This window comes from Rathayibacter sp. SW19 (assembly GCF_030866825.1).
GTDB lineage: Bacteria > Actinomycetota > Actinomycetes > Actinomycetales > Microbacteriaceae > Rathayibacter_A > Rathayibacter_A soli.
This window is the reverse complement of the sequence record NZ_CP133020.1, coordinates 801,553-916,895: the sequence shown is the minus strand read 5'-3', so window position 1 is coordinate 916,895 and position 115,343 is coordinate 801,553. Positions and strand designations below refer to the sequence as shown.

The window sequence follows — 115,343 nt, the reverse complement described above, 5'->3', positions numbered from 1 at the left end:
GCCGGGCCGATCTCGATGCCCTCAGCCTGGTTGTTCAACTCGCGCGCCAGACCGAACAGCTCGGTCAGCGTACGACCGGCGGATGCGATCGCGTCGCGCGGGCTGATCGCCGGCTTCGTCTCGACATCCACGACCAGGCGGTCGAAGTCGGTGCGCTCACCGGCACGCGTCGCCTCGACGCGGTACGTGACCTTCAGCACGGGCGAGTAGATCGAGTCGATCGGAATCTGACCGGCCTCGCTGTACTCGTTGCGGTTCTGTGTCGCCGAGACGTAACCGCGGCCACGCTCGATCGTGAGCTCGACCTCGAACTTCGCCTTGTCGTTCAGCGTCGCGATGACGAGCTCGGGGTTGTGGATCTCCACACCGGCCGGAGCCGAGATGTCGGCAGCTGTGACCTCGCCTGCACCCTGCTTGCGCAGGTAGGCGGTGATCGGCTCGTCGTGTTCGCTGGAGACGACGAGACCCTTGATGTTCAGGATGATTTCGGTGACATCTTCCTTGACACCGGGAACGGTGCTGAACTCGTGGAGCACACCATCGATGCGGATGCTCGTGACCGCAGCCCCCGGAATCGAGGAGAGCAGGGTTCGGCGCAGGGAGTTGCCGAGGGTGTAGCCGAAGCCGGGCTCAAGCGGTTCGATGACGAACCGTGATCGGAACTCCGAAATGTTCTCTTCGGCGAGCGTGGGGCGCTGTGCAATAAGCACTGTTGTTTCCTTTCGGCCAAGTGTCCGCTATATGACACTTGCGTGAGTGAGGTTATTAAGTTGTGAAGGTACTGAACCGCTGATCGAGTAGCTGCTCTGAACCGCTGATCGAGTAGCTGCTCGCGAAGCGAGCCGAGTATCGAGATCCCCGTATCGAGACGACCACACGGGGTCTCGGTACGCGAGGTCTCAATACGCGTCCTCGCTGCACTCGGGCGCTACTCGACCAGCGGGAAAACTAGACGCGGCGGCGCTTCGGGGGGCGGCATCCGTTGTGCGCCTGCGGCGTCACATCGTTGATCGAGCCGACCTCGAGCCCTGCAGCCTGAAGTGAACGGATCGCCGTCTCACGACCGGAACCCGGACCCTTGACGAACACGTCGACCTTCTTCATGCCGTGCTCCTGCGCCTGGCGCGCCGCAGACTCTGCGGCCAGTTGCGCGGCGAACGGGGTCGACTTGCGCGAACCCTTGAAGCCGACGCCGCCAGAGGATGCCCAGCTGATGACGGCGCCTTGGGTGTCGGTGATCGAAACGATGGTGTTGTTGAACGTCGACTTGATGTGGGCCTGGCCCACGGCGATGTTCTTCTTTTCTTTCTTGCGCGGCTTGCGAACAGCCGACTTGGGTGTTGCCATGTAGAGCTTCTCCTGTCAAATTCCGGTGATCGAGTAGGCCGAGGAACGAGGCCGTATCGAGATCAGCGGGCCTTCTTCTTGCCGGCGACGGTGCGCTTCGGGCCCTTGCGGGTACGAGCGTTGGTCTTGGTGCGCTGCCCGCGCACCGGCAGGCCCTTGCGGTGGCGGATGCCTTCGTAGCTGCCGATCTCCACCTTGCGACGGATGTCCGCGGCGACCTCGCGACGAAGGTCACCTTCTACCTTGTAGTTGCCTTCGATGTAATCGCGAAGGGCAACGAGCTGATCGTCGGTGAGATCCTTGACGCGGATGTCTCCCGAGATTTCGGTTTCGGCGAGGGTCTTGAGGGCCCTCGTGCGGCCGACACCGTAGATGTACGTCAGTGCGACCTCCACGCGCTTCTCGCGCGGGATGTCAACGCCTGCTAGACGTGCCATTGTGGCTTCTCCTGTGAGTGAGTGGAGGTCTGTAACAGCTCCGGTGCCCCGGCCTCCAACCGAGGGTGTCCGCTCCGGCGGTCGGGGAGGTCGCTTTGCGACCGTCTCGAGACCAGAACTTCTGGTGCTGCTATTTGCTTGTCAATGTTCAGTTGTGGTTCTCGTGCTAGGTCTCGATACGCGAGCTCGTTCCTCGCGCGCTACTCGACCTTGAACCTTCGGTTGATGCCGCTTCGCGACGTCAACCTTCGGTTCAACCCTGACGCTGCTTGTGGCGCGGGTTCTCACAAATGACCATGACCCGGCCGTTACGGCGGATCACTTTGCACTTGTCGCAAATCTTCTTGACTGAGGGCTTTACCTTCATTTTTCTTACCTTTTCGCTGTCCTCGTACCTGTCCTTACCCGGTGGTCGAGTAGCAGTTCGCGAAGCGAACCGCGTATCGAGACCAGGGGAACCGGCCGTTACTTATCCAGCACGCGTTACTTGTAGCGGTAGACGATCCGGCCACGGGTCAGGTCGTAAGGGCTCAGTTCCACAATCACCCGGTCCTCGGGGAGGATGCGGATGTAGTGCTGACGCATCTTGCCCGAAATGTGGGCAAGAACCTTGTGTCCGTTGGTCAGCTCGACGCGAAACATCGCGTTGGGCAAGGCCTCGACCACAGAGCCTTCGATCTCTATGACGCCGTCTTTTTTGGCCATATCCTCACTATTCGTTAATGAATACTGTCGCTAAACGTATTGTGTGATGGTCGTGCGTTGGATTGTGGTGCCGTATCGCCGCACGGCGGGCACACCCCTACAGGCAGTGCAAGACACCAAGGATCAAGCTTATGGTATTGAGGGCGTTTGCGCCACTTGAGACTCAGCGGCCCACAGCGAACACGCGGCCGCGAGCCGCTCAGGCATCGCGCGCAAGCAAGGCTGCGTTCATCCGCTCGGTCATCGCGTGATCCACCGCGAGCGGCGCGCCGTCGATGTGCGTGACCGGTGTCGCCAGTCGCACGCTCGAAACCAGCCAGATGCCGTCAGAATCCGTCAACTCACTCACGGGAATCAGTACTTTCTTCGTGTCGAACCCTGCGTTGCGATAGAAGTCGAACAGCGCGAGCTGCGCCGTGCCCGGCAGGATTCCGATGTCCGCGCGCGGCGTCACGAAGGTGTCGCCCCGCCGCACGATGACGGTCGAGGTGGGTGCCTCCATGACGAACCCGTCTGAGCTGACGAAGATCGCGTCATCCGCACCGCGTCGGCGTGCCTCCCGCTGGGCCGCCATGTTGACTGCATACGACAGCGTCTTCGCGCCTGCGAGCAGCCACGGGGCACGTTGCGCGATGTCACTCGGGTAGCCGCGGTCCAATGTGACCACCCGGATGCCTGCGATCCGCTCCGCGAACACGCTTCCGGCCTCGCTCGCCACGATCCACCCCGTCGGAGAGCCCGTTCCCTCGATTCCGCGGGTCAGAACAAGCTTCAGACCGCATTGCACCTCGGTGGGAACGGCGGCAGCCGCAATGCGGATCGCCTCTCGCCACTGTTCTTCGTTCGGTGCCGGCAGCTCGAGAAGGCTCGCGGAGTTCGCCAGTCTGGCGAGGTGCGCCGCGACCGACTGCGGGTGGCCATCGATCACACCGAACGTCTCGAAGATGCCATCCCCGCGCGAGGCGCCGAGGTCGGTCACGTACAGGGTCGGCGCATCCGTTTCGACGCGATGCACAGTCGAAGCCCACCCTCCGTCGGGCGCAGTGCCACCGTCGGGGTGGATATCGATTGTGAAGATCACCGGGTCGCTCATGTAACGACTCTAAACCGCATGACGGACTGTTCCCGTTGCGCCCCCGCTGGTCGAGTAGCGCGGTGGAGCTCAGGCAATCGCGTCAGCGATTGCGCGACCCCAGCGCCGAGCGAGCCTGCGAGCGAGGGTTGGAGCGTAGCGAGCAGGCGTATCGAGACCGAGGGCCTCGCACTACAGAGTCCGGTCTCGATACACGGCGCTCGTTCCTCGCGTCGCTACTCGACCACCGGTACCGAGTGGCGGTAGCCGGGCGAGTCAGGCGGGTGGCGTTGGGGTGAGCCCGAACGGAGCGAGTCCGGCCGCGCCGCCGTCGTGCGCGGTCAGCACCCAGATGCCGTCTTTGTGCACGGCAACGCTGTGTTCCCAGTGCGCGGCGGCCTGCCCGTCTTCTGTTGCGACGGTCCAGCCGTCGTCGCGTACGAACGTCTCAGGGCTGCCGAGCACCACCATCGGTTCGATTGCGACGACGAGGCCAGGTCGCACCTCGGGGCCTTTCTGTCGCACGCTGTAGTTGAACACCGGCGGCGCCTCATGCATGCTCCGCCCGATGCCATGTCCGACGTAGTCGGTGAGGATGCCGTAATCGCCCCGCGAGCGAATGTATTCCTCGATCGCATCCCCTACTTCGTTCAGATATCGGGCGCTCGCGAGCCGGGCGATACCGTTCCACAGCGACTGCTCCGTGACGTCGCTGAGTGCCTGGCGTTGTGCGACGACGGTCGGATGCGCCGGGTCGTCCAGAACGACGGAGATCGCGGCATCCCCGTTCCAGCCGCCGAGAATCGCGCCACTGTCGACGGAGAGGATGTCGCCGGGCCGCAGAACCCGGGAACCGGGGATGCCGTGCACGACGTCCTCGTTGACGGAAGCGCAAATCGTGTGGTGATAGCCGGGCTCAAGCATGAAGTTGGGTCTGCCGCCGCGAGCCAGAATGGCGGCCTCGGCCAAGGCATCCAATTCAGCGGTTGTCACGCCGGGCCGCACGGCGGCGCGAACGGCCGCCAGACTGTCAGCGGTGGCGAGCCCCGGCTCGATCATCAGTCGCAGTTGCGCTGAGGACTTGTAGATCGATCGCCGCAGATTCACACCCATGCAACTCCTCCGGCCTCACACACCCGCGGCGGGAAGCGATCAGGCGCGAAGCGATCAGGGCGCTGCAAGTTCGTCGACCTCACCGATGCCTCGCGCGGCTAACGCCCCGCGGATGCGATCCGCGATTTCATCGACATCGCCGAGCCCGTCGACCTCGATTAGCAGGCCGCGTTCGCGATAGACCTCGATCAGTGGCGCCGTCTCGCGCAGGTACACCTGCTGTCGATGACGGATGGCGCCTTCCGTGTCGTCTGCGCGCCCCTGTTCGTGAGCGCGCTTGGTCAGGCGTGAGACGATCTCGTCTTGATCGGCGACGAGGCGCACGACCGCTTCGAGGGGCTGTCCACGCTCGGCGAGCAATTCGTCGAGATAGCTGACCTGCTCGAGCGTGCGTGGGTAGCCGTCGAGCAGGAACCCGTTCCGGCAGTCGTCCTCGCTCAATCGCTCTGTCACAATGGCGTTGGTGAGCGAATCCGGCACGTAATCTCCGGCGGAGACGATCGCCTTCACCTGAACGCCGAGCGCCGTCTCGTTGGTGATGTGGTAGCGGAAGATGTCACCCGTCGAGATTTCCGCGATGCCGAAGTGCGTGCCGATGAAGCGCGCCTGGGTGCCTTTTCCTGCACCGGGCGGGCCGACGATGAGCAGTCGTGCCCCACGAGCAACGTTGACGTCTTCGACGGCCTCGCTCATCGCAGGAGGCCCTCGTAGTGGCGTTGCTGTAGCTGCGAGTCGATCTGCTTGACCGTCTCAAGCCCGACACCCACGATGATCAGCACGGATGCGCCGCCGAACGGGAAGTTCTGCGCCGTGCCCAGCAGAGCGAAGGCGATCAGTGGGATCAACGACACGATGGCCAGGTAGATCGATCCGGGCAGCGTCACACGGGTGAGCACGAAGTCAAGGTATTCGGCGGTCGGCCGGCCGGCACGGATGCCGGGAATGAAGCCGCCGTACTTCTTCATGTTGTCTGCGACTTCTTCCGGGTTGAACGTGATCGCAACGTAGAAGTAGGTGAAGCCGATGATCAGCAGCGCATACAGCAGCATGTACAGCGGGTGGTCGCCGTTGGTCAGGTTGTTGGTGACCCAGGTGACCCACGCGGCCGGCTGTTTGCCTGCCGCAGGCTGGTTGAACTGGGCGATCAGGGCAGGCAGGTAGAGCAGTGACGACGCGAAGATGATCGGGATGACCCCGGCCATGTTCACCTTGATCGGAATGTAGGTGTTGTTGCCGCCGTACGTTCTTCGGCCGACCATGCGTTTGGCATATTGCACGGGGATGCGCCGCTGCGATTGTTCGACGAACACGATCGCGAACACGATTGCGATGCCGACCAGGAGCACGAGGAGGAAGGTCTCGAAGTTCTTCGACTGTGCAACCGACCACAGTGAGGTCGGGAACTGCGCGGCGATCGAGATGAAGATCAGCAGCGACATTCCGTTGCCGACGCCGCGCTCAGTGACGAGCTCACCCATCCACATGATGAGGCCGGTACCGGCGGTCATCGTGATGACCATGAGCAGGACCGCGTACCAGGAGTCATCAGTGATCAACTGGGTGCACGCGGTGTTGCTGTTGCTGCCGAACAGTGCGCCGCTGCGTGCCACCGTGATCAGCGTCGTGGACTGCAGAACGCCGAGCGCGATCGTCAAGTAACGGGTGTACTGGGTCAGCTGCGACTGGCCGGCCTGACCCTCTTTGTGGAGAGTCTCGAAGTGTGGGATCACCACGCGCAACAACTGCACGATGATCGATGCGGTGATGTAGGGCATGATGCCGAGCGCGAACACCGACAGTTTCAACAGCGCGCCACCGCTGAACAGGTTGACCAACTCGTAGAGGCCGGTCGAGCCTTGGTTGGACGCCAGACACGTCTGAACGTTCGCAAAGTCCACGAACGGCGTCGGGATGAACGAGCCGAGCCGGAAAATGGCGAGGATCGCCAGCGTGAAGCCGATCTTCTTGCGGAGATCCGGCGTGCGGAAGATCCGCACTATGGCGCTAATCAAGGGGCGTCCTGCTTTCCTGTAACGAGGCAGTCGGATGGCTGGGTATGCCAACCACCCGACTGCACTACTTTACGGGTTCGATCGGATTGCAACGTCCAATCCAACCGTTCGGGTCTAGTTGACGGAACCGCCAGCGGCAACGATCTTCTGCTCAGCAGAGCCGGAGACCTTGTCGACTGCAACATTCAGCTTAACCGCAATGTCGCCGGTACCGAGAACCTTGACCTTCTCGTTCTTGCGAACGGCGCCCTTTGACACCAGGTCGGTGATGGTGACATCCCCGCCGGCCGGGTACAGCTCGGCCAGCTTCTGGAGGTTGACGACCTGGTACTCGACGCGGAACGGGTTCTTGAACCCGCGCAGCTTCGGCGCACGCATGTGGAAGGGCAGCTGCCCGCCCTGGAAGCCGGGGCGCACCTGGTAGCGCGCCTTGGTTCCCTTGGTTCCACGACCGGCCGTCTTACCCTTCGAGCCCTCACCGCGTCCGACGCGAGTGCGGTCCTTCTTGGCACCAGGAGCCGGGCGCAGGTGATGAACCTTGAGCACGTGCTCGCGGGTCTCAGCGGGCTCGGCCTTCTTCTTCTTCGCGGTCCCTGAGCTTGCCGAAGGGCCGGTCCCTGAGCTTGCCGAAGCGGCGGTCCCTGAGCTTGTCGAAGGGGCCTTCGCCTCGGATGCAACGCTCGCCGCGCTTGCCGATGCGGCCGCGGCATCCTTCGCTGCGGCCTTCTTCTCGGCAGGAGCCTTCTCCGCTGACTTCTTGTCAGCAGAAGCCTTCTTCTCAGCAGAAGCCTTCTTCTCGGCAGGAGTCTTCTTGTCGGCAGAAGCCTTCTTCTCGGCGGTGGGCTTGTCCGAAGCAGCCTTGGGGGCAGTCTTCTTCTTGTCGGCTGGGGCCTTGGCCGCAGTCTCTTTATCTTCGGGCATTAGTCAATCTCCTCGACCTTCACCAGGTGAGCTACAGTACGCACGTATCCGCGGTTCTGCGAGTTGTCCTCGCGCACGACCACGTCGCCGATGCGGTGCAGGCCCAGACTACGAAGGGTGTCGCGCTGGTTCTGCTTCTCACTAATTTTGGACTTGATCTGTGTCACTTTCAGGCGAGCCATCAGACACCTTCCTTCACTGCGCCCTGGCGAGCCGCAGCTGCAGCCTCTGCGGCTTGAGCTTCGATCCGCAGCAAACGTGCCGGGGCAACCTGGTCGTAGTCGAGACCACGACGGGCGGCAACTGCACGAGGTTCTTCGAGCTGCTTGAGTGCCGTGACGGTCGCGTGCACGATGTTGATCGTGTTGGAGGACCCCAGCGACTTGCTCAGCACGTCGTGGATGCCTGCACACTCGAGCACGGCGCGCACGGGGCCGCCGGCGATGACACCGGTACCCGCTGCGGCGGGGCGCAGAAGCACGACGCCTGCAGCAGCCTCGCCCTGCACGGGGTGCGGGATCGTCTTGTCGACGCGGGGCACGCGGAAGAAGTTCTTCTTCGCCTCTTCGACGCCCTTCGAGATGGCGAGCGGAACCTCGCGGGCCTTGCCGTAGCCGACCCCGACCATTCCGTTGCCGTCTCCCACGACGACCAGCGCGGTGAAACTGAAGCGACGACCGCCCTTGACCACCTTGGAGACACGGTTGATAGTGACGACGCGCTCAAGAAACTGGCTCTTGTCCGAGTCGCGACCGCCGCGGTCACGACCGCCCTGGTTGCGGTCACGGCCACCGCCGCCACCGCCGCGACGGTTGTCGCGCGCGTTGTCACGGCTTGTCGTGTCGCTCCCGGCAGCAGTCTCAACCGGCTTCTCCACGACCGGCTCAGCGCTGGCCTGAGCGGCACTGGCCTGAGCGGCGCCGGTTCGGGCGGCGCTGGTCGGCGCATCCGTCGTCTGGGCAGCGGCCACGTCCTGCTCCTTCGTTTCGTCCTTTGTGGGCACGCCGTTAGTCGGCGCAGTGTTATCTGACACAGTGCTCACAGGTCCAATCCACCCTCTCGAGCTCCGTCAGCGAGGGCAGCAACGCGTCCCGCGTATTTGTTTCCGCCGCGGTCGAACACGACAGCGTCGATACCGGCCTGCTTCGCACGCTCGGCGACGAGCTCACCGACCTTGTGGGCCTTGGCGGTCTTGTCACCGTCGAAGGTGCGCAGGTCCGCTTCGAGCGTCGATGCCGACACGAGGGTGAAACCCTTGCTGTCGTCGACGACCTGCACGAACATGTGCCGTGCCGAACGGGTGACCACCAGGCGAGGGCGAACCTCCGTGCCGACGATCTTCTTGCGGAGACGGGCGTGCCTGCGGCTACGCGCGGCTGATTTGGTCTTGATAGCCATGCTTACTTACCACTCTTTCCGGCCTTGCGGCGAACAACTTCGCCGGCATAGCGGATGCCCTTGCCCTTGTACGGCTCCGGCTTGCGAATCTTGCGGATGTTCGCGGCGACCTCACCGACGGCCTGCTTGTCGATGCCGGTCACAGTGAGCTTGTTGTTGCCCTCAACCGTGAAGCTGATGCCTGCCGGCGGCTCGACGTTGACCGGGTGCGAAAAGCCGAGCGCGAACTCGACGCCGCTGCCCTTCTGCGCGACACGGTAACCGGTGCCGACGATCTCCAGACCCTTGGAGTACCCCTGGGTGACCCCGATGATCTGGTTGTTGATGAGGGTGCGAGTGAGGCCGTGGAGCGAACGCGATTCGCGCTCGTCATCCGGGCGGGTCACGAGAACCTGGTTCTCTTGCAACCGGGCCTCGATGGGGCTGGCGACGACGAGCGACAGCTCGCCCTTCGGGCCCTTGACGGTGACGGCTTGGCCGTCGATCTTCACATCGACCCCGGCTGGGATGTCGATGGGCAGTCTTCCAATACGCGACATGACGTGGTTACCACACGTAGGCGAGGACTTCCCCACCCACGCCCTTCTTATCGGCCTGGCGGTCTGTGAGCAGACCGGAGGAGGTGGACAGGATTGCGACGCCAAGGCCGCCCATCACCGTGGGGATCTCCGTCGACTTCGCGTATACGCGCAGGCCCGGCTTGGACACGCGCTTGATGCCCGAGATCGAGCGTTCGCGGTTCGGTCCGAACTTGAGGTCCAGTGTGAGCGTCTTTCCGACGCGCGCATCTGCAACAGACCAGTCAGCGATGTAGCCCTCGCGCTTGAGGATCTCAGCGATGTGAGACTTCAACTTCGAGTGCGGCATCGAAACGGTGTCGTGGTGCGCCGAGTTGGCGTTCCGCAGTCTGGTCAGCATGTCTGCGACCGGATCTGTCATTGTCATGAAAGTGTCTTTCCTTTGTTCATCAGGTTTCGAGCGCCGTTACACGACGACCGACCTTCGATGGTGTCGGAGTGAGCATGTGCTCACCCCGGTGATCGAAACGCGCTCCCGGTGGTCGAGTAGGTCTGGTGATCGAGTAGGTCGCCCTGCGACCGTATCGAGATCTGACCGTATCGAGACCCGAGACTGCGCTCTCGAGATCTGTTTAGTTGTTATCAGCCTGCTTGAACGGGAAGCCGAGCGCCTTCAGCAGCGCGCGACCCTCGTCGTCGTTCTTCGCCGTGGTGACGACGGTGATGTCGAAGCCACGGACGCGGTCGATCTTGTCCTGGTCGATCTCGTGGAACACAGCCTGCTCCTGAAGACCGAACGTGTAGTTGCCGTTACCGTCGAACTGCTTGTCGCTCAGCCCACGGAAGTCGCGAATGCGCGGAAGCGCCAGCGACAGCAGGCGGTCGAGGAACTCCCAGGCCCGGTCGCCGCGCATCGTCACGTGGGCGCCGATCGGCTGACCCTCACGCAGCTTGAACTGCGCGATCGACTGACGTGCCTTGGTGACCTGCGGCTTCTGACCGGTGATCTTGGTGAGGTCCGCGATGGCACCGTCCATGACCTTGCCGTCGCGCGCGGCGTCACCGACACCGGTGTTCACCACGACCTTGACGAGGCCGGGGACCTGGTGCACGTTGGTGAACCCGAAGTCCTTCTGCAATTGCGGAAGGATTTCGCTCTTGTACTTCTGCTTCAGGCGCGGCTGGGCTGTCTTGGCAGACACCGAACCAGTCGTCGCAGCAGTTGCAGTCTCGCTCATTACAGGTCCTTACCTGACTTCTTCGCGTAACGAACGCGGACCGTCTTTGTGACGCCGTCCTTCGTTACCGTCTCGTTGCGGTGGCCGACGCGGGTCGGCTTCTTGGTCTCGGGGTCCACCACGGCCACATTCGAGATGTGGATCGGTGCCTCGTGCGTCTCGATGCCGCCCGTCGTTGAGCCGCGCTGCGTCTGTCCGACCTTGACGTGCTTCTTGACGTAGTTGACGCCCTCGACGATGACGCGGTTTTTCTCGACCTGCACCTCGATCACGCGACCCTGCTTGCCGCGGTATCCACCGCGCTCCTCGGTCGCGCCCGTGATGACCTGAACCAGGTCACCCTTCTTGATGTTCGCCATGACTTAGATAACCTCCGGTGCCAACGAGATGATCTTCATGAACTTCTTGTCGCGAAGCTCGCGACCGACCGGCCCGAAGATGCGCGTGCCACGGGGGTCGCCGTCGCTCTTCAAGATCACTGCGGCGTTCTCATCGAACTTGATGTACGAGCCGTCCGCGCGACGGGTCTGCTTGACCGTGCGAACGATGACTGCCTTGACGACGTCACCCTTCTTCACGTTGCCGCCGGGGATTGCATCCTTGACGGTGGCGACGATGACGTCGCCCAGACCGGCGTAACGGCGGCCGGAGCCGCCGAGCACGCGAATGGTCAGGAGCTCCTTGGCGCCGGTGTTGTCGGCGACCTTGACTCGTGATTCCTGCTGAAGCATTTCTGTGTCCTCTTCTCAAGCAAGCCGGGGCTTACTTGGCCTTCTCGAGAATCTCGACGAGGCGCCAGCGCTTGGTGGCACTCAACGGACGGGTCTCGTTGATGACGACCAGGTCGCCGATGCCGGCGCTGTTCTGCTCGTCGTGCACCTTCACCTTGGAGGTGCGGCGGATGACCTTGCCGTACAACGGGTGCTTCACGCGGTCTTCGACCTCGACAACGATGGTCTTGTCCATCTTGTCGCTGACGACGTATCCGCGGCGTGACTTGCGGTAGTTGCGTGCAGCGGTGTCTTTGACGTCGCGCGCGCTCGACCCGGTTGCGGGCTTGCCTTCTACCGGGGCAGCTGGGGTTGCAGCGGTGGTGTCCTGTGCAGCCATGTTCACGCCTCCTTGGTCTCTTCGGTGGTTGCTTCAGTGGTTGCTTCAGCGGATGCTTCGGTTGCAACGTCGTCTGCCTGCGCATCAGCAGCAGGCGCCTCGGCCTTCGCGGCAGCCTTCTTCGCCTTTTTGGCGGGCTTCGCTGGGGTTTCGGCCACGAGCGGTGTGGCCCGGATGCCGAGCTCGCGTTCGCGAATCACGGTGTAGATCCGAGCGATGTCACGCTTGACGGCACGCAAGCGGCCGTGGCTCTCGAGCTGGCCGGTTGCGGACTGGAAGCGCAGGTTGAACAACTCTTCCTTGGCCTTCTTCAACTCTTCGGCGAGCTTCTCTTCGTCAAAGGTGTCAAGGTCGTCGGGTGTGAGTTCTTTGGATCCGATCGCCATTATGCGTCGCCCTCCTCGCGCTTGATGATGCGTGCCTTGAGGGGCAGCTTGTGGATGGCACGGGTCAGTGCCTCGCGCGCCAGCGTCTCATCGACGCCGGCGACCTCGAACAGCACGCGACCCGGCTTGACGTTTGCGACCCACCACTCGGGTGAGCCCTTGCCGGAACCCATGCGGGTCTCAGCCGGCTTCTTCGTAATCGGGCGGTCGGGGTAGATGTTGATCCACACCTTTCCACCGCGCTTGATGTGCCGCGTCATGGCGATACGAGCGGACTCGATCTGACGGTTGGTCACATATGCGGGTGTCAGCGCCTGAATGCCGAACTCACCGAACGACACCTTCGTGCCGCCGGTCGCCTGACCGGTGCGGCCCGGGTGGTGCTGCTTTCGGTGCTTGACTCTACGTGGAATCAACATGATTAGAGACCAGCCCCTTCTGCAACCGGTGCGTTCTCCTGCGCACGGGGCGCACGACGCGGGCGGTCGCTGCGCTCGGGGCGGGACGACTTGGCGCCGGCCTGCTCGCGAGCAAGTTCCTTGTTGGTGATGTCACCCTTGTAGATCCAGACCTTCACGCCGATGCGGCCGAAGGTGGTCTTGGCCTCGTAGAAGCCGTAGTCGATGTTCGCGCGCAGCGTGTGAAGCGGCACACGACCCTCGCGGTAGAACTCCGACCGGCTCATCTCGGCGCCGCCGAGGCGACCGGAGACCTGGATGCGCACACCCTTGGCCCCTGCGCGCTGAGCGCCCTGCAGACCCTTGCGCATCGCGCGACGGAATGCGACGCGAGCGGAGAGTTGCTCGGCGATGCCCTGGGCGACGAGTTGGGCATCCGCTTCGGGGTTCTTGACCTCGAGGATGTTCAGCTGGATCTGCTTGCCGGTGAGCTTCTCGAGGTCGGCACGGATGCGCTCGGCCTCGGCGCCGCGGCGGCCGATCACAATGCCCGGGCGGGCCGTGTGGATGTCGACACGGACACGGTCGCGGGTGCGCTCGATCTCGATGCGCGAAACGCCGGCGCGGTCCAGCTGCTTGGCGAGCAGGCGGCGGATCTTGACGTCCTCCGCCACGAAGTCCGCGTAACGCTGACCCGGCTTCGTGCTGTCCGAGAACCAGCGCGACACGTGGTCGGTGGTGATTCCCAGACGGAAGCCGTATGGATTGACTTTCTGACCCATTACTTGCTCGCCTTCTTGTCGCTGCGCGCTGTTCTTCCGGTCCCTGAGCTTGCCGAAGGGCGGCTTGTTGCAGCAACCTCTTCAACCGCTTCCGGTGTTGAGACAACGACCGTGATGTGGCTCGTGCGCTTCAAAATCTGGAATGCGCGTCCCTGAGCGCGGGGCTGGAAACGCTTGAGGGTCGTTCCCTCGTCGACGAATGCCTGGCTCACGTACAGGTCCTGCTCGTCCAGGTAGGTGTTCGAGTTGTCGGCTTTGACTCGCGCGTTGGCCATCGCCGATGCGACGAGCTTGTAAACCGGCTCGCTCGCGCCCTGGGGTGCGAACTTCAGGATGGCCAGGGCCTCGACGGCCTGCTTGCCGCGGATCAGGTTGACGACGCGACGGGCCTTCTGAGGCGTAACGCGGATGTGACGCACGCGTGCGATCGACTCCACCATTTCTTTCTCCTCCTTTTCGTCCCCGCGCTTAGCGGCGACGACCCTTCTTGTCGTCCTTCACGTGACCTCGGAAGGTGCGGGTCGGGGCAAACTCGCCGAGCTTGTGTCCGACCATGGACTCGGTGACGAACACCGGGATGTGCTTGCGACCGTCGTGCACTGCGATGGTGTGACCCAGCATGGCGGGGACGATCATCGAGCGACGTGACCAGGTCTTGATCACGTTCTTGCTGCTGGCTTCATTCGCCGAGATCACCTTGCGAAGCAAGTGCTCGTCGACAAAGGGGCCCTTTTTCAGACTGCGTGGCATCTTCTACGGTTCCTATTCCCTGGCCTACTTGCGCTTCTTCGAGGCAGTGCGGCGGCGGACGATGAGCTTGTCGCTTTCCTTGTTGGGATGGCGAGTGCGGCCTTCCTTCTGGCCCCACGGGCTGACCGGGTGGCGTCCACCGGAGGTCTTGCCCTCACCACCACCGTGCGGGTGGTCGACCGGGTTCATGGCGACACCGCGAACGGTCGGGCGGATGCCCTTCCAGCGGTTGCGGCCGGCCTTGCCCCAGTTGATGTTCGACTGCTCGGCGTTGCCGACCTCGCCGACGGTGGCGCGGCAGCGGGCATCCACATTCCGGATTTCGCCGGAGGGCAGACGCAACTGCGCGTACGGGCCGTCCTTCGCCACGAGACGAACGGATGCCCCGGCTGAGCGGGCCAGCTTGGCACCGCCGCCCGGCTTCAGTTCGATCGCGTGGATCACGGTACCGGTGGGGATGTTCTTCAGCGGCAGGTTGTTGCCCGGCTTGATGTCCGCACTGGCGCCCGACTCGACGATGTCGCCCTGCGACAGCTTCTCGGGGGCAAGGATGTAACGCTTGGTGCCGTCCACGTAGTGCAGCAGCGCGATGCGCGCCGTGCGGTTCGGGTCGTACTCGATGTGCGCAACCTTGGCGTCGACACCGTCTTTGTCATTGCGACGGAAGTCGATGACGCGGTACTGACGCTTGTGGCCGCCACCGATGTGACGCGTGGTGATGCGGCCCTGGTTGTTGCGTCCACCGGTCTTGGAGAGGGGGCGAAGCAGCGACTTCTCCGGGGTCGAACGGGTGATCTCCGCAAAATCTGCGACGGAAGATCCGCGACGACCCGGGGTCGTGGGCTTGTATTTACGAATAGCCATTGTTGTTCCTTATGCTCCCTAGCCGACAGCCGTGAAGATGTCGATCGAGCCGGACTTGAGCGTGACGATGGCGCGCTTGGTGTCCTTGCGCTTGCCGATCCCGAACTTCGTGCGGGTCGCCTTGCCCTGACGGTTCAGCGTGTTCACCGATGCGACCTTGACCTTGAAGATCTTCTCGATTGCGAGCTTGATCTCGGTCTTGTTCGAGCGCGGGTCGACGACGAAGGTGTACTTGCCTTCGTCGATCAGGCTGTAGCTCTTCTCGGAAACCACCGGGGCGATGATGATATCGCGCGGGTCCTTGTTGATGGCGGGCATTATGCGACCACCTCTTCCTTGGTCTTCGACGCGATGAACCCGTCGAGCGCTGCCTTCGTGAAGACGATGTCGTCACTGACCAGCACGTCGTAGGCGTTCAGCTGGTCGTAGGTCAGCGTGTGAACGGTCGGGATGTTGCGCACGCTCTTGAGGCTGATCTCGTCGCCGCGCTCGAGCACGACGAGAACGTGACGCGAGATCGCGATCTGGTCGAGCAACGTGATGACGGCCTTCGTCGACGGGGTCTCACCGAGGGCGAGGGATTCGACGACGTGCAGCCGGGCGCCGCGGGCGCGGTCGCTGAGCGAGCCGAGCAGGGCCGCTGCGATCATCTTCTTGGGGGTGCGCTGCGCATAACTGCGCGGCGTCGGCCCGTGGACGATGCCACCACCGGTCATCTGCGGGGCACGGATCGAACCCTGACGGGCACGACCGGTTCCCTTCTGCTTGAACGGCTTGCGCCCTGCACCGGAAACTTCGCCGCGGCCCTTGACCTTGTGCGTGCCCTGACGGGCAGCGGCAAGCTGAGCGACGACGACCTGGTGGATCAGCGGAACGTTGACCTGCACGTCGAACAGTGCGGCGGGCAGCTCAACGGAGCCTGCCTTCGCGCCCGTGACGTCGATGACATCCAGCGTCGTGGCGGTGTTCTCCGCAGCTGTGTTGTCTGAAGCGGTGTTCTCTGAACCGGTGTTCTCTGAATCAGGCATGAGTGTTACGCCCCCTTCACTGCGTTGCGAACGAAAACGATGCGGCCGCGTGCACCGGGAACGGCGCCCTTGACCAGCAGCAGACCCTTCTCGGCGTCGATCGCCTGAACGGTCAGGTTGAGCACGGTTACGCGATCGCCACCCATCCGGCCGGCCATACGCATGCCTTTGAAGACGCGGCTCGGTGTCGAAGAAGCACCAATCGAACCGGGCTTGCGGTGGTTGCGGTGCGAACCGTGGGAAGAAGAAACACCTTTGAAGTTGTGGCGCTTCATGACACCGGCGAAGCCCTTGCCCTTTGAGGTGCCGACGACGTCGATGCGCTCGCCGGGCTCAAAGGTGGATTCTGCGGTCAGTTCTTGTCCGAGGCTGTAGTCAGCGGCATCCGCTGTGCGCAGTTCGGTCAGATGACGGCGCGGCGTGACGCCGGCGGCCTCGAAGTGGCCGGTCGACGGCTTGTTCGCCTTGCGCGGGTCGATCTGGCCGTAGGCGATCTGCACGGCCTTGTAGCCGTCGACCTCAGGGGTGCGCAACTGGGTCACGACGTTCGTGCCGACCTCGATAACGGTGACCGGGACGAGTTTGTTGTTCTCGTCCCACACCTGGGTCATGCCGAGCTTCGTTCCGAGAAGGCCCTTGACGGTCTTGGTCGCCGTAGCAGAAGAATTAGTGTTTGGCATCGGTACCCCTACAGCTTGATCTCGATGTTGACATCGGCAGGAAGGTCGAGGCGCATAAGCGAGTCGACAGCCTTCGGGGTCGGATCGATGATGTCGATCAGACGCTTGTGGGTGCGCATTTCGAAGTGCTCCCGGCTGTCCTTGTACTTGTGCGGCGAACGGATGACGCAGATCACGTTCTTCTCGGTCGGAAGCGGCACGGGGCCGACGACGGTTGCACCCGCGCGGGTGACCGTGTCGACGATCTTGCGTGCCGAGGTGTCGATGATCTCGTGGTCATACGACTTAAGTCGAATGCGGATCTTCTGTCCCGCCATGTCTGACTCTCTCTCTTTTGGGCGTCTTACGACGCGGTTCCCGCAGCCTTGTGGTTTTCGGACCGTTCTGGTTTGTGGACCGTTCTGGCTGTGGACCGTTCTGGCTGTGGGACCGCACTCGCATTGGACGCATGCGTTGCGAAACGTATGGGCACTACAGGTGTCGCACCACTGTTCTTCTGTCAATGCCCGTGTCAACACACGTCTCGAGCACGAGTTCCGCGAGGATTCCCGGCCCGAACGAAGACATGGCAGAACCACGTTTTCTCGAGTGTTGATTAAGCTGAGTACTTCGAGACGGCCCTGGCGGGCCTCCTCAGTACAAGTTCTGCTACCCGCGGCCTAGCCTGAACCCTGGTGACGATGAGCATGACATTGCTGAATGCGATGATGCTGACCGACTGGGGCGACTATGCACTGCCTGGCAGTGATCCGATTCGCGGGCACAGATGCACCCGACAAACGAAATGTTGAACTAGAAGATTCTGTCAGAGATTCGCCCGTGTTGCAACCCGGGCGTGTCGCGCCCTGTTTGTGGGCCCCTCGTCTCCACCGAGCGATGGTCAAGCGGTCGAATGATGCCGCCTCTTCACCATCATTCGACCGCTCGCCCATCTGTGAGCATCGTCGCCGGGCAATCCGCTCCCCGGCCACACGCTCGCCGGTCATTCGATGCGCAGCCCGGCCGCGACCAGCAGCCGCCTGAGCTTCACAAGGTCGTATGCCACGGACGAGATCCAGCGCACCATGCCGAACCCGCTCGCGAGGCGGATGGCATCCTCGCGCAACTTTTCCTCGATCACGACCTCCGCGACATCCTTGCCCTTCAGATACCTGTTGCGGGTGTACTTGGCCATGCCATCGAACTCGCCGAGCTGCCGGTACTTCGGCCAGCCGAAGTCACTGTGCCAGGTGCGTCCGTCCAGGTCGGTGATTTCGAACTGCAGCTCAGGCTTCGGCAGTCGCAAACGAGCTATTTGCACCCGACTGTGTGACTCGCCCGGCGAACCAGATCGTCCGTCAGCAAATTCGATGACACTCCTCAACCGACGAATACCGAGGTGGCCGTCCAAGCGCTCAGCGCGTTCGATCAGTTCGCCGCGTTCAACAGGTGGCGCCGTGCCAAGGTTCGTACCGACTCGCGCCAATGCACGGTCGATGGCAGCAACCCCGTTGGCGAACGGTGCGATTCTCGCTAAGTCAACGAGGGTTCGCACCGGTGATGTGACGTATAGTCCGTCGTGCTCAACCACATCGTCGTCGGGTAGATCACTGATGTGCCTCGCAACACGATTCGACGAACGCTGGCCGTTACCAAGGCCAAGCGTTACATGCACCGCGCTCGGCCAGCGCGTGATAGTCGGGTAACCCCAGAGCGCCAACGCGGACCAGTGTGAGAACACCTGCGTCGTGCGCGCCGCTTCCGCGAAGGCGTGGATGCGCAAGCGGTACTGGGTGTCGGCGTCCAACTCGTTCCATTCGCGTGTAGGAAGATACTGACCTCGCTCGATGTACTTCAAGTCGCCATGCGCGGCACTCCGCCGAATTGCGCGCCCGTCATTTCCTTGATCGACGAGATCGTGCACCCTGATCAATCCGCTCATGCCATCGAGTCTGTCCGACTCGCTCGCGGCTCCAAGCGCCACGGCACGTATCGGTGAACTGGGCCGAGCAGTCTTTCCTGTGGAGGGCGAGAAAGCCCGGCAGCGCGCCCGGACGGCCCCGCCTCCCTGGCACTCGCCCTGTCCCTTGACATGTTTCCGCCCTGCGCCGTTTCCGAGCGATGGCCGAGCGGTCGAGTGATGGTGCCTCTCCACCATCACTCGACCGCTCGGCCATCCGTCGATGCCGCCGACATCCGAACGAGCGGAGGGGCCGCGCACAACGTGCACGGCCCCTCCACATTGCAACATCAACGGTCGCGAGCGACAGGCTATTCGTTGCCGACGGCCTTGTCCGCCGCGTCGCGGGCGCCGCCGATCTGATCCTTGAACTTGTCACCGGTGACCTTGTTCGCGGCCTCTTCAGCCCCGTCGAGGATCTTGTCGCTGATGCCCTCGGCCTGCTCGCTCTTCAGCGCCTCACCGATTTTGTCTTTGTTCTCTTCCACGAAGCCGCCAACCGACTTCGCGATGTCGTCAAAACCTGCCATTGCTGCCCCCTCGCGTCAAGTCGACCGGATGCCGACACTCCCCCTATTGTGTCGGTCCGGCGCACGTGGGTAAAGCAAAGTATGACGGGTGCAAAGTTTCGGCTCAATACCGCCCGCTGGTCGAGTAGCCCGCGAGCTTTCGGTCCCTGAGCAGAGTCGACGAGCAAGCGTATCGACGCAACGCGCGGCAGGCCTCGATACGCGTATTCGCTGGCGCTCATGCGCTACTCGACCAGCGGTGAGTGCACCATCCGACCAAGGAGGATGCGCTACTTCCCCTGAACGGTCGAGCAGTCGAGCTTCGCCGTCGTGATCTGCGTTGGGGAGATCAACGGCGTCACCTGTGCGGCGAGCGTCCTGGCTCCCGGCGTGCCGGCCACGACATCGAACGTCACGGTCTGACTGGCGCCGGGTGCGAACTGGGTCGTGATCATCGAAACCGGATACGTCGTGTCATGGTATGGCGTCACCGGAACGGACGCGCCTCCAACCGATACCGCCGATACCGTCGAACCAGGCGGCGCATACAGCATGAGGTGCAGCTTGATCACGCCGGCCGGAACGCTCTCTCGCTCGTAGTTGCCCAAGATCGACCGTCCCAACGTATCCGCAGCATTTGCCGGTGCCGTGTTGGTCATGGTTACGGTGACGCGATAGTTCTCCTTGCCGTCGCTGCGGCACTGGCCTTGCGCCAGCGTCACAGACTGCTTGAGGTAGAAGTCCAGCTTCGAGCCGACGGCATCCTGAAAATACACGCCGACGCGATCGGTGCGCGCGTCGCTGACCGGCAACGGCCCGCTGAGGTCCGCTGCGACGAGCTGTTTCTGCTCGGATGCGTCGGCGCTCCAGAAGAGCAGGCGGTGTTCCTTCCAACCTTGGGTTGCCGCTGCCAGGAGCGCCTTCGGGTCGACTTGGCCGCCCGACAGCCGCGCGAAAACAGCGTCGACGGACTCAGCGTAGATCGCGTCCTGCGCCGCGCCATCCTTCGGATAGCGCAGGTAGACCTGGTTGAGCAGTAGTGGCACGAGGTTGCCGCTGGTGAGCACATCACCGCTGGCGATCGGAACGGGGCCGAGCGCACGCATCACATAGCTCAGCGCGGTCGGGTCGATGGAGATGACGCCGTCGACGTTCACGCCGAACTGGTCTTTCCACATCACCTTGGTGATCTGCGCGGTCGATTCGAAACTCGGTCGCACTGTGGCGTTGGCTATGAACGTGCCGAACGCCCCAGGGTACAACTGCTCAACCCCATCGGGCACGGGGATCACGGATTGACCGTAGTGCACATATTCGCCGGCAGGGACGGTTTGGCTCATGGAGATCTTGCCGTTGTCGACTGTCGCCAAGGTGCTGGACAGTACTGTGCCGCCCAACGCGCGCATTTCCGCCGTGTTCTGGAAGACCACGACATAGTGCCGGGCACCGTCGGCGCCGAGAGCGCGCGGCAGCAGCGGCAGGATCGTGTTCAGTGTGTTCACCGTCGGCGCGATCTGATCCAGGAGCGCCACGAACTTGACCTTGGCCGCGGTCACCTGGCCGATGGTGGTGCCGGTGTCAATGCTCTTGGCTTCGGCGACCGCGGTCTGGAGGGCAGCATCCGCTTGTTTGAATGCTGGAACAGCCTTGCTGAGTGGCGCGATGTTTATTGCACCGTTGACGGGTTTGAACGTGGCAGGATCGAGAAGATCGCCGACGGTCAGCAGGGGTTGCACGGCGCCGTTGACGACGAGATCCGTCGCATCCGCCAGCTTGCGCATCGCGGTTAGATTGCTGCCGACCACCGGCACGAGTTCGGCGGCACGCCATACGAAATCACCGGTGAGGCGCTTGGCATCCGCGACTTTGGGCCTCAATGATTCGAGTGTGCGCTGTGCCCCGGCAACGTTCTTCGCAAGCAATTGTGACTTGACCGTTGACGCCAACGGTATCGCCGCCTCAAGATCCTTCTTCGCCTGAAGGCCACGCACACCGACCCACGCCCCGACAGCGACGACCACGAGCACCACCACGATGATCGCCCAAAACCACCAGCGCGCAATGAGTCGCTTTCGGGGTCGGCGATTGTGACGCGTCGATCGCCGGGTCTCTGCTGCGTGAGGCATCCCGCTATTCAACCAGAACAAGTTGAGGGCGTTACACATCAAGCACGCAGCAAAGGCGCAGCAACACGGCAGCTACGCGGAGATGCGCGAAGGCAGCTTCTCAGCGACTCCCGCAACCAGCAACCCACCACTCCGCAGCCAGCTATGCAGCGTGGTCAGCCCACTCGAGACGCGCTCCAGTAGGCTCTAGCCCCGTGAATCCTCGCACGCAGATCGTCACCCGCTGGGTTCTCGGCGCCTGCGTACTCGTGATTCTGATCATCACGTTTTGGCCGACGCCCGTGGATCGCCCATTCGACGCACAGTTGATGCGCATCCTGGGCGAACTCCATCACGTCGGGTTCCCCGGGTGGGTGGACTACGGCTTTGTCGAATCCGGTGCAAATGCCGTCATGTTCGTGCCGCTCGGAGCGCTCATCGCCCTCTCCGTAGCACCACGCCTGTGGTGGACATCGGTCGCGGCCGGGTTCGTGCTATCGGTTGGCATCGAGCTTTGCCAGAAGTTCTTCCTGCCGCATCGGTTCGCCTCGGTGGGCGATGTGATCGCGAACACTGCCGGAGCACTCATTGGCGGCAGCATCATCGCGCTCATTCACCTGCGAGCGGATGCGCGCAGGCGCCGCCGCGCGGCCGTTCAGTAGGGCGGCGAACACCACCGCGCCTATCCGACGGACCCGAAGCGCCCGGGTGGCAGTGCGACGAAGAACGCTCTGCCAACCACCTGCTTGCCAGGAACGAAGCGAGCGCAGCCGGGTGGAGCATCCGTCGACCCGCGACAAGCGGCGACCGAGTCGTCGGAGTCCGACCGGTGGTCGCCGAGCACCAGATACTCGCCCTGCGGCACGAGAATCGAGCCGAAGCATCGCGTGGACGCCGGCTTCGTCGAGCAGTCGAGCACGCCCGGCTGGAATGCGGAGTTCTGGTACACGTACGGCTCAGCGAGCGGCTTGCCGTTCACCTGAACCCGACCCTGAGCGTCACAGCACGCAACCGTGTCGCCCGGTTGGCCGATGACCCGTTTCACGAGGGTGTAGTCGGTGCCTGGCCCGATTCCGAAGAGCCCGCCCACCCATTTGACGGCCGTGACGATGCTGAACGGCTGGCTGTGCGCGGCCAGCCCCCAGGCTTGGTCGCCGGCGAAGACCACGACGTCGCCGCGCGCGGGCTCCGATCCAAGGTAGGCGAGTCTGTTCACGAGAATGCGGTCGCCGACCTGCAGCGTCTGCTCCATCGAGCCGGAGGGCACCTGATACAGCTTCACCAGGAACGACTGCACGAGCGCCAGCACCACCAACGCGGTCAGCAGGTGCCACCAGGGTGAAATGCCGCGGCGGCGAGTGCGTCGCTGCTCCCCACCGCTCATTCGGCCAAGACTACCGGCAAGCGACGGATGTCGGTGGTCGAGTAGGGAGCATCGGCGAGCGTCGGCGGTGAGTAGCGAGCGTCGGTGGTCGAGTAGCGAGCGCCTGTCCCTGAGCTTGCCGAAGGGCGAGCGTATCGAGACCAAGACACCTCATAGGGGATCCCGATACTCTCGTTCCTCGCTACCCGGCCAACGACCGGCATCACCGCCGCGCGGGCCGATATGCTGAGCACCGTGCAGGCGCCGACCGTCGAAATCCCCCTCGCAGTTCGTCTGCGACTGGGCCGAGCGGCCGCGCAGTCAGTCGCCGACCGCGTCGGAGCAGACATCCTTCACATCAAAGGAGACGCCGTTGACACCGCGCTGCGCCCGGTCGTCCGGTCAGGCACCGACGTTGACATCCTTGTACGTCCCGCTCACGTCGCCCGGTTCGACGCTGCATTGCGATTGAACGGCTGGAGCGTCTACAGCACATTCACCTATGGCTCGCCATTCGGCCATGCACAGACGTATCTGCACGAGTTCTGGGGGTATCTCGATCTGCACCGACTCTTCCCAGGCATTGAGGAAGATCCGTCGGCGGCCTTCGACCTGCTGTGGGCGGGCCGCTCGACCACTGACATTGCGGGTGTCGACGGGGCTGTCCCTGCGGTGACGGCCCAGGCGATGATCCTGTTGCTGAACGCGGCGCGCACAACGCCTCCCGGCGCTGTCGCGCCTCTGTGGGCGGATGCTGACGAGCAGCTTCGCACGGACGTCAGGCAACTCGTCGCGCAGCTTCACGCCGACGTGGCATTCGCTGCGGCGACGGGTGATCTCGAGCACTGGCGCTCCGCCCGAACGTATCCGCTGTGGAAGGTCATCACCAGCGGGGGATCCCGCGCGGCAGAATGGCGTGCCCGCGTGCGCGCAGCCCCGAATTTCTTCGAGGCCGCGCGCATCGTCGCGCGCGCACCGGCGGTCAATGTCGAGCATTTGACGCACGTTCTCGGCCGCCGTCCGACACGCACCGAGATCGTGCGCGAGTTTTTCGGCCGCCCCGTGACAGCACTGAGACAGGCCGTGAGCGGGCGGAAGACGCGATCATGACGTCCGCCCGGCCCGCGCCGGGCGTCGCGTGGATGACGCTCGACGACACTGCCTATGTCGCACGGATGCCGTCCGGCCCGATCATCGTGCTCGGGGGGCCCGCTGCGGTCATCTGGGACGAGCTTGCGACCGACGGCGACTTCGCAACGCTCACCGCGCGTGTGGCGGAACGGATGACGGACGTGCCGTCCGATGCTGACGCCACAGTGATGGATGTGGTCGCATCGCTTTCCAACGAAGGACTGCTCAGCGGGGTAGGTGATGGCACTGACGATTCCGCATCCTGAGCGTCCGCCCTGGGGGTGGGCGCGACAGACCGTTCAGCACTTGCGATACTAGAGCGTGGAGACCCACAGATGACATCCCGCAGTGCTCGCGCGCAAGACCGCGTCGACCGGCTCGCCGCCTGGTGGGCTGGTGCGTGGCGCTGGGTTCTGATCGCGATGGGCGCCGCCGTCGCGATCACAGTGCTACTGGGCAGCAACAAAGCACTGACGACCCAAAGCGCAAGCGGGGTCACCATGGCCGTCGTCGTGGCCCTACTGGCGATCGGGGCCGCGTTGACCGCCGCCCGGCCGCTTGCGATCGCGCTGATGGCAATGCCGGCACTGTTTGTGGTGCAGCGAATTGGCGGCGGGGGCAGCACCCTCACAGTGTCGGATGCGGCGCTGGCTGCAGCGTTCGGCACTGCAGTGCTGCTCGGCACTCGACCGTTCAGCCGCGAGCTGCGGGCTCTGCTATGGCTCAACGCGATCTACCAGTTCGCCACCCTCATCACGGTGCTCGTCAACCCGTACGTTCAGAACACGGTCGAATGGTTCCATGCCTGGCTGCTGATCTCCGGTGCCCTCGTCGTCGGCTGGGCACTCGGCCGGGCCGGGCACGCTGGGCTCGCGTTCAAGCTGATGGTCGCCACCGGCTGCGCCCTCGCCGCCATCACGATCGTCGCGGGCTTGGTGAAGTTCGCGCACGGCGACTTCACGGGCGTATACCCGCCATGGCCGTACCCGATGCACAAGAATTTCGCGGGCACCGCCATGGCATTCGCCGCACTCATCGTGTATGTCAACCCGCCGTGGGCTGCGCTCACCCGGCGCTGGGCGAGAATCTCGCTCACGGTGCTCGTCATCGGTGTGCTGTTCACCCAGTCGCGACAGGCGATCATCGGCCTTATCATCGCGGTGGTGATCGTCGCTTGGCGCGGCCGCACAACCGGGCACTCGCGCTGGGTTCTCCTCCTGCTCATCCCTGCGACGTGGCTGGTCATCTTGACCGTCTCCGACCAGGTGCAGTCGCAGAACAAGTTCAATTCGTTCTTCCAGAGACTGAACTGGGTGCGCGAGGTCTACGCGTATTGGAAACACTCGCCCATCTTCGGCCACGGATTGCGTTTCTGGTATGTCGATCCGATCCTGCCGTATCAACCTCCGCAGGGTGAACTCGAGGTGCTTGCCGAGTCCGGCGTGGTCGGTTTGGCCGCATTCGTGCTCATGTGGGTCGGAGTTCTGATCGTGCTGTGGCGGATGGATCCGCTCTATGGCGCACTGGCTGTCACTGCGGTGGCCAGCCGTATCGTGCAAGCGCAGTTCGATCTGTTCTGGGTGGCCGCGCAGGTGTCGATCCCATTCGTCATCGCGGGCATTTGCGTGGGGGCGAAGGCGCTCGCCGACGCGAATACGGCTGCGGCCGGTCGAGCGGCGGGTCTTGATTTTCGGATGCGTGCCGGCCCGCCTATCCAACATGCAGTATCCCAGCCGCGACGAGCTGCTCGATAGCCTCCGCAACAGCCGCGCCGGTGGTTCCGTCGGGTCTCGGGCCGTAGATGGATGCGATCCGCGTCTCCAACTGTGCGATCGAAACCCCATCGGATGCGCACCACAGTGCTGGACCGATCCCGTCGAGGATGTGCAGCCGATGCGTAGCGAGCACTGCGAGTTGGTCGTCGATGTCGAGCGCATCGACGTATGGCGCGCGCGCGATCGTTCCTGTCGGGGCCTCGACTGGTATCTCACCGACACTCGGGTCCGTCCGGGCATGCGTGCCTCCGCGGGTCCGCAGGATCGTGGAGACTAACGCCCGCAGGTCCTCCGCGCCGCCGTAGACCAACCGCCGCACCCCTCCCGTGGCCGCAATGACATCGGCGAGGCCGTGAAGCGGGTCGGGAATTCGTGCGAGCGAGCTCATCTGCGGCACAAGTTCGCCGAGAGCCTCGGCAAGTGGAACGGCTTCCACCCGAGGCTCGGTGACGGCGGCATCCCGCTCGAGCAGAACCAGCGCTCCGAGACGAAGCGGGCCGGTCGCGGGTCGCAGCCCGAGTTCGACAGGCGAGTACAACTGTTTCACACCGGGTCGTGATCCGATCGACAGGGGTTTCGGGTAGGGGACGACACTCAAGTCGCTCCGAAACGCAATAGTCTCATCGGACACGTATCCGAAGTCAGAGCCCAAATGACGCGCCAGCGTCGTCTTGCCGCGGCCGGACGGCCCGACGAACGCCACGACTCGCCCGTCGTCGAGGGCGAGCCCTGCCGCATGAACCAGAAATGCCTTGCCCGCGAGCGCACGCAAGCCGGCCAGCGTGAGTTCGGTGGCGAGCTGGTCTGCGGCAGACTCTTCATCGCTGGCCACAACGGGCACCACGTCACCGATGTTCGACGTGTCCGCGCCCGTCAGCATCAGCCGCCACCGTTGCGCCGGCGTGCGGCCGTCAGGGCTGACCCGCAGATGCGCCCACTGAGCGAGGATCGACGCATGCAGGTCTGCGGACAGCGCGCCGTCGAGTTCGACGCCGACCACGGTGTCGAGCACGCGCACTGCAAACTCCACGGGCATACTGCCGTCCTCCTGCGTTTCGTTGCGACCTCGCACGAGCCTAGCGGCCTGCGCCGGGCGGATCGGCCTCGGCGCTGCTCATTCCGTCGAGTCGCCTCCGCGCTCACGGCGGCCGAGGGGCGCCACGCGGTCGGCGAGGTCGCCGGCTGCATCGGGCAAGCGCCACCGCCGCCACGGGGTCAGCAGCGCAACGTGCGCCGCGGCATCCGCTGCCCGCCCGATAGCGCGCGCAAACTGCAGCTTCATCAGCAAAGCTCGAGCCTCACTAAATTTTCTGTGTGCGGTCGCCCATTGATGTGCGCGCCACCACCGCCGCAGAAGTGCACGGTCTCCGCGCGTGTTCGCGGCAGAGTAGTACGTGGTGGCCCAGACCGCGCGGGTCTCGCGCACGTTGCGGCCATGGTCGCCTGATGCGTTGCCGTCGTACCGTCGGTAGCCGACTTGCACATCATCCCATGACACAAACGGCCCACGACGAAGCAGGCGCAACATCAGATCCCAATCGTCGGCCACGGCATAGCGAGGGTCGAACCCGCCAACTGCAACCACGTCACGGTATCGCAGGAGAACCGCGCTCGGCGGATACAGGTTGTTCGCGGGGAAGATTTCCGGCCAGACGACGTCGGTGTCGGAGGGCGCAGTAGCCATGCGGCCACCGCTCAACCGGCGACGGCTGCGCATCAGTCCGGCGAAGGAACCGTCGCCGATCGCACGGTCGGCGGAATCGATGTCGTCGGCGATCGCGTGGCCGCCGACCGCATCCGGTCGGCGCGCGAGCCGGTGCACGAGGCCGGCAACAAGATCGCGCTCCAGCTTGTCGTCTTGGTCGAGGAACAAGACATATGCACTCGACGAATCCGCCCATGCCAACCCGACATTCCGCGTTGCGCCGATGCCCGCGTGCGGTTTCAGCACAAGCGCAACGCGCTCATCCGCCAGGAGCCGGCGAACAATCTCTACACCGCCATCCGTCGACCCGTCGTCGACGACAATGACTTCGAGGTTCCGATGAGTCTGGTTCAAGACGCACCGAATCGTCTGCTCGATAAAGGCATCTCCGTTGAAGAGCGGGATGATGACGGATACCTTGTCCCTGGACGTCGCCGGCTGGTCGCCGGCTTCCCCCGTTGCGCGCACCTCCGACCCGCGTTTCATGATGGCCGCCACGCCAGTTCTGAAATGACGGCTTCGAACTGCCCCCACGACGACGACCAGTCCTGACGCACCGCGTTCTCGCGGGCACTGCGCCCGTACTCGCGGCGTGCACCTGGATCGTCGGCGAGCGCCAGAAGCGCTCGCGCGAGCGCGGGTGGGTCGTCCGGCGCAACCAGGACGCCGGAGTCGCCGACCTGTTCCGGGATGCCGCCGATTGCCGCCGCAACGACGACGAGCCCGCTCGCCATCCCCTCGCCGACCGTGAGCGCCCACGGTTCGGGCCAGCGAGACGGCACGACGAGCACATCGAAATCTCGCATCCGCTCAGGGAGCGCGGCCCTGTCGGTAAACGGTTCAAAGTGCACCCGTGGGTCCGCGCCCGCCAGCTGGCGCAACTCCTGCTCATACGGTGACAACGGCGCGTTTCGATCGAAGCCCTGGCTGCCGATGATCGTGAACTCCAGGTCATCGCGCTGCAATAGGTTCGCGGCCCGGAGAAGCACGTCCGGCCCCTTCTCAGAAACAACCCTGCCAATAAATGCCACCCGCATCGTGCCGCTCTGCTGCGCCGGACCGGGCGCGAACTGCTGCGCGTCCACACCGTTCGTGACCACGCGGAAGCGATCTTGTGATCGAAGCGGCACGCGTCGCGCCAGGTCATCGCGGAGAAAGCGACTGACGCAGATTACGCGATCGCACGCATCCGCAGTTCGAGCGGCCTCGATCGCAGAGTATGACCGGAACAGGTTATTGTGCGCATACAAGACGACGCGGTGATCAGTGTCGCGCAGCAGGCGCACCAGGGCAGCACCGTTATGTGCGACGACAATCCCGGCGGGCGCGGTGCGCAGAAGTTCGGCGATCGGCCGGTAGGCTCGCGCCGCATACCTGCGCGGCACGCCGAGACGGCTGAGACCGGCATCGGCGATGCGTTCGCGACGTGAGGGCGGCGGCCCGCCCTGGTATTCCAGCGCCTCGGCATCCGGGTACCGGTGGGGATATGTTCCCTCCTGAACGACGACGCGTTGCGGAAAGCGAACGTTCGCCTCGCGGACTGCTGCCGCTGTCGCCAGCCCGTGCACAACGGTCGGGATGGCGGAACCCGTCTCGGGTGAATAGTGGTCGCCGGGAGTGATCACGTGATAGACGGGCGTCGCGCCATCGGCTGGTGTCGCGCCATTGGCGGGCGGGCGGCTGGCGCACATGGACCCAGGATACCGGGGCGGAAGCGCCCTGGCGGTACAGCCGCCCTAGGTCATTCAGCGACCGCTCACCCGGTGTTGCTCTAGCATTGACTGACGTATGCCGCGGCCGCGGCCTTGGAACACTGGATGGGGGACGGTATGGAGCTACGCGACTATTTACACGGCCTGCGCCGGCGCTGGGCGGCCATCGTTCTTTTGACGGTTCTCGGCGTCGGAATCGCGGCGGCGTGGGCCGCCATGCAGCCGCGGGTGTATGAGACCTCCGCATCCGCATACATCACCATCGTGCCGACCACCGAGCCCGCCACCCCGGGACAGACGCAGACGATCGCTCCCGGGCAGAGCAACGCGATCACACAGTCCTATGTGGCATCGTTCACCGACCTGGCCTCATGGCGGTCGGTCGCACAGCACGCCATCAGCGAGCTGAAGCTGAGTGCCACGCCGGAGAGCCTGGTCGGCCAGATCACTGTCACCAACCCCACCAACACGTCCATTCTCCAGGTGCAGGCAAAGGCTGCATCGCCCGCCGCCGCGCAAGCCCTGGCGGGCGCCTGGATCCGAGGCCTGCAGGCGACCATCGACCAGGTCGACGGCAACGGCAAGCCGGGGTCAGCGCCCGTGAACGTACTCCTCGGCGACCCGGCGGCACTGCCACACTCCCCGATCTCGCCCGACGTCAAGTTGGCGCTCACCGTCGGTGGCGTGGTCGGCCTGGGGTTCGGAATCGCGTTTGCGCTGATCCGGGCGGCGTCCGATCGACGCATCCGGCCCGGTGACGCGATCGATCAGAAGCTCGGAGTCGCCGTCGTGGGGACGATTCCTCTCGTCGCCGACAAAAACCGTGACTCGACGGGGCGCTCGAGTGCACGCGATGCAACATTCGCGTACTCGGAAGCGCTGCGCACGATGCGAACCAACCTGCAGTTCGTCGACGTGGACAACCCGCCGCGCACCATCGTGATCACGAGCCCGTTGCCAGGTGACGGCAAGTCCCGGATCGCGTGCGAACTTGCCAAGACGTTGGCTGCCACCGGGTCGCCAGTGATTCTGGTCGATGGAGACTTGCGCCGATCGACCGTCGCGAAGAACTTAGGGCTTCCGGGCGGGGCCGGGCTGGCGGACGTTCTGGCCGGCCGGGTGCGCCTCGCGGAGGTCCTGCAGCAGGCGCCAGGCGTACCGAACCTTTTGGTTCTGACAGCCGGGAGCACACCCCCCAACCCGAGCGAAGTGCTCGGATCAGCTCGGATGCGCGCACTGCTCGGCGAACTTGCCACAGACGGCATCGTGATCATCGACGCACCGCCCCTATTGTCGGTCACCGATGCGGCCGTGCTTGCCCACCAGGCCGATGGTGCGCTGCTGGTGACACGAGCCGGAAAGACGACGTACGAGCTGGCGGAAAAGGCGCTGGAGGCGCTGCACAAGGCGCGCGGGCGCACTCTTGGGGTGGTGCTCAACCGGGTGCCGCTGCGCGGAGTCGATGCATCTCCATACGCATACGCGTACCGCAAAAGTTACCTGACCGATGTAGACACCTCCGGCGACGGCGTGATGCCGCAGCCGGCAAGCCCGGTGCCGAGCGACGGTGGTGGAAACTGGACTCTGCTGACCGAGCCCGGCGAGCAGACCGCTACCGAGCCGGCAGGCGATGGGGTTCAACCCAGAGGCGGCGATGCAAACGACGACATCCATCAGCTGCTCGGGTCGGTGCTCGACAAGCCCACAGCGCATCGTTCGCGAAAGTCGAGTGATCACATTCGTCGGTCGTGATGTCCGAAGCGACTGCGGCACGAAAACCGCGCATCGCGCTGATCTCGTCGTCCTACTTTCCGCATTTCGGCGGCGTTGAAGAACATGTTCGCCAAGTAGCACGGCAGTTGACGCGCCTCGGCGTGGCCGTCGAGGTGTGGACAGTCGACCGCGGGCAGCAGCTCGGCGAACAGAAGGTCGACGGCCTCCGCGTCAGGTACTTGCCCACACCGTTGCCTTCGCGCAGCGCAGGCGGGTTAACGCGGTTCCTGCTTCGAGCACCCGCAGCGTGGATACGCTGGCGGCGGGCATACACACAGTTCAAACCAGACCTGCTCCACGTGCACTGCTTCGGGCCCAACGGGGTGTACGCGCTCAGGCTGCACGACCGCACGGGCGCTCCGCTGGCTGTGACCGGCCACGGCGAAACCCTCGCCGACGACAACGGCGCCTACCGCAGATCGCAGCTCCTCCGCACCTCCCTCAGCAAAGCACTTACCAAGGCGGTATTCGTGACCGCGCCATCCGAATATGTGCTGGGCGACCTGCGCGAGTCATACGGGTTACGCACGGGCGTCGTGGTGCCCAACGGAGTCGACCTCGACGTGCGGCCCGATCCGGCCGCTCCCAGGCTGGACGACGATCCGTACCTGCTCGGGGTCGGACGACTGGGCAAAATGAAAGGCTTCGACCTGCTGATCGAGGCCTACGCGCGGTCGGGGGTGCACGACACCTATCGTCTTCTCATCGGCGGCGACGGCCCGGAACGGTCGGCCCTCACCGCGCTGGCGGCGGACCGCGGTGTGGGTGACCGCGTGCGGTTTCTCGGCCGGCTGCAACCACAGGCTGTGGCGGATGCGATGGCGCAGGCGCGCGCGCTCGTCGTACCTAGCCGCATTGAGGCCTTCGGGATAGTTGCGCTGGAAGCATGGCGCAGCAGCACAGCCCTCATCATGACCGACCGCGGCGGCGCTCCGGAATTCGTTCACGACGGGATCGACGGGCTGCTGGTCGATCCGGAGGACACCGCCGCATTGGCGCGAGCGTTGGACACGATCGTGAACGATGGCGCCCTGCGCGATCGTCTGGCATCCGCTGGCCGGACTCATGTGGATGCCTTCACCTGGGCGCGCGTCGCCGAGCAGTACCGAAACCTCTACACGACGGCTGTGTCAGTGAGCGCGCGTTAGTCCGTCGTTCGAACTGTGCCGGACGCGCTACTGACCCGCGCTCGCGTGCCGACCGCCTTGCCGACCGCCGTGGCTGCAACTCGCGGGCTCCACCGACTCGCGCGCGCCAAATGCTTCAGGGCCGCGCCGCGATTATGATTGCCCAACGCTTCGCGCGCGGCATCGATGGCCTGATGGGCGAACAATTCTCGGGTGCACCTGTAACCGCGGCGCACGGCGCGCAATGCTCCGACGTCGTTTCGACGCACTGCGCGCCTCTCGTGCTCCGCGAGAATGGCGAACTTGGCCGTCGCTGCAGAGTAGTAGTCGTGCGAAGCGTTTGCCGAGTGCAAGAAGTACCGCACCAGCGGAGTCGCCACAGCCGCTGCCCGCTTCTCCAGGCACAGCCGAAGGAACAGATCCCAGTCTTCCGCGTGTGTGAGAACCGGGCTATATCCGCCGGCCGCCCAGTAGTCGGCTTTGCGCACCATCACAGAGCTGTTCAAGACCATCTGATCGCCCAGGAGGCCCCAATACGTCGGGCGTGTCGCCTCTGCCGCGATCTCCGATTCGGCGTCCACCCAGATGAAACCTGTGCACCAGAACGCGGCGTCCGGCTCCTCAGCCACCAGGCTCAGCTGCTGCTCGAGCTTGGTCGGCAGCCAGACGTCATCATGGTCAAGAAACGCGATCAACTCGGCATGCGCGTGGAGCACACCAACGTTGCGCGCTGCCGACACTCCGCGATTTGGCTGTTGAAAGTAGCGGATCCTGGGGTCCATGCTCGCCACGTGTGCGTGCGGGCTGGGCGAGCCGTCGTCGACGACTATGATCTCGAAGTCGCTCATTGTCTGTTCAAGAACGGAGGTCACGGCACGGCCGAGCATGTCATCTTCGCGACTGTACACCGGGATCACAACGCTGACACGGGGCACAGGCCAGACTCTACCAGGCGCCACCGCACGCAGTCGTCAAGCCACGGATGCCCACACCCGGGCATGAGCGCGCGCCGATCGCTCCCACGTAAACTGCTGCGCCCGTTCACGGCCCGCACGAACGAGTGCCGCAATGGCCGGATCGTCGGCGGTGACAGCTATGACACCGTCAGCGATCGCTGTACCGGTCGGTTCGACGAGGAGTGCCGCGTCACCAGCTACCTCGGGCAGGCTGCTCGTGGCGGCGGCGACGACGGGCGTACCGGCCGCCATCGCCTCAAGCACTGGCAACCCGAATCCTTCGTAGAGCGATGGCACGACGACCGCAGCGGCCGCCGCAACAAGCCCGGGCACCACCTCATCGGGCACTCGACCGATAAGTCGTGTCTGCGGCAACTTCTGAAACAGCTCAGTTCGACGCGAATGCGGCGGCCCCGCAAGCACGAGTTCGAGGTTGGGGCGTGCCTTGTGGATAACGGGCCATGCCTCGGCGAGCGCTTCGAGGTTCTTCCGCAGCGCAGCACCCCCCGCGTGGAGGACATAATGCGGCCCAATGCCAAGCTCGAGCCGTTGCGCCTCATCGAGCGGGTGAGCATCAAAGAACCGCTCGCCCACGCCGTTATGCACGACAATCGGCTCTTTGATACCGAGGAGATCGACAGCCTCCTGGGCGCTGAATTCGGATACACAGATCACAGCAGCCGCACGCCGCGCTTCTTCCGCCGCAGCGGGAACCGGCGCCGATTCGTCTGGAAACCGCCACGCCACAACGTCGTGCAGTGTGATCACGTCTCCGTGCGGCGCAGGCGGAAGCTCCAGGTTCATCCGGTGCGTCACCGCATAGCCCTGGTACAGCATCCGCCCGAGCCCACGGCGAACGCTCGCGGGAGCACCCGTGACCCACGCCATCGGCAACCGCCGATTTCCAGGCAGTGGCGCACGCAACGATCGAAACGCGAGATGGCGCATCCGCCAGTCACGGTTATCGGTCTCGTGAAGGGCACCTGTCGCGCGATCGATGATCTGCCCTTGATAGCGCTCGGCGCCCATCGGCGTCGACGTGACAATCGTTGCGATGGTCAGCCGCGGCACACCCTGGCCGGCCATGTTCGCTCCTTTTTCGACGCTACGCCCGATACTACTGACCCTCGTTCGCTGCTGCGGCGCGCTCGGCAAGCACTTCGTGATACACGACTCGCGTGCGCGCAGCCACCGACGCCCAGGTGTAGCCGGACACGGCATCACGCGCAGCTTCGCTCATGCGTCGCCGTCGTTCCGGATCTGTGACAAGCGGGGTGACCGCAGCGGCAATGGAGTCAGCGCTGCGCTCGATGAACAGCCCATTCTGGCCGTCGATGACGAAGTCCTCCGTGCCGTTGACCTTCGTCGTCACCAGAGGGAGCCCGGCGGCCGCTGCTTCCAGCGTCACCAGCGCGAACGCTTCGTAGAGGGTGGGGAACACGAACAGGTCACCTGCCGCGAAGTAGTCCTCCACCCGCGTTGAATGCCCGGCGAATATCACGCGATCGGCAACACCCAACCGCTCCGCCAGAGCACGATATGGGGCTTGGTTGTCACCGCCGACCACGAGCGCCTTCGCCGACGGGGGAAGAGCGGGCAGCGCGGCGATCAACGGCTCCAGACCTTTGCGCCGAAACTCCTTGCCCACCCATAACAGCACGGCGTCCTCGGAGCCGATCCCATGAAGATTCCGGATGCGCGCACGTTGCGCCGCGGCGTCCCGGCGCTGGAATTTCGCCACGTCGACAGCATTCGGAATGACGCGGATGCGTTCCGGCGGCACGTTGTAATACTTCGTGAGTTCACGACCGACGCCGGCGGATACCGCGATCACTCGAGCGAATGCGCCTGGACGATAATTCGCCTTCTCCACGTGCAGCACCGCACGGTGTCGCGGATTCAGGAGTGCCCGTGCGGCCTCACCCTGGCGGAATTTCATCGCCCACCACGCGCGGTGGCAACTGTGCGCGGTGATGACATCTTGTCGGCGCAACGCGCAACCGCCTTGATTGTGCAGTATGTCGAAGCGCTCCGTGCCCAGGCTGCGCGTCGCCCGCGACGGATACACCGCAGGGACCATGAATCCGGGAATAGCGGGCATCGGCACCGGATGCCACGTCAGCGGGGGCTCAACAGGAGGATCAACCGCGTTCGCGACAAGGGTGACGTCGTCGCCCAGAACGCCGAGCTCTCTGGCCAGCTCATACGACGCTCGTTCGATGCCCCCCTGATGATTGAATTTGAAGGACGACATCGCGACGCGCACGTTCTGATGCTAGCTCAAGGGTCCAGCCCGCTTGGGGCGTTCCGATACCATGAAGGCCATGCGAGGATACTGTTGAGCGGCCCGCAGCCGCTGGGAGTTCCAACGGCCAGTGTTGTCGTTGTTACCTACAGGCGACCCGACTACGTGCGCACGTGCCTTGAGCACCTCTTGCAGCAGACGACCCGGCCTGCACGGATCATCGTTGTCGATTCATCACCGGACACGAAGACCGCCGATGTTGTGCGAGAGTTCCCTGGCGTCGAATACCGGCGTAACGACCACGGCGTGGGAACAACGGCAACGTCGCGAGCAATCGGAATTGCAGACATTGCGGAAGATGTCGTGGCGTTCCTTGACGACGACGCCTTCGCGCAACCAACCTGGCTGGAGAAACTGCTCGAACCGTACGCGGATTCCGACGTCGTGGCGGTCGGCGGGCGAGCGCTCAATGGACAACCCGGTGAAGCCGATGAAGGCATTGGCGAGATCGGCCTGCTGCTTCCCGATGGGCGGCTAACCGGGTTCTTCGCCGCCAATCCGGGCAAGGTTATCGAGGTCGACCACATGCTAGGCGCGAACATGTCCGCTCGTCTCGACGCGCTCCGCGCGATCGGCGGTATTCGAGACCTGTATCCGGGCACCTGCCTCCGCGAGGAATCCGACATGGCGCTGCGATTGCGTCGACGGGGTGGCCGCATCGTGTATACCCCGTTTGCCGTTGTGCGGCACGTTGCAGGAAACTACGCGCGCGGGCGCCGATTCGATTCGCGCTATCGGTATTTTGGCGCACGCAATCACGTAGTCCTGCTTACAACAACTCTGGGCTGGCGCGATCCTCATGTGCGCAGATACACCCGCACGGCTGTGCGTTACGCGTTCGGTGAGGCTCGTGAGGGTATGCGGCAGGCACGCAGGCGTCATGGGCTCACTGCCCGGGCCAGAGGGCTTGCTGGAGGTACAACTCGGTGCGCCGTTGATTTGGTCGGAACCGGTGCGGGGTTCATCGCTGCAGTTCGGGCCCGCGCGAAGATCGATCGCCTGCTTCCGCGGGAGAGACCATGAGGCTGAACGCATACGTTCTTGCCAGCGATCCGGCATGGATCGAGCAATGCATCGCTTAGTACTACGACTCGGTTTCGCGCACCGTCGTGTCCTGCGATGCGAGTGGGCGTTCCTTGAGCGGCGCGCCCCTGTCTGTCGACCAGTCTCTGCGGCGCGTCTCTGCCGCCGATCCAGATGACATAGTATTCCTGCTGCCCGGGAACCATTTCCGCGCGAACGACCAGCACGTGCTGGCTGTTGAAACGGCGCAACGGCAAGACGCCCTCAACGCCGCATCGGAAGGCGCCGACTGGGTCGTGCAGCTCGGCACAGACGAAATCATCCCCAATATGGGAGTGGTGATCCAGCATCTTGGGGCCGCCGCGGCCCGTCGGGCAAGAGCTCTCGAGTTCCGAGCTCGCATGTTCTACGCGCGGACGAACGATCGCCGATTTCTCGAGCGTTGCGCGCGATGGTGGACGACGCAGGCAGGATTTCCCGGCCCGATTCTTGTCGCCGCAGGAACGACGCTCACGCACGCGCGGGAAGCCGCACAGGCTCCTCTCTACCGCGTTGATATCAGCCCGTGGAGCAACGATCCAGCGCACAGTCGCGCTGCCCGCGTACACGCAGTGATCCCTTGCGAGCAGGCCATCCTCCAGTTGAGCTGGGTTCGCACTGAGGAGCAGATGCAAGAAAAGAGCGTCGTGTCCGGCTATGCGAGCTCCAGGGACAGGGGCAGCGAGTTGCGTCGCTGGCGGCGGGCAGCGAATCCACTCCGGAGGGCGGCCATGGCTCCGTTCGCGCCATCGCCGTTTGCGCGGTTCCGGTTGACTCGATTGCCGCAATTCGCTGGATTGGAGCCCTGAGCAGGCGAACTTCAGCTAACGAGAGGCTACGCGGTGAGCGAGCCGTGGCCGCACTCGATCACTCAATCACTCGAGACGACCGAGTTCGACAAGATGGGCAAAGTCGTCGCTCAGGCCCCGAACGTCGCTGAAGGTACCCTGCGCGTCGATTCGCCCGTCCTTCAAGAACACGAGCGTGTCGGCATGTCGCACGGTAGAGAGACGGTGCGCCACGATGAGTATCGTCATGCTGCCTTGCAGGTGGGCAAGGGTCTCAGCGATTTCGTGCTCGGTGAGATTGTCGAGCGCAGATGTCGCTTCGTCCAGGACCAGGACGCGGGGTCGACGGTAGAGTGCTCGCGCAAGCCCAAGGCGTTGACGCTGCCCGCCCGAAAGTCGCACGCCGCGCTCTCCGACAATGGTCTCGAGTCCCTCCGGCAGCTCAGCTACCAGGTCATCCAGTCGGGCCATCTCGATGACCTGAACCACCCGTCGCCGGTCGATGTCTTGCACAGGTACGCCGAATGCAATGTTCGCCATCATCGTGTCGTGAACCAGAAAGACGTCCTGGGGCACGACGCCGAGCCCGCGATACCACATTGCGGGATCGTCGGTTATCGACCGGCCGCCGCATTCGATTGAGCCTGCTGACGGTTCCAGCAAGCCCAACACGAGGTCGAGCAGCGTGCTCTTGCCCGCTCCACTCGAGCCGACGAAGGCCGTTGTCTCGTTCTGTCTAATCACAAGGGATACCCCGTCGAGCACCGGTCTATCACCGTCCGGATACTGGAATACGACCTGTTTGAGCGCTATGTCGCCGAAATACTCATCCTTGCCGCGCGGTGCTTCAACGTACGTTCCCGTGGCATCGAGCTCGACGACGGCATCCGACATGATGTGCAGACCTGCCTGTCCGATTCGCATCGTTGCGAGATTAGCGCTGATCCGAGTCATTGTGGGCAGCGCGCGAACAGAAGCTGCCGCGAAAATACCGAGGATGACAAGCGCCTGTTCCCTCGTTTCCGTTGTGAACAAGATGACGGAGATCCCGAGGATGGCCAGCACGAACCCGACCTCGAGTAGATACCGTGGCGCATCGGAGACGATCCCCATTTGCCGGTTCGCGCGGGCGGAACGCAGTCGCGCCGTCTTGAATCCGTCAACGAATCTTCCGGTGCTGGAGGTGAGGCGCACTTCTCGGAAGCCCTCGAGGCTCGGCATGAGAAACTGCCACGCGACGAGGCCCGCGCCCGCAATCTCCTCCCCGATGCGCCGTTGTCGCGGGCGCAGCAGACGCTGGACACCGAACACGAAGAATCCGAAAAGCACGACCGTAAAGAGCGTCACGACCGGCGAAGCAACCGCGAGCACACCAACGATGGCCACGAGAACGACTGCATCCGAGAACATGCTCACCACGGCAAGAAGCACGCTGGCCGCTTGGTTGGTCGATTCATTGATGTTGCGATACAGCTCACTCAATCGGCGCGAACGATGCTCCGGGTACGGCGCAAGTACATAGCGGCGCATCAATTCGACAGACGAGAGCGCCGAGACGCGGGTAGTACGACCGAGAATCCACCAGCGAAACGCAATCACGCAGAGGCTCTTGAAAATGAAGACGCCGGCGACGAACCCTGCCACAACTGGAAGCAGTACTTGTACCGAATCGGTGCCGAGGATGCCGGAGATGATACCCAGCGAGCCGCTATTTGTGGACACGCCAGTCGTGAGTTGCATCAGAGGCACCATCGCCGCAACGCCGAGCGTGTCAAGCCCGGCCAAAATAACCGAGACCGCGACGGTGCCGGCAATCCATCGAAACGGCTTCGCCCCCGCCATCCGCAACACCAGCGCAAGCTGCGCGCGCAGCGTTTCGCGCTTCGAAACCCTCGCCATGAACTCCTCATCTCTGCCGCGTGCGTTCGGCAAAGCCCTCGGGTGCACGTCGTCTGCACGATCTTACATTCCGAAATTCGGGCAACACTGCGCGGATAAGTGAGATAAACTCGACGTACGGCGCCCGGTCCGGTATGTTTAGCATTACGTGGGGATACAGCATTAGGGGTGCCCGTTGCACGCGGATCTCGGCCGACACGCGTCAGCCGTCAATTATTGGAGGCTCGAACCATGAGTGAAAACGAAGAGCTCGGCGCAACCGAGCCTCACACAATCAGCCGTCGGAGCGTCGCGAAGGCTGCGGCGTGGGCGGTGCCCGTCATCGCAATGGCCACGGCCGCACCGGCGTACGCGTCGTCAGGTACTCCGCCGATCATCACAGCAGGCGCGGCGTGCAAGTTGCCAGGGTCTTCATGCAAGACGCTACCGCCCAAGGGCTATCAGGTGCCCGCGACCATCAAGAACCCGGACCCGACGAAGACCATCTATATCACGGGCATCGCGATCACCAACAACACCTGTGCCAACATCACCTCGCCAACGACCAACCCGGCGCTCCCGATCACGGTTACCCCCGGGCAGACGATCAACGTCACGTTTGTGGCTAACGCGACCAACAGTGCAAACCAGGCCTGCCAGTTTGACTTCAGCGTCACCTGGGGTCACATGGCTGACGGGTCCGACCACGATCACTCGCCGATCGTGGTGGATATCACCATTCCTTCTACTCCGCCGACCTGCGCCTGCCCGTAGAACTGATCGCAGATTTGAGAACGCCCTTCCTCTGTTGCATGGGAAGGGCGTTCACTTTGTGAGTGTCAACTCCGTAGGCGCCAACCCGCTCCGCTCAAAGAAGCTGAGGCTCCTTATGAGCGTGGTTCATTCATGACCGATTCGCTTAAGCACTCCGCCGATCGCGCCCGCTCGGGTCGACCAGTCCGCGACGGCCTCTGGCCCGCGGGAACGACACGGTACCGGTGAATGGAGTGAAGTAGATACAGCGTGAGCGAACTTCGCAGCTCCCACGATGACAATGCCCTCGCCCGCGGCATCGCGGAACCCCGCGACCGGAGACGACACGACAGGTCGGCCGACAGCCTGGTACTCGTAGAGCTTGATCGGGTCGAGGCTCTCCGTGAAGTCGCTCACGAGGTGCGGCACGAGCAGCACGTCCGCGTGCTGCAGGTAGGCGGGCACCTGCTCGTGCGGTTTGGCCCCAAGCAGAACTGCGCCCGCCTCGCGCAGCCGACGGGTATCAGACTCGCCTAGAGCGTCCGGCCCGACAAGCACGATCGTAGCGTCGCCGGCGAGCGCGCGCGCTGTCCGCACGCACAACTCGACATCGAGTCGATCGCCGTGCAACGTGCCGACATACACAGCGACTTTGCCTGCCGGCAGATCAGCGGGGCGCGCAGCCGGCCGCCGGTAGAGCTCCACATCCACGCCGTTCGGAACGAGAACGATCGGAGCAAGTTCAGCGGGTCGGTCCGGGGTCTTGCGTCGCACCAGTTCAGCCGAACATGCCACGACCTGGGTCGCATGGTGCAGCAAATACTGTTCGCCACCGACGACCCGCCGACGGATGCGATCCGGTCGATCTGCGACCGCCCAATCGTCTGTGATGTCATACAGTGTCGGCCAGCCGGTCACCCGGGACACCTCGGCTGCCCCAGGGTCGTTGACCCACAGCACCGGGTCGGTCATCCCCAGGCTGCTCGCCGCGCGCTGCACTGCGCGGGCGAATCGGCGGTCGGCGCCCCGGTCGATCTTTCGAGGCAGCAGCTTTAACGGGCGCAACGTCCACAACCGCGGTTGCACGTCACCGCGCTCGCGCACACTCCGCCCGAGGGCGGCCCGTCGGCCGGATCGCAGCTCATGCAGTGGGTCGGCCGACGGCTCGATGAAGAGCACCCGCAGTTCCGGGTCACCGGTCAGCAGGCGCGAGATCAGGTGCTGGTTGCGCCGCCACACCCCATCCCACGCTTCCAGCGAGATCACGACGAGGTCCGTCATCGCCCTGCTCCGTTCCGCACGCCCCCACTCCGGGCCGCGCGTGCCTCGATGGCCGCGCGGTAGACGGCATCCGTGCCCGCCACCTGCGATGAAACCGAGAAGAACTCCCGCTGACGGATGCGCCCGGCCGCGCCCAGCGCATCGCGCGCATCGGCGTCGCCCGCGAAAAGGCGGAGCGCGGATGCTGCAGCGTCGGCATCGTTCGGCGTGAAGTGAGCGCGCGGATCGAGCCCGTCGAGCACCTCACGGTGGCCGGCGGCATCCGCTGCGACCACAGGGAGACCGGATGCCATCGCCTCCAGAATCGTCAACCCCAGCCCCTCGACCGGGCACGGCGCGATCAGCAAGCCGGCCCGGGACATCCGCTCGGGCAGATCCGAACGGAAACCGAGAAAGCTCACCTGGCCGCTCACACCGAGGGTGTCGGCGAGCGCGCGAAGCTGGCTGGCTTCGGCACCGTCGCCCGCGACGTCCAGCGACCATCCCTCGCGTGCCAGCCCCGAGGATGCAAACGCGCGCAACGCCACGTCGGTGCGCTTTTCCGGCTGCAAGCGCTGTGCGATCAGGACAACGGGTTCCCGCGGCACGCGCGCAATGGGCCGATCCGCCACCCCGGTGTGCACGACGACGCTCGGAACGCGGATGGCTGCTGCGACGGCCTCGCTGATCGCAAGTTCGCGGTCCACCGTGCCTCGCACGAACAGGTCGAGCGGCAAGGCACGGAACCGGCCGCGCTGCCGCGTGAAGTGCCGCGTCGACACCACCGCCGGCCGATCACGCCGGCCCATCAGCGCTGCCACGGCTGCGACATCCGCTGCAACCATGTGAGTGTTGACGACGTCGACCTCCCGGCCGCGCCGACGGATCGCAACAATCACCTCGCCCGTTCGACTGGCCGGTTCATACCGCACGCCTGCACGCTCGAGCGGCCCGCGCATGCGATCATCCGCGCCGCCGATCACGCTCACCACGTGACCGTGCGATGCCTGTGCGACGGCAAGCCGGAAAACGAACTGTTCGACGCCCTGGAATGCATCCGAGCGAACAGCGTGCAGAACGCGCAGCGGCGTCACGACGGTGCCCCTGGCGCCGACACCGAATGGCCGCCGCGCGCAGCCGCAATGGGCTCGAGCAGCGCAATGTAACGTTCAGCCGTCGCCTTCCAGCCGTGGGCTTCAGCGCTCGCTCGCGCCTGACTGGCGAACGCGTCGCGTCCGGCAGCGGCGATCTGTTCGAACCGGTCGCCGAGCTGGGCCGCATCACGGTCGACCAGATATCCATTGAGGCCGTCCACGATCACCTCGGGGGCGTAGCCGACGCGGGTGGCGATCACCGGAAGTCCGGCAGCGAGCGCCTCCAGCACCACGAGGGCGTTGGCCTCGTAAGCGCTTGGCAGAACGAACAGATCGGATGCCGCGAAAAATAGAGGCAGGTCTGAGCGCGGTCCCATGAACATCACCCGGTCGCTCACTCCCAGCGACTCCGCCTGGCCGCGGGCCTTGTCGATCGCCTGGATATTGCCGCCGGCGACGAGCAACAGCACCGTCGGGGCGTGGGTCAGGGCAGAGATGGCCACGTCCAGCCCCTTGCGATCGAACTCATGGCCGACGAACAAGGCGACCCTGTCCTCGTCGTTCAGGCGGAATCGCGCCCGCGCATGCGTGCGCTCTTTCTGCGTCGGCGGATGGTACCGATCCAGATCGACACCGTTCGGGATGACGGTGACCGGCGGTCGCACCTGCCCGTACACGCGATTCAGCGTCTCGACCTCTGAGGTGGAGAGCGCGACGACCGCACGGTGAATGTTGCTGCGATACCGGATGAGGTCGCGAACGAACGTGAACGCATGGGTCGGGTTGCGCAGCATCCGCCAGGTGCCGCGGCCGCGAGCGCGCATCGCCGCACCGACGACGCCGTGATTCACGTAGACATCACCGGCCATGATCGCGTTGTGGCAGATCGACACGGCATCCGGGCGCGCCGCGAGGAACCGACGAGCACGGACCGTGCCTACCGTTGAGAACCAGACCATTTGCCGGAACAGCGCGAGCGCGCGGAAGAACACGCGTCGGGGCCAGGGGCGCCGGGGCCGAGTGCGTGCAACGTCCATCGTGAACGATTCGACGGTGTGGCCGAGGGCGCGGAATTCGTTCTCCAGGTTCCACGCCACGCCGGCGACGCCGGTGCCCGCTCCGATGTACGGCACGATTTGCACGATGCGCATCAGTAGCTCCGCGGAGCGGGCGGCGCCGGCAGCCGTGACTCGGCGCGTACGGGGCCGCGCGCATAAAGCGCCGCACGACGCCACGCTTGCGCACGGCGAACGCCGGGCAGCAGCATCCCGCGCACGGTGGCACCGAACCAGCCGGCGCTCCGGGCGCACTGCCAGCCCGCCGCGCCGAAGTGCTTGCGGTAATAGCGTTCCTGCGACGCGAAGAAGTGCAGGTCGCGGCGCCGCGAGTCGCCGCTCGTGCCCGCGCCGACGTGCACCGCGTGCGCATCGTGCACCGCCCGGTGCCGCCAGCCGAGCCGGTTCGCACGCTGCGCCCAATCCGCCTCTTCAGCATACAGAAAGAAGCGCTCGTCGAGCCCGCCGACCTGGTCGAGCGCCTCAGCACGCAGCAGCAGCACAGACCCGATGGCGTAGCGTGCCCCGGTTTGGAAGCGGCCGAGGCCGACCGCCTCAAGCCAGGCGTTGCCAGGGGTCGGGAATGGCCATTCCACTCGCGCGGAGCGTCCGTCGTCGTCGCGTTGGGCGGGCCCGACACTTGCTAGATCGTTCTCAGCGCGAAGCGCGTTCTGGAGCACAGTGACTTGGTCGGGCGTGAACCGCGCATCCGGGTTCAGCAGCAAGACGTCGGCGCCGGGGACCAACCGATCGGCCAGCGCGAGGTTGACACCGGCGGCGAATCCGGCGTTGCGCCCCGCATCGACGTAGCGCACGCCGAGTTCCGTGCATAGAGCTGCGATCTCAGGCAGCGACGAGTTGTCGACCACCGTGACCGTGAGGTGCGCGACGGGAGCCAGCGCGGCACGCAGCAGGCCGACGGCTCCGTATGCCACCACGATGATCTCGACGCCGGGGTTCTCGACGGCGGAGTTGTCGGCATCGAGATTTTCGGTACCTGTGCTTCCGGCGGCGTGATTCAGCCGAGCGGCGCGATTCGCCCCAACGGATGCCAGCCGTGCGACTGACCGATAGAGGTTGACGTACTGGTCTGCCACAGCATCCCACGTGCACTCCTGAGCCCGTTGATACCCCGCCGCACGCAACCGCTCACGCTGCGGCCCTGCCGCTTCGACTAGTGCAGCGCGCAGCGCGATCGGGTCTCCCTGGGGAACGACAATGCCCGCGCCCCCGACGACGTCGGGTAGCGCACCTGCGTCGCTCGAGACGACTGGCACACCGGATGCCATCGCTTCGATCGCGACGCGACCGAACTGCTCTGTCCAGCGCACGGTCGGCACAGAAGGGACCGCCAGCACGTCAACCGATCGGTAGAAACCCGGCACCTGTTCGGGCGCGACCGCACCGAGCAACTGGATGCGGTTTGCGATACCGAGCCGCGCAGCATCCGCTACGATGGCAGTCGCCATAGGGCCGACGCCGGCGATGCGCAGGTGCAGACGCGGCTCCGCGGCAGCCGCCTGCAGGAGTACACCGAGTCCCTTTTCGGGTACCAGCCGGCCGAGGAAGCCGACCGCGATCGGGGCCCCGCCGGTGCCATTCGAGCTCTCACGCACTGGTGCCGGGTCGCCAGTGTCCTGGCTCGTCGATTCGAACTCGGCCAGATCGACGCCCAACGGGATCACTCGCGGTCGTCCGGCGAACCCCTTTGCGACGCTGATGGCAGCGGCCTCCGCGTTGCAGGCCGAGATGCCCCGCGCTGTGCGCAGTGCTGCCCGCTCCATCCAGCGGAAAGGGACCGGGTAGCGTTTGGTGATATTCTGCGCCGTGTAAAGCACGACCGGCGCTGTGCTCCGTCGCATGGCGCGCAGCAGCAGCAATTCTGCGGTTGCGAGGGCGAACGGTTCCTCATGGATATCAATAACGTCCCACTGCTGGCCCAGGGCAGCCCAGAGCGGCCGCGGATCGTACAAAAACAACGCGGGGTGATGTCCAACGGTCGCAACCGGGACGGCGTCGTCAGCATTGTCGCGTTCGAGGGCGACCGGCGCACCGCCGGCATGCCAACGACGGGCGGCCAACAACGTGAGAGTCACGCCGCGCGCCCGCAGAGCCCGCTCGCGCCCGCGCCATGCGGGCACGGTCGCGCTGTGCGAGATTCGCAGCACTCTCATGAGTCCTCCCGGTACAATCGGACAGGTCCATTCTGTCGTGTTTCGACCGACCGACAGGAACGGATGCCTTTGGCGATGAGATCATGGGGGACATCATGGCCGATCAATTTCGCATATTGACCGTGTGCACCGGCAATCTGCACCGCAGCCCGTTGGCGGCCGTGCTGCTTGAACGGTGGGCAGAGTGGTATCTCGACGTACGAGTCCGCAGGCACGTCTCAGTGCAGAGTGCCGGGATGGCAGCCGTCGTCGGGGCCCAGATGGGTGCGTTCACTCAGCAGATCGCGGCGGCTCTGGGCGCCGACGGCTCGCAGCATCGAGCGCAGCAACTGACCGATACGATGGCCGCAGATGCCGATCTTATCCTCACGGCGACGGTGCGTCAGCGAGATGAGATTGTCGCCCGCGTTCCTTCGGCGCTGCGACGGGCATTCACCATCCGCGAAGCCTCCCGGGCTGCGCAAGCGATCGGCCTGTCATTCGCCTCTCACTCGATCGACGAGCTCCGGCAGCGCGTGCGAGAGCTGGCGGGTCATCGCGGGCACGGCGCAAAGAACATCGTGGACCCCGAAGGCGAGACTGAGGAGACATATCTCCAGATGGCCGCGGAGGAGGTCCCGGCCTTGGCACACATTGCGCGTTGGCTGATGGGGATGCCGGCCGCGGAAGAGCGCGCTTACATTGAGACGGTCGAAGATCCGGTGAAGCTGCAGTCCCGAATTGCAAGCGTGACCGGTGCGCGCAAAGATAGGGCGTGACCCCGCACGCAGACCAGCACCGAGACGTGCTCGATCGAGGTATGCCCGAACTGCCCGGCCCGCGGGTCTTGCACCTCGACCACACGTCGAGTGCTGGCGGTGCCGAATATGCGCTTGCCCGCATGCTCCACGCTGATCCGCCATGGCAGCCATTGCTGCTCCTAGCCGGTGGGAAGGGCCTCGGCGCGTATGAGTCCCTCTCAGGGACGATACCCATCCGATTCTGCGGAGTCGACCAGAAAGCCGGCGCAAGCTCAAGCGGAACGCGAGTACTCCTGGACGCAACCACCCGACTGCTGGCACAGGCAGCCACCGTGGCGATGCATCCGGCGTTCCGCAGCGCGGACCTGATCGACGCCAACACCGCCCGCGCCGCCGCATACGGGGCACTGGCAGCACGCACCCGCCGCGTCTCCTTCGTCGTACACCTGCGCGACCTGACGGATGCTGACGCCCTCGGCCGCTCCGGCCTCACGACCATGACACGGCTGGTTCTCCCCCGCGCCGACGGTGTGATCGCGAACTCGCAAACGACACTGGCGGCGGCCATGCCGTGGCTTCGTGCGGACGCCGTGAGAGCCGTCATCCCTAGCGCTTCAGGGCTGACTCACGTGCCAGCACGTGCTCACGCCCGCAAGGTCGTTCGAGGCAAGGGTGAACCACTCATGGTCGGGATGCTTGCCCGCATCGATCCGTGGAAGGGCCAGGACTTTCTACTGGATGCCTTCGCCGCGACACTCAGCGACAGCAACGCCAGGTTGCAGTTCGCGGGCGCTCCGCTTTTCGGGCACACCGACTTCGAGGATCAGCTGCGCCTCAATGCGAAACAGTTGGGGGTCGCCGACCGCGTGGACTTCCTCGGACACGTCGACGACGTGCCTGCTCTGCTGGCGACCTGGGACGTCGCAGTGCACTACTCCACCCGGCCCGAGCCGCTCGGGCAAAATGTGCTGCAGTACCTCGCTGCCGGAGTTCCGACCATCGTCGCAGACGAAGGCGGCCCAACCGAGTGGGTCGAAGACGACGTGAACGGACTGCGGGCCAGGCCACGAGACATCCGGTCGTTGTCTGCGGCGCTCAGCCGCCTGGCATCCGCGCCGGAGTTGCGCGCACGCTTGGGCGCTGCGGCGGTTGCTACGCCCGGACTGCTCGACGATCACGAGGTCGCAGCCGCCCATGCAGCGTTCTACGCGAAAGTGCTGTCTGTAAACGGGCAGCCGCTGCGGCAAAAGCACACACGCCGGTAACATCGAAGAATGCTCGGAACTTTCGCCATCGCCCTGCCATTGACGATGGCTATCGTGATGATCGCGAGCGGTATCGGTAAATTGCGGCACCCGGACGACCTCAGCGGATGGCAGCAACTCGGCATACCGGCAGCGCTGAGACAACGGTGGTTGCTGCGTCTGCATCCATGGGGTGAACTAGCACTCGGCGTAGCCCTCGCGGTACTGGGCGGCGTGCTAGGAGTACTCGCCGCGCTCATCTGCGTACTACTGATGGCGGCATACACCTGGGTGGTGATCATCGCGTTGCGACGACCTGAGGCCGCCGAGTGCGCGTGTTTCGGCGCCCGTAAGCCGGTGACCCGGGTGACAGCCGTGCGCAATACCTGGCTCACCCTCGTTTCGGCTGCCGCGGCCGCCGTAATCTGGACGACACCGCTCTTCGGTGGCGCCGTCGCGGCCGGCGTTGGCGAGTGGGCGTGGGTTGCAGCAGCCGTTGTGGCGATCATCACGGCCGTGCTCATCGTGTGGCCGGCACCGGGGTCCGCAGGCCCCAGCGTGGCGCAGGCGGCTCTCCCCCGGCCCGCAATGGCGCTTGAGATGCCCGACGAAAACGGAGTGATCGACTACGTTCGCACCCGCACACCGGCTGTGCCGGTCACTCTGGCCGACGGCGCAACGGTAAACCTGCGTGCGCTCACCTCCAGCAAGCCCCTCCTACTGATGGCAGTGTCGGACACGTGCGGTGCCTGCGAAGAGGTCATCGCACGGATTGGGCACTACCGCGAGACTCTTCCTGAGGTGGATGTGCGCGTGCTTGTGAAGGACAGTCCAGAGCACAGCACGCTGACAGATACGAGCGAGCCCCAGTCATTGCACGACCCGAACGGGTACGTGCGAGAGTCGATAGCGGACTGGCCTGTGCCCACAGCGGTGCTGTTGGGAATTGACGGGATGCTGGCTGGTGGCCCCGAGTCAGGACCAACCAATGTGGAAACGTTCGTCGGCGACATCTACGAGAGCCTGCACGGAACGCGGCCGACTGAATCCACGTCCTGAGCGAGGCGGCGCTTCGACTTCGCTCAGCGACCGAGACCTTCGCTGACCGACCGGCGCTTCGACTTCGCTCAGCGACCGGGGCGCTCAGTGCGCAGGTCGGCCGAGCACCTCGCGGATCTGCTCCGTGAGCGCCGCCGCAAACTGCTCTTCTGAGAACAGGGCGGCGTGTGCGCGAATGGCGTCGGCATCCCACGCGCCAGGATCGAACTCGCGGACCGCGTGCCGAACGGCTTCCGCGGTTGGAGCCGGGAAGAAGCATCCGGTCACACCGTCGACAACCGTGTCCAGATACCCGCCCGCGTGGAGTGCGAGCGTGGGCTTACCCCACGCCGCAGCCTCTAGCACGGTCAGGCCCAGATCCTCGTGGGATGGCGCAAGCAGGGCGGCGCTGCGCATGTACAGCCAGCGCAGCTGCGCGTCAGTCACCCCGCACACGAGTCGCACATTCTCTGGAAGGTCATGCAGCAACGCGTCCCGCATCGGCCCGTCACCAACGATGACCAACCGGCGGCCGGAGGTCTCGCGGAACGCATCCACCACCTGCGCGACGTTCTTGTACGGCAGCAGGCGGGACACGACCAAGAAGCACTCGCCGCCGTCTACGAACTGCGTAAGGTCCGGCACCGGCTCGAGCGCAGCCTCAGTGTCCACACTCTGCGGCGGGAACACCACGGGCGCATGCCGCCCGTAGATCCGGCGGATGCGTTCACTCACGCCGCTGGCATTGGCGAGGTAGCGGTCCGCCCGATCTGCGGCGCGGTGATCCCAGCGGGTCAGCGCCGGGGCCAGAAACCGCAGCACCATCCGCTGCAACGACAGCGGCTTCGCATCGCCCAGATATTGATCGGTGAGATAGAGCCACCGGGCCGGCGTGTGGCAGTACACGATCGTGCGGCCGGAGGTGCGGAATCCGTGCGCCCATCCACTACTGGACGCGAGCACAATATCCGCCGGGATCTGCATTCTCGAGCTGGCCATTGCAAGAAGCGGGAACGCCCGACGGTGGTGGCGGCGCAGAGCACCGATGCGATTCAAGGGCGAGACGACGATGTCCGCGTCGCGGAACTCGGGGAATGTTCCATCCGGGTCGTAGAGGGTCGTGTAGATCTTCGCCTTCGGGAACGCCTTGAGCATGGCAAGTACGACACGCTCCGCGCCTCCGCGCTGGGTCAGATAATCGTGCGCGATCGCGATCACGGGCTCCGCTGCGGGGGCGGATGCCGGCGGGCGGACCCGCTCCGGTGCGACGACGCGTTGTGCGGGCGTGATGATGCGTTCCGGCGTCTTGACACGCTCGGGTGCAACCACGCGCTCGGGTGCAATCACCCGTTCAGGCGCCACCACGCGCTCAGCTGTCGCGACGAGTTTCGCCATCAGTACGCGCCTTTCGCCTGAACGACGGCGTTGATGGTGCGGTACAGGATGATGATGTCACCGGTCAGCGACCAGTTTTCGACGTAGTAGAGGTCGAATCGTACGCTGTCGTCCCACGACAGACTCGAGCGACCTCTGGTCTGCCAGAGTCCGGTGATGCCCGGCTTCACCAACAGTCGCCTACGCGCCCAGTCGTCGTATCGCTCGACCTCAGAGGCGAGCGGCGGGCGAGGCCCGACCAGTGACATGTGGCCGCGCAACACATTGATGAGTTGCGGGAGCTCGTCGAGACTGTAGCGCCGCAGCACGGCCCCGATCGGGGTGACGCGAGGGTCTGACTTCATCTTGAAGAGCATTCCGTTGCCGTCGGAAAGGCCGGCGAGCGAGGCCAGGCCGGCCTCGGCATCCGCTGTCATCGACCGGAACTTCACCATGTGGAATCGCCTGCCGTTGACACCGACGCGCTCCTGTGTGAAGAACGCCGGTCCCGGGGTATCGAGGCGTACGAGCATCGCCGTGATCAGGAACACGGGGCTCAGAATGACGAGCCCGATCAACGACATGACGATGTCGAATGCGCGCTTCGCGGTGTATCTTGCTCCCTCGAATTCCGGGTAATCGACTTGAATGAGCGGGAGCCCCGCAACGGGTCGAGCGTGAATTCTCGGCCCGGCAACATCCGTCAACGCCGGGGCGACGATGAGGTTCGTCGAGCTGGCTGCCAGCTGCCATCCGAGTTCGCGCATTCCGCGAGGGTCGATCGTGTCAGCACCGGTGAAGACGACGGTGTCGGCCTGAACTTCGCCGAGCACCCTGGACAGGCTGGCGTAGTCGCCCAGCACAGGCACGCCGGTCAGGAGCGGCCGGTCGGTCCTTCCGCGTTCGGTGACGGCGCCAACGATCACAATGCCTGCACCGCCGTCGCGCATGATCTGATCCGCGACGTGCATGGACTTTCCACGCTCCCCCATCAGGATCGCGCGATACGAATAGCTGCCGTACATGCGCCGGCGGCGGGCCAACCAATTGCGCCACAGCCACCGTGACAGGAGCAACAGGCCGAGCCCGAGCGGGAACGCGACGAACAGATAGCCGCGAGCGACTTCAGAGTGAGACAGAAACGCGAGAACAGCGAGCACAGCGAAGACGCGGATCGTGGCATCCGCTACGCGCTTGTACTCTGTTGCTCCCGATCCGAGAGACGCGCGGTGCCGAGACGCGAAGAAGGCGAGGGAGAGGAACCACGCGAGCACGAGGACGGCGGAGACCAGCGAATAGTTGAGTTCGATCGCGATGTCGCCGTTTGCCTGAACCGTCAACTTCTGGCCGGTGGTGCTGAACCGGATGAACTGCGAAAGGTACACCGAGACGGCGATGACGGCGAAGTCCGTGATGAGCAGGCGCCGCGCGTATGCACGTTGCCACGCCATAACGGCTGCTGCCGGCACCTTGACGGTCGATTGGCGCAACGAAGTCACTTTCACCTCCGCGTTCGGGTCTTGGATGTTGAAGTATTCTCATTCTAAGTTGAGAAGTGCTCGGCTTCCAGTGAATTCGAGAATCTCTCGCCTTTTGGCTACCCCCCGTTCTGGGTCGAATACGGATGCGATGGGTCGCCGGGGCGGATGCGACGGGTCGCCGGGGCGGATGCGACGGGTCGCCGGGGAGGATGCGACGGGTCGCCGGGGCGGACGACCCGGCCCGCGGGGGGCGCGGGCACAAAAAAGAGGGGCCGAGCCTTTCGGCTCGACCCCTTGCGGGACCGCTGTGCGTGGATCTCGATACGGGTGGATCTCGATACGGCCGCGGGCGGCCTACTCGATCACCGAGAGTGCTGCGGGCGGCCTCCTCGATCACCGAGAGTGCCGCGCGCGGCCTCGTCAACCACCCGGACGGCCGGGCGCGCAAAAAAAGGGGCCGAGCCTTTCGGCTCGACCCCTCTAATGGATCTACTACATGCGGATCTCGATACGGCCGGATCTCGATACGCTCGCTTCGCGAGCTACTCGATCACCGGCTAGGTGCTACTTGATGACCTTGGTCACCGTTCCGGCGCCGACGGTGCGGCCGCCCTCACGGATCGCGAAGCCGAGGCCCTCTTCCATGGCGATCGGCTGGATCAGCTCGACCGTCATGTCCGTGGTGTCGCCAGGCATGACCATCTCGGTGCCCTCAGGCAGCGTGATGACGCCGGTGACGTCGGTGGTGCGGAAGTAGAACTGCGGGCGGTAGTTCGCGTAGAACGGGTTGTGACGGCCACCCTCATCCTTGGAGAGGATGTACGCGGTTCCCTCGAACTGCGTGTGCGGGGTCACCGAACCCGGCTTGACGACGACCTGGCCGCGCTCGACATCCTCGCGCTTGGTGCCGCGAAGAAGCAGACCACAGTTCTCGCCTGCCCACGCCTCGTCAAGCTGCTTGTGGAACATCTCGATACCGGTGACCGTGGTCTTCTGCGTCGGGCGGATGCCGACGATCTCGACCTCGGAGTTGATCTTCAGCGTGCCACGCTCGGCGCGGCCCGTGACGACGGTTCCACGACCGGTGATCGTGAAGACGTCTTCGATCGGCATCAGGAACGGCTTGTCCTTGTCGCGCACCGGGTCCGGGATGGACTCGTCGACGGCATCCATGAGGTCGAGGATGGACTGGGTCCACTTCTCATCGCCCTCAAGGGCCTTCAGTGCGGAGACCTGGATGACCGGAGCGTTGTCACCGTCGAAGCCCTGGCTGGAAAGCAGCTCGCGAACCTCGAGCTCAACGAGCTCCATGATCTCTTCGTCGTCAACGGCATCGGACTTGTTCAGCGCGACCAGCAGGTACGGCACGCCGACCTGCTTGGCGAGCAGAACGTGCTCACGCGTCTGAGCCATCGGGCCGTCAGTGGCGGCGACCACGAGGATCGCACCGTCCATCTGCGCGGCACCGGTGATCATGTTCTTGATGTAGTCAGCGTGCCCCGGGGCGTCAACGTGCGCGTAGTGGCGCTTCGGAGTCTCGTACTCGACGTGCGAGATGTTGATCGTGATGCCACGCTGGCGCTCCTCAGGAGCGGAGTCGATGGACGCAAAGTCACGCTGAACGTTGATCGCCGACGGGTACTTGTCAGCAAGCACCTTCGAGATCGCAGCGGTCAGGGTGGTCTTTCCGTGGTCGACGTGACCGATCGTTCCGATGTTGACGTGCGGCTTAGTCCGCTCGAACTTGGCCTTAGCCACTGTGGTCCTCCTCAGGACTCTCGTGTAGACGATCCAGACGCAATGGTTGTGCGAGAGAACAGACTACGGGGATTGTGTATTTATGTTACGGGATGGAATGGGGGTTTCGTTACGGGCCCTTCGGCTTCGCTCAGGGACCGACTCCGCTCCGGGTTTGGTTACTCGCCCTTGGCCTTCTGCACGATCTCCTCGGCGATGGCCTTCGGAACCTCTGCGTAGCTGGCGAACTGCATCGAGTACACCGCACGGCCGGAGGTCCGTGACCGCAGGTCACCGATGTAACCGAACATCTCGGACAGCGGAACATGCGCACGGATCACCTTGACTCCGCTCGCATCCTCCATGGACTGGATCTGACCACGACGCGAGTTGAGGTCGCCTATAACGTCGCCCATGTATTCCTCAGGGGTGCGCACCTCGACATCCATCAACGGCTCGAGCAGAACCGGGTTCGCCTTGCGAGCGGCCTCTTTGTAGGCCATCGATCCGGCGATCTTGAACGCCATCTCCGAGGAGTCGACGTCGTGGTAGGCCCCATCGAGCAGTATCGCCTTGACACCGACCGTGGGGTAGCCGGCGAGAACGCCGACCTGCATGGCATCGCGGATGCCCGAATCCACCGCTGGGATGTATTCGCGCGGAACACGACCGCCGGAGACCTTGTTCTCGAACTCGTACGACTTCTCCGCCGTCACGGCCATCGGCTCGAGCGAGATCTGCACCTTCGCGAACTGACCGGAGCCACCGGTCTGCTTCTTGTGGGTGTAGTCGTATTTCTCGACGATGCGCTTCAGCGTCTCGCGGTAAGCGACCTGCGGCTTGCCGACGTTCGCCTCGACGTTGAACTCCCGCTTCATGCGGTCGACCAGGATGTCCAGGTGAAGCTCGCCCATGCCCTTGATGACGGTCTGGCCGGTTTCCTGGTTCTGCTCGGTGCGGAACGTCGGGTCTTCTTCAGCCAACTTCTGGATGGCTGTACCCAGCTTCTCCTGGTCGGCCTTCGTCTTCGGCTCGATCGCAACTTCGATCACCGGCTCGGGGAATGTCATGGACTCAAGCACCACCTGGTTCGCCGGGTCGCTCAGCGTGTCGCCCGTCGTGGTGTCCTTGAGACCGATCACGGCGTAGATGTGACCGGCGGTGACCGCAGCGACGGGGATCTCCTTGTTGGCGTGCATCTGGAAGATCTTGCCGATGCGCTCCTTCTTGCCCTTGGTCGAGTTGATCACCTGGGCGCCTGAGTCGACGTGACCGGAGTACACGCGAATGTAGATTAGGCGACCGAAGAACGGGTGCACGGCAACCTTGAAGGCGAGCGCAGCGAACGGCTCCGAAGCATCCGCATGACGCAGGATGACCTTCTCCTCGTCACGCACGTCGTGCGCCTCGATCGAGGGCACGTCGAGCGGCGACGGAAGGTAGTCGATGACGGCATCCAGCATCGGCTGCACACCGCGGTTCTTGAACGCGGAACCGCACAGCACCGGGTAGATCTCACTGTTGACGGTGAGCTTGCGGATGGCGCCCTTGATCTCGGCGACCGTCAGATCCTCGCCGGAGAAGTACTTCTCCAGCAGGGCGTCGTCGGTCTCCGCGACTGTCTCGAGCAGCTTGTGACGGTATTCGGCGGCCTTCTCGGCGAGCTCGGCCGGGATCTCGTGCACCTCGTAGTGGGCACCGAGAGTGGTGTCACCCTTGGAGTCTGCTGGCCACAGGAGAGCGCGCATCTCGACCAGGTCGACGACGCCGGTGAACGCGGACTCTGAACCGATCGGCAACTGCAGCACGAGCGGCTTCGCGCCCAGGCGGCTGACGATCGTGCTGACCGTGTAGTAGAAGTCGGCGCCGAGCTTGTCCATCTTGTTGACGAAGCAGATGCGCGGAACGTCGTACTTGTCGGCCTGGCGCCAGACGGTCTCGGACTGGGGCTCAACGCCCTCCTTGCCGTCGAACACTGCGACCGCGCCGTCGAGTACGCGCAGCGAGCGCTCCACCTCGACTGTGAAGTCGACGTGGCCCGGGGTGTCGATGATGTTGATCTGGTTCTTGTTCCAGAAACAGGTCACGGCCGCAGACGTGATGGTGATGCCGCGCTCCTGTTCCTGCTCCATCCAGTCGGTCGTCGATGCCCCGTCGTGGGTTTCGCCGATCTTGTGGTTGACGCCGGTGTAGAACAGGATGCGCTCGGTCGTGGTGGTCTTGCCGGCATCGATGTGCGCCATGATGCCGATATTGCGGACCTTGCTCAGGTCAGTGAGCGCGTCGTGTGCCACTTGGGGATTCCTTACGAAAGATGTTGATGTTCTTCGTTGGTCGAGTAGCGAGGAACGAGCGTATCGAGACCCCCTTAGCTCGGGGGGAAGGTCTCGATACACTCGCTGGCGCTCGTTACTCGACCAACGACGGGATGCTGTGATGCTGTGTTGTTATTACCAGCGGTAGTGTGCGAAGGCCTTGTTCGACTCGGCCATCTTGTGCGTGTCTTCGCGACGCTTGACGGCGGCGCCGAGACCGTTGGACGCGTCCAGGATCTCGTTGGTGAGGCGCTCGGTCATCGTCTTCTCGCGACGAGCCTTTGCATAGCTGGTCAGCCAGCGCAGCGCGAGCGTGTTCGCACGGTGCGGCTTGACCTCGATCGGCACCTGGTAGGTCGAACCACCGACGCGGCGGCTCTTGACCTCAATGGTGGGGCGCACGTTATCGAGCGCCTTCTTGAGCGTGACGATCGCATCCTGGCCGTTCTTGGCAGAGACGCCCTCAAGTGCACCGTAGACGATGCGCTCGGCGAGGCCCTTCTTGCCGTCGAGCAGGATCTTGTTGACCAGCTGGCTGACGATGGGCGCGCCGTAGACGGGGTCAGCGACAACGGGACGCTTCGGGGCGGGACCCTTGCGAGGCATTACTTCTTCTCCATCTTCGCGCCGTAACGGCTGCGAGCCTGCTTGCGGTTCTTGACGGCCTGGGTGTCCAGTGCGCCGCGAACGATCTTGTAGCGAACACCGGGGAGGTCTTTCACACGACCGCCGCGAACGAGCACCATCGAGTGCTCTTGCAGGTTGTGGCCCTCACCGGGAATGTACGCGGTGACCTCGGTGCCGTTGGAGAGCTTGACACGAGCGACCTTGCGCAGAGCCGAGTTCGGCTTCTTGGGCGTGGTCGTGTAAACGCGGGTGCAAACGCCGCGCTGCTGCGGGTTGGACTTCAGGGCAGGCGCCTTGGTCTTCGTGACCTTGGGGGTGCGACCCTTCCGAACCAACTGCTGAATGGTTGGCACTACTTACTCCTTGTAAATGAACTGCACGGTGACAGTGTGTTGCTTGTGTTGCTTGCTTGACCAGGCAGCATCTCAGAATGAATTCTGTTCGCTGGATGGTATGCCGTGGGGGCGACTGATCGCCCAACATGGATCGGTACGTGCCTGCACGCGGTCCGGATCGAACGGATGCGGGGCATCCGGATTTCGGGCACGGAACGAGCGCGCGACAAAGCGCACACCCAAAAAGAATAGCACTTCTGAGCTACTTTGGCTGACCGCCCCCCGCTGGTCGAGTAGCCCGCTCGCGCAGCGAGCAGGCGTATCGAGACCCCCTCCCGTGCGTGCGAACCAGCCCAGTCTCGATACACGGCGCTCGTTCCTCGCGACGTTACTCGACCACCGGTACCCATGCCACCGCTGGTCGAGTAGCCCGCGAGCGCAGCGAGCAGGCGTATCGAGACCCCCTCACGCCGTCGCCGGCTCAACCACCGTCGTCGAGAACGTTGCCCCGGAGTCATCGATCTTCGTGATGGAGCCGGCCACCCGCACCGGAATGGGATCGGTGCTCGACGTGCCGTGCCCTGTGGCGTTGGAGACATCTGCGGTGAACGTGGCGGCGCCGGGTGTCGTCGTTGTCACGCTCCAGCCGCCCGAACGCCACGCCCCGATCTCGATGGTCGGGCGGGGATCAATCGTCCACTTCTCGTTGCTGTACGTGTATGCAGGGTCTTGGCCCGTGGCACCGAACGGGCAGTTCGGTGGCATGAAGGTGGCGGCTGCGGCGCATCCGTCGAGGTAGTTATTGACCGCATCCGTCGCGGCCGCCAGGCCTTGCTGCGTGAGGGTTGCGGTCACCGTCACAGGCCGCGAGCCGGCAGCGCCGAACCCGATCACCGTTGCACTTGCGTCGTTCAGCGTGTACCACTTCGATGCGGTCGTCGCTGCGATCGGATACGTGCCCGGCAGCGCCACAAGCTGCACGGTTGCGCCGGCAGGCGCGGCGATACCGGCGACGGTCAGCGCGGCATCCGGTGGGCCGTTCACGCGGAGGAGAACAGCACCCAGCTGCACGGGCCGCAACTGCCAGGTGGGAAAGAGCAGCAGGTCGGTTCCCGTTTTCTGAAGCGTGAAGGTCTGCTCATAGTGCTGCGCGCCCTGCGTCAGTCGAGCGGTCACGGTTGCGGTATCGCCGTCGGTGGTTGTCGTGCCGATCGTGAAGGTGCTGATGTGGTCGGTGGAGGCGCGGTAGGCGGCATCCGTCAGCAGAAGATCTGCGGATGTCGCGTGCACGCCGCTGAGACGCAGCGCTTCTGATGCGTTCCCGCTTTTCAGCGCGTGCAGGTATGCCGTTACGGGGTGTTCAGGAGAATGCGACGTTGACAGCGCGACCGCGCCGATGATGCCCGCGACGATCATGAGCAACAGGAGTGCGCCGCCGGAGACCAGCCCGACGATGAGCCCGGTGCGCTTCCTTTTCGACGGTTGGGGTTGGGGTTGGAGCTGGGGCTGGGGCTGGGCATACGGCTCGGGGTATGTCTGCCGTTCATATTCCTCAAGCGACATATTTTGCGCCCCAGCCTGTGGCGGCCTCTGCTGGGGTGCGACTTGCTGCTCCACGCCCGGCTGAGTGCCCGGCAGCGGCGCGACGCCACTATCCGACGGATCACTCATTCTGTCCCCTTGCTGTACTGGCGCCGCAAGCCAGCCTACCGGCCCGCAATTGCTGCAGACAGAATGCAGCGCGCAGGCGGCCGTGCGCGCCGGCTGCCGTGCGCGCCGGATTTGAAGGTGATAATCGAGTTATATGGCGACTTCGGCCGAAATCGTCCTTCGAACTCGACTATCTCCTTTGAACCCTCCGCATTTTTGCAGGACCGACGCTGGGCGGGCCCTTCACACAGGGGCAGTTTTCCACAGATCGGCCCGGATACCGGCCCGTGGCTTGCGCCAGCGGGGAGACTGCTGGTCATGGAACAGAAGGAACCACTGCAGAAGTGGTTGGCCAAGCCCGAACGCAAAGGTATCGCACACGCCCACGAGGCTCTGCGTGCCGGTTACACACGCTACGAGTTGCATGCTGCGATTGCGCAAAGGCGAGTAACACGCATTCGCCGGGATTGGTTGGCGCTGTCGACTGTACGAGCAGACCTGCGGGTAACCGCGCGGGCTGGAGGCCGGATCGCGTGCCTCAGCCTTGCGAAACGGTTGAAACTCTGGACCATCGACGACAAGCTTCAACATCTCAGCGTTTCACCGCACTCAACATACAAGGCATCAAAAGGCCAGCGGTTGCATTGGGCCGCGACCTCGTGCCTGTCGGCCGCTACGCCCTGATCGAACCGATCGAGAATGCGCTTGTGCAGATCGCCGATTGCCAACCGTTCGAAAAGGCCTTGGTCGTGTGGGATTCCGCTCTCAATCGCGGCCTCACCTCCGAGGAAGAGCTGGCTCAACTTCCGCTGCGCAGCGAAGCGGCCCGAGCGGTGCGGACAGCAAGCACCTGTTTTTCGGATTCAGGGATCGAGACGCTCCCAGCCAGTCGCCTTGCGCTCATAGGTATTACGGTTCGGCAACAAGTGGTGCTCTGCGGCCACGCGGTCGACGGCCTGATCGGCGAACGACTCGTTTTGCAAATCGACGGATTCGCACATCATTCCTCACCCGAGCAGCGACGCAAGGACATTTCCCAGGACCGGGAACTGGTTCTACGCGGCTACACCGTTCTGCGCTACGACTACAAAGAGATCTTGTTCGAATGGACCCGGGTTGAAAAGGAAATCCTGCTCTCGATCGCCCAAGGCCTTCACCGCGCCTGACCCGGTGCCGCGCCGAGCCGTTATGCCCACGGATTGCAGGAGATAGTCGAGTGTCAAGGACGAATTCGGCGAATTGGCCCTCCGAACTGGACTATCTCCTTGCAACTGAGTGCAAGCCTTGCAACCGAATGCAACCCGGTCATCGAGTGCGACTTTGCTAGGCATCAACCGACCGGTGGATGCTCAGAATCGACCGGTCGGACGCTACCGCCCGCGGGCGTTGGCTGCGATCCTGAGTGCATGACAGCATCCGACCCCGTTGTGAGCGTTCGCGACCTGCGCAAAAACTACGGCAATCTGACCGCACTCGATGGCGTGACCTTCGACATTCAGCGCGGTGAGACCCTTGCGCTGCTCGGCCCGAATGGTGCGGGAAAATCCACGACGATTGAGATTCTCGAGGGTTATCGGGACCGGTCCGGCGGCGAGGCGACCGTGCTCGGCGTCGACCCCCAACACGGCTCGCTCGCCTGGAAGGCGCAGCTCGGCATCGTGCTGCAGTCCACCGGTGAGCCGGGCGATGTGACGGTGCACGAGCAGCTCGCACACTTCGCAGGCTTCTACCCGAACCCGCGCAATGTCGACGAGGTGATCGAATCCATCGGAATGACGCACAAGGCGAAGACCCGCATCCGGGCATTGTCCGGCGGGCAGCGCCGCCGGTTAGACGTCGCCCTCGGCATCATCGGCCACCCGCAACTGCTCTTTCTCGATGAGCCGACCACCGGATTCGACCCCGAGGCGCGTCACGAATTCTGGGGCCTGATCCGTGGGCTCAAGGCAGAAGGAACGACAATCCTGCTGACAACGCACTACCTCGACGAGGCCGCGCAGCTCGGCGACCGCGCCGCGGTCATCGCGGGCGGCAAGCTCGTCGAGATCGGCCCGATCGACGAAATCGGCGGGGCGGATGCGCGCGTGCCCGTCGTGCGCTGGCGCGAAGCATCCGCGTTGCGAGAGGAGCGCACGACGAATCCGGGCGCACTCGTCGCGCAGCTGGTCGCTCGCCTTGGCGGCGAACCGGAAGCGCTCGAGGTGATCCGCCCGAGCCTGGAAGACATCTACCTGCAGATGCTGAACGTAACGGATGCGCCGGCCGCCGACCCTGCCCCCACCCCCGCCCTCGCTGGTCGAGTAGCCCGCGAGCTTTCGGTCCCTGAGCGCAAGCCGAAGGGCGAGCGGACGTATCGAGACCCAGGCACCCACGCGTCATCGGATCTCGAGACGGCCGCAAGCGGCCTCCTCGATCAGCGTCGAACGGAGACACACGCATGAGCACCACAATCGACACCAGGGTGACCGCGCTGCCCGCGGGGCGCGGCATCCGTCTCGGGGTCAGCCGGATCGGCTACGAGGTCAAGACGTACTTTCGTCGCGGCGACACAGTGTTCTTCACCTTCCTGTTCCCCGTTGTGATGCTGTCGATCTTCGCTGTGGCATTCAGTTCGCAGGGCAAGCTCGGCACGAACCCCGACGGTTCGGGCGGCATCACGATCGCGGCCTACTACCTGCCGGGAATGCTCGCCGCCGGTGTGCTGCTCAGCGGCCTGCAGAACCTCGCGGTCGACATCGCCGGCGAGAAGGGCGACGGAACGCTGAAGCGGCTCAGCGGCACTCCCCTGCCGATGATGAGCTATTTCATCGGCAAGTTCGGGCAGGTGCTGATGACCGGCATCATGCAGACGATTCTGCTATTGCTCGTCGCCCGCTTCGCATTCAACGTGGCATTGCCGACGGATGCCGGCAGCTGGCTCACCTTTGCGTGGGTATTCGTGGTTGGGATTGCGGCATCCGCTGTGCTCGGGATCGCTCTCTCCGGCCTACCCAGAACCGGCAAGAGCGCGACGGCGGTGGTCATTCCGATCACACTGATCCTGCAGTTCATCTCCGGCGTTTATCTGCAGTTCACGATGCTGCCGACGTGGTTGCAGAATGTGGCGAGCATCTTTCCGCTGAAGTGGATGGCGCAGGGCATGCGCGCCGTGTTCCTGCCGGCCAGTTTCGCCTCGGCCGAGCAGGGCGGCAGCTGGAACCTCGGCTGGGTCGCGGTCGCGCTGTTCGCCTGGCTCATCATCGGAATCGTGCTTTGCCGTGTGACATTCCGCTGGATCCGCAAGGACACGTGATGCAGCGGATGCCGTGCACGGTGGCCGGGTTCGATGGTCGAGTGGTGCAGCGTATCGAGACTATGAGATCTCGCTGCGGGGTCTCGATACGGCCGCGGGCGGCCTACTCGACCAACAAGGTCGCTACTCGAACCTCAACCTCGCCACTCGACCAACAACCTCCCTACTCGACCAACAACCTCGCTACTCGACCACCAAGGTCTCGGGGCGCGTACCCTCGATAACAGCATCCGCGCACACGTAACACCGCATGAAAGAGCGCACCATGACGCACGACGAAGCGCACACGCAACTCAATGATCAGGCCTGCGATCGCACAGGCGCGGCCCTGCAGGGCGAGTCGACCAGTGCCGTGATCGACATGCACTCGACCAAGTGGTGGGATCTTGCGTTCGGCCTCAGCCTGCCGCTGCTGGCTCTGATGGCGTTGATCAGCTACTCGCCGACCGCCGCCGCTCACTGGGGTGCCAACATCGTTCTCGGCGTCGTCGGCGCCTGCTACCTCGCGTTCGGCCGACGAGCGCTGTCGGCCCCGCCGCTTGCGCTGCCGTTCGTTCTCGTGCTGATTGCGGCTTGTGCGCTGGCGGCCGCGTTCACTCCGTCGCTGGCGACGCTACAGGCGATCGCGATCCCGTACCTGTGGTGCATCATCGACGACACACGCCAGGCGATCGCATACAACATCGTCCTGATCGTCGCGGTCGCCGTCGGGTTCGCGTTCGGCTTCGGCTTCTCGATCGACGCGGTCACGCAGGCCGTGATGATGCAAGGGCTGTCGTTGCTGTTCAGCCTGGCGCTCGGCCTCTGGATCACCCACATCGTGAGCGACAGCGCGCGACGCGGGCATCTCCTGCAAGAATTGCGCTCCGTGCAGAGCGAACTCGCCGCCGCCAACCATGAGGCCGGCGTTGCAAGCGAACGGGAGCGGATTGCCCGCGAGATCCATGACACGATCGCTCAGAGCCTGACCAGCCTGGTCATGCTAGCCCAGCGCGCCCGTGGCGAACTCCCACTTGCCCTCGGGCCTGCCGTGACGCGCGCACTTGAGAGCATCGACCTCATCGAGACGACCGCCCGCGACGCGCTGACCGAGGCACGCTCCCTCGTGGCGGCGCTCGCACCGGTGACCGTCGGCGACTCGAGTCTGGCGGAGGTCATGACCCGCCTCGCCAACCGGTTCGACCGCGAAACGGGAGTGCGGGTGAGCGCGTCGGTGACGGCATCCGCTGTGCCGAGAGAGCTCGAGGTCGTGCTGCTGCGCTGCGCCCAGGAAGGGTTGGCGAATGTGCGAAAGCACGCGCAGGCATCCGAAGCGCGGGTGTGCGTCAGCCAAGACGGCGCTGCGGTGCAGCTGACCGTTCAAGATAACGGATGCGGCATCGCCGACTACTCCCCCGCGTCAGAGACCGGTTTCGGGTTGGGCGGAATGCGCGACCGGGTCGCCCTGGTCGGCGGCAGCCTGGACGTTTCCGGCACCGCCGGCACCGGCACAACCCTGCGCGTGACGATCCCGATGACGGTTGAGCTCGCCGCGTGACCGCTGCGGATGCGGCCGCCCCCGCCGGTCGAGTAGCGAGCGACGAAGGAGCCCCCGTCGCCGGTCGAGTAGCGCCCGACGCAGGAGCACCCCCCGCCGGTCGAGTAGCGAGCGACGAAGGAGCACGCGTATCGAGACCCCCTACTGCCGGTCGAGTAGCGCGCGACGAAGGAGCACGCGTATCGAGACCCGACCCCACCGCACCCATCCGCGTGCTGGTCGCCGACGACCACCCCGTCGTGCGCAGTGGCATTGCCGGGTTGCTCGCGGCCGCGAGCGGGATCACGGTGGTGGGGGAAGCATCCGATGGGGTTGAGGCGGTGGAGCGCGCCCGCGAACTCCAGCCCGATCTCGTGCTGATGGACCTGCGGATGCCCCGCCTCGGCGGCGCCGATGCCACCGCACAGATCACGGCGGCGCTGCCCGGAACGCGGGTGCTCATTCTGACGACATACGAGACGGATGACCTGATCCTCGGCGCGATAGAGGCCGGTGCGAGTGGCTATCTCTTGAAGGCTGCGCCTGCAGAGGAGATCCTGGCGGGCGTGCGCTCGATCGTCGGCGGCCAAACGGTGCTGGCACCGGCGATCGCCGCGAAACTCGTGCAGCGGGTGCGGGCGGCGGATGCTGCGGCCGACGCCGCCGCGGATGCGCGCGGCAGTTCCGGTGGCAGTGCCGCGACCGACGGGCGGCCCCGACTGAGCGCACGCGAGTTGGAGGTGCTGCGGCTGGTCGCCGACGGCCACAGCAATCCGTCGATCGCTCGCGAGCTGTTCATCGGCGAGGCCACGGTGAAGACCCATCTGCTGCACGTGTTCGAGAAGCTCGGGGTGAGCGACCGCACCCGCGCAGTGACCCTGGCCCTGGAGCTCGGCCTGCTGTAGGCGCGCTGGCGGGCGGGCGAGCACCGGGGGCGCGCGGTGCGCCCGTGCCGCGGTGCGCCCGGTGCGCCGGATGTGCCGGGTGCGCCGGGTGCGCCACTTTACTCACCCTGCGCCACTTCAGCTGGCGCACCCCGCACAAAGTGGCGCTGGCTGCGGTTGAGCGTGCGGCGGCGCGAGCATTCACAGCCCGCGCGCATCCACGGGGCAAGCGCGTGCGCGGAAAGTGCGTGCGCGGAAAGCGGGCCCGCGGAAAGTGCATGCGCATTATCGCTGTTTCAAATCCGCCTCACATAAGGGGGATTCGAAATAGCGAAAACGAGCACATCGAACCCGGCGCGGAACGCGCGCCCGCCACGCGTGCGGTGCGCGCCGACGTGTGCAACAGGATCAGAGCGAACCGGACAGGTCGGTAGCCCAGCCCGTCAGCAGGGCGGCGTACGCAGTCGTCAACGACCGATGGTTGGCGGTGATGTCGTTGACAAAGACGGTGAGAGCAGCCTTCGCTGCCACAGTGTTGTTCGCGTTCAGCGCGGTCTGCACGTTCGCCAGATCGGAGGTGAGCCTGGCGGCCACCGATGATGACGTGATGAGGCCGCTGCTCAGGCCGTAACCGACGGCAGCCTGTAAGCCGGTGACCGTTGCACGCACCACGATCGTGAACGTGCTGGTCGACGTGTTGCCGACCGCATCGACGGCGGTGATGACGACGGTATGCGCTCCTGCGGCCAGGTTCTCAACTGAGATCGCCGCCCCATTCGCCCAGTTCGCGCCGTCGATCGTCGCCAGCACGGATGCGACGCCCGAACCGGAATCGGCCGCTCCGAACGTCAGTGTGATCTTCTGCGCGACGTCGTAGAACGTGCCGTTCGATGGCCCGGTGATGGTGTCCGTGATCGCCGCTGGCGTGCGATCGACGACGAACGACCGCGTGATGACCACCGAATTCCCGGCGCGGTCGGTGACGAGCACCGACACGGTGTGCGCGCCATCCGCCCCGATTGGGGTAAGAATGACAGTGCCGGCGTAGCCGACCGGCGTGCTGTACGCGCTGCCGTCGAGCGACACGGAAACCGTCGCGATCCCCGCGGGCGCACCCGCGAACGAGAGGGCGAGCGTCACCGAGGTTCCGGTGACGTAGACGGCGCCGCCGACTGTCTTGCCGGAGACGGTGACCGAACCTGTCGGCGCAGCAACGTCGATCACCACGGTGATCGCAGCCGAGGCGCTCGACTTCGTGCCGTACGCGTCGACGCTCACTGCCGTCACCGTGTAGGTGCCGGTTGCTAGGGTCTGCCCGGTGTAGACCGCCCCGTTGACGTAGACCGTGGTCGACACCGCATCGGGGGCCGCAGTCACAATGAATCGCGGTGCGGCGACGTTGGTGATTCCATCGGATGCGGAGATGCCCGAGTCGTCCGCGCTGTTCAGCGCAACGGTCGGGGCCGCGGGCGGCGCGGTCTTCTTCAGCAGCGACTGCGTGTAGACGGTCGGGTTGCCCGCTGGGTCTGTCTCGGTGACGGTCAGCGTGATTGCTCCGTCGCGCAGCGCCGCGAGCGACCCACTCCAGAAGGTGGTCTTGCCGCTGCCGTTCAACGTCGCAGATCCCGTGATGGTAGTCGTGCCGTCAGTGATCGCGTAGCTGACGAGGGCACCACGCTCTCCGGTGACCGCGATCGACACGCCACCAACCGTGGATGGGGTGATCACCGCACCCACCGGCGTGACAGTCAGCACGGGCGGCACCGAGTCGAGCGTGGCCATCACACTGGTGGCCGTGCTGTTGCCAATGCCGTTGGTGAGGGTGACCGAGACCGTGAACACACCGTCGAGGAGGTGCGACACATCGACCGGGATCATCACCGTTCCGGTGGAGTCGAGGATGTCCATGCCGTTCGCCACGTTGCCGGCGCTGTCGGTGATGACGACGGTCGCGATGGAGCCGGCCTGCCCTTTTACTGTGACCGCGTACGCCGTCTCGGTGGCGAGATTCGCGTACACGGGAACGGTCACGGTGGGCGCGGTCGGCGCCACGCTGCTCTTTCCGAGCATGCTTGTCACCGTGATCGGCGCCTGAGCGGGTGCGGTGACGACCACCGTGAGCGAGATGGCGCCGTCGGCGAATCCGGAGAGGTCGAGCACCACGGTGAACTGACCGGATGCCGCAATCGTTCCGGTTCCGGTCAGCACGGTGGAGCCCTCACGGAACGTGTACGTGAGCGTGGAGCCCGGAATGCCGCTGACGATGAGCGGCACGGCAGTCGCCGTCGACGGTGTGATGCCCGACGGCAGATTCACGCCGGCGCCCGACGGCAGCGACACGATCGGCATGGTCGACGTCGCGCCTATGACTCCGGACGAGGAGCCCATGCCCGAGGAGTTGAAGGGGCGCACGTTGGCGGTCTTCTGCACGTCGACGGAGGTGCCGCCCAGATTGCCGGGCATCTGGTTGAACGGCGACCCGGTCTGCTGGTGCCAGAGCGAGTCGTGCTGCAGCACCAGGCTCAGCTCGCCGAACGGCTCGCCGTTGCGAGAGGCGATGCCCTGGTAGCGGTCGTCATACGGCGCGTAGCGCGTCATGAGCGTCTGGTCGGCGCCGTCGCTCTTGGAGAGCGCGTAGAGGAACTCGGGCAGGAACGGCTGGAGCGTGCGACTCACGGTCGGCATGCCGAACGGTGAGAACGGCACGTAGTAGCTGTTGTGGTTGCCGACCCAGTCAATCAGCCGGTCGCCCACGGTGCCGGCGAACAGGATGTCTTGGCCGGACCCGCCGTACGCAAGCGCCTCCCAGGCCGGCGTGCCCCACACGAAGTTCGACGTGGCTAGGCTGAACGAGCCGTCGGGGTTCTTCACCAGGTTCGGCACCGGTCCGTCGTTTAGGCCGCCGTCGACGAACGTGCTCGCGCGAAGGTCGATCAGGTCGTTGCCGTTGCCGCCGTACACGCGCACCCTGCCCATGCCGGCCACGATGTAGTCGTTGCCGAGGTCGCCGAAGATCGCCTTGTCGCCGGTGGTGGGCATCTGCGGGTCGCCGGTGCCCTGGTACCAGGTGGTGTCGAGCGGCATGCCGGCATCCGTCGGATCGAAGGTGAGGAAGAAGGGCAGGCATCCTGCAGCCGTCGGCGTCTGGCCGGTGGCCCACTTGCACAGCAGCGGGTTCGGCTGGCCGAGCACGAAGTTGTTGCTCACGGTGCTGTTCAGCCACACCTGCCTGCGCACATCGGTCGGGTCGAAGTAGCTCGACTTGCCCGCCATCGCGGCCCGGGCGGCGTTGCCGTTGCCGGCATCGGCTTCTGGGTGCCAGCCCGCCGGGTTGCCCGGGTTGAACGGGTGGTACCAGTCGGTCTCGTACGGCGTGGTGTTGATCGCGGTGCCGGACATGTCGAAGTTGTCAGCGTAACCGAGCTCGGGCGCCTCGGCTCCGGACACCGCAGACTGCCCGGGTCCGGCGTGGATGACGCCGTTGCCCCAGCCGCCGTAGATGATGTTGTGGCCGTAGCGCGGCTGGTAGGCGTCGCAGATCTGGTTGTTCTTGCAACCCACGGAGAAGCTCGGGCTGCCGTTCGCCGCCGGATCCCAGTTGTACGGCCACAGCACCGCGGTGTAGGTCAGAGCACCTGCGACGTTGATCACGGCCTGCTGCACGTTGCCAGGCGTGGTGATGAGCTCGCTGAGTTGGGCCGCCGGAATCGGGGCGATGCCGTACAGCGGCTCGCCGTAGCTGGAGCTGTTGCGGCTGGCGAAGCAGCGCCCGCCACCGCCGATGATGCAGGAGTCGCCACGACCACCGGAAATCCAGTTGTCGGCGTAGCCTGTGATGATCGTGTCGTTCTGGCCGCCGCCGTAGATGACGTCGTTGGCGGGCCCGCCGTAGATGAACGCGTCGCCGGACTCCGCGTGGATCTCGCTGCCGCGCATGAGCGGCTGCCCGTCGACCGTGATCGGCGTGCCGCCGATGTCGCCGACACCGTTGGATGCCTTCGCCCCGGTCACCTGCGGCCCGGGCTGGTTCGCGAGGTCCGGCCCGCCCGGTGTCATGTCGAGCAGGTTCACGGCGCGGGCGATGATGCGCTCGGTCGCCGTGAGGTAACCGTTCACGTCGTAGTTGTAGTTCAGGTAGCCGACCGACATGGCCACGCCGTTGCCGACCCCGTACTGCCCCTTCGTGCCGGTGAGACGGATGATGTCGCCGTTGTTCGCGAGGATGACGTTACTGTCGTGCGCGTGGCCGTTCGGGTTCGTGATGCAGTGGTTCGTCGCATCCAGAACGCCGTCGCCGCAGTCTTCACGGCCGACGTCCAGGCCGGAGCCGCCGAAGATGAGATTCGACCCGCTGGCGCGCTGGCTGGGCAGCGTCAGGCTGAAGAAGTCGGAGTTGCCGCCTATGATGTCGTTCTGGCCACGGTTCGCGAAGATCGTGTTGTTGCCTCGGCCGCCCTCGATGTAGCTCTGGCCGTCGGTCGCCGCGACCGTCGCGGTGACCGTGCACGGCAGCGAGGTGCAGGATGCCGGTGCCGGACTCCCCGTGACCGTGAGCGTGTCGCGACCGGTCGACGCGTCGTGGCTGATCGCGGTGACGACGCCGACGGCGTTGCCGCCCACGTTGAGCGTCTGCCCCACCGCGAACCCGCTGTCAGCCCACCACAAGCCCTGCGCGAGCGTCATCGTGTGGGCGCCGAACGTGATGGCACCGGTCAGCACGTACTGCAGAGCCGCATAGTCGTCGACCGACGGGTTGATCAGCAGGTTGTTCCCCGCATCCCGGCAGGCGCCCACCCGGTTGCCGAGATAGAAGCCGCGGAACGAGCACGTCGCAGCCCCGCCGAACACACTGCCGATCGGCGGCGAGCCGTTCGACACGGTCGGGTACCCGGTCAGCGAATCGGGTGCGGTGATGTCGATCGAGCCGTGCGCCTGGATGATGTTGTCGTTCGACTCGCCGAAGATCATGGCAGACCCGGAACCGCCCGCGATGTAGTCGGCGCCCTTCAACTCCGAATCGCGCAGCGCTGCAGGCCGTGTGGTGTCGGTGGCCGGAACAGAAAGCAGGATGCCGCCGCTGCCGGAGAGGAAGTCGCCCCACCACGCGTGCCCGGTCGGGTCGTTCTGCGCGACGCCGTTGGTCAGGCTGTTCGTGAGCGATCCGGGCGTCGTGCTGTAGATCTGCGTACCGGTCAGGTCTTGGAAGCGCAGGTTCGTGTAGTTGAACAAGTGCGATCCGCGGCTCAGCGCGACGCTGCCCGCGATGATCAGGTTGCGCCCCGGCCCGCCTTGGATGTCGTTGTTGCCGTCGCCGCCCACGATCACGTTGTCGCCGCCGGACGCGTAGATGCGGTTGTCGCCGTGGTTGGCCGGCTGGTCACTGGTGGCGGCGAGGATGTCGCGGGTCGTCTGGATCTTCTCCACCCGCGCGTCACCCCACGGCGTGGCGCCGCTCGGCGCGCAGTACTGGTTCAGCGACGTCGTGCCGGTCGGCCGGCAGTATCCCTGCGCCGGTCCGATCGTGAACAGGACGGCGGTTCCGGATGCCGCGCCGATCGTTCCGCGCGACAGCGTCGCCCTCGTGCCGTAGCCGTTCGGGCCGTCGGAACTCACGGCCGTGATGATCGTGCCCGACGAGAGGAGCGTGCCTGCGACATCCGTGATGGCGAGCCCCACGTCGGACGGGCGGAAGCAGTTCGCCGTGCTGGCACTGGTGCAGACGACCGTGATGGTGGCGACGCCGTTCTGTGCCGGCGGAACCGCGGAGTTCGAGACGATCGCACCGGTCACCGTGCGCGACGTGTTCGGAATGACGCCGACGATTGCCTCCTGGGTGTCCTGGGTGACCACGCCGAACGCGCCGAAGATGAGGTTGTTGTAGTCACCGTAGCGGTCCGTCGTTGTCGCACCGGGAACATCTCCGTAGATGAGGTTGTCGCCGGCGACGAGCGGGTCGGCATCCTGGTAGGTGCTGGTGTTCACGGTCGGGAAGGTGACCGTGCGCGCGACGAGATCGGTGTTCACGCCGTTCGCACCGAGGATGATGTTGTCGCCGCGCTGCCCATAGATCGTGTTGTCGCCCGAGCCGCCCGCGATGACGTCGCCGGCCTGGCTGCCGTAGATGGTGTCGTCACCCGCGCCGCCGTAGATGGTGAGGCCGATCGAGGGCACCTGGCCTTCCGGCACGTTCGCGAACAGGGCGCTCGCGTCGATGATGTTGTTGCCCGCGTGCCTGAACGCGTTCGCGACCGGGAACACGAACTGCGGCGTGCCGACGCCGACCTGGTTCGGGAACGGCTTGGAGCCGAACACCCGGCTGGTCTGGGTGACCGGGTCGCCCGAGTACCAGATGCCGTCTTGCGACGTACTGCCGTAGACCACGAGCGGCGACGGTGCGTAGCCGACCACAGTCGACCCGCCGCCGCCCCAGACCGTGATCTGCGGCCCGGTGAAAGTGAGCGTGAGAGCGGTCACGGCCGTGATCGTCCAGGCTGCCAGGCCACCGATCTGGAGCACCATGCCCACGACGTAGCCGTCGGTGATCCAGGATCCGCCGGTGCGGGTGAGCGTCTGCGCACTGCCCGAGGTGCCGAGCGTGAACATGCCGGTAAGCGTCGGCGGGGTCGCACCCGGGCCGGGGCCACCGCCGCCCGTGATGGTGAACACGTTGCCGCCGTAACGCACCGGGTTGTTCGACGCGGACGCCACCGCGATCGTCGCCGTGCACGTGCCGCCGAGATCGCACGCCAGGGCATCCGGTGCTGCGGAGAGCTGCAGGATGTCGTCGGTCGGCCCTGCAAAACCGGTGACGGTGCCGATTACGACGCCGTCGATCGTGACGATGTCGCCCACGTGGAACCCTGCCTCACGCCACGACCGCATGTCGGTGCGGATGATCGTGGTGCCGACCAGGTGAATGCGCGTGGTGACGTGCACGGCCGGGTCGAAGATCGCGACGGTGCCGCTCACCGCGCCGCCGGCTGACGGGCCGTGGCCCACGAACGTGAGCGTGGCGCCCGAGACGCCGGTGATCGTGCCGATCGGCACGCCGTTCCACATCAGCTCCTTACCGACCGCGAATTGGTCCGTCGCCCACGCCGTGCCATCGAGGCGGGTGATGGTCGTGGCGGTGATCGCGAACGTTCCGGTGATGGTCAACGGCTCGGCGCCGCCGCCGTTGAGTGCCGTGATGCCGCCATGCACGAACGTGGTGCCCGGCGTGCCGTCTTCGTTCGTGAACCGGCCGCCGGTGAGCGTGCCGGTCACCGTCAGCGTGTCGTTGCCCTGGCCCTGCAGGATGTTCAGCACCTGGACGGTGGACAGCGACGCGTTGGTGAGGATGTCGCCGGTCACCGGATCGACGGTGATCGACCCGAAGCTGATGCCGCTCGGGAATTTCGCCGGCTCGCCGAACGTCGGATGCGTCGGGTCGCCCGGCAGGTACCCCTTGTGGTGGGTGAAGTCGACGCCCGGACCCATGCCGAACCCACTCAGGGCCGTGCCGCTGAGGCTCCCCGTCTGGTTCTGCTGCGATCCGTCGTCGAAGATGTTCAGCACGTTGACCTGCTGGGCCTCCGGCGGCTGCACGCCGATGCCGAACGGCAGCGAGTTGCCCTCCATCGGCAGCATGACCGGCAGGTTCAGTGCCGCGTGGTTGTTCTGCGTCGGCCCGCCCTCGACCGACAGCGGGCCGCGGATGCCGGACAGCAGGTGCGGCATCTTCGGGAAGCTCAGCAGCGACGCGTTGCCCGCCGGCACGTTGTACTTCGGGTCGGCGTTCAGCGGCACGATGACCGGCTGGTTCCAGTTGCCGGGCGTGAAGGTGATCTGCGCTGCGTATTCGGTGAGGGTCGTCGTGTAGGTTCCGGCTGCACCCAGCGCGCCGGCGAGCGCTGTCGGGTCGGTCACCGTGAGCACGTCGACCCTCGACGACGTCGTGCCCGTCAGCGCCTGGATCTTCAGCAGGGTGCCGCCGATCTCGAACAGTTGCCCCTCGAGGAACCCGTCGTCGAGCCAGCTGGAGTGGTCGGCACGGGTGAGGGTGCCAAGCACCGGGTCGAACACGACCGCTCCGGTGAAGAGGCCGTGCTTCGCTGTGCCGATCGCGCCGAGGGTGATGCGGCCGCCGATGACGGCATCCGTCTGCCCGTCGGTGACGATCGCGATCGTGACGTTCGACGACGGCTGCTTGGTGAGCCGCACGCTGAAGCTCGAGCCCGGCCCGGCCGTGGTGCACGCGGTGTCTGCGCACTTGGTGACGACCATGTTGTCGGGGGCCTGCACGATGGCGTTCGCCGTGCTGTCCGCGTAGACGAGCACGTTCCACGGTGTGGAGCTGTTGTCGATGCCCGTGTAGGCCGGGTCGGCGGTGCTGGTGACCGTTGCGGTGATGTACGAGTTGTGCGGGTCGGCGATGCTGTACCAGGGGGCGGCATCCTCGCGCACGATGACCGGTGTCGACCAGTCGCCGACGCCGAACGTGATCGTGTACACGCCCTCATGGATGCCATCTGGCTCCTTGACCACATGGAACCGCGGGTCGGTGCTCGACAGCCAGATGCGCGGGTCGCCGGCCGCGGTGACTGTCACGACGACGGTGCCGGTCGGCGCCGCGGCCAGCACGACCGACGAGTATCCGGAGATACCGGTGGCCGTCTTGCCCGTCGCGGCCGAGCCGCTGGGCGGGGTGACGCTGCCACCGAGCACGACGTTGCTGGCGTTGCGGTCGGGGAGGGCGAACACGACGGATGCCGCGGTGCCGGTCGCGGGCGCCGACAGCGTGGCCGACGTGCCGTCTGCGGCGACCGCGATGATCGTCGCACCGGTCGGCAGCACGTTGCCCAGGTCTGCCTCCACCACGGTGCGCCCGATGTCGCCCTGGTTGAACCCTGCGCTCGCCGAGGTCAGCGTCGTCGATCCTGAGGTCGTGACGCCGTCGCGGAACTGGATGGCGGAGGTCAGCCTGCTCGGCAGCGTGAACGCGATGCCCGTGCCGGCGGCGACTGCGGCCGACAGGGTGACGTTCGTCGCGCTGTTCACGGCGATGATCACCGTGTTGGCCGGGATGTTCGCGCCGCCGAGTTGCGCGATCGGCTGCCCGATGTCGTTCAGTGTGAAGTGCGCGCCCGCTGAGGTGAACGTCGACGTGCCGTTGCCGACCCCGTCGGTGAACCGCGGCGTGACGGCGGCGGTCGTCGTGTTGTCGTTGCCGAGGTTCGTCACGAGGATGCCGGGGCTTCCCGGGTCGATCTTCGTCACCTCGACATTGCGCACCGTCGCGTTCGCGTAGAACGGGTCGATGCTGAGCACGCTGTGGCTGACCTCGTACGTGCGGATGCCGTCGTTCAGCGCGTCATTGATGGCGCCGACCCAGACCACCTGAGGCGTCTGCCAGTTGCCGGGAGTGAACACGAGCACGAGCGAGCGCTGCGGCAGGTCGGTGGGCATGGCATCCATGATGACGTGCTGGTAGAAATCGCTGTCGGCCGTGGTCGTGCCCGCGTTCGGCACTGTGCCGAGCGGTGCGGTGGCGAGCAGGATCGAGTCGCCCTGCGGGGTGCCCTCGCGGTTCGGCCGGATGTCTGGCTCCGCGTTGATCGCGATGTATACGGTCGAGGTGGGCGCCTGCGCGAGCCGCACGGTGTACGAGTCGATCGTGCCGATCGGTGGCCTCGACGGCGAGTTGTTCTGCGTCTCCTTCACGACCGTGCCGCCGGCGTGCTCTGTGACGATGACCGCGCCCTGCGACCCTTGCGCGACGCTGAGCGAGACTCCGGGTATGACGAGGTCTTTGTAGAACTGGTCGCTCGTGATGACGGCGAGGTTGACAGTGCCGCTCGTGCCGTTGATATCACGCGAGTAGACGTTGCCGCTCACGTCGCCCGCGACGTTGATCTGGTTGCTGCCCAGGCCGCCGATCACCCGAACGGCGACGCCCGGCGGGGTGGAGAGCACGTCGATCACGTCGTCGCCCTCGAGCGCGTCGACCTCGATCACCTGGATGTTCTTGAAGGTGACCGACATGCCGGCGCCGAAGATGCCGTGGTCTGTGACGACGATGTGGTCGGCAAACTCGGTGCCCAGGATGATCAGCTTGTTGAAGCCGGTTCCGCCGTCCACCGAGACCGGCGCGTTCATGTTGTATTCGACCTGGTTGTTGCCTGCGCCGGTGCGCACGTCCGTCTGCGCGGCGGTGGAGTAGCCGTTGGTCGTGATCGGGATCGGGATGCACGCGGGAGCCTCGATGGTCGTGCAGCCGCCTGGGAGGATGATGTTGCCCGCAGCATCCGTCTGCGCCAGGGCGAAGCCCCGCACGATGAACAGGTTGTTGCCGCCGTTGCCCTCTAAGTGCAGTACGGCGTGGTTCGAGTACACCGTGAAGGTGTTGTTGCCGGTGCCGCCCTGCGCGACCAGCGGGGAACTCGTGCCGCGGGAGAGCCAGCCGCGGGTGGTGGCGACGGTGGCCACGTCGAAGATGTTCTCGGCTGCCAGGTTGCCGGAAGCCCCGTAAGCGGGCTGCGTCGGGGTGCCGGAGGGGATCGCGGATGCCGTGCGGCGCTCACCGTAGAGCTGTCCGATTTGGAACTGGTTGTCGCCGGAGCCGCCGTCGAGGTAGGTCGGGGCTGCGTTGTCGTCGACGGCGAAGTAGTTGTTGCCGCCGAGTGAGTAGACGTGCAGTCCGCCGTTGATTGCGGAGTCGTAGTTGATGCGTTCGACGCCGTACGCCCCTGTTGTGCCGGTGGTGGTTGTGCCGCCGAGGTTCGCCTGCGTGTTCGCGAGGGTCGAGTGCAGCAGTGCGACGAAGCCGGAGCCGGCGGAGTACGGGTCGCCTGAGGCGGGGGTGGCGCCGGTGCCTTGGTACAGCGGCGGCCGCGCCGCGGTTTCGCCGATGATCCCGGCCGGTGTGCCGCGCAGGAGGAAGATGTCGTTGGTGGCGTACTCGTTGTTGGTCGACGGGTTGATGCCGGTCGAGTCTGGTGCGCCTGCTGTGTAGGTGTCGTAGCCGTAGATATTGAGGGTGTCGGTGCCGTCGGCCGGGTCGTGCGAGCCGAGCACGTTAATCTCGTAGTTGTTGCTGGTGAACTGGCTTCCGCTCGTGAAGATCGAGTAGACGTTGCTGCCGGACTGGCCGTCGAGGGTGAGCGTTGCGCCGCGCGCAACATCCTGCCCGAGCGGGATCATCGTCTGCAGCCGGTTCACGACGAACGAATCGACGCAGAAGTTCGGGGGGCCGTTGCAGGTGGGTGCATACACGCCCGCCTGGGTCGGCGTGCCGTCGCCGTAGGCGCGCGTCTGACCGACGAGGATCGTGCGATCGAAGATGAACGTGTCAGCCTCGTTCGCGCCGAACAGCCGGGTGAGCCCGCCGACCCCGTTGGCGATACCGCCCGGAAGCCCGCCCGCGGCGGACTGACCGCTGCGCAGAACGATGACAGTGCCGTCGCCGATGGTCGGGTCCGGCTTGCTGGTGTCCAGCGCGGAAACGTCGCAGACACCGGACGCAGCGCCGTGGCAGTCGCCGTAGATGTCGATGTTGCCGGTCAGCGTCTTCGGCAGGTTCGGGTCGGTGGCGCCGGTGCCGGCATCCGCTGCCATCGTCGTCGCAATGATCACGCTCGATGGGTCGGTGACGATGTCGTCGGCCGAGCGCAGCGTCACGTTGCCGTTCTCAGCCTCGATGAGCCCCTGCGCAACAGTCTGCGGGGCGTTCTCGACAACCAGCGTCGAGCCTGAGTGCAGGAGCAGGATGTCGTTGCCCTCCGCCCCGGTCTCCGTGCTCGTGAGCCGCACGTTTGTCGGCGCGGCAACGTTGCCCGGGTTCTCGCCCGCGTGGGCGAGCAGCACGTTGAACGGTCCCTCCACCTGAGTGAGGTAGATGCTGCCGTCGGCCTGAGCTGCAACGTCGCAAGTTGCGGTGACCGCGCGCTGCGCATCCGTCGCGTTCTGGTAGTTCGCGCCCTGGTAGAGCAGGGTGTAGGTGCTGAGGCAGCTGCTGCCCTTGGCCGAGTCGAGCTTGAGGTCGTTGCCGCCGCTCGGGTCGCCGAGGCTGCCGTACCGGGCCAGCAGGTCGATGGTGTTGCCGATGATGTTGGCGCTGGTTCCGCCTGTGCCCGCGTTGTGCCCGTCGGTGATCGACCCGTGGAAGTTCGTCAGCGAGATGTCGGCGCACGTGGTCGCGCTCGAACCGTAGCAGGTGGTGACGGTGTCGACGTGCAGGTCGCCGGTGGTCTGCGAGACGCGGATGACGCCGGGTGCGCTCGCGTTCAGCACGCCGAACCGGTCGATCGACGATTGGATCTCCACGAAGTTGCTGTTCTGCCCGATTGTGCCGTTCTGTGCGGTCATCGTGATGTTGACACCCACCACTTCAGGCGTCGTCGCGGCCGGGCTGTGGCCGGGCAGCGGCGGGTTGGTCGATGGCTGCGGCGCATCGTAGATGGATCCGGGCGCGGTGAGCGTCACGTCGTCGTCGGTGGAGCGGATGAGTCCCGCGCGCAGATCGCCGGTCTGCTCGGTGAGCGTGATGAACCCGTTGGTATCGGCGTTCACCGTGCCGTACATGCCCGACCCGGAGTTGGTGCCCGAGGCGGGCTGCTCGATCTGCACGAGGCCGACGATGTTGATCCTGGTCGCCGCCGCGCCGTCGTTCGCGGCGAACACGTCGATCAGGCCGTTGTTGCCGTTGGAGCCGGCATCCAGCAGGCTGAAGTCGTACGTCGACGCGGTCGGGCCGCCGCCCGTGGCGAAGGCGCCGGGCTCGAGCAACGGGTGGCCCGAGCCGCATCCATCGGGGTAGAAGCAGTACCCGCCGTCCGGCTGGTAGAAGCTCACGTACAGTCCGCTCGGCGGGGTCGAGGAGGTGACCTGGATGCCCGGCACGGTGCCGACCGCGGTCTGGTACTGCGTGGCCTGCAGCCGCACCCAGATGCTGTCGCCCGCGACGAGATGGTCAATCGGGATGACGTAGGCCGGAGTCTGCGGGTTCGCGATCGCGGGGTCGCGCAGGAGCGTCTGCAGGTCGAGGTACTGGCTGGTGCCCGAGTTCGCGGTGATGTCGAGGTTGTGGCCCGCCCACTGCACGAGGTCGACGTTGAGGTACGTGCCGCTCGCGCCGATGGAGGTGCCCGCCACGAGGTGCAGGATGTTGGTCCGGATGAGCGAAGTATGCAGCGTGCTCGGCGGTGGGACCAGCGCAGCGTCGTATGAGCTGTTGCCGCCGCGCACCGACGACGACGAGATCGAGCCTGTGCTGGAGATGTCGGTCTCGCCGATCGGGTTCTCGATGTGGCCGTTGACGAGCAGGTCGGGCCGCACCGTCGTGTCGGTGTTGGAGATCGTCACGAGCGTCGGATCGACGTGGCGCACGATCGCGAACTTCGCCGATACCGAACCGCCCGCCTGCAGCCACACCGTCGGCGTGCCGACGTTGAGCACATTGATGTCGTCGATCACGAGCCGCAGCGTCGACTGGTTGACGATCGTCACCGACTGCCAGTTGTCGCGATACCAGAACGTGCCCCAGTAGTGGGTGGCCGGGGCGGGACCGCCGTTCGCCGTGCTTGCGATCGCGCCGCTCGACGAGGTCATGTAGACGTTCGCCGTGTCATGGTTGATGAGGTCGTTCACCTCGATCGGGCCTGACAGAGGTGTCCCCGGGGCGGGGTTCTGGATGCCGTTCACCATGATATTCGTCGCGGTGAGCACCTGCCCGTTGGGCGCAATGATCAGCGTCGGGCTCGGGCCCTCGTACAAAACCGCGTCCGCGTTCCAGTCGACGCTGCGCGTCGGGACGCTGTCGCTGTCACCGCTGGTCTTCTCCGCTTGGACATACAGCGCGACGCTGGGCTTCGGCGGAACGGCGAGCAGCCACGGCTTGTTCGCACCGTTCGGGTCATACGCGGGGTCGTTCGTGGTGACGCCGAAGACGTTGCGAGTGCCGGCGGTGACGGTGGCCCCGGTCTGCGCCGCAGCGATCTCGCTCAAGGCGAAGCCGTTCGAGCCGTTGTTGTGCGATGGCCCGATGCACCAGCACTGGGCGTCGTCGTCCTGCGAGCGCGTGTTGTCGGTGTGGATGGCGCGCAGGTCGAGGCCACTCACCCCGGATACCCAGGTGAGCTCCGACGGCGATGCCGGCGACCCGTCGATCAGAGCCGAGTCGATGCTCTCCAGGTGCGAATCGGCTTCGGCCGTCGCGAACCCGGCGAAGGCAATGAAGATCGAGCGCGAGTGGCTCGTCACCCGCGAGCCGGCCGTCTGGGCGAGAACGTTGACGGTGTCGCCGGTGACGTGTGCCCCCATGCCGATGCTCGAGGTGGTGTGGTCGTGCAGGTCGACGTCGGCCTGCGAGATCGACCCACCGAACAGGCCGCCGCTCTCGGTGTTGGAGTCTGCGTTCGCCACGATCGTCGTCGTGGCCGCCACCTTGACCATCCCGCCCGCGGTGACCGTCACGCCTGTGGCGTCGCCGGGGTTGGCGGCCTTGCCGATGAACGCTGAGGTGGTGTTCGTGCCGGTGACGGTGCCGTAGACGCCTGCGCCGGAGATGATGCCGCCCGATCCGTTGCTCGTGGACGATCCGGAGTTGGTGCGCGTCGTCGCGGTGATGCCGACGTTGCCGCCCGCCGCGAGCGACGCGGCCTCGACAGATGCGGTGACGGTGGGCGCCACGACGGTGTCCGCGTTCTGGGTGTTGAACGATCCGGCCCCGCCGCCGCCGCCCTGAGCGGATGCGACGGTGAAGCCGTTTCCGGGAGGAGGCGACGACCCTCGCAGCAACGATCCGTCTGCGTTGTGCAACTGCTGCGTTCCGGTGAGCGAGCCGGTCAGCTGCAGGTACAGCTGCTGCGCTCCGCTGCCGGCGACGAGCGGGATGCCCGCGAGGAACAACGTCTGGGTGCCCGCGACCCCCGCGTTGGTGAGCGTCTGACCCACGAGCGAGATGTGCGAGCTGTCAACGCGGTGCACGGTGTACGTGTTGCCATCCGTCAGCCCGATGCCGACGGGCGCGATCTGGTGGGTGGCGGGCGGCGCCGTGGTCGGCGATACGGGCGGCGCGGAGATTGTCATCACCTGCTGCGGGATCGGGTTGCTGCTGCTGTCGACGCAGCTGTTGTCCGCGGCGTAGCCAACGGCGTGGCAGTAGGAGTCTGCGAGCTGGATCGTGTACGGGCCCGACGAGATCACCCAGTAGGTGCCGCCGGGCGTCAGCTGCGGGATCTTGTACGTGCCGTCGGTGACGTTGTAGACGATCTCCTGGCCCGTCACGAGGCTGTTCGGGTTGATGGTCGCTGCCTGCCCGGGCGCGGTGAAAGTCGCGGTCGCGAGGTAGATGTTGTTGGCCGAGGGGTTGTCGCCTGTGATCTTCCCGCTGCCGTCGACGTTGACGTCGACGGTGTGGTTGCAGTAGCTGCAGGCCGGAGTGCCGGTGAACGCGGTGTAGGTGAACGTGTACGCCGGTGCCGTGCGGTACGTGACCTGGTCGCCCTCGCCGAACGTCGAGTTATTGATCTTGTTGCCGCTGACAGCGCCCGCGCCGAACGTGAACGCCGCCGACATCGCCGCGTCGTGCGACGTGTAGAGCTCGATCGTGTACAGGTCGAGCACTCGCACGTAGAGGAGCTGCCCGTTCGCGATTCCGCCGCTGATCGACGACCCGTCGTAACGGTAGATCACGGCGTCGCCGTTGTTGAAGTGATGCGGGGAGCTGAACCGCAGCATCGAGCGCGCCGAATCGGTTCCCGACGGTGGCGGTGTCAGTGCGAGTGCGTCGATGGATGCGCCGCTCCAGCTCACGCCGAAGCGCAGGTGGTCACCGTCGAGCGCGCCTGATCCGATGCCGGTCGGATCGGTGGTCGGCACGATGACCGAGTAGACCTGGCCGTTGACAAGCCCGCCGATGGCTGGCCCGCCCGTGGAGTACTGCACCTGCTGCCCAGTGACGAGCCCGTGCGACGGGAAGTAGACCGAATTGTCGGGTGTTCCTTGCCCGTCGGCATTGAGGGCCTGAATGTCGTCGGTGAGCAGCTGTCCCTGCGGATCGGAGAGCGACTCGGCGTCGACGATGACGTTGCCGCCGGCTTGCACCGTAGACCCGCTACCGATGTCCGCCGTGACCTTCGGCGTGGAGGTCGCCGCCGCGCTCGGCAGCCCCACGCTGCCGATGCCTCCACCGACCACCTTCGCCGTACCCACGGCCTCCGCGCGGTGCGAGATCGCCTGGAGGGTCAGGGTATTTGCTGACGATGTATCCAGCACGATTGCCACGCCCGCACCGATGTGGGCCGTCACTGTCGGAGTGGCCTCGGCCGTGCCCTTCGCTCCGCCGATGGCCGCGATCAGTGCGCCCGCGATCGTCGACGCGGCGCCGGCGGTGACCGCGGCATCGTCTGCTGTGACGGTGAGGGATGCGGGGCGAGCCGATGTCGTGCCCACGACGGCGCCGTCCCCGATGGTCGCCGAGACGGTGCCGCCCGCCTTCGCGTCCGCCGCCATGTTGGCACCTGCCAGGCCGATGCTTCCCGCACCGCCCTTGACCGTCGAGAGCACGAGCGCTCCGCGACCGGAGTGGACGACGATGGCGGTGCCCGCGCTCTGGATGCGGGCGGTGCCGTCGAGAGATACGCTATCGGTGCCGTCCACGACGCCGTGTGCAGCCGCATCGGCCGCCCCTGCGATGAGTCCGATCGCCACGACGAACAGGTTCGAGTTGACCGTGTGCTGCGCGTCGACGGTGACGCTGAGCGACGCGGCCTGCGTGAGGGTGCCGCCGAACGACGCGGAACTGCCGGAGTGGTCGTCGGCGTTCGATGAGACGAACCCGAACGCCGCGCCGAACGACGCCGAAATGCTGCCCGTTGTCGCCGTGATCTGGTTGTGGGTGTCCGCCTCGATCGTCACGGCGCCGGGCGTGGCGATGCTCGAGGTGGAGGCCACGGCCGCGGTCGTTGTGGCATCGGTCGTGATGGTCGCCTGCGACACGTCGGCGGCCAACGATGCTGCTCCGGCGAACGCGAGCACCTGCACCGAGTTGGTCGCCGTGTTGTTGCTCGTCGCCTTCGCCGACAGGGATGCCGCCGACACGTCGTCCCCGACCGTCACGTTCGTAGCCCCCGCGACCACGGCGGTCGGCACGCTCACACCCACACCGAACAGGCCGCCGATCGTGGCCATCGCACTGGAGGTGTCTGCCGTGTTGTGCGAGGTGGCCGAGAACGTGACCCCGCCGGAGCTGGTGATCGAGTGCGTGTTGGCGGCATCCGTTGACAGCGCCTCGGTCTTGGCGTCGGAGCCGATCTCGACGTAGGTGATGCTGATCGCGATCGCGCCGCCGAATCCGCCCGACGCCACGTCGAGTTCAGTGTGGGCGTAGTCGGTGCTGTTCGCCGTGACTGCGACCGAACCGCTGGAGACCACCGTGCCGTCGAGCTGCGCACGCACCGCGCCGTCGAGGTGCGCCACCGCCGCAAAGATCGACGCGTTGCCGAAGAGCGCAAGTCCGAGCGACCGGCCGATTGCGACGGCCTCGTTGCGGTCTCCGCCGGTCGTCTCCGCCAGCACGTTCAGCAGGCCGGTCGTGGTGACCGATGCCGTCGACGTCACCTGCGCCTGGATGTCCGCCCCGGATGCGACCGTCGCCACCGCCACGCCGACCGAGATACCGATCGTGCCGGCGATGTTCAGCACGTCGACCTCGGCGTCGGCCTTCTTCACACCCGCTGCATGCACGGTGACGGCACTCGAGCCTGCGACGGTGCCGCTGAGCGTGGCCGTCGTGTGCCCGCTGACCGTCGCGATCGGAATCATCGCGGCGATGGCCGCCGCGCCGATGACCGCGCCGGGGGTGAACGCCGAGGCCACGTCGGAGGCCGTCGACTCTACATCAACGACGCCCGTGGATACCCGGCCGCCGAGTTCCGCCTCGGTGTTGCGGCCCTGCGTAGCGACGACCAGCGTGAAGCCCACGGAGATTCCCCCACCGACGGCGATGTTCACCGCGACCGGCGCCAGCGGGCCACGTGAGCCGGTCGCCTTGACGCTCACGCCGCCGGAGCCGATCGTGCCGGTGTCATGCGCGAAGGATGCCGCGCGCGTCGTTCCCGTGTAACTCACGACGGTGACGATGCCGCTCAGCGCGAGCCCCGCACCGGCGACAACGCCGACCGACAGGATGCTCGTCGACACCATGTCTGTGGCCTCGACATCGATGCCGCCGACCGGGCCAGCCGGTCCGACCGTCACGTTGCCGATCAGCGCCTGCGTGTCGCCGCTGAGCTGGATCACCGAGACAGCGGCGCCGGCACCGGCCGCGGCGAGTGTGATGCCGATCGCGTATGCGGCGAGCGTGCGGTTCGCGTTCGCCGTGACCTGCAGCTGGGTGCCCGCCATTGGCACGGAGGCTCCGTCGTCGATGTGCGCCTTCTGCGAACTGGAGTCGTTCAGCACCACCACCTGCGCGCCGACCGCGATACCACCCACCGCGCCGGCCACACCGATGTCGGTGACGTTCTCGGTGTACTGGGTGTGCACCCCGACCGTGCCGGCCGCGCTGACCGACGCCCCTCCGTACACCCCCGCGTCGACGACGTCGCCGATCGTGAACACGGTGATGCCCGCACCGAGCGCGCCGGCACCTCCTGCCGCCGCGCCGGCCAGCGCGAACACGTCGAGGCGTTCGGTCGCCTGCACCTGCACGTCGCCGCCGAGAGAGTGCACCGACCCGCAGACCGCGGATGCCGTGCCCTCCGGCGCACTGGACGGGTCACATTGCACGACGGTGCCAGCCGGGGCGTTGAACTCGTTCTGCGTCGGCGTGGTGCCGGAATACGATCCGTTCAGCGTGCTCTGACCGTCACTGCCGGCCGAGCCGACCTGCAGCTGGTAGTTGTCGTTGCTGATCAGCCAGTCGGCGGTGTCGGTTCCCGGTGTCGTCGCGCCCGAGGAGGTGAAGGCATCCTGCGCCTGGTAGTAGTCGCCGTTGTAGCTGACCAGGTCTCCGGCGAGGTACGCGTGCCCACCTGCGTCGTAGGGCGTGGCCGGGTTCGGAGCACCGCCGAGTGCCGACTTCCAGCCGCCGGTGCCGCCTCCGGATGCCGCTGTGTCGGCTTGCGCCTTCGAGTCGGCTCCGTTGCCCTGCGTGGAGTCTTGCGGCGCATCCGCTTTCCAGTGCGAGGTGTCGCTGAGGGGCGTGCCGACCGGAGGATTGTCTGTGGCGATGTACTTCGGGCCGTTCGCGCCGTTGTGCACCACATCGCCGCTCTGGTACTGCACGTTGTTAACCCACGCCCCGCGGTCCGGACCGTTGCCGTCGGCCGAGTACGTGGCGTTCGGCGCGGTGCCCACCGACCACACCGAGACGGCACCCGCGATGCCGACGAAGCCGCCGCCGATGCTCACCGCGTAGGTCTGCACGTGCTTGATGGAGAGGGCGTTGACGCGCACGGTGCCGTTCGCCCAGACATCCGTGTTCGAGGCGAGCATGCCGAGCACGCTGATCTTTGCGACGCCGATGTCCACGCCGCCCGCCGCGCCGACGAAGCCGCCAGCAGCGCCACCCGCGAACGTGAGCGAGTCGAAGTGATCAGTGCCGGAGACATCCACGCCCTGCCCTGCGGAAACCCCTGCGATGATGCCACCGCCGCCCGCCTTGCGGTTCACGGTCGTGCCGCTGGACAGGAACGCCTGCGTGTCGACGGTGAAGATGGTGACGCCGACGTTGCCGGTCACTCCGACGAATCCTCCGCCGACGCCGGCAACCAGGCCGAACAGCTTCTCGTTCGAGTCCGCCTGCACGACAAGGCCGGAAACCGTGGTCGCGCCGAACGAACTCTGGCCGACCGTGCCGTCGTCGGCGCCGGCCAGCCCTGCGCCCTGACCGAGCACGACGGCCACGTTGTTCGCGCCGAGGTAGGCGCGCGTCTGCTTGGAGACGATGGCGACGTCGACGCCCACGCCCACGCCGACGTAACCGACCGCGAGGGTGGCCGTGATCAGCAGCAGTTGCGTCGACGAAGTCGCCACGACGCCGATGCTGCCGTTGGCGCGGATCGTGGTGCCGGTGCCGGTGAAGGCGTCTGTGTACTCGTTGATCACCGAGACCCCCACGGTGCCCGCGACGCCGACCGTGCCGCCGCCGACGGCGGCGTTGACCGAGACCACCGCGTCGCTCGCGGTCGCCCGCACCTCGGTGTTCGCGCGCGAGTTCACAACCACGTTGTCGCCGAGCGACGCATCGTTGTGCAGTTCGACCACCCGCACGGCCGCCGAGGCACCGACGCCGACCGAACCGCCGACGGCGAGGGACGCCGCCACGCCGAGGGTGCGGAAGTTGTTGACCGCAGACACGAGCACGGACTGGGCCGGATCGGCCGCGGCGTCATTGCTCGCGCACGCGGCGTCGCCGACCGCGCAGTCGATATGCGTGCCGTTGCCGATGTTCGCGACCGTGTGCACTGTGACCACGGCGACGGTGCCTGCCACGCTGACCGCAGCTGTGCCTGCGCCGCCGGCCGCGATGCCGAGTGTGGAGATCATGTCGCTGTTGGATGCCGTCACGGCCACACCCTGGAACCCGCTGCGCGTGGGCGAAGTGACGGTCTGCGGACCTTCGTCGACGGCGCTGCCTGCGGGGAGCATCCCGGCGGGCACGAAGCTTTGCGAGCGGCCGGATCCGGTCGAGGTGAAGGCGATGATCGTGACCGGCGCCGAGCCGATCGACTTGACGTCGTCGCCGCCGAAGCTGACGCCGCCGCCGCTCTTCGGCGAGGACTGGCAGATGCCGTCGGGACCTTTGCCGATGCCGATCGCGTCGCAGTACGTAGCCGCGACCTGGAAGTTTTGCGGGTTCGGGTCGACCACGTAGTAGGTCGCGCCGTCGGTGAGGCCGCCGATCGCGGTGCCGCCACCCGTGCTGTAGACGACCGGGTCGCCGACCACAGGAACCTTGCCTGATGGCCAACTGTATGGGAGAACGATGTAGTTGCCCGCGACATCGTTTGCCGCGGAGAACCGGAGGGAGGTGTCGGATGCCACGCCGGCCTGGTCGGTAGGCACGAAGCGCTGGTTCTCACCCATCAGCGCTCCGACAGGCAGGGACATTCCGCACACGAGGTTGGGGTCGGAGCAGGTCGGGCTGGCCGGTGGCCCGCGCATCTTGTAGAGCTGGATCTCGGTGCTCGAAACCGGGATCACGTAGTAGGTGCTCCCGCTGGTGAGCCCCTGGATGTCCGCCCCGCCCCCGTCGTCGTACACGACCTGTTGCCCGAGTTGGAAGCCGTGGTTGTAGCCGAGGTTGATCGTGACGCCGTCCGCTTCCAGGCCCTGCGGCGCCGGAGGGCTCGGCGGCGCGGTCGGCCAGCCGCCCAGATTTCCGCGCGGATCGAATCGGGTGTCTGTGCCCGCGGTCGAGTATGACCCGGCGTTGACCGTCGCGTTGGTGATGTGGCTCCACACCCCGAGAGCTGTCACCGTGGCCCCCGTGCCGATGGTGGCATCCGTGTTCTTCGTGACCACCGGCACGGCGATGCCGGCGCCCACCGCAGCAGTGCCCGCGACCGAGACGTTGCCGGCCAGTACGAGCAGCGTGAGTGCTTCGTCGGCCGAGACGATCACGTTGCCGCCCGCGCGCACGTTGGCGGAATCGCCGATCGACGCGTCGGTGCGCACGCTGATCACCGGGATCGCCGCGTTTACGGAGACCGCCGCGGTGCCTCCCGCGGAACCCCCGACGGAGATCGACTTGATGTCCTCCGACGACACCGACTTGGTGACGACGTCGCCGTTCGCGCGCACGATCGCCGACGAGCCGATCGAAGCGGTCGTGGTCTTGTGAATGTCTTCGACGTCGACTCCGATGCCGACACCGGCCGTGCCGCCCACAGCGAGCGCGCCGGCGAGCGCGAGGATGCTGCTGGTATCCTGCGCCTGCACGACGACAGCCTGCGTCGCGGCTCCCGACGAGTTGGTGCAGTTCACCCCGGTGCAGTCGATCGTCGCGGAGCTGCCGATCGATGCCGTCGTCACGTCCGTGATCACATCGACGACGACCGAACCGCCGACGCCCGCCGAGTCACCGCCTGCACCGGCGATGGCCATGATGAGCAGGTTCACCTCTTGCGTGGCCTTCACGGCGACGCCGCCCGCGGCATCCCCCTCGACGCTGGCGCTGTTCGCGATCGTCGCGGTGACGGTGCCGTTGCGCACCAGCACGGCGACGGATGCCCCGATCCCGGCACTCGAGGTCGAGATCGCCACGTTGCCGGAGACGATGTTGAGCTTGTCCGCGGTGTCGGATGCCGTCACGGCCACCTTGCCGTTCGCGTGCACGATCGCCCCGGTGTCGATGGTCGCGGCGACCGCGTGGCTGCCCGGGTTCAGGATGATGATGTCGATCGTGCCCTGCACGGCCACACCGCTTGTGCTGGCGGATGCCCCGGCCGTCACGTCGGTCATCGCCTCGGTGGCGCTCGCCGACACGGTGACGTCGCCGCCGGCGTTCACCTTGGCATTCGACCCGATGCGCGCGAGCACGTCTTTGGAGACGATGTCGACGATCACCGAACCGCCCGCCGCGGCCGAACCCATGCTCAGTGCCACCGTGCCCGCGACGTTGACGATGGTCGTGTTGTCTGTGGCGGTCACGCTCACCGACTGCCCGGAGTCGCCGGTCGTAGTCTGGTTCACCTTCGCCGCATCGCCCACGTACGCCTCGGTGTCGAAGAAGTACACGTCGACTGCGATCGTGATCGCGACCGCGCCCCCGCTCTTCGAGGCCGATCCGCCGCCAACGATCGTGGACAGCGCGGGCAGGAGCGAGCCGCCCGACGGATCCTTGTAGTTGTCGATCTGCGAGATGCCGGTCACGGGCACGAGAGGTGCGAACGTGTCGGTGGCGTTCACCGCGATGGCACCCGATGCCTGCACCGTCGTCGGGTGCAGGGTGCTCGAGTCGATGTAGGCGCGCGTGATGTTGTGCGTGATGACGTTCACCGCGAACGCACCGCCGACACCGACTCCGCCGCCGGAGGAGAGCGCTCCCCCGAGCGCCAGGTTCAGCAGCCGAAGGTCGGTGGCGGCGGTGACGGTCACGCCCCCGGTCGAGGTGACGCTCGCCCCTGCGCCGATCACCGCGTTGGTCTCGAAGTCGAGAACGTGGATGCCGACGGAGCCGGCCACTGCGGCATCCGACTTCGCAGCCGCCGCCGCGAGCGCCCAGGTGATCACGTCGTCGTGCTTGCCGGTCGGCGTGATGGCCTGCACAGAGACGCCGGCTCCGCTCACGGTGCTGTTCGCACCGATACTTGCGGTGTTACTCATGGTCTGAACGTCGAGCGAGACCGCGGCACCGATGCTGGTGTCGTTGTTCAGGTCGACGGCGATGCCATACGCCTTCGTGACGGATCCGTCGACGACGGATGCCTGCACATCCACGGCGCCGCCGGTCGCCGCCACCGTGACGCCGCTTGCGATGTCGGCGGTGGTCGCCGACGACACCCAGTTCACGCCGACCGCGGCCGCGATACCGGTGCCGCCGCCCTTGGCGCCGGACTTGCCCGATGAGCTGCTGTTCGCGCTCTGCGTCTCGCCGTTGGAACTCGGCGTGGTGCCGGTGCCCGCGCCGCTGGCCGACGGCGTGCCGGTGATCTGCTGGTTCGTCTTGGTGTCGGCGCTGTTGTCGGAATTCTTGCCCTCGCTCTTGCTGTTGTCTTGCGTGCCCTTGGCAGTCGCTTTGCTGATCGCGGACGAGCTGAGCTCGCTGGTGGCGTGCACCTCGACGGATGCGCCGCTCAGCGAGGTCGCGAGTTCGGCGGTGTTCCCCCAGTCGAGCACGACGTTGATGCTGACGACAGCGCCAATGGCGACGTCGCCGCTCGCGGCCTCGCCGTCGCCCTTCGCGGCGTATTCCGATGTGTGCTCCGCGTCGATCTTCACGGCACCCGTCGCGGTGAAGGTCGAGGCCCCGGCCCCCATCCGCGCGACCACGTGGTCGTGGTTCGAGATGGTGAGCGCGACCGCCGGCGTAATCGCCGGATCGTTGCTGCCGGACTCCGTACCTGCCTCGGTCTCCGTCTCGACCTGGCGGAACCCGGTGGCGGCGATGGTGACGTTCCCGACCGGTGTGTTCGTTCCGCCCGCGATCGTCGCGCCGTCCTGCACCTCGGAGCGCACCTGGTTGTGAACGGAGTCGAACATGAAGTTCATCGCGACGGCGGCGCCGACACCGACGGCATCCCCGACCTCCGCCTTGGAGGTGGCCTTCGACACGTCGCGCTCGTTGCTCAAGCTCTTCAGCGTGAGGTCGCCGCCACTTAGGGTCACGTTCGCGCCCGACATGACCATGGCCGCCGTGTCGCTCTGCACGAGGTTCAACGACACCGCTCCGGCGATGCCGACCGACGACGGGTCGCCTGAGACGCCGGCCACACCCTGTGCCGTCATCTCATGCTCGTCGAGGCGGAAGATCTCGTCGGTGGTGCCGGTCTCCGGCAGTGCGATGCCGTGCGGAATGCTGCCGCTCACCGCGCTCCAGGCGTGGCCGCTCGAAGCGAACTTGTACAGCCCTGCCGCGTGACCGAAGGCATCCGCCGTGGTCAGTTCGAAGTAGTCCTTGTCGTTCGGCCCGCCCGACGGCAGCGCCTCGCCGGAGTCGGAGGTGCGGAACACCCAGTTCGTGCCGTCCCACTGGTACAGGCTGCCGTACGGATGCCCATCCTTCACCTTGTCGAGCACGAACCAGTCGTTGGTGGCTGGCGACGACGGGAAGTCCGCGCCCTCAGGCGGCGTCGTCGCGGTCGGGTTCTGCGCATCCCAGCTGCCTGAGGAGTTGTACTTGTACACACCCTTCTTGTGGCTGCTCGAGTCGTCCTTGGTGAGCACGAAGTACTGGCCGGCGTACGGGCCGGGCAGGTCCTTGCCGCGGTCGATGACATCCCAGCCGGTTCCGTTCCAGTGCCGCAGCACTGCGTGGTTGTTCGGGTCGGCGATGTCAGTCATGCCGGCTTCGACGTCGAGGCCGGTGGCCACGATCGTGGATGCCCCGACAGTTGCGTGGTTAGTGATGCTCACCGAGTTGACGCCCACCCCGATGCCGACGCCCAAGCTCGCCTTGGCAGTGCTGTCGCCCTTGCCGTTCGCGGATGCTGTGGTGTTCGCCGTGCTGGCGACCGTCACGGTGCCCGTGTCCGACGTGATCGTCAGCGAGTCGCCGATCCACGCCTGGTTCACGGTGGTGACGATGTTGATCGCGAGCGCCGCTGCGACCGAGAGCGATGCCGACCCGCTCTTCGACTGACCGTCGGCCGTGCCGTCCTTCGGCGTGCTCGTCTTGCCAGAGTCCTTGCCGCCGTCGTTGGCTGCCTGCGTCGAGTTCGCATTCTTCAGGTTGTCGTCGGCCTTCTTGTTGGAGTCCTGGCCGTCGTCCTTGGCGCCGTTTGCGGCGGCCTGCGCTTCGCTCGTGGTCTGCGACCAGCCGGTGGCGCTGAACCCGATGTTGCCTGCCGCGTGCAGGCTGCGCGACGTGTGCGCATCCACGGTGTGGTTCACGATGGCCAGCGCCAGCGAGATGCCGATGCCTGCGGTGCTGCCGACCCCCGTGTCACCTTTCGCGGTGGTGTCCACGGTGCCGTTGAAGGTCGCGTTCGCGGCGATCGCACCGCTCACCTGCACGAGGGGGCCCGCCCCGAAAGCTGCTGTCGACGATTCGTTCGCGATCGATACCGCGACGGATGGTGTGACGGTCACTTTGCCGCCCTGCCCACCAGCATCGGTTTCGTTCGTCAGCGCATCGGCGTTCGAAGAGTTCAACGTGATGTTGCGCGCTCCCACGACCGGGGGGCCGTTCGCGGGGGTTGCCGTCAGATCGAAGCCGGAGAACACATCGTTGTTCACGAGATTCAGCGCGACGGATGCCCCGATCCCGACCGTCGATCCGCCGCTTTCGTCTGCGGTCGCCTTTGTCGTGCTGCTGCCGGACGATCCGGCGGTCATGGCCACGTCGCCAGTGCCGGTGATCACCACACCGCTGCCGCCCAGCGACGACGCGTACACAGCGGCGATCGTCTTCTCGTTCAGCAGGTTCATCGCGAATGAGCCGGCGAGCCCGAGGCTCCCGTCTGCGCTGCTCGCGCCGGAGGTTGCCTCAGCGTCGATCGTGTGTTTCCCGTCAGGAGTCGTGTTCATCGTCGCGGACAGCACAAGCCCGTTGGCTGCCGTGACGGTGCTGCCTGCGCCAATGGATGCCTGGTTCGTGATGTTCACGAGGTTGATCGCCACAGCGGCTCCGACAGTCAGCGTGGAACCGGTGCTGGCCTTGCCCGTTGCGAAGGCCTTTGCATGCGTGGTGTTCATGGTCGCCAGGGTGACCTGGCCGCCGGTGGACGTCAGGTTCTCACCGGGAGCGAGCTCCGCCGTCGACGACGAATCGACCAGGTTGAAGGTGATCGCTGCTGCAACCGTGATCGAACTTCCGCCGCCGTCGCCGGTCTTCGCGGCCGGTGTCGAGGTCCGACTGCCGGTGCCACCCTTCCCCATGGACGTGCTGTTGCCGAACCCTGCCTGACTGTCGCCTTTGTTGTTCACGTTCGTCGTGTCGCCGCCGGCATTCGTGCCTGACTTCTCGGCCTTCGCACCGGCCGCACTGGCGCTCGCCTCGCTGTCGGTGTCTGAGGATCCGTTGGCGCGGAACGAGACGTCGTTCGCGGCGACGGCGTTGCGGGACAGCGTCGAGTCGGCGTTGTGCTTGGCGAGCGTCATCGCCAAGGCTGCTCCGATGGAAAGGTTGCCGCCATCTGTCGCGCCGGTTGCGGTCGTCTTCGCCTTCGCCGTCTGGCTCGCCTGCGCGTCGAGCTTGCCGCCCAGTGCGAGGTCGGCGCCGGATGCGATTCCTGCGGAGGTCGACACGTTGTCGACATTGAGCGCGACCACCGCGGTGAGCACGAGGCTGCTTCCGCCCTTCGCTCCGCTCGTGGCTGTCGTCGCACTGTCGCTGGCACCGGTCGAGCGGATGACCAGGTCGTGCACGCCGGTGAGGGCGGATCCGCTCACGAGACCGGCATTTGTTGTGTCGTTCACGACATCGATCGCCACGGATGCGCCGACGCCGACCGAGTTGCCGGTGCCGTCCTTCTTGGACGTCGCATCCGCCCGGTCCTGCACGCTCGAGCCACCGGTGAGGTTCAGGTTGCCGTTGATCGTCGGCGCGCCCCGAACCTCCGCGAGCGTGTGCAGCACGACCACGTTGACGGCGACGGAACCGGCGATGCTGACCGAGTCGCCGCTGCTGCCCGCTGCGCCCGAGACGGCCGTCGCCCCGTACTGCGATTGACCCGCGGTCGTCGGCGGCACGGCTTCGACCGTCACGGTCGTAGCGTTGAGCTGCGCATTGCCGCCCACGTAGGCCTCGGTGGTGAACACCCCGACGGAGACCGCGACACCGACGCCGACGCTGCCGGAGCTGCCGGAGCCATCCGCGTTGCCGCCGGAGGCGTTGCTGCTGTCGATGTTTGCTGCGGCCGCATGAATTGTCTGCGTGCCGCCCGTCGTGGTCACGGTGAGTGTTCCGGACGCCGGCGCAATGTAGGCGTGCGTACCCCCGGTGAGCACGACGACAGCGAGCGCCGCGGTCAGCCCGACGCTGCCGTCTGCGGTCTTCGAATTGCCGTTCGCACGGCTCGGGTCGTTGGCATCTTTGTCGTTCTGCGAGGCGCCGCCCGCGCTCGTGTTCGCTGTGCTCGCCGATCCGGCGGTGCTGTCCGCGTTCACCGCGAGGTTCGCAGCCGTGATCGCCGTCGGCGACGAGGAATCGATGTACGACTCGGTGTCCTGATTCACGACGACGACGGCAATGCCCGCACCGTTGCTCGCCGTGGAGGCGTCAGCTGTGGCCGCAACCGTCACATGGTTCACCGCGTCGAGCGTCGCATTGCCGACCGCAGCCAACGCAGCGGTGCCGGAGAGTTTCGTGATCGACGTGCTGAAAACGGTCACTGTTGCGACGGCTGCATCCTTTTGCGGGGTGCCGTTCGCGCCGTTGCCGCTCTGGTTCTTGCTGCTGTCCGCACCCGGGTTGGCGATCCCGTTCACATCCGACGTGGAGGTGAACGTCATCGCGCCGCCGCCGTTGATGCGCGCCGTGCCACCGATGGTCACGGTGGCTGAGGAGCCGAGGATCAGGTTGTCGGTGTACTTCTCGTTCGCGGTGAACGACGGCATTGACGCCGTTGCGGAGATCGTGATGGCGCCGGAGGCGTTGAGCGATCCGTCGATGATCGAGACGGCAGCATTGTCGTGCACGACAATGCCGTAGAACGAGTCAGGCGTGACGGTAGACGTAGCTGTGGCCGTGACGTTTGCGGCGTGCACAGTGGCCCCGGTCATGCTGATCGACGTGTCGGCGCAGTGCGTCGCGGGGGTGCCGTTGGTGACGCATGCGACCACATTTGAGACGCCCCCGGTCACCGTCTGCGCTGCGGTCAGCGTCAGGTCGCCGGTGGTCAAGTTGAGCCCGCTGTCGAAGAGGATCTGCCGGAATGCGATGGTGAGCGCGGCGGACCCGAGGTTCACCGTTCCGGCGACGTGCATGATGTTGTTGCCAGTGCCGTGCACCGTCAGTGACGAAGTCGGGATGACGAAGTCGGTCAGTTCTGCGGTGCCCGGGCAGTTCAGGCGGAGGTCACCGGCTGTCGGCGAGTCCGACAGTGTGCAGGTCGCATCGGCCGACCCTAAGTCGAACACGGCGGCGCTGGAAGTGCCGGCGTTGGTCATCGGTGCGATATTCGAGTACCAGACGGTCGTGTTGTCGAGGTACATGGCGCCGGAGTGGGCGTCGCTCGGGCGCGACACCACCCCGGCGGCGCTGCCCGCGAAGTCGAGCGTGTTGTAGCCGGCCCCGCCGTCGTATCTCACCGTGATCGTGGGGTTCGCGGTGCCGCGGTCGACGATCAACGTGTCGTCGGTCGCGCCACCTTGCACATCGATCTCGGAGAGGTCTGCAACCAGCTTCGTGACTCCGCCGAATGTGACGGTGCCGTCTGCGTGGAACGCGAGTGTGCCGACGCCGGCCAGTTGTACGACCCACGGTGATGGGGCGGTGGGCGCCGTGGGCGCCGCCGGCGAGGTCGCAGGCATTGGGCCCGACAGCACGGGCGCGACGGTCGTCGTGCCTGGCGTCGTGCCTGACGTTGCGGTGTCTGACGTTGCGCGTGGCGTCGTGGCGTCGGGCGTTGTGGCTGAGTTTGCGGAGGTGGTGAGGGTCGACGACGACGGCGCGGATGCCGTTGACGTTGCGCCCGTCGCGCTGGCCGAGTTCGTCGGTGTCGCTGTGCTCGTGTTCGAAGCGGGTGCCGGTGCGGGAGCCGGTGCCGGTGCCGGAGCTGGTGCTGGTGCTGGTGCTGGAGCTGGTGCTGGTGCTGGTGCTGGTGCTGGTGCTGGTGCTGGTGCTGGTGCGGGAGCCGGCGCTGGCGCTGGCGCTGGTGCGGGAGCCGGCGCGGGTGCAGGAGGCAGCAGCGCCGCGTCGACCGGATAGCTCGCGCCGGCTGCAAGCGTCGGAGACATCACGGTGCCGTCGGTGTGCGACAGGCCGAGCACGTGCCCGAGCTCATGGCGCACGACCGTCATCAAATCCATGTGCGACGACGCGGGGTCAGCGGGGAAGGTGACATTCCAGCCCCAGCCCGCCGCCAGCGCATCGATGACGACCGAGCCGGAACCCTCGCTGCCGAGCCAGCCTGACGGAAGTGCTCCAACCGATGCACTGAACGAGCTGAAATCTGCGTTGGGATCGACCGCGCGCCACTCGGCCTCGCCCTGCGCCACGGCACTGTCCAGTTGCGCCTGGCTCAACGCTGCGGATGCCGCAACCGGTGTTGCCGGAGCCGATGCCGCCATCATCGGCGATGGGGCCGGTGTTGACGTGCTCGTCGGAGTCGGAGTTGGCGTGCTCGTTGGCGTCGGCGTTGGTGTGCCGCTTGGCGTGGGCGTCGGCGTGCCCGTGCTTGTCGGAGTTGGGGTCGAGGTTGGGGTCGGAGTGCCCGCACCGTTCGCGGTGGATGATGTTCCGGACGTGCAGGTTACTGAGTTCCCATCCGCCGACCGGGTGCACTTCATCGCCGACGCGCCTGTTGAGGCACCCGTGGGAGCGGGGGCCGCTGGTGTCACCTGCTGTTGGGTGGCGGCACTTTGCTGCGCGGCCAACTGCTGCGCGACGAGTTGTTGAGCCGCCACCTGCTGTGCCGCGCTGCGCTGGGCCGCCAGTTGTTGGGCTGCGAGTTGCTGCACAACGAGATTGCGCGCGACCGCGGCGGCGTGTTGTGCATTGGCTGCAGCCTGAGCCGCCTGCTGGCTTGCAAGGTACTGAGCGCGCTCTGCCAGGTACGCCTTCAACGCCGTCTGATATGCCTGCTCCTGTTGGAAAACCTTGTTGAACGCTGCAGAATTGTCGGTCTGCGCGCTTGCCGGAGTGGTTGGGAGCGGTGCAGCGGAAGCGCCGTCGGCCGGCGCGTACATGACCATTGCGGTCACGATCGCAGCGACGAAAGCCGTTATGCGACTGCGCCATCCGAATGGAGACGGTGCGTGCTCCTGCGGGCTGCTGCGACGCGCCTGTGCACTGTGCGAGCCGGATCGGCCGCGCGTGCCGGATCGGCCGAGCGCGCGCGGAATGACAGTCGAGGGCGATGCGGGGTTTGCCGCATCATTCGCACTGTCGGACACGTGAACTCCAGCTCAAGCAGGAAGCGATAGGCGAGTAGGGCATCCGCTAGCTGGTCCCCCACCGCGTGAATCTGCGCCATTTATACGCGCCCCTGAATGCGTCGTCAACCCCGAATTTTGAATAATCTTTGAGAGAGTGCTACAGTTCGGCTTCTCGGAAACAACACGGTGCACGCGCGATCTGGATGCGCGGCGCTATCGACCCCGCTCTGTCTCGGACGAATCGCGGCGGCATCAAGACGGCTCATGCACAGTGCGGCATATACCCGTCGCCTTCAATTCCGAACCGGACATGCATGCGCGGCGCGACATGAGCAACGTTACGTGCGCGACTTCTCAAAGGATGCGACGCGCCGGTGCAGACCAACCGGTGCACGCTGCACGGTGCAAGCTGCTCGATGCAAGCTGCTCGCCGCAAGTTGCACGATGCAGGCGCAGGGAGCGCGCGCCGGGCGGTGAGAGCGTCCGCCGCCGGTGTGCATCCGCCGGGAAAGTGAATGCGCGTTGTTGCTGTTTCAAATCCGCCTCACATAAGGCGGATTTGAAACAGCAACAAGGAACACATCGAACCAGTGGCGAAACGCCCGCGCGCCACGATGACAGTGCCCGGTTCAGACGAGAGTCCGAACGTGGCGACGGTCTGCTACAGGCAGATTCAAATATCTACAATCCGCTATAATAGTTGGATGGCAACTGCAGCTGAGTACATCAAGCTGGCGCGCTTACGCGCTGGCCTCTCGCAAACTGAGCTTGCGGCGAGCGCTGGCGTGACGCAGAGCGTGATTAGCTCATATGAATCGGGCAAGCGCGAGCCTTCGTTTCCCCTCCTTGAGCGACTGATCCGCGCAGCAGGCTTCGATTTGCACGTTGACCTGAAGCCGTTGGTTGTCACCGACTTGCGCACCCGCTTGGCGCGGAATCGCGTCGAACTCCTGACTGCTTTGCATGCCCTCGGAGCTGAGAACGTGCGCGTGTTCGGCAGTATTGCTCGCGGAGACGAGCACGAAGACAGCGACGTCGATCTGTTGGTCGATCTGCACGGCGATGTAGGCGTATTTGCCGTGTCGCGGATGCGAGGCGAAGCGGAGCGCATCCTCGGTGCGCCTGTGGACATAGTTCCCGCAGGCGGACTGAAGCCCGCCGTTGCGGCAGAAGCCCTCGCAGCTGCCGTGCCTCTGTGATGCGTAGCTCTGCACAACGCCTCGAAGACATTCGCGTTGCGTGCACGGCGATCGTGCACTACCGCGAAAGTAGGGACGTGGAGCCCGGCTTGGTCTTCGACGCGACTCACGCGATGGTGGCTTCAAGCGCGAGGAGTGCACGCCGGGCGGTGGGAGCGTTCGCAGCCGGTGTGCATCCGCCGGGAAAGTGAATGCGCGTTGTCGCTGTTTCAAATCCGCCTCACATAAGGCGGATTTGAAACAGCAACAAGGAACACATCGAACCCGCGGCGAAACGCCCGCGCGCCACAATGACAGTGCCCGGTTCAGACGAGAACGTCCACTCAGGTGCGCGCGCTTGTCCGAACGGGGCACTCTCAGCGTGCCGCGATCAGTTGAACACGGGTCGGCCCAGCTCACTCGTCTTCGTCGTAGCGCTCCCAGGGCCAGCGCGGGCGGCCTTTATCGCCGACTTTCGACGCGAGAATCAGCATGTAAAGGATTGTGACGACGAATGCCAGCACTCCGGCCGCGATCGCGAACGGGCTCACAAGCTGCAGTGCGAGAAAGGTGAGGAAGGCAATCGGATCCCCGCTGCCTATCCCGATCAGCAGCGCACCAGCGACGCCGAAGAAGAAGTACGAAGCGAGGCCGGTGAGCAGCGCGGCGCCGAGGGCGATCCGTTGCCGGTCTTCACGCACGCGAAGCCCGATGTTGAGCAATACCGCGAGCACGATCCCGACGGCGACGACCGTCATCACCGGTCCGACGAGGGGGCCGGCGGAGGGGTCGGTGATCACATCCCGATCCAGCAGCAGGCTGATCATGCCGAACGCCGCGACCACCAGCGCACCGTAAAACATGGTCGCGAACGCGGCAACGGTCGCTGCGTAGCGCCGAAAGTTATGCACGCGTGGGATGCTCCTCCTCAGCCGGCGTGCTGAATCGGCTGCGGCCCAGCGGCCAGCTCCTTCTCGTGAGCTTCTTTTGCATCCAGGTTACGCTGCCGCACCTTCTTGCCGCGCGCTGCGATCCAGGCGCCGAACCAGATCGGCACCTCGCGTGCGATGATTGCGGCCGCCAGCGTGAGGGGGTTCGCCCAGAGTTGGCCGACGATCCGCCCGACCTGCGCGGGGGTGAACTGCCACGCGTTGATGGTCAGCAGCACACTTCCGATGTATGCGAAGTAGACGATGACCGCGACGACGAATGCGCCGAGAACGTAAGCCCACCATCCGCCGCGGTTGACGATCGCGATCAGCGCGATCAACGCCCCCGCGAAGATCAGGATCGGCACATAGTACGACGGCGTGCCGAGGTACTGCACGAAGTCGTGGGTGGCGACATTCATCGTGCGCTTGTTCAGAAGGAAGATCACGAGCACGGCGATCGCGGACACAACCGCATAGGCCACGGCCGCCACCAGCGCGATCAGGATGCCCGCACCCCGGTTGCCCTTATCCTTCGGCGGTTGCGGCGCAGCGACGTACACCGGCGTGACATATGAGGCGGTAGGAAGAGCGGTTGCAGGCAGCGCACCCATCGGGGCGGCGTTGGTGTGTGCTGCGGCGGCGACCGGTGCTGCTGCGACGGGAACCGCTGCGGCAGCGGGCGCGGCAGGAGGAACAGCCTCATCTGCCACCGGCCGCTCGGGCGCAGCACTCTCGCTCCCTGAGCTTGCCGAAGGGCCGCTCTCGGTTGGAGCAGGCGCATCGGCAGGCTCCGCGACCGGAACTGTCTTCTGCTCGGGCGCTTCGGCAAACTCAGCGACCGGAACGCCAGCTACCGGAACAGTCTCATCTGCCACCGGCCGCTCGGGCACAGCACCCTCGCTCCCTGAGCTTGACGAAGGGCCGCTCTCGGTTGGAGCAGGCGCATCGGCAGGGTCAGCGACTGGAACAGTCTTCTGCTCGGGCACTTCGGCAGGCTCAGCGACCGGGACAGTCTCCGTCGATTCGTCGACGAGTTTGTCGGCCGGTGGCTCCGGGGTCGTGTTGCTCATGACGTCACTCCTCGTCTCGCGCGCGGGCATTCGGCGATGGGGACACTGTAGCAACCGCGACGACGCTCACCCCGGAGCCATTCCGCGAACATGGCTCGACTCGGAGGAAACTCGCCCCAGCACCGGCGGTCGAGTAGCGCATGAGCGCCAGCGAATACGCGTATCGAGACCCACTCCCGGTGGTCGAGTAGCGCATGAGCGCCAGCGAATACGCGTATCGAGACCCACTCCCGGTGGTCGAGTAGCGCATGAGCGCCAGCGAATACGCGTATCGAGACCCGACTGTGCACGGCGGGGGGCCCTTGGTCTCGATACGCCCGCTCGCTTCGCTCGCGGGCTACTCGACCAGCGGGGCGTGGGCGCCGGGGCGCCCGCCGGCTACTTGACCAGCGCCGCTACTTCGTCGCCGGCGCGCTGTTCAGCAGCACGTAGGCGTATCCGCTCACCGTCCAGCTCGAGGGCGCCGGCGTCGCCGCGGGGGAAGACGCGTCTGACGAGCCGGAGGCGGGCTTCGACGTCGACTTCGCAGCATCCGCAGCCGCCGTGGCCGCAGCAGCCGTCGCAGCTGCCGACGCCCCATTGCTCGCAAAGTTCGTCACGAGAAAGAGCCGCTGGCCGTGCTGCAACCCGTCCATGAAAGCGAGCGCCTGCCCATAATCGCCCGAAACGGTGATCTTGATCGGCACGGCGACGAAGTTGCCTCCCGTGATCTTCGCGTTCGTCACCGGTGCGGGCGCTTCGGGCGTGGCCGGCTTCGGCGCGGCCGCCGGAGCACTGGCCGACGCACTCGGCGAAGGCGTGGCGGTCGCCCCGGCCGCCCCTGGTGCCGGCACAGCCGCCGTGACCGGCGGCACATACGGCTGCGCGTCGCTCACGGTAACCCCGGTCACGGTCGTGCTCGTCGCGCCCGCGAGCGCGTTCAGATCCGAAATGAATGCGGGCAGATCGGCGTGCGGCGGGATCGACTTCTGCAACTCCGCGAGCGTCGACTTCAACGCCGGAAGATTCTTGTAATCCGTCTTCAACTGCTCAAGCGCCGCCTGCTTCGCGCCATTCTGCGCGGCGATCGACTGCTGCTGCTGATTCGCATCGGATGCCGCCGCCAACTGCGGCTGCACCCCCAACAGCACCCCGAAGATCACGACGGCGATCATGGCGACGATTGCGCCGATGATCCAGATTCTGCTGCGGTCCATGATCAGTTCCCCTTCTTCGTCGCGAAGCGGCCATCGAAGGCGTCCTTGTTGATGTGCATCGTCACGTCAGCGGTGTAACTGCCGTTGGCGTCCTGCGTGATCGTGCCGGGCACGGCATCCGCATATCCGGGCAGCGTGGCCAAGGCATCCAACCAGGTGCGGATGTCCGGCAACGTCGGCGTCGTCGCCGAGAATGTCAGCGTGGCCACCCTCGATCCCTGCAATGGCGCAGTCGCCTGAGCATACGGTGCGAGCGGCGACGCAGAGTCGATCGTGACGGTCGAGATCGTCACCCCGGCGGGCAGGGTGCCCTGCAGCTTCGTCAGATACGTCTTCCAATCGACTTCGGTCGACGCACCGACCTGCTGGCCGGCCTTGATCAGATCGACCTCGGCCTGCACTTTTTGCACCGCCACGTACTTCTGCTGCTGCACCAGGATGCTCTGCGTGCGCGCCTGCTCGTTCGCCAGGTTGGTCTGCGCGTTCATCGCCAGGTACACACTGCCGGCGATCACAAGGGCCATGACCACGACCACCACAACCAACCAGAGCAGTGCGCGGCTCGCGGTTTTGGCCCGCTTGCGTTGTGCGCGAACTTCCGGCGGAAGAAGGTCCGCTCGCGGCTCTCCCCCGACGACAATCACCGGGCGCCGGTCGCCCCTCGGCGCGCCGCGTTGCGGTTTGGTCTGCGGTTCCGGTGCCGTCAGTACGGCCGTCGCAACCGTGGCTCCGGCCGGTGCGGCCACCGCCGAGGCTGGGCTCGCCGCGGCCGGGCTCGCCGAGGCTGGGCTCGCCGTGACCGGGCCGTCCGCCGATGCGCCGGCCTTCCACGTGGCCGGGCCGCCCGCCGACGCGCCGACCCCCGATACCGCGCTCCCCCCGGATGCCGCCCCGCCCCCGGATGCCGCCCCGCGCGACCCTGCGCCGCCCGCCGCAAACGATCCAGGCGCCGACGATCCAGCCGCAAACGATCCGGGCGCCGACAATCCAGGCGCCGACAATCCGGATGCCGGCTCGCGCGGCACGATGCCGCTGAACAGTCCGCCGCCCACTTCGAAGTCCGCGGCAGCCGACAGCGCTGCTTCGGCTTCGACCTCAGCCGCGTACGGATCGAACGTGCCCTCGATGATCTCGGAAGATCCTGGGCCCGATGCGGGTTCAACCGAACCTTTCGGCACGGCCGCGAGACTGGCTGCCCCGATTCCGGAGTCATGCGACCGGCGACCGACACGGCCACGCCTGGTCGCGCCCGCCTGGGGCTCGACACCGTTGCTGTCGTCGTGCTCACGCCTGGTCATGCTGCCGCGCTCCCCAATGCGAGCCCTAACGCGACCAGGAGTGAGGACTTGCTGGCGCGCAGTGTGTCAGGGTGCACGTTGCGGGCCAGCGCAACGCTCGCGAACGGGTCGCCCGGAATGACCGATAGTCGACAGAACTCGCGCAGCGCCTCGGGCAAGCCCCGCAGATACGAGCCGCCGCCTGTGAGCACGATGTGGCTGACCGGGTCAGCCGGTCGGGTGTTGCGAAAGTAGTTGACGGTGTTGCGCAGACTGCCGAGCAGCTCATTCGTCAGCTCGTAGATGATCGCGGCGGCGTGTTCGCCCGCGACATCCGTGACGGCCGCTGCAAGTCCGAGGCGTTGCTTGAGAAGCTCCGCCTCGTCGATGGGCATGTCTAGCCGGGTGGCGAGAGCATCCGTCACGTCACCGCCGCCTGTCGGGATGATGCGCACGAATTGCGGCACGCCGTTAGTCGCGATGATCACGCTCGTGGTGGCGTAGCCGATGTCGATCAGTGCGACCGTGCCGACGGTGTGCTGGCGGGTCAGGAGTGCGCGGTCCAGGGCGAACGGGATGAGGTCGACCTCGACCGTGAACAGTCCGGCCAGTTGCGCGGCTTTCACATTGCCGGCGACCGCCTCTTTGACGGCGGCGATGAGCAATCCGTTGACCATGGGCCCGGTCTCGCCCTGGCTTTCGGAGATCGGGTAGAAGTCGAGGAGGGCATCCGCCACGGGCATGGGCAGCATGTCCTGCACCTGGAACGGAAGGGACTCACGGATGCGTTCGATCGGCGCCTTAGGAACGCTCAAGTCGCGCGCGAGCACCCGCTGGTTGCCCATGCCGAGCACGACTCGCTTGGTACTGAACTTTCCCGCGGCCCACAACTGCTTGAGAGCGTGTGCGACGGTGTTGGGTTCGACGACTTCGCCGCGGGTGACGGATCCGGCCGGGGTCGGTGCCTGCCGATACCGTCGGATCACCGGATGCGCCGTGTCGGCGCCTGCGATCTCGACAGCCCGCAGCGTGGTGCTGCCGATGTCGAGACCGACGACTGTCTTTGCCATGTGTTTCTCTCTTTCTGGTGTGAGGTCGGGTTCAAACCAGGCCAATGACGGTGAGGTAGCCGTTGAACAGCGACTCGCCGAAGAAGATGCCGACCCAGGCGCCCGCGAGCATCCAGGGTCCGAAGGGTATGCCGCTTTTGCGGTTCGCGCGGCGTGCGATCAGCAGTGCGATGGCGAACAGGCCGCCGAGCAGGAAGGCGGAGAAGGCGCCGACCACAAGCGAACCCCAGCCCACCCAGCCGAGGTAGGCGCCGAGCACGCCGGCGAGTTTGACGTCGCCGAAGCCCATGCCGCCCGGGTAGACGATGGCGAGGATCGCATAGAGCGCCCACAGTGCTGCGAGGCCGATGCCGACCCGTGCCAGTGCACCCCAGTCGCCGCTGAGTGCTGCGGCTGCCGTGAACAAAACGACGACGACCAGGTAGCTGGGCAGCACGATGCGGTTCGGCAACTTGTGCACATCAATATCGATGAGCCCCAGCACAACGCTGATCGCGGCCAAATACAAAAACGCAACAAGTACGAGAACGGATGCGACAACGCTGGTTGAGGAGCCCGCGAGCGGAGCGAGCAGGCGTCTCGAAACCCCAGCGCGCGAAACCTCAACCCACCACCACACCGTCACCGCAACAAACCCCACCCCGGTCCCAAGCTCCACGAGCGGATACCGCTTAGAAATCGGCTCCGCGCAGTCCCGGCACTTCCCTCTTAGCACCAGCCACGACAGCACAGGCACGTTGTCCCACGGCCTGATGGCCCTTCCACAATTCGGGCACGCGCTCGGCGGCGACACGATCGACACTCCGGCGGGCACGCGGTAGGCGACGACGTTGAGGAACGACCCGATGAGCAGCCCGAACACGCCGCACACCACGATTGCTGCTACCCACACTGTTGCGTTGCTCATCTCATCCACCCCATTTCACGTCTCATCCGACTTCAACCACCGACAATGTCACGCATGCTGGCCCGCGCCCCGAGCACACCGGTTCCCGGGAATCCGCCCGGAGCAGGGTCTCCCGTGCTGAGGTTCTGCCCAGGTATTCCGAGCACGTCAGATGTCAGGGTCGCGCTGGAGTTGCTGTTGATCGACGCAACATACAGCTGGCCGTTCCACGAGAAGCCTTGGTTCGAAAGCGGGCACGGCGAATAAAGCATCGCGGCCACGGGATTCCCCTGCGCGAGTGAATTGACGACCGTGTTGTTTCCGATCGTGACGCCTCCGCTGCCTGCGGGGCAGTTCGGAACGTGGATACCCGTGACGGGGGTGGTAGCATCCGCATCGGGCACGATGAGCCACAATTTGCGCAATGTAGCGCTGCTCGACTTGATCACGACGCTGGGCGGACTAACGATGCTCAAACCGTTCGCGATCACAGCGACATCCGTTTGAAGTGTCAAGCTTGGGACGGTTGTCAGATTGCCGCACGCCCGGGTGTCGACAATAGTTGGCGTAGTCAGCGCTCCGACGATGGTCGCAATGTTGCCGCAGTCGGTCGCGACGAGGGTCTTATTCGCGAACACCGTTCCGTCGGGGTTCGTCCATTTGACCCCGTCGACGGCGTAGGTCGAGTACGTGTAGTCAGCCCATGGCGGCACGGACGGAATCACGGGTGTCACGATGCCGGTCTGGTTCTGGAGCGGGGCAGCCCCGTGGATCGTGAGGCCTGAGACGGTGCCTGCTGTCTTGACAGTTCCGTCGACGATTCCGCCCCCGTTTACCGGCGCCGTTCCGGGCCCGGCGACGACGTTTCCGTGCACCCTTCCACTGATCGTCGCGCCGTTAGCGCTGTAGACACTGCCGTCGACGAGGCCCGATATGGTCGGCCCGGCCGCACCCGTCGTGTAGACATTGCCGGTGACTTCGCCTTTGACGTTCACGGAACCGGATGCGTACAAGTCGCCACTGATCGTGCAGTTGGACTTCGTCGACACACTCCCGTTTCCGAGAATGATGTTGGCGTAGATGACGGTAGGCGTGTTGCAGGTGATGTCACCGCTGAGGATCTGAATATACGGCTGCGGATTACCCGGATTGACGGTGAAGTTCGTAATCGTCGAGTCGAACGCGTTCGAGGAGTAGAGCGAAGCTCCTGACATTTGTATGCCGTAGGTGGGTGGCGTCGGCGTGTACGGGTAGACAGCCTCGACTGTGCGCGTGTTGCCCGACGAGTTGCCGGCAAGACCCTGGTTCGCGGCGCTACCGACGGATGTCAGCTTAAGCCAGTTGTCGGCGGTCGAGGTCGGGCACCCGCTCACCCAGGCTCCTCCAAGTGGGTTCGCCGTTGTCGACGCCGTTGAGTAGGACACCGTTACGCTGTAGGCCGGTGCCGTCGCGCTCGAGTACGTTGGTGCGCACACCGATCCCGCGATTCCGGCTGCGGCAACGTCTATGCCTGCTTCTGCGGCGGCGTGAGCCTGTATCGCAGCCCGCGTAGAGGTCGTGTAGCCGATCGAGTGCATAGACATCGAGACGACAACGGCCGCGACAATAGCTGAAACGGCCATGATGCCAATAACCGCGAGCAGGGCGCTGCCTTGTTCAGACCGGCCGCCACGCTGACGTTGGCTGCCGGGCGCGACCCTAAGGTTCCGGATTAGAAACATGGTGTACTCACCGTCGCTGACTGCTGCATGTACGTGGTCGTGCTGATGAGCACGTAAGGCTGTGAAGCCGCCGCCACCTTGAATGTCAGTTCGACGCGGCTGTTGCTCGGAGCGAGAAACACGGATCCCCCTGCGGCAGATGCGCTCACTCCCGTGGCTAGTAGAGTCCAGCCACTGCTCGGCGGGCCGTTCGGCGGCAAGATCGCCGATGAGCTAGTAGTCGTGTAGACCGCTCCACCATTCTGTGTCGTGTAATACCACGCCTGACAATGCGCGGTTGCGGAATTAGCCGCGGAATCCAACACGCGAGCGAACAGCAGTTCGCTGCTGATGTCTCCCCCAGTGGTCAGCGAGAGTGCAGATGCGTTTCTAACGCCTGCCTGAACCGATCTCGCAACCTGCTGCGCGGACGTTGTCGCGTCGGTCACGGCCGCTGCCGTGTCTTGCGTGCGCAAACCGCTGATAAGGATACTTCCCGCGATGGACAGGATAACGATCGCAAGGATTGACGACACGAGTAACTCGATCAGTGTGAATCCACTCTCGCATTCCGTGCGAACTCGCTCAACCAGGCGGCGCATTTCAGCCGCCTGCCGAAGAAACGAAAACAAGCGTGACGGCCGTGGCAATTGGGATTGCATACCCCGGCTGCATGATGCTAACAGCCGCCGTCACAACACCCGGATAACTCGCAGGGCAAGATGCCGCAGCCCATTGAGGCTGCAATTGCACACCGCGAGGATCGACCACTGTCACCGGAGTCACCGCCAGAAAGTCGCGCACGTCTGCGCAGGTCGGTGAGTTTCCCGTCGATGAGCGCACGGCGCGGGCAGCTTCTATTTGTTGGCCCGCCAACTGGGTTGCGGTTGCAATCGTCGTGGTCCTGGCTGTATCCCTGATCGTGTTGATCAGGAGAGGTATAAAGGCGAGAGCAATCATCGTGAGCAGAAAGAATGAGATCACGACTTCGATCATGCCGAATCCGCTCTCGCGCTCACGCTGCGCGCCAAGTGTCGACAGTATGCGCTTCACGGTAATCACCTCCCTCCAGTCGGGTGCGGGTGGTGTTGCGCTGCAATGGAGTGGTTCGCGTGTTAAACACCCACGGTGGGGTGCCGCTTGCGCGGCACCCCATCTGAGTCAAACAACGTACGAACTCCTACGGGCACGCTGCCGTGGCGATGCCACCACTTTGGGTGACGCTGAAAGTATTTCCAGCAGCTGAAGTGGCCTGGATACAGAAGGCGGTAGCTGACGGGGTTCCCGTTGTCCCATATGCCAGGCCTGTGACGCCATCACTGGCCACGAACCCAAAGTTGCCCAGAACGGCGGCCGTCAGTGCTGGGGCCGCCGGGGCACTTGGATTCTGTGCGTAGTACGCAACCACCGCCGTCTTTACGCTGTTGAGGTCTGACTTGGCTGCGGAATCTTTCGCGCCGTTCTGGAGACCGATGTAGATCGGGATGGCGATCGCGGCGAGAACGCCGATGATCACGACGACGACGAGGAGCTCGATCAGGGTGAAGCCCTGTTCTTTCTCTCCCCCATCGAGAATTGCCTTGCGGCGAGCACTGAGCTTGCCCATAAGTCGGAAATACATTTCAAGTTCCATTCAGTCGGGTTTTTAATTGAGCGTTGCTCACTTTAAAGCAACTACCCTAACCGTAATTCACAGGCAATTGGGAGATATAGTCCCATCTCGGGGTTAGCTATTGGTGTCTACCCGCGAATGGGTGGTGAGATGAGGGCTGGAATGGGCGTGCTTGGTCTCGATACGCCTGTTCGCTGCGCTCACGGGCTAGACGACAGCGGGGTATGTGATAAGTGGGCATGGATCGAGAAAGCGATGCTTGGGCGTCATTATGCTTGGCGGCGCCCTCAGCGATCACTTCCACGAGCGGCACCGCGACCGCTAATTGCGCCCGCCAGTTGCACGCGACTCGCCTCCGGTCGACTGCACTCCAGCCCCGGCAGACCACAGGGGTGCGGGATGTCGACAGAGATCTGGCCGGCGCTAGAGTGATCGCCGTTTATTTCTGAATTAGGCGGTCAGCGAGCAGCCATCGACAACTGGCCGATTTGTCACGTGTGGCCGGGCGAAGCCACGAGTAGGTGCCTCATTGCGTACCGGTGAAGGTCGGTAGTATGCCTGGGCATCGAAGTTTCCGGCGTCCCGTCAGTCGATCTCGCGAACACCCCGAGAAAGCGCGCCCGGCACATCAGAGATGTCTTGCTTCTGCATCATGCCAGCCTCAGTTGTCTTGCGCGGTCCAGCCTCCGCTGGGCCCGAACGACCGCGCCTTCTGGCTGCACAAAAGCGCCGCTCCGCGCTTACTCAGCGCATTCCGGTTATGCATGCTCTTACGCTGAGTCCATGAATGCTGCTCAGGCTTGGATTAGGAACCATCTCGTGGCGATGCTGGCCGCGGTCGCGGCGGTGGGCATTCTGACCAGCGGGGTGCTCGATGTCTTCGTCCGGCTAAGGCCGATCGAATCTTTGCCCATCGTGTACGACTTGTGCATGGCCTACCTGATGGGGTGGATGTTCAACATATTGGTCGTCGTGATCCCTGAGCGACGGAAAGTCCGTGCGATCATTCGAACATTGCGTGGCAACCTCATGATGATCGCGAACAATGGTTCCGCCCTGATCCACGATTTGGAGTTCATTGGCCGATGCCCACAGCGCCCGATCACTGAGGATCACGTGCTTAAGGTTTGCACGGCGAATAGCTACAACGACGCCATGAAGCTGTTCTTCGCGAAGCGACTGTCGGTCGCGCGAGATGCATACCGGCGAGTGATACCGTTCATGGCATCTCTGCCCCCGACGGTTGCTATCGCGATTCAAGAAGTTGACCAGCAGGTCATCAACTTGGCACTGGACGCGCCGGATCATCTCGAGTTTGGGCGAGATGCCGATCCCAACTCTCCATCGCCGCAACTCAGTGAATTGCGCACACCTCAGCCAGTGTGGACAATCACCACGGGCGAAGCAATGCCGAAGAGACAGACCCTTGCTGGCTGGAAGACTCTGATTATCGAGTACCACATCTCGACTGAGCGCGTTTCTGCCGCGGTTATGCCATACATCCGCGGGTCCGCTGAGCAGTCTGAGATCGTTGAATTCTGGATCAACCATAAAATCAATGACCTCGGCTACCCGTTCATGGATTACCCCGCGGACGCATTTACTGATGAATGGCTTTCAACCCCGCCGAGGTCGCCGATTGGGCTGCTGTAACGGTGACCTCCCTCGGTACCGGAATGAGTAGTGGGTGCGTGAAGTACCGAGGAAGACGCAATAGGCGGTATAGATATCCGTGTCCTCGCGACGCGGCATCCGGGTTTCGCGCCACACAAATGCGGTCACCCGACGCTTGGCTTACGGCCCCATGTCGTTGGTGTCCGACAAGGTCGGTCTATGACCAAGATCGGGCCCTTCTCACAAGCCGACGCAATCGGCTGGGACGCCGCGGCAATGCTCGCGCGAACAGTTCCGAATGTGCGGCGACGCGCAACGGGATTTAGTTGGAGCCACATGGCGGGCGGGCTCGCTATGGTCGCTGTGGGCCTACTCGGACTGGTGGGATCGGCCTCTCTTCCATTGGATATGGAAGTTTGGCGAATACTGCTTCCGTCGCCATCCATAGCTGTCTTGATACCGGGCTTGATGCTGACAATGTGGGCCGCACCCGAATCAGCTGTCCGTCTCGTCATGCGCGCCATCCGTCATGGCGTGGCATTTGGACGTCGAGTGACGTTGTTCTTGTCGTTTGCCGTGTCCGTTATTGCCCTCGCTTTTGTCGCAGCGGCCGAATCCACAAAACTGTCCGCAAGCGAGGTGGTCAGCTTCTACATCGTCGCGTTCTTCCTTGTATTGCTGGGGATTGGGATGGCTGCCTCAACACTGCCTTACACGCCCGCGATCGTGTCCGTCACGACCAAAGGTTGTGGGTACTGTGCGGGACGCACGGCGATGCTCGCCTGGTGCTTGGCATGCTGCATTACCGGCACGATCGTGGGTGCCGCGGCCGCTCACACACTGTCATCCGCTGCGGTTTGGCCGAGCGTGACACTCGCCTTACTCGGAGTATTTATCACCGTATTCGCCCAACGCCATAAGGATCTTCAGACAGACATCTCGAACCTCGAAAGGTCCCTTGCCGCGCTCCATCGGGAACTGACCGCGAGCGTTCCCGACTCAAGAAGACTGCTGGAAGCTTGTACACATATTGAAGCTGCCCTCTCAACGAAGCCGCGAGGTCCATTCACGCTTGCATCACAGTCGATACTCGACTATGAGCTTGAAGTCACCTTTTTGTACCTCCTCGCTCAAGCAACTTGTCTACCGGTGAGTGAGGCGACATCTGCAGAGAGCTCCGTGCTTCAACCCTTCTTTGCAGAAATCGAGCGCAGCGCCGCGCTGGCGGGCTTCACCTGGTCGATTCGAGGACGACTGCTACGCTCACGCAGGTAATGCGCCGCCATTCGCCTGGATCACCCAGTGCGTCGAGTGGGCGCACAAACCGGCTGGCAAAGAGGGAGAAAAGGGAAGCGCCCCGGAGATCTCTGCCAATTGGCTCAACCTGAAGTGGCCTCACTGTGCCGACGCTGCAAAGGTTGTCGTTACCTTCGGTGGAAGTTGGTCGCCGGATGCTGGCAGTTCCGTTGCGATTTGCGTTGGCGCGCGTGCGAGGCCGAGGTACTGCCCAATCGATTCTCATCGGGCGCGTAACTAATCCGGCAATGGACGGTTCTTCTCCATCGACTTTTGGTGGTCTCTAAGTCCTCGCGCGACGGCGATCCTGATGATGGAGTAGAGAAGCAGGAGCGTAAGGCACGGCAGCACGACCCAGAGGATGATTGCAACCATTGCCAAATTTTGAAAGATGTCCATCGAAATACTCTCGCAGTTCGCGATTTTTTGCGCGCGCTCCCAAACGCGGTAGAACCCAGCAAGTGCGGACGGCGTCGACGGCGGGCTGTAATAGCGAAACTCATTTGAAATGAGCGTCGTTCTCATCGGCGTCCTGATAGGTGACCTTCTCGCTATCTTTGGCCAGCCCATAAGCACTGCCATATCGCGCCGAGACCGACGGCGTGAGCGACTACTGTTTCGCTCTGAGAACGTCATTGATGAGATTATGAGCCGCAAGCCATACGGGCGACCGATTCGCAAGGCGTACTGACATCGATCGATTCAGTCTCAAAGAGCGATCGGTTCGCCTCGGCCACGACCGCACAACCGTCGGCGCAATTGATGGAACTGTTACTCCAGCGGCTCCGCTTCTCCATTCACGATACGAGGTTCCACGCCGCCTGGATGACGCTCTTCTGAGGCTCCAGTACTCCACCGTACGAACAACAATTACGGCGGCTTTCCCAGAAGACTAGGAGTTATCCGACCGTGCGCTGAAGGTTCGGGCGAGGCGACCGCGGCAGTCGACGAGACCCTCGATGTTTTTCGGGTAGCGTGGTCGCTCCTCACGCCAGCTTCAGGTGCCTTCCACGTTCAGAGAAGTAGTGCAAAGTGTAGCGCGCACGCTACTTGACCAGGGTCGCAATCGTGAAGATGGGCATGTAGAGGGCCACGACCATGCTGCCGACCACGACGCCGAGGAAGGCGACCATCAGGGGCTCGATCAGCGAGGTCAGCGATTCTGTCATCGCCTCGACCTCCTGGTCGTAGAACAGCGCGACCTTCTCCAGCATCGCTTCCATCGACCCCGCGTCTTCGCCGACTTTGATCATCTGCACGACCATGTCGGGAAAGACCGGCTCGTTCGCCAGCGGACCGGCGATCGACTCGCCTTGCCGCACGGACTCGGCCACGCTCACGAGCGCCTGCTCGATCACCCAGTTGCCGCTGGTGTCACCCACAATGCGCAGCGCCTGCAGAATCGGAACGCCGGAGGCAAGCATGCTGCCGAAGTTGCGGGCGAAGCGCGCGAGCGCGATCTTGCGGAACAGTCGACCGAACACGGGCAGCCGGAACTTCAGCGGGTCAACGACACGTCGCACTCGATCGGTGTTCTTGTTCGTGCGCCACCACAGCCAGATCGCAATGATGAGGACGAGAATCGACGGCCCGAGCCACACCATCTGCTCGGACACCCACACGAGTACCTGCGTCGGTGCGGGAAGCGTGCCGCCAAGCGTTGCGAACATCGTCTTGAAGATCGGCACGATGAAGATCAGCATGATAGCGACAGCGGCAAGTGACATGCACAGCACAATGATCGGGTAGGTCATCGCCGACTTCACCGTGCCGCGAAGCTTGACTTCCTTTTCAAAGTTGGTCGCGACCGTCTCCAGCGACTTCTCGAGGAACCCGCCGGTCTCGCCGGCACGCACCATGTTGACCATCAGTGGCGTGAAGTCGTCGGAGAATTTCGCCATCGCATCCGACAGCGACATGCCGAACTCGACATCGTCTCGCACCTGACTCATCACGTCGTGCAGACGCTTCTTGCCAGTTGGCTCAGCGAGGATGTTCAGCGTGCGCAACAAGCTCAGCCCAGCCCCGATCATGGTCGCCATTTGGCGGCTCATGAGCGCGAGGTCTTTCAGCTTGACACGAGGCGTGAGGCCCGGGATCGCGATGTCGCGGTGCAACCCGGTGCCGGCGGGCGCCTCAGTAATCTCGATCGGCGCGACGCCCATCGCGCGCAGCTTCCCCGTGACGACCAGCTCGCTGGCCCCCTCGAGCTTGCCCTTGACAACCTTGCCGGCATCGGTGCGGCCCTTGTAGGCATACGTCAGTGTGGGCATCAGTTCTCCGTACTCGAAAAGCGGTCACCGAAGTCCGGCCCGCCCGACATGGAACGCACGACATCCGGCCGGGGAGCCTCGCTGCGTTGCATCAGATGCTTCAGCCCGTCCTCGTCGTGCGCCTTGCTCATCGCAGCCTCGTGCGTGATCAGGCCCACGTTGAACAGGTCCGCCAAGTGCTGGTCCATCGTGTGCATGCCCAGCGCGCGGCCGGCCTGCATCGCCGTCGGAATCTGGTAGGTCTTGCCCTCACGAATGAGGTTACTGATCGCCGGCGTCATCAGCAGAATTTCGGTAGCAACCACACGTCCGGTGCCGGAGGCCTTCGGCACGAGCGTCTGACTGACGATGCCCTGCAGCGTGCCCGCCAGCTGCGTGCGCACCTGCGCTTGCTGGTGCGGCGGAAAGACGTCGATGATGCGGTCGACGGATTGCGGGGCATCCTGCGTGTGCAGTGTGGCGAATACGAGGTGGCCGGTCTCGGCCGCTGTCAGGGCGACCGAGATCGTCTCCAGGTCGCGAAGCTCACCGATCAGGATCACATCGGGGTCTTGCCGCAGCACGTGCTTGAGTGCCTCCGAGAACGAGTGGGTGTCCTCGCCGATCTCACGCTGGTTGACGATCGACATCTTGTGCGTGTGGGTGAACTCGATCGGATCCTCGACCGTAACGATGTGATCGGCACGCGTCGAATTCACCAGGTCGATGAGAGCCGCCAGTGTCGTCGACTTGCCAGAACCGGTCGGGCCCGTCACCAGCACCAGACCACGAGGCAGGGATGCGAAGTGGCCAATATTCTCGGGAATGCCCAGCTCTTTGAGCTGCTTGATTTCGATCGGAATGAGGCGGAACGCCGCACCGATTGCGCCCCGCTGCACGTAGTAGTTGATGCGGAACCGGTATTCGGGCGACAGGCTGTATGCCAAATCGAGCTCGAGCGCTGCATCGAAGCGTTTCTGCTGATCAGGAGTCAGCAGCGTCGCGAGCGCTTCGGAGACGCGGTCGGCGCTCCACGGCTGCTCCATGATGTCGGCCGGTCGCAGGGACCCGTCGACCCGAAGCATCGGTGGCGAACCCGCCGTGACATGCAAGTCGGATGCGCCCTGCCGCACCACCTGAACCAACGCCTCGATCAGCTCGGGATCTGCCTTCGTGCGCGCGTGCTCGGTCAGGTCGATTGGCGCGACCGATGGCTGCAGCATCGCCTCGCGGCGCGGAGGCGGTGCGGTCAGCGCGGTTGTCGTCGGCGGCGCGGTCTGTGCGGGCGCGGCGGCTTGCGTCGGCGTCACGGGCACCGCCGGCGCCGGCTGAGTGACAAACGCGGGCGCGCTCGGCGGCGCGAAGGGCAGGTCAGTTACGGGAACTGGCGCCTGCGGAATCGGTGGCGGCCACGACCCCACGCCCGTCGAATCGCTCATCTGCGGCACCTTTCCCCCAACGAATACCCCGATGTCACGACACTACTCGCAAGATCTCCTCGATCGAAGTCTGGCCGAGCTTGGCCTTCTCCCACGCGTCTTCGCGCAGGGTGAGCATGCCCTGCTCGCGTGCCAGGCGACCAAGCTCCGCACTGGAAACCCGCGCGACGGCGAGCCGCTCGATCTCCTCGGTCACGGACATCACCTCGTGAATGGCCATGCGCCCTCGGTAACCGGTCTTCGAACAGCTGCCGCAGCCGACCGGTGCATAAATGGTGGGCAGTTCGACATCCGGATCGATGTTCATGTGCAGGGCGCCGAGGTACTCCCGGGTGTATTCGGCCGACTGTTTGCAGCGCTCGCAGAGCCGGCGGGCCAGGCGCTGGGCGACGACGCAGTCCAGCGCCGAGCCGACTAGGAACGGTTCGATGCCCATCTCGATGAGTCGCGTGACCGCGCTCGGCGCGTCGTTGGTGTGCAAAGTGGACAGCACCAGGTGGCCGGTCAGGGACGCTTCAATGGCGATCTGCGCGGTCTCGTGGTCGCGGATCTCGCCGACCAGAACGACATCCGGGTCGCTGCGGAGGATGGAGCGCAGCGCACTCGCGAACGTGAGCCCCGCCTTCGGGTTGACCTGCACCTGATTGATGCCGGTCATGCGATATTCGACCGGATCTTCAACCGTGATCACGTTGATCTCGGTGCGAGCGACCGCGTTCAGCGTCGCGTAGAGCGTCGTCGACTTGCCTGAACCGGTCGGGCCGGTCACCAGGATCATGCCGTGGGGCTTCGAATACGACCGCTTGAAAGCCTGGAAGTTGTGCTCCAGCAGGTCGAGATCTTTCAGGCTCAGGCTGGTGTTCGAGTTGTCCAGGATGCGCATGACGACCTTTTCGCCCCACACCGTCGGCAGCGTCGCAACGCGCAGGTCGATCTGGCGACCGCCGTGAGTGACGGACATGCGGCCATCCTGCGGCTTGCGCCGCTCGGCGATGTCGATGTCGCTCATGATCTTCAGCCGGCTGATCACCCCGTTCTGGATGCCCTTGGGCGCGCTCTGCATTTGGTGCAGCACCCCGTCAATGCGGTATCGCACGCGCACGCCGTGTTCACCGGGCTCGATATGAATGTCGGATGCCTGGTCCTGGATCGCCTGGCTCACGAGGAGGTTGACGAAGCGCACGATCGGGGCGTCGTCTTCCACGGCATCCGCCATGTTGAAGGTGGCCGACTCGGCGTCGGCCTGCTCCTCCTCGATGGTGTTCGTGAGGTCGTTCAGCTCGTCGTCCGCGCGCAGGTAGCGATCGATCGCGGCGTTCAGGTCGCTGAGCTCAGCCACGACGGGGCGGGGGCGCATGCGCGCGGCGGTGCGCACGTCATCCAGGGCGAAGAGGTTGCCCGGGTCGGCCACCGCGACGATCACGTGATCGTCTTCGACGCCGATGGGCAAGATGGTGTGCCGGCGACAGATCGACGGGGCGACCAGACCGATTGCTGTGCGGTCGATCGGATAGTCGAGCAGCTCGACGAACGGCACCTGGGCGGCTTCGGCTCGGGCGTGCGCCAGTTGCAGGCTGGAGATCGTGCCGTCTTCGACGAAGGATTGGATTAGTTTCGACTCCTCAGCAGGCGAGTCGATTGTGGCGTCAAGCTGCTCAATCGGCAGCACGCCGTGCAGAATCAGGATCTCGGTCACGGATGCCATCCATGCCCCCCTTCAGGCAGGAAGCGATGCCTTTCGCACGCGCATCGATCGTGATCGGTTGGTCGGCGCGCGAGCGACTCGCTTGGTTCGGGTACAAGCTCTCCCAGAGTACTTGGGCGCACGCGGGTTGAACAGCCCCGCATTCAGGGGTGAGTGATGCTCACTTTCCCCGCAGCCCGCTGGTCGAGTAGCTCGCTCGCGCAATCCCCCCGCTGGTCGAGTAGCCCGCGAGCGCCAGCGAGCAGGCGTATCGAGACCAAGGGCCTTCCAGAGTGCAGGCTCGAGTCTCGATATGCGTATTCGCTACGCTCTTGCGCTACTCGACCACCGGTACCGGCACCCCCGCCGGTCGAGTAGCTCGCGAGCGCAGCGAGCGGGCGTATCGAGACCAAGGGCCCCCGCCCCACACGGTCGAGTCTCGATACGCGTATTCGCTACGCTCATGCGCTACTCGACCTCCGGCGGGGCATCCGCCGCTTGCGACTCAGCGCAGACAGTGCATCAAGCCGTCCGTCGATGAGAGCCTGCCGTTTGGCCCGACTCCAGCTCTGCACCTGCTTTTCACGCGCAAAGGCCTCGTCGATGCGGTTGTAGTCCTCGGCGTATACCAGCTTCACCGGCCGTCACCGTTTCGTGTACGCGGCCCCTTCACCGAGTTGATGCTGAGCTATCCGACGCTCAAGGTCGATCGTACTCCCGACGTAGAAGGATCCATCCGAGCATTCGAGTATGTACATGTGCGGCATCGCACCAGTATCGACTGCGGGTGATGTCTCGTGCAGAAGTTATCCACAGGGGTCTCGATACGCGTATTCGCTGCGCTCATGCGCTACTCGACCAGCAGTACCGGGACCGGCTCATGCGCTACTCGACCAGCAAGCCAGCGCAAAGCTTGAGGGAAATTTGAGCAGACCTTTTTGCAACCTATGCGCGCTGTTGAGACAGGTCGAACACACTGTTGTCATCCCGCAAGGGCTGCACGAAGAAGCCAAAAACCCGACCTGCTTGCCCGTGCGAAACCTTTAACTGACTACCCGACCAGCAGTTGAATCGTGCCGATCCGGCGCCGTTCAACGACATCGCCCGCCGGGCAATCCCACCCGAACAAAGGAACACTGAAATGAACAAGCTCACCAAAGGTGCAATCGCTGGAGCCGCTGGCATCGCGCTCCTCCTCGGCGGCGCAGGCAGCTTCGCGCTGTGGAACGCCACCTCCACCGTCGCCGGCGGAACAATCACCTCCGGGACCCTGAACATGGCGACAGTCGGTTCAGCAGTGTGGACCGACACGACCACCAACACGGTCATCAACCCGTCGACCTTCCGCATCGTCCCGGGCGACACAATCGCCGTCACCCAGCAGCTCACCGTCGCCGGCACTGGCAACGACCTCTCAGCGACGCTCGCGAACAACGGCGCCACGCTGGCCGGCACGCTTGCTTCATCACTCGGCACCCCGACCGTCGTTCAGACATTGACCGCAAGCGACAGCACCCCCATCGCAGGAAACACCGTCACCGTCGGCAACGTGCCCGTGACGGTCAACGCCACGGTGACCTTCACCTTCCCCTTCGGCACAACCGTCGACAACACCAGCCAGGCCAAGGCCGCGACGCTGAGCGACGTGCAATTCACGCTGACTCAGAACCAGCCGTAGCAGACCGGGCGGATGCCGCGCACCCGAACGCGGCATCCGCCCCCCTTCTCGTTCTCCCGCAACGTTGTTCACCCGCCCGTAACGACACAGAAGGTCAGACACGCCCATGTTCTCAGTACCCAGGTTTGGTCGAGGTGCGCAGCGCCGACACCGCACCGGCGTGCCGGGAACCGGGCACCTGCAGCACACCACGCACCTGCAGCGCACGACGCGCTCAGCACTGCTGACCACTGTCGTCGCCAGCCTCGCCGCGATCGGTGTCGCCCTCTCGGCCACCGCCGGCAGTTATGCCCTCTGGAATGGCGCGGCCACGGTCGGC

Annotated in this window: 90 protein-coding genes (2 of these 90 only partly in view); 22 read left to right on the top strand and 68 right to left on the bottom strand. The window is 65.0% G+C overall.

Annotated features, from left to right (window positions below):
* The 32 genes from QU604_RS04185 to QU604_RS04030 form a co-directional block, all read right to left on the bottom strand.
* Positions 1-710, bottom strand: the 5' portion of a protein-coding gene (locus tag QU604_RS04185) for a DNA-directed RNA polymerase subunit alpha (RefSeq protein WP_308467537.1). 280 nt of this gene lie to the left of the window's left edge; 710 of the gene's 990 nt are visible here — the first part of the coding sequence; the start codon lies at positions 708-710; its stop codon lies off the left edge, out of view.
* A gap of 238 nt (positions 711-948) precedes the next feature.
* Entirely contained in the window at positions 949-1,347 is a 399-nt protein-coding gene (gene rpsK, locus QU604_RS04180; protein WP_308467536.1) for a 30S ribosomal protein S11, read from the bottom strand.
* A 62-nt stretch (positions 1,348-1,409) separates the two neighbouring features.
* Positions 1,410-1,784 (bottom strand): 30S ribosomal protein S13, encoded by a 375-nt coding sequence (gene rpsM / locus QU604_RS04175; protein ID WP_308467535.1) that lies wholly within the window; start codon positions 1,782-1,784, stop codon positions 1,410-1,412.
* Positions 1,785-2,037: 253 nt separating this feature from the next.
* The gene (gene rpmJ / locus QU604_RS04170) at positions 2,038-2,151 is read right to left on the bottom strand and encodes a 50S ribosomal protein L36 (protein WP_021759549.1); all 114 of its coding nucleotides are present in this window, start codon (positions 2,149-2,151) and stop codon (positions 2,038-2,040) included.
* A gap of 116 nt (positions 2,152-2,267) precedes the next feature.
* Positions 2,268-2,489, bottom strand: a complete 222-nt coding sequence (infA, locus tag QU604_RS04165) for a translation initiation factor IF-1 (protein WP_021759551.1) — start codon at positions 2,487-2,489, stop codon at positions 2,268-2,270.
* A gap of 199 nt (positions 2,490-2,688) precedes the next feature.
* The gene (locus QU604_RS04160) at positions 2,689-3,582 is read right to left on the bottom strand and encodes an aminodeoxychorismate lyase (protein WP_308467534.1); all 894 of its coding nucleotides are present in this window, start codon (positions 3,580-3,582) and stop codon (positions 2,689-2,691) included.
* 255 nt (positions 3,583-3,837) lie between these two features.
* The gene (map, locus tag QU604_RS04155) at positions 3,838-4,674 is read right to left on the bottom strand and encodes a type I methionyl aminopeptidase (protein WP_308467533.1); all 837 of its coding nucleotides are present in this window, start codon (positions 4,672-4,674) and stop codon (positions 3,838-3,840) included.
* A 54-nt stretch (positions 4,675-4,728) separates the two neighbouring features.
* Complete coding sequence (locus tag QU604_RS04150) at positions 4,729-5,367, bottom strand: adenylate kinase (RefSeq protein WP_308467532.1); 639 nt, start codon at positions 5,365-5,367, stop codon at positions 4,729-4,731.
* Positions 5,364-6,686, bottom strand: coding sequence for a preprotein translocase subunit SecY (gene secY, locus QU604_RS04145; protein ID WP_308467531.1), 1,323 nt, complete (start codon positions 6,684-6,686; stop codon positions 5,364-5,366). The genes QU604_RS04150 and secY overlap by 4 nt, the downstream gene beginning before the upstream one ends.
* A 114-nt stretch (positions 6,687-6,800) precedes the next feature.
* Entirely contained in the window at positions 6,801-7,607 is an 807-nt protein-coding gene (gene rplO, locus QU604_RS04140; protein ID WP_308467530.1) for a 50S ribosomal protein L15, read from the bottom strand.
* Entirely contained in the window at positions 7,607-7,789 is a 183-nt protein-coding gene (rpmD, locus tag QU604_RS04135; protein WP_308467529.1) for a 50S ribosomal protein L30, read from the bottom strand. Before rpmD ends, rplO begins: the two co-directional genes overlap by 1 nt.
* A complete protein-coding gene (gene rpsE / locus QU604_RS04130) occupies positions 7,789-8,484 on the bottom strand; it encodes a 30S ribosomal protein S5 (RefSeq protein ID WP_308468840.1) in 696 nt (231 codons plus the stop codon). Before rpsE ends, rpmD begins: the two co-directional genes overlap by 1 nt.
* Before the next feature lie 161 nt (positions 8,485-8,645).
* Complete coding sequence (rplR, locus tag QU604_RS04125; RefSeq protein ID WP_308467528.1) at positions 8,646-9,005, bottom strand: 50S ribosomal protein L18; 360 nt, start codon at positions 9,003-9,005, stop codon at positions 8,646-8,648.
* 2 nt (positions 9,006-9,007) lie between these two features.
* Complete coding sequence (rplF, locus tag QU604_RS04120; protein WP_308467527.1) at positions 9,008-9,544, bottom strand: 50S ribosomal protein L6; 537 nt, start codon at positions 9,542-9,544, stop codon at positions 9,008-9,010.
* A 7-nt stretch (positions 9,545-9,551) separates the two neighbouring features.
* Positions 9,552-9,950, bottom strand: a complete 399-nt coding sequence (rpsH, locus tag QU604_RS04115; RefSeq protein ID WP_308467526.1) for a 30S ribosomal protein S8 — start codon at positions 9,948-9,950, stop codon at positions 9,552-9,554.
* A gap of 205 nt (positions 9,951-10,155) precedes the next feature.
* Positions 10,156-10,761, bottom strand: coding sequence for a 50S ribosomal protein L5 (gene rplE, locus QU604_RS04110; RefSeq protein WP_308467525.1), 606 nt, complete (start codon positions 10,759-10,761; stop codon positions 10,156-10,158).
* Positions 10,761-11,120 carry a 50S ribosomal protein L24 gene (gene rplX / locus QU604_RS04105; protein WP_308467524.1) on the bottom strand — a complete coding sequence of 120 codons (360 nt, stop codon included), beginning with the start codon at positions 11,118-11,120 and terminating at the stop codon, positions 10,761-10,763. The genes rplE and rplX overlap by 1 nt, the downstream gene beginning before the upstream one ends.
* A 3-nt stretch (positions 11,121-11,123) precedes the next feature.
* Positions 11,124-11,492: a 50S ribosomal protein L14 gene (gene rplN, locus QU604_RS04100; RefSeq protein ID WP_308467523.1), complete on the bottom strand. Its 369-nt coding sequence runs from the start codon at positions 11,490-11,492 to the stop codon at positions 11,124-11,126.
* Between the two features lie 31 nt (positions 11,493-11,523).
* Positions 11,524-11,871, bottom strand: a complete 348-nt coding sequence (gene rpsQ / locus QU604_RS04095) for a 30S ribosomal protein S17 (protein ID WP_308467522.1) — start codon at positions 11,869-11,871, stop codon at positions 11,524-11,526.
* Positions 11,872-11,873: 2 nt separating this feature from the next.
* The gene (gene rpmC, locus QU604_RS04090) at positions 11,874-12,257 is read right to left on the bottom strand and encodes a 50S ribosomal protein L29 (protein WP_308467521.1); all 384 of its coding nucleotides are present in this window, start codon (positions 12,255-12,257) and stop codon (positions 11,874-11,876) included.
* Positions 12,257-12,676, bottom strand: a complete 420-nt coding sequence (gene rplP, locus QU604_RS04085) for a 50S ribosomal protein L16 (protein WP_308467520.1) — start codon at positions 12,674-12,676, stop codon at positions 12,257-12,259. The genes rpmC and rplP overlap by 1 nt, the downstream gene beginning before the upstream one ends.
* A 2-nt stretch (positions 12,677-12,678) precedes the next feature.
* Entirely contained in the window at positions 12,679-13,437 is a 759-nt protein-coding gene (gene rpsC / locus QU604_RS04080) for a 30S ribosomal protein S3 (RefSeq protein ID WP_308467519.1), read from the bottom strand.
* A complete protein-coding gene (gene rplV / locus QU604_RS04075) occupies positions 13,437-13,877 on the bottom strand; it encodes a 50S ribosomal protein L22 (protein WP_308467518.1) in 441 nt (146 codons plus the stop codon). Before rplV ends, rpsC begins: the two co-directional genes overlap by 1 nt.
* A gap of 28 nt (positions 13,878-13,905) precedes the next feature.
* Positions 13,906-14,187, bottom strand: coding sequence for a 30S ribosomal protein S19 (gene rpsS, locus QU604_RS04070; RefSeq protein ID WP_308467517.1), 282 nt, complete (start codon positions 14,185-14,187; stop codon positions 13,906-13,908).
* A gap of 24 nt (positions 14,188-14,211) precedes the next feature.
* On the bottom strand, positions 14,212-15,051 hold the full coding sequence (gene rplB, locus QU604_RS04065) for a 50S ribosomal protein L2 (protein ID WP_308467516.1): 840 nt from the start codon (positions 15,049-15,051) through the stop codon (positions 14,212-14,214).
* A gap of 18 nt (positions 15,052-15,069) precedes the next feature.
* Positions 15,070-15,369 (bottom strand): 50S ribosomal protein L23, encoded by a 300-nt coding sequence (gene rplW, locus QU604_RS04060; RefSeq protein WP_308467515.1) that lies wholly within the window; start codon positions 15,367-15,369, stop codon positions 15,070-15,072.
* Positions 15,369-16,079: a 50S ribosomal protein L4 gene (rplD, locus tag QU604_RS04055; protein ID WP_308467514.1), complete on the bottom strand. Its 711-nt coding sequence runs from the start codon at positions 16,077-16,079 to the stop codon at positions 15,369-15,371. The genes rplW and rplD overlap by 1 nt, the downstream gene beginning before the upstream one ends.
* Positions 16,080-16,084: 5 nt before the next feature.
* Positions 16,085-16,759: a 50S ribosomal protein L3 gene (rplC, locus tag QU604_RS04050; protein ID WP_308467513.1), complete on the bottom strand. Its 675-nt coding sequence runs from the start codon at positions 16,757-16,759 to the stop codon at positions 16,085-16,087.
* 8 nt (positions 16,760-16,767) lie between these two features.
* The gene (gene rpsJ, locus QU604_RS04045; protein WP_308467512.1) at positions 16,768-17,076 is read right to left on the bottom strand and encodes a 30S ribosomal protein S10; all 309 of its coding nucleotides are present in this window, start codon (positions 17,074-17,076) and stop codon (positions 16,768-16,770) included.
* A gap of 665 nt (positions 17,077-17,741) precedes the next feature.
* A complete protein-coding gene (locus QU604_RS04040; protein WP_308467511.1) occupies positions 17,742-18,680 on the bottom strand; it encodes a type IV toxin-antitoxin system AbiEi family antitoxin domain-containing protein in 939 nt (312 codons plus the stop codon).
* Positions 18,681-19,009: 329 nt separating this feature from the next.
* Entirely contained in the window at positions 19,010-19,228 is a 219-nt protein-coding gene (locus QU604_RS04035; RefSeq protein WP_308467510.1) for an Rv0909 family putative TA system antitoxin, read from the bottom strand.
* Between the two features lie 269 nt (positions 19,229-19,497).
* Positions 19,498-21,333, bottom strand: a complete 1,836-nt coding sequence (locus tag QU604_RS04030) for a DUF4012 domain-containing protein (RefSeq protein ID WP_308467509.1) — start codon at positions 21,331-21,333, stop codon at positions 19,498-19,500.
* A 194-nt stretch (positions 21,334-21,527) separates the two neighbouring features.
* Between QU604_RS04030 and QU604_RS04025 the strand changes: the two genes are divergently transcribed.
* Complete coding sequence (locus QU604_RS04025) at positions 21,528-21,974, top strand: VanZ family protein (protein WP_308467508.1); 447 nt, start codon at positions 21,528-21,530, stop codon at positions 21,972-21,974.
* Positions 21,975-21,994: 20 nt separating this feature from the next.
* Here the strand turns inward: QU604_RS04025 and lepB are convergent, their stop codons facing one another.
* Entirely contained in the window at positions 21,995-22,696 is a 702-nt protein-coding gene (lepB, locus tag QU604_RS04020; protein WP_308467507.1) for a signal peptidase I, read from the bottom strand.
* 234 nt (positions 22,697-22,930) lie between these two features.
* Between lepB and QU604_RS04015 the strand changes: the two genes are divergently transcribed.
* From QU604_RS04015 to QU604_RS04005, 3 genes are all read left to right on the top strand, one after another.
* A complete protein-coding gene (locus QU604_RS04015; protein WP_308467506.1) occupies positions 22,931-23,785 on the top strand; it encodes a nucleotidyltransferase family protein in 855 nt (284 codons plus the stop codon).
* Positions 23,782-24,072, top strand: a complete 291-nt coding sequence (locus tag QU604_RS04010) for a PqqD family peptide modification chaperone (protein WP_308467505.1) — start codon at positions 23,782-23,784, stop codon at positions 24,070-24,072. The genes QU604_RS04015 and QU604_RS04010 overlap by 4 nt, the downstream gene beginning before the upstream one ends.
* 69 nt (positions 24,073-24,141) lie before the next feature.
* The gene (locus tag QU604_RS04005; RefSeq protein ID WP_308467504.1) at positions 24,142-25,560 is read left to right on the top strand and encodes an O-antigen ligase family protein; all 1,419 of its coding nucleotides are present in this window, start codon (positions 24,142-24,144) and stop codon (positions 25,558-25,560) included.
* Here QU604_RS04005 and QU604_RS04000 read toward each other — a convergent pair.
* From QU604_RS04000 to QU604_RS03990, 3 genes are all read right to left on the bottom strand, one after another.
* Positions 25,517-26,617, bottom strand: a complete 1,101-nt coding sequence (locus QU604_RS04000; protein ID WP_308467503.1) for a P-loop NTPase family protein — start codon at positions 26,615-26,617, stop codon at positions 25,517-25,519. The two genes, QU604_RS04005 and QU604_RS04000, sit on opposite strands and share 44 nt — an antisense overlap.
* 78 nt (positions 26,618-26,695) lie before the next feature.
* Entirely contained in the window at positions 26,696-27,772 is a 1,077-nt protein-coding gene (locus tag QU604_RS03995) for a glycosyltransferase family 2 protein (RefSeq protein ID WP_308467502.1), read from the bottom strand.
* Positions 27,769-28,977 (bottom strand): glycosyltransferase family 4 protein, encoded by a 1,209-nt coding sequence (locus QU604_RS03990; protein WP_308467501.1) that lies wholly within the window; start codon positions 28,975-28,977, stop codon positions 27,769-27,771. The genes QU604_RS03995 and QU604_RS03990 overlap by 4 nt, the downstream gene beginning before the upstream one ends.
* Before the next feature lie 126 nt (positions 28,978-29,103).
* Here QU604_RS03990 and QU604_RS03985 point away from each other — a divergent pair, with 126 nt between their 5' ends.
* Positions 29,104-30,750 carry a tyrosine-protein kinase domain-containing protein gene (locus tag QU604_RS03985; protein WP_308467500.1) on the top strand — a complete coding sequence of 549 codons (1,647 nt, stop codon included), beginning with the start codon at positions 29,104-29,106 and terminating at the stop codon, positions 30,748-30,750.
* Positions 30,750-31,919 carry a glycosyltransferase family 4 protein gene (locus tag QU604_RS03980; protein WP_308468839.1) on the top strand — a complete coding sequence of 390 codons (1,170 nt, stop codon included), beginning with the start codon at positions 30,750-30,752 and terminating at the stop codon, positions 31,917-31,919. The genes QU604_RS03985 and QU604_RS03980 overlap by 1 nt, the downstream gene beginning before the upstream one ends.
* Here QU604_RS03980 and QU604_RS03975 read toward each other — a convergent pair.
* The 3 genes from QU604_RS03975 to QU604_RS03965 are packed head-to-tail and all read right to left on the bottom strand — an operon-like array spanning position 31,916 to position 35,120.
* On the bottom strand, positions 31,916-32,833 hold the full coding sequence (locus tag QU604_RS03975) for a glycosyltransferase family 2 protein (RefSeq protein WP_308467499.1): 918 nt from the start codon (positions 32,831-32,833) through the stop codon (positions 31,916-31,918). The genes QU604_RS03980 and QU604_RS03975 overlap by 4 nt on opposite strands.
* Before the next feature lie 36 nt (positions 32,834-32,869).
* Positions 32,870-33,940, bottom strand: a complete 1,071-nt coding sequence (locus tag QU604_RS03970) for a glycosyltransferase family 4 protein (RefSeq protein WP_308467498.1) — start codon at positions 33,938-33,940, stop codon at positions 32,870-32,872.
* Between the two features lie 31 nt (positions 33,941-33,971).
* Positions 33,972-35,120, bottom strand: a complete 1,149-nt coding sequence (locus QU604_RS03965) for a glycosyltransferase family 4 protein (protein WP_308467497.1) — start codon at positions 35,118-35,120, stop codon at positions 33,972-33,974.
* Between the two features lie 72 nt (positions 35,121-35,192).
* On the opposite strand from QU604_RS03965, the gene QU604_RS03960 reads away from it, so the two are divergent.
* Positions 35,193-36,182, top strand: a complete 990-nt coding sequence (locus QU604_RS03960; RefSeq protein WP_308467496.1) for a glycosyltransferase family 2 protein — start codon at positions 35,193-35,195, stop codon at positions 36,180-36,182.
* A 113-nt stretch (positions 36,183-36,295) separates the two neighbouring features.
* Positions 36,296-37,030 (top strand): hypothetical protein, encoded by a 735-nt coding sequence (locus QU604_RS03955; protein ID WP_308467495.1) that lies wholly within the window; start codon positions 36,296-36,298, stop codon positions 37,028-37,030.
* Positions 37,031-37,096: 66 nt separating this feature from the next.
* On the opposite strand, the gene QU604_RS03950 is transcribed toward QU604_RS03955, so the two are convergent.
* Entirely contained in the window at positions 37,097-38,908 is a 1,812-nt protein-coding gene (locus QU604_RS03950) for an ABC transporter ATP-binding protein (RefSeq protein WP_308467494.1), read from the bottom strand.
* 231 nt (positions 38,909-39,139) lie between these two features.
* Here QU604_RS03950 and QU604_RS03945 point away from each other — a divergent pair, with 231 nt between their 5' ends.
* Positions 39,140-39,661: a hypothetical protein gene (locus QU604_RS03945; RefSeq protein ID WP_308467493.1), complete on the top strand. Its 522-nt coding sequence runs from the start codon at positions 39,140-39,142 to the stop codon at positions 39,659-39,661.
* A gap of 126 nt (positions 39,662-39,787) precedes the next feature.
* Here QU604_RS03945 and QU604_RS03940 read toward each other — a convergent pair whose 3' ends face one another.
* From QU604_RS03940 to QU604_RS03925, 4 genes are read right to left on the bottom strand one after another with little or no spacing between them, the layout of a single operon-like run.
* Complete coding sequence (locus QU604_RS03940; RefSeq protein ID WP_308467492.1) at positions 39,788-40,921, bottom strand: glycosyltransferase; 1,134 nt, start codon at positions 40,919-40,921, stop codon at positions 39,788-39,790.
* On the bottom strand, positions 40,918-41,994 hold the full coding sequence (locus QU604_RS03935; protein WP_308467491.1) for a glycosyltransferase family 4 protein: 1,077 nt from the start codon (positions 41,992-41,994) through the stop codon (positions 40,918-40,920). The genes QU604_RS03940 and QU604_RS03935 overlap by 4 nt, the downstream gene beginning before the upstream one ends.
* The gene (locus tag QU604_RS03930) at positions 41,991-43,145 is read right to left on the bottom strand and encodes a glycosyltransferase family 4 protein (protein WP_308467490.1); all 1,155 of its coding nucleotides are present in this window, start codon (positions 43,143-43,145) and stop codon (positions 41,991-41,993) included. Before QU604_RS03930 ends, QU604_RS03935 begins: the two co-directional genes overlap by 4 nt.
* On the bottom strand, positions 43,145-45,223 hold the full coding sequence (locus tag QU604_RS03925; RefSeq protein ID WP_308467489.1) for a glycosyltransferase: 2,079 nt from the start codon (positions 45,221-45,223) through the stop codon (positions 43,145-43,147). The genes QU604_RS03930 and QU604_RS03925 overlap by 1 nt, the downstream gene beginning before the upstream one ends.
* Positions 45,224-45,318: 95 nt before the next feature.
* On the opposite strand from QU604_RS03925, the gene QU604_RS03920 reads away from it, so the two are divergent.
* From QU604_RS03920 to QU604_RS03910, 3 genes are read left to right on the top strand one after another with little or no spacing between them, the layout of a single operon-like run.
* Complete coding sequence (locus tag QU604_RS03920) at positions 45,319-45,981, top strand: arsenate reductase/protein-tyrosine-phosphatase family protein (protein ID WP_308467488.1); 663 nt, start codon at positions 45,319-45,321, stop codon at positions 45,979-45,981.
* Positions 45,978-47,228: a glycosyltransferase family 4 protein gene (locus QU604_RS03915; RefSeq protein WP_308467487.1), complete on the top strand. Its 1,251-nt coding sequence runs from the start codon at positions 45,978-45,980 to the stop codon at positions 47,226-47,228. Before QU604_RS03920 ends, QU604_RS03915 begins: the two co-directional genes overlap by 4 nt.
* Before the next feature lie 9 nt (positions 47,229-47,237).
* On the top strand, positions 47,238-48,266 hold the full coding sequence (locus tag QU604_RS03910; protein ID WP_308467486.1) for a DoxX family protein: 1,029 nt from the start codon (positions 47,238-47,240) through the stop codon (positions 48,264-48,266).
* Between the two features lie 84 nt (positions 48,267-48,350).
* On the opposite strand, the gene QU604_RS03905 is transcribed toward QU604_RS03910, so the two are convergent.
* The 7 genes from QU604_RS03905 to QU604_RS03875 all read right to left on the bottom strand — a co-directional run bounded on the left by QU604_RS03905 (position 48,351) and on the right by QU604_RS03875 (position 57,785).
* Complete coding sequence (locus tag QU604_RS03905; RefSeq protein WP_308467485.1) at positions 48,351-49,640, bottom strand: glycosyltransferase; 1,290 nt, start codon at positions 49,638-49,640, stop codon at positions 48,351-48,353.
* A complete protein-coding gene (locus tag QU604_RS03900; protein WP_308467484.1) occupies positions 49,640-51,118 on the bottom strand; it encodes a sugar transferase in 1,479 nt (492 codons plus the stop codon). The genes QU604_RS03905 and QU604_RS03900 overlap by 1 nt, the downstream gene beginning before the upstream one ends.
* A 546-nt stretch (positions 51,119-51,664) precedes the next feature.
* On the bottom strand, positions 51,665-52,858 hold the full coding sequence (tuf, locus tag QU604_RS03895) for an elongation factor Tu (protein WP_308467483.1): 1,194 nt from the start codon (positions 52,856-52,858) through the stop codon (positions 51,665-51,667).
* A 158-nt stretch (positions 52,859-53,016) separates the two neighbouring features.
* Positions 53,017-55,131, bottom strand: coding sequence for an elongation factor G (gene fusA, locus QU604_RS03890; RefSeq protein ID WP_308467482.1), 2,115 nt, complete (start codon positions 55,129-55,131; stop codon positions 53,017-53,019).
* A 156-nt stretch (positions 55,132-55,287) separates the two neighbouring features.
* Positions 55,288-55,758 (bottom strand): 30S ribosomal protein S7, encoded by a 471-nt coding sequence (rpsG, locus tag QU604_RS03885; RefSeq protein WP_308467481.1) that lies wholly within the window; start codon positions 55,756-55,758, stop codon positions 55,288-55,290.
* Positions 55,758-56,132, bottom strand: a complete 375-nt coding sequence (gene rpsL, locus QU604_RS03880) for a 30S ribosomal protein S12 (protein WP_055913929.1) — start codon at positions 56,130-56,132, stop codon at positions 55,758-55,760. The genes rpsG and rpsL overlap by 1 nt, the downstream gene beginning before the upstream one ends.
* Positions 56,133-56,579: 447 nt before the next feature.
* Positions 56,580-57,785, bottom strand: a complete 1,206-nt coding sequence (locus QU604_RS03875; protein WP_308467480.1) for a hypothetical protein — start codon at positions 57,783-57,785, stop codon at positions 56,580-56,582.
* A gap of 623 nt (positions 57,786-58,408) precedes the next feature.
* On the opposite strand from QU604_RS03875, the gene QU604_RS03870 reads away from it, so the two are divergent.
* The 5 genes from QU604_RS03870 (at position 58,409) to QU604_RS03850 (ending at position 63,477) form a co-directional block, all read left to right on the top strand.
* On the top strand, positions 58,409-58,930 hold the full coding sequence (locus tag QU604_RS03870) for an endonuclease domain-containing protein (protein ID WP_308467479.1): 522 nt from the start codon (positions 58,409-58,411) through the stop codon (positions 58,928-58,930).
* A 240-nt stretch (positions 58,931-59,170) separates the two neighbouring features.
* Positions 59,171-60,205 (top strand): ABC transporter ATP-binding protein, encoded by a 1,035-nt coding sequence (locus QU604_RS03865; RefSeq protein WP_308467478.1) that lies wholly within the window; start codon positions 59,171-59,173, stop codon positions 60,203-60,205.
* Positions 60,202-61,056: an ABC transporter permease gene (locus QU604_RS03860; protein WP_308467477.1), complete on the top strand. Its 855-nt coding sequence runs from the start codon at positions 60,202-60,204 to the stop codon at positions 61,054-61,056. The genes QU604_RS03865 and QU604_RS03860 overlap by 4 nt, the downstream gene beginning before the upstream one ends.
* A gap of 265 nt (positions 61,057-61,321) precedes the next feature.
* Positions 61,322-62,593 (top strand): sensor histidine kinase, encoded by a 1,272-nt coding sequence (locus QU604_RS03855; protein ID WP_308467476.1) that lies wholly within the window; start codon positions 61,322-61,324, stop codon positions 62,591-62,593.
* Between the two features lie 206 nt (positions 62,594-62,799).
* A complete protein-coding gene (locus QU604_RS03850; RefSeq protein WP_308468838.1) occupies positions 62,800-63,477 on the top strand; it encodes a response regulator transcription factor in 678 nt (225 codons plus the stop codon).
* A 387-nt stretch (positions 63,478-63,864) separates the two neighbouring features.
* On the opposite strand, the gene QU604_RS03845 is transcribed toward QU604_RS03850, so the two are convergent.
* Entirely contained in the window at positions 63,865-94,158 is a 30,294-nt protein-coding gene (locus QU604_RS03845) for an Ig-like domain-containing protein (protein WP_308467475.1), read from the bottom strand.
* 686 nt (positions 94,159-94,844) lie between these two features.
* Between QU604_RS03845 and QU604_RS03840 the strand changes: the two genes are divergently transcribed.
* The gene (locus QU604_RS03840; protein ID WP_308467474.1) at positions 94,845-95,339 is read left to right on the top strand and encodes a type II toxin-antitoxin system RelB family anti-toxin; all 495 of its coding nucleotides are present in this window, start codon (positions 94,845-94,847) and stop codon (positions 95,337-95,339) included.
* A 395-nt stretch (positions 95,340-95,734) separates the two neighbouring features.
* Here QU604_RS03840 and QU604_RS03835 read toward each other — a convergent pair whose 3' ends face one another.
* The 10 genes from QU604_RS03835 to QU604_RS03790 all read right to left on the bottom strand — a co-directional run bounded on the left by QU604_RS03835 (position 95,735) and on the right by QU604_RS03790 (position 105,070).
* Positions 95,735-96,229 (bottom strand): DUF6121 family protein, encoded by a 495-nt coding sequence (locus tag QU604_RS03835; RefSeq protein WP_308467473.1) that lies wholly within the window; start codon positions 96,227-96,229, stop codon positions 95,735-95,737.
* A 17-nt stretch (positions 96,230-96,246) separates the two neighbouring features.
* On the bottom strand, positions 96,247-97,320 hold the full coding sequence (locus QU604_RS03830) for a hypothetical protein (RefSeq protein WP_308467472.1): 1,074 nt from the start codon (positions 97,318-97,320) through the stop codon (positions 96,247-96,249).
* 395 nt (positions 97,321-97,715) lie between these two features.
* The gene (locus tag QU604_RS03825; protein ID WP_308467471.1) at positions 97,716-98,516 is read right to left on the bottom strand and encodes a hypothetical protein; all 801 of its coding nucleotides are present in this window, start codon (positions 98,514-98,516) and stop codon (positions 97,716-97,718) included.
* A 2-nt stretch (positions 98,517-98,518) separates the two neighbouring features.
* Complete coding sequence (locus QU604_RS03820) at positions 98,519-99,814, bottom strand: PilN family protein (RefSeq protein WP_308467470.1); 1,296 nt, start codon at positions 99,812-99,814, stop codon at positions 98,519-98,521.
* Complete coding sequence (gene pilM, locus QU604_RS03815; protein ID WP_308467469.1) at positions 99,811-100,863, bottom strand: type IV pilus assembly protein PilM; 1,053 nt, start codon at positions 100,861-100,863, stop codon at positions 99,811-99,813. Before pilM ends, QU604_RS03820 begins: the two co-directional genes overlap by 4 nt.
* A 31-nt stretch (positions 100,864-100,894) precedes the next feature.
* Entirely contained in the window at positions 100,895-101,770 is an 876-nt protein-coding gene (locus QU604_RS03810) for a prepilin peptidase (RefSeq protein WP_308467468.1), read from the bottom strand.
* A 32-nt stretch (positions 101,771-101,802) separates the two neighbouring features.
* Positions 101,803-103,371 carry a bactofilin family protein gene (locus tag QU604_RS03805; RefSeq protein ID WP_308467467.1) on the bottom strand — a complete coding sequence of 523 codons (1,569 nt, stop codon included), beginning with the start codon at positions 103,369-103,371 and terminating at the stop codon, positions 101,803-101,805.
* Between the two features lie 89 nt (positions 103,372-103,460).
* Positions 103,461-103,985 (bottom strand): hypothetical protein, encoded by a 525-nt coding sequence (locus tag QU604_RS03800; RefSeq protein ID WP_308467466.1) that lies wholly within the window; start codon positions 103,983-103,985, stop codon positions 103,461-103,463.
* A gap of 67 nt (positions 103,986-104,052) precedes the next feature.
* A complete protein-coding gene (locus QU604_RS03795) occupies positions 104,053-104,502 on the bottom strand; it encodes a type IV pilus modification PilV family protein (protein WP_308467465.1) in 450 nt (149 codons plus the stop codon).
* 127 nt (positions 104,503-104,629) lie between these two features.
* Entirely contained in the window at positions 104,630-105,070 is a 441-nt protein-coding gene (locus QU604_RS03790) for a type IV pilin protein (RefSeq protein WP_308467464.1), read from the bottom strand.
* A gap of 774 nt (positions 105,071-105,844) precedes the next feature.
* Here QU604_RS03790 and QU604_RS03785 point away from each other — a divergent pair.
* Both QU604_RS03785 and QU604_RS03780 read left to right on the top strand, forming a co-directional pair.
* Positions 105,845-106,714, top strand: a complete 870-nt coding sequence (locus QU604_RS03785) for a hypothetical protein (protein ID WP_308467463.1) — start codon at positions 105,845-105,847, stop codon at positions 106,712-106,714.
* 180 nt (positions 106,715-106,894) lie between these two features.
* Entirely contained in the window at positions 106,895-107,950 is a 1,056-nt protein-coding gene (locus QU604_RS03780; protein ID WP_308467462.1) for a phosphatidylglycerol lysyltransferase domain-containing protein, read from the top strand.
* A 258-nt stretch (positions 107,951-108,208) separates the two neighbouring features.
* On the opposite strand, the gene QU604_RS03775 is transcribed toward QU604_RS03780, so the two are convergent.
* The 6 genes from QU604_RS03775 to QU604_RS03750 form a co-directional block, all read right to left on the bottom strand.
* Complete coding sequence (locus QU604_RS03775) at positions 108,209-108,496, bottom strand: hypothetical protein (protein ID WP_308467461.1); 288 nt, start codon at positions 108,494-108,496, stop codon at positions 108,209-108,211.
* A 521-nt stretch (positions 108,497-109,017) separates the two neighbouring features.
* The gene (locus QU604_RS03770; protein WP_308467460.1) at positions 109,018-110,244 is read right to left on the bottom strand and encodes a type II secretion system F family protein; all 1,227 of its coding nucleotides are present in this window, start codon (positions 110,242-110,244) and stop codon (positions 109,018-109,020) included.
* Entirely contained in the window at positions 110,244-111,662 is a 1,419-nt protein-coding gene (locus tag QU604_RS03765) for a type IV pilus twitching motility protein PilT (protein ID WP_308467459.1), read from the bottom strand. Before QU604_RS03765 ends, QU604_RS03770 begins: the two co-directional genes overlap by 1 nt.
* 34 nt (positions 111,663-111,696) lie before the next feature.
* Positions 111,697-113,367: a GspE/PulE family protein gene (locus QU604_RS03760; protein WP_308467458.1), complete on the bottom strand. Its 1,671-nt coding sequence runs from the start codon at positions 113,365-113,367 to the stop codon at positions 111,697-111,699.
* A gap of 440 nt (positions 113,368-113,807) precedes the next feature.
* The gene (locus tag QU604_RS03755; protein ID WP_308467457.1) at positions 113,808-113,984 is read right to left on the bottom strand and encodes a hypothetical protein; all 177 of its coding nucleotides are present in this window, start codon (positions 113,982-113,984) and stop codon (positions 113,808-113,810) included.
* A 6-nt stretch (positions 113,985-113,990) separates the two neighbouring features.
* A complete protein-coding gene (locus QU604_RS03750) occupies positions 113,991-114,104 on the bottom strand; it encodes a GIY-YIG nuclease family protein (protein ID WP_308468837.1) in 114 nt (37 codons plus the stop codon).
* Between the two features lie 383 nt (positions 114,105-114,487).
* Between QU604_RS03750 and QU604_RS03745 the strand changes: the two genes are divergently transcribed.
* Both QU604_RS03745 and QU604_RS03740 read left to right on the top strand, forming a co-directional pair.
* A complete protein-coding gene (locus QU604_RS03745) occupies positions 114,488-115,024 on the top strand; it encodes an alternate-type signal peptide domain-containing protein (protein ID WP_308467456.1) in 537 nt (178 codons plus the stop codon).
* A gap of 106 nt (positions 115,025-115,130) precedes the next feature.
* On the top strand, positions 115,131-115,343 hold the beginning of the coding sequence (locus QU604_RS03740) for a hypothetical protein (protein WP_308467455.1). The gene runs 441 nt beyond the window's last position; 213 of the gene's 654 nt are visible here — the first part of the coding sequence; the start codon lies at positions 115,131-115,133; its stop codon lies beyond the right edge, outside the window.

Bases quoted from the DNA above. Each gene is read 5' to 3' on its own strand.
- QU604_RS03910 (WP_308467486.1), top strand. From the start codon at position 47,238: ATGCTCGGAACTTTCGCCATCGCCCTGCCATTGACGATGGCTATCGTG.
- QU604_RS03775 (WP_308467461.1), bottom strand. From the start codon at position 108,496: ATGAGAACGACGCTCATTTCAAATGAGTTTCGCTATTACAGCCCGCCG.
- QU604_RS04150 (WP_308467532.1), bottom strand. From the start codon at position 5,367: ATGAGCGAGGCCGTCGAAGACGTCAACGTTGCTCGTGGGGCACGACTG.
- pilM (WP_308467469.1), bottom strand. From the start codon at position 100,863: ATGGCAAAGACAGTCGTCGGTCTCGACATCGGCAGCACCACGCTGCGG.
- QU604_RS03825 (WP_308467471.1), bottom strand. From the start codon at position 98,516: ATGGACCGCAGCAGAATCTGGATCATCGGCGCAATCGTCGCCATGATC.
- QU604_RS04030 (WP_308467509.1), bottom strand. From the start codon at position 21,333: ATGCCTCACGCAGCAGAGACCCGGCGATCGACGCGTCACAATCGCCGA.
- QU604_RS03805 (WP_308467467.1), bottom strand. From the start codon at position 103,371: ATGGCCGTTTCAGCTATTGTCGCGGCCGTTGTCGTCTCGATGTCTATG.
- QU604_RS04160 (WP_308467534.1), bottom strand. From the start codon at position 3,582: ATGAGCGACCCGGTGATCTTCACAATCGATATCCACCCCGACGGTGGC.
- QU604_RS03765 (WP_308467459.1), bottom strand. From the start codon at position 111,662: ATGAGCGATTCGACGGGCGTGGGGTCGTGGCCGCCACCGATTCCGCAG.
- rplX (WP_308467524.1), bottom strand. From the start codon at position 11,120: ATGGCGAACATCAAGAAGGGTGACCTGGTTCAGGTCATCACGGGCGCG.
- QU604_RS03990 (WP_308467501.1), bottom strand. From the start codon at position 28,977: ATGTGCGCCAGCCGCCCGCCCGCCAATGGCGCGACACCAGCCGATGGC.
- rpsJ (WP_308467512.1), bottom strand. From the start codon at position 17,076: ATGGCGGGACAGAAGATCCGCATTCGACTTAAGTCGTATGACCACGAG.
- QU604_RS03865 (WP_308467478.1), top strand. From the start codon at position 59,171: ATGACAGCATCCGACCCCGTTGTGAGCGTTCGCGACCTGCGCAAAAAC.
- rplE (WP_308467525.1), bottom strand. From the start codon at position 10,761: ATGAGCGAGACTGCAACTGCTGCGACGACTGGTTCGGTGTCTGCCAAG.
- QU604_RS03840 (WP_308467474.1), top strand. From the start codon at position 94,845: ATGGCAACTGCAGCTGAGTACATCAAGCTGGCGCGCTTACGCGCTGGC.
- QU604_RS03780 (WP_308467462.1), top strand. From the start codon at position 106,895: ATGACCAAGATCGGGCCCTTCTCACAAGCCGACGCAATCGGCTGGGAC.
- QU604_RS03785 (WP_308467463.1), top strand. From the start codon at position 105,845: ATGAATGCTGCTCAGGCTTGGATTAGGAACCATCTCGTGGCGATGCTG.
- QU604_RS03925 (WP_308467489.1), bottom strand. From the start codon at position 45,223: ATGAGAGTGCTGCGAATCTCGCACAGCGCGACCGTGCCCGCATGGCGC.
- rplC (WP_308467513.1), bottom strand. From the start codon at position 16,759: ATGCCAAACACTAATTCTTCTGCTACGGCGACCAAGACCGTCAAGGGC.
- QU604_RS03980 (WP_308468839.1), top strand. From the start codon at position 30,750: ATGTCCGAAGCGACTGCGGCACGAAAACCGCGCATCGCGCTGATCTCG.
- rpsH (WP_308467526.1), bottom strand. From the start codon at position 9,950: ATGACAATGACAGATCCGGTCGCAGACATGCTGACCAGACTGCGGAAC.
- QU604_RS04005 (WP_308467504.1), top strand. From the start codon at position 24,142: ATGACATCCCGCAGTGCTCGCGCGCAAGACCGCGTCGACCGGCTCGCC.
- QU604_RS04035 (WP_308467510.1), bottom strand. From the start codon at position 19,228: ATGGCAGGTTTTGACGACATCGCGAAGTCGGTTGGCGGCTTCGTGGAA.
- QU604_RS03970 (WP_308467498.1), bottom strand. From the start codon at position 33,940: ATGGCCGGCCAGGGTGTGCCGCGGCTGACCATCGCAACGATTGTCACG.
- QU604_RS03875 (WP_308467480.1), bottom strand. From the start codon at position 57,785: ATGAGTGATCCGTCGGATAGTGGCGTCGCGCCGCTGCCGGGCACTCAG.
- QU604_RS03930 (WP_308467490.1), bottom strand. From the start codon at position 43,145: ATGCGCATCGTGCAAATCGTGCCGTACATCGGAGCGGGCACCGGCGTC.
- QU604_RS03995 (WP_308467502.1), bottom strand. From the start codon at position 27,772: ATGAAACGCGGGTCGGAGGTGCGCGCAACGGGGGAAGCCGGCGACCAG.
- map (WP_308467533.1), bottom strand. From the start codon at position 4,674: ATGGGTGTGAATCTGCGGCGATCGATCTACAAGTCCTCAGCGCAACTG.
- QU604_RS03750 (WP_308468837.1), bottom strand. From the start codon at position 114,104: ATGTACATACTCGAATGCTCGGATGGATCCTTCTACGTCGGGAGTACG.
- rplW (WP_308467515.1), bottom strand. From the start codon at position 15,369: ATGCCCGCCATCAACAAGGACCCGCGCGATATCATCATCGCCCCGGTG.
- QU604_RS03905 (WP_308467485.1), bottom strand. From the start codon at position 49,640: ATGGCGAAACTCGTCGCGACAGCTGAGCGCGTGGTGGCGCCTGAACGG.
- QU604_RS03950 (WP_308467494.1), bottom strand. From the start codon at position 38,908: ATGGCGAGGGTTTCGAAGCGCGAAACGCTGCGCGCGCAGCTTGCGCTG.
- rplP (WP_308467520.1), bottom strand. From the start codon at position 12,676: ATGTTGATTCCACGTAGAGTCAAGCACCGAAAGCAGCACCACCCGGGC.
- QU604_RS03855 (WP_308467476.1), top strand. From the start codon at position 61,322: ATGACGCACGACGAAGCGCACACGCAACTCAATGATCAGGCCTGCGAT.
- QU604_RS03790 (WP_308467464.1), bottom strand. From the start codon at position 105,070: ATGTATTTCCGACTTATGGGCAAGCTCAGTGCTCGCCGCAAGGCAATT.
- rpsC (WP_308467519.1), bottom strand. From the start codon at position 13,437: ATGGGTCAGAAAGTCAATCCATACGGCTTCCGTCTGGGAATCACCACC.
- rplB (WP_308467516.1), bottom strand. From the start codon at position 15,051: ATGGCTATTCGTAAATACAAGCCCACGACCCCGGGTCGTCGCGGATCT.
- QU604_RS03770 (WP_308467460.1), bottom strand. From the start codon at position 110,244: ATGCCCACACTGACGTATGCCTACAAGGGCCGCACCGATGCCGGCAAG.
- rpmD (WP_308467529.1), bottom strand. From the start codon at position 7,789: ATGGCTCGCCTGAAAGTGACACAGATCAAGTCCAAAATTAGTGAGAAG.
- rplF (WP_308467527.1), bottom strand. From the start codon at position 9,544: ATGTCGCGTATTGGAAGACTGCCCATCGACATCCCAGCCGGGGTCGAT.
- QU604_RS03810 (WP_308467468.1), bottom strand. From the start codon at position 101,770: ATGAGCAACGCAACAGTGTGGGTAGCAGCAATCGTGGTGTGCGGCGTG.
- QU604_RS04040 (WP_308467511.1), bottom strand. From the start codon at position 18,680: ATGAGCGGATTGATCAGGGTGCACGATCTCGTCGATCAAGGAAATGAC.
- QU604_RS03940 (WP_308467492.1), bottom strand. From the start codon at position 40,921: ATGACGGACCTCGTCGTGATCTCGCTGGAAGCGTGGGATGGGGTGTGG.
- rplO (WP_308467530.1), bottom strand. From the start codon at position 7,607: ATGCCCGAAGATAAAGAGACTGCGGCCAAGGCCCCAGCCGACAAGAAG.
- QU604_RS03760 (WP_308467458.1), bottom strand. From the start codon at position 113,367: ATGGCATCCGTGACCGAGATCCTGATTCTGCACGGCGTGCTGCCGATT.
- QU604_RS03820 (WP_308467470.1), bottom strand. From the start codon at position 99,814: ATGACCAGGCGTGAGCACGACGACAGCAACGGTGTCGAGCCCCAGGCG.
- QU604_RS03830 (WP_308467472.1), bottom strand. From the start codon at position 97,320: ATGAGCAACACGACCCCGGAGCCACCGGCCGACAAACTCGTCGACGAA.
- QU604_RS03860 (WP_308467477.1), top strand. From the start codon at position 60,202: ATGAGCACCACAATCGACACCAGGGTGACCGCGCTGCCCGCGGGGCGC.
- QU604_RS03920 (WP_308467488.1), top strand. From the start codon at position 45,319: ATGGCCGATCAATTTCGCATATTGACCGTGTGCACCGGCAATCTGCAC.
- QU604_RS03945 (WP_308467493.1), top strand. From the start codon at position 39,140: ATGAGTGAAAACGAAGAGCTCGGCGCAACCGAGCCTCACACAATCAGC.
- rplV (WP_308467518.1), bottom strand. From the start codon at position 13,877: ATGGTGGAGTCGATCGCACGCGTGCGTCACATCCGCGTTACGCCTCAG.
- QU604_RS03985 (WP_308467500.1), top strand. From the start codon at position 29,104: ATGGGGGACGGTATGGAGCTACGCGACTATTTACACGGCCTGCGCCGG.
- rpsG (WP_308467481.1), bottom strand. From the start codon at position 55,758: ATGCCTCGCAAGGGTCCCGCCCCGAAGCGTCCCGTTGTCGCTGACCCC.
- rpmC (WP_308467521.1), bottom strand. From the start codon at position 12,257: ATGGCGATCGGATCCAAAGAACTCACACCCGACGACCTTGACACCTTT.
- rplR (WP_308467528.1), bottom strand. From the start codon at position 9,005: ATGGCTATCAAGACCAAATCAGCCGCGCGTAGCCGCAGGCACGCCCGT.
- infA (WP_021759551.1), bottom strand. From the start codon at position 2,489: ATGGCCAAAAAAGACGGCGTCATAGAGATCGAAGGCTCTGTGGTCGAG.
- QU604_RS03745 (WP_308467456.1), top strand. From the start codon at position 114,488: ATGAACAAGCTCACCAAAGGTGCAATCGCTGGAGCCGCTGGCATCGCG.
- rpsS (WP_308467517.1), bottom strand. From the start codon at position 14,187: ATGCCACGCAGTCTGAAAAAGGGCCCCTTTGTCGACGAGCACTTGCTT.
- rpsQ (WP_308467522.1), bottom strand. From the start codon at position 11,871: ATGGCTGCACAGGACACCACCGCTGCAACCCCAGCTGCCCCGGTAGAA.
- rplD (WP_308467514.1), bottom strand. From the start codon at position 16,079: ATGCCTGATTCAGAGAACACCGGTTCAGAGAACACCGCTTCAGACAAC.
- rpsM (WP_308467535.1), bottom strand. From the start codon at position 1,784: ATGGCACGTCTAGCAGGCGTTGACATCCCGCGCGAGAAGCGCGTGGAG.
- rpsK (WP_308467536.1), bottom strand. From the start codon at position 1,347: ATGGCAACACCCAAGTCGGCTGTTCGCAAGCCGCGCAAGAAAGAAAAG.
- rpmJ (WP_021759549.1), bottom strand. From the start codon at position 2,151: ATGAAGGTAAAGCCCTCAGTCAAGAAGATTTGCGACAAGTGCAAAGTG.
- QU604_RS04010 (WP_308467505.1), top strand. From the start codon at position 23,782: ATGACGTCCGCCCGGCCCGCGCCGGGCGTCGCGTGGATGACGCTCGAC.
- lepB (WP_308467507.1), bottom strand. From the start codon at position 22,696: ATGAGCGGTGGGGAGCAGCGACGCACTCGCCGCCGCGGCATTTCACCC.
- QU604_RS04000 (WP_308467503.1), bottom strand. From the start codon at position 26,617: ATGCCCGTGGAGTTTGCAGTGCGCGTGCTCGACACCGTGGTCGGCGTC.
- rplN (WP_308467523.1), bottom strand. From the start codon at position 11,492: ATGCTTCAGCAGGAATCACGAGTCAAGGTCGCCGACAACACCGGCGCC.